Source organism: Pantoea folii (assembly GCF_056678875.1).
The window spans coordinates 57,672-172,021 of sequence record NZ_JBWXON010000013.1 but is presented as its reverse complement, the minus strand read 5'-3'; the positions used below and the strand labels follow the sequence as shown (position 1 = coordinate 172,021).

At 54.1% G+C, this 114,350-nt stretch carries 109 protein-coding genes (2 of these 109 cut by a window edge); 49 read left to right on the top strand and 60 right to left on the bottom strand.

What is annotated here, in order from left to right; translation table 11 throughout:
- Positions 1–202: the 5' portion of an NAD(P)H nitroreductase gene (locus AC1MDE_RS16275; protein WP_034828801.1), read on the bottom strand. 350 nt of this gene lie to the left of the window's left edge; 202 of the gene's 552 nt are visible here — the first part of the coding sequence; its start codon is at positions 200–202; its stop codon lies beyond the left edge, outside the window.
- A 169-nt stretch (positions 203–371) separates the two neighbouring features.
- Between AC1MDE_RS16275 and sppA the strand changes: the two genes are divergently transcribed.
- The 3 genes from sppA (at position 372) to pncA (ending at position 3,955) form a co-directional block, all read left to right on the top strand.
- Positions 372–2,231: a signal peptide peptidase SppA gene (gene sppA / locus AC1MDE_RS16270; protein WP_045816086.1), complete on the top strand. Its 1,860-nt coding sequence runs from the start codon at positions 372–374 to the stop codon at positions 2,229–2,231.
- 85 nt (positions 2,232–2,316) lie between these two features.
- Positions 2,317–3,330 carry an asparaginase gene (gene ansA, locus AC1MDE_RS16265; RefSeq protein ID WP_038646633.1) on the top strand — a complete coding sequence of 338 codons (1,014 nt, stop codon included), beginning with the start codon at positions 2,317–2,319 and terminating at the stop codon, positions 3,328–3,330.
- A 16-nt stretch (positions 3,331–3,346) separates the two neighbouring features.
- Entirely contained in the window at positions 3,347–3,955 is a 609-nt protein-coding gene (gene pncA, locus AC1MDE_RS16260; RefSeq protein ID WP_058959831.1) for a bifunctional nicotinamidase/pyrazinamidase, read from the top strand.
- Positions 3,956–3,990: 35 nt separating this feature from the next.
- On the opposite strand, the gene AC1MDE_RS16255 is transcribed toward pncA, so the two are convergent.
- Positions 3,991–4,272, bottom strand: a complete 282-nt coding sequence (locus tag AC1MDE_RS16255) for a YeaC family protein (RefSeq protein WP_045816085.1) — start codon at positions 4,270–4,272, stop codon at positions 3,991–3,993.
- A gap of 2 nt (positions 4,273–4,274) precedes the next feature.
- The gene (gene msrB, locus AC1MDE_RS16250) at positions 4,275–4,685 is read right to left on the bottom strand and encodes a peptide-methionine (R)-S-oxide reductase MsrB (protein WP_058959832.1); all 411 of its coding nucleotides are present in this window, start codon (positions 4,683–4,685) and stop codon (positions 4,275–4,277) included.
- Positions 4,686–5,023: 338 nt separating this feature from the next.
- Between msrB and gapA the strand changes: the two genes are divergently transcribed.
- Entirely contained in the window at positions 5,024–6,022 is a 999-nt protein-coding gene (gene gapA / locus AC1MDE_RS16245; protein WP_034828788.1) for a glyceraldehyde-3-phosphate dehydrogenase, read from the top strand.
- 74 nt (positions 6,023–6,096) lie between these two features.
- Positions 6,097–6,972 (top strand): D-hexose-6-phosphate mutarotase, encoded by an 876-nt coding sequence (locus AC1MDE_RS16240; protein WP_058959833.1) that lies wholly within the window; start codon positions 6,097–6,099, stop codon positions 6,970–6,972.
- Between the two features lie 21 nt (positions 6,973–6,993).
- On the opposite strand, the gene AC1MDE_RS16235 is transcribed toward AC1MDE_RS16240, so the two are convergent.
- Positions 6,994–7,842, bottom strand: coding sequence for an aldo/keto reductase (locus AC1MDE_RS16235; protein ID WP_480344834.1), 849 nt, complete (start codon positions 7,840–7,842; stop codon positions 6,994–6,996).
- Positions 7,843–7,926: 84 nt separating this feature from the next.
- Entirely contained in the window at positions 7,927–8,676 is a 750-nt protein-coding gene (locus AC1MDE_RS16230; RefSeq protein WP_058959835.1) for a MipA/OmpV family protein, read from the bottom strand.
- Between the two features lie 407 nt (positions 8,677–9,083).
- Between AC1MDE_RS16230 and yeaG the strand changes: the two genes are divergently transcribed.
- The 6 genes from yeaG to AC1MDE_RS16200 all read left to right on the top strand — a co-directional run bounded on the left by yeaG (position 9,084) and on the right by AC1MDE_RS16200 (position 17,812).
- The gene (yeaG, locus tag AC1MDE_RS16225) at positions 9,084–11,018 is read left to right on the top strand and encodes a protein kinase YeaG (RefSeq protein ID WP_034828773.1); all 1,935 of its coding nucleotides are present in this window, start codon (positions 9,084–9,086) and stop codon (positions 11,016–11,018) included.
- Between the two features lie 91 nt (positions 11,019–11,109).
- On the top strand, positions 11,110–12,387 hold the full coding sequence (locus AC1MDE_RS16220) for a YeaH/YhbH family protein (RefSeq protein WP_034828771.1): 1,278 nt from the start codon (positions 11,110–11,112) through the stop codon (positions 12,385–12,387).
- Between the two features lie 230 nt (positions 12,388–12,617).
- Complete coding sequence (locus AC1MDE_RS16215) at positions 12,618–14,345, top strand: potassium/proton antiporter (protein ID WP_480344833.1); 1,728 nt, start codon at positions 12,618–12,620, stop codon at positions 14,343–14,345.
- A gap of 77 nt (positions 14,346–14,422) precedes the next feature.
- On the top strand, positions 14,423–14,656 hold the full coding sequence (locus AC1MDE_RS16210; RefSeq protein WP_034828766.1) for a DUF1480 family protein: 234 nt from the start codon (positions 14,423–14,425) through the stop codon (positions 14,654–14,656).
- A gap of 377 nt (positions 14,657–15,033) precedes the next feature.
- Positions 15,034–16,500 carry an undecaprenyl-phosphate galactose phosphotransferase WbaP gene (wbaP, locus tag AC1MDE_RS16205; protein ID WP_058959838.1) on the top strand — a complete coding sequence of 489 codons (1,467 nt, stop codon included), beginning with the start codon at positions 15,034–15,036 and terminating at the stop codon, positions 16,498–16,500.
- A gap of 118 nt (positions 16,501–16,618) precedes the next feature.
- On the top strand, positions 16,619–17,812 hold the full coding sequence (locus tag AC1MDE_RS16200) for a multidrug effflux MFS transporter (RefSeq protein ID WP_058959839.1): 1,194 nt from the start codon (positions 16,619–16,621) through the stop codon (positions 17,810–17,812).
- Here the strand turns inward: AC1MDE_RS16200 and dadX are convergent.
- Both dadX and AC1MDE_RS16190 read right to left on the bottom strand, forming a co-directional pair.
- Positions 17,805–18,875 (bottom strand): catabolic alanine racemase DadX, encoded by a 1,071-nt coding sequence (gene dadX / locus AC1MDE_RS16195; protein WP_058959840.1) that lies wholly within the window; start codon positions 18,873–18,875, stop codon positions 17,805–17,807. The genes AC1MDE_RS16200 and dadX overlap by 8 nt on opposite strands.
- 21 nt (positions 18,876–18,896) lie before the next feature.
- Complete coding sequence (locus tag AC1MDE_RS16190) at positions 18,897–20,198, bottom strand: D-amino acid dehydrogenase (protein WP_480344832.1); 1,302 nt, start codon at positions 20,196–20,198, stop codon at positions 18,897–18,899.
- A gap of 501 nt (positions 20,199–20,699) precedes the next feature.
- On the opposite strand from AC1MDE_RS16190, the gene AC1MDE_RS16185 reads away from it, so the two are divergent.
- Positions 20,700–22,235 (top strand): SpoVR family protein, encoded by a 1,536-nt coding sequence (locus tag AC1MDE_RS16185; RefSeq protein WP_058959842.1) that lies wholly within the window; start codon positions 20,700–20,702, stop codon positions 22,233–22,235.
- Between the two features lie 37 nt (positions 22,236–22,272).
- Here AC1MDE_RS16185 and fadR read toward each other — a convergent pair whose 3' ends face one another.
- Positions 22,273–22,992: a fatty acid metabolism transcriptional regulator FadR gene (gene fadR, locus AC1MDE_RS16180; RefSeq protein ID WP_034828755.1), complete on the bottom strand. Its 720-nt coding sequence runs from the start codon at positions 22,990–22,992 to the stop codon at positions 22,273–22,275.
- Between the two features lie 316 nt (positions 22,993–23,308).
- Here fadR and dsbB point away from each other — a divergent pair, with 316 nt between their 5' ends.
- A complete protein-coding gene (gene dsbB / locus AC1MDE_RS16175) occupies positions 23,309–23,842 on the top strand; it encodes a disulfide bond formation protein DsbB (protein ID WP_034828752.1) in 534 nt (177 codons plus the stop codon).
- 39 nt (positions 23,843–23,881) lie between these two features.
- Here the strand turns inward: dsbB and AC1MDE_RS16170 are convergent, their stop codons facing one another.
- From AC1MDE_RS16170 to AC1MDE_RS16160, 3 genes are all read right to left on the bottom strand, one after another.
- A complete protein-coding gene (locus AC1MDE_RS16170) occupies positions 23,882–24,328 on the bottom strand; it encodes a YcgN family cysteine cluster protein (protein WP_034828749.1) in 447 nt (148 codons plus the stop codon).
- A 65-nt stretch (positions 24,329–24,393) separates the two neighbouring features.
- Positions 24,394–25,053, bottom strand: coding sequence for a fumarylacetoacetate hydrolase family protein (locus AC1MDE_RS16165; RefSeq protein ID WP_034828748.1), 660 nt, complete (start codon positions 25,051–25,053; stop codon positions 24,394–24,396).
- 267 nt (positions 25,054–25,320) lie between these two features.
- Positions 25,321–25,596 (bottom strand): YcgL domain-containing protein, encoded by a 276-nt coding sequence (locus AC1MDE_RS16160; RefSeq protein WP_058959843.1) that lies wholly within the window; start codon positions 25,594–25,596, stop codon positions 25,321–25,323.
- Positions 25,597–25,749: 153 nt separating this feature from the next.
- Here AC1MDE_RS16160 and minC point away from each other — a divergent pair, with 153 nt between their 5' ends.
- From minC to minE, 3 genes are read left to right on the top strand one after another with little or no spacing between them, the layout of a single operon-like run.
- Positions 25,750–26,460 (top strand): septum site-determining protein MinC, encoded by a 711-nt coding sequence (gene minC / locus AC1MDE_RS16155; protein WP_058959844.1) that lies wholly within the window; start codon positions 25,750–25,752, stop codon positions 26,458–26,460.
- Between the two features lie 33 nt (positions 26,461–26,493).
- Positions 26,494–27,306, top strand: a complete 813-nt coding sequence (gene minD, locus AC1MDE_RS16150; protein WP_034828743.1) for a septum site-determining protein MinD — start codon at positions 26,494–26,496, stop codon at positions 27,304–27,306.
- A gap of 3 nt (positions 27,307–27,309) precedes the next feature.
- A complete protein-coding gene (minE, locus tag AC1MDE_RS16145; RefSeq protein WP_034828741.1) occupies positions 27,310–27,585 on the top strand; it encodes a cell division topological specificity factor MinE in 276 nt (91 codons plus the stop codon).
- Between the two features lie 54 nt (positions 27,586–27,639).
- On the opposite strand, the gene rnd is transcribed toward minE, so the two are convergent.
- The 5 genes from rnd to yoaA form a co-directional block, all read right to left on the bottom strand.
- Positions 27,640–28,761: a ribonuclease D gene (rnd, locus tag AC1MDE_RS16140; protein WP_479402594.1), complete on the bottom strand. Its 1,122-nt coding sequence runs from the start codon at positions 28,759–28,761 to the stop codon at positions 27,640–27,642.
- A 98-nt stretch (positions 28,762–28,859) separates the two neighbouring features.
- Positions 28,860–30,536, bottom strand: coding sequence for a long-chain-fatty-acid--CoA ligase FadD (fadD, locus tag AC1MDE_RS16135; protein ID WP_480344831.1), 1,677 nt, complete (start codon positions 30,534–30,536; stop codon positions 28,860–28,862).
- A 207-nt stretch (positions 30,537–30,743) separates the two neighbouring features.
- On the bottom strand, positions 30,744–31,340 hold the full coding sequence (locus AC1MDE_RS16130) for a Slp family lipoprotein (protein WP_034828738.1): 597 nt from the start codon (positions 31,338–31,340) through the stop codon (positions 30,744–30,746).
- A 59-nt stretch (positions 31,341–31,399) separates the two neighbouring features.
- The gene (gene tsaB, locus AC1MDE_RS16125) at positions 31,400–32,098 is read right to left on the bottom strand and encodes a tRNA (adenosine(37)-N6)-threonylcarbamoyltransferase complex dimerization subunit type 1 TsaB (protein WP_479414500.1); all 699 of its coding nucleotides are present in this window, start codon (positions 32,096–32,098) and stop codon (positions 31,400–31,402) included.
- Positions 32,099–32,150: 52 nt separating this feature from the next.
- On the bottom strand, positions 32,151–34,061 hold the full coding sequence (gene yoaA, locus AC1MDE_RS16120) for a DNA repair helicase YoaA (RefSeq protein WP_480344829.1): 1,911 nt from the start codon (positions 34,059–34,061) through the stop codon (positions 32,151–32,153).
- A 123-nt stretch (positions 34,062–34,184) separates the two neighbouring features.
- Here yoaA and AC1MDE_RS16115 point away from each other — a divergent pair, with 123 nt between their 5' ends.
- The gene (locus AC1MDE_RS16115) at positions 34,185–34,529 is read left to right on the top strand and encodes a RidA family protein (protein WP_480344827.1); all 345 of its coding nucleotides are present in this window, start codon (positions 34,185–34,187) and stop codon (positions 34,527–34,529) included.
- Positions 34,530–34,541: 12 nt separating this feature from the next.
- Here the strand turns inward: AC1MDE_RS16115 and AC1MDE_RS16110 are convergent, their stop codons facing one another.
- Entirely contained in the window at positions 34,542–34,727 is a 186-nt protein-coding gene (locus AC1MDE_RS16110) for a YoaH family protein (protein ID WP_034828730.1), read from the bottom strand.
- 109 nt (positions 34,728–34,836) lie between these two features.
- Between AC1MDE_RS16110 and pabB the strand changes: the two genes are divergently transcribed.
- The 4 genes from pabB (at position 34,837) to AC1MDE_RS16090 (ending at position 40,103) form a co-directional block, all read left to right on the top strand.
- Positions 34,837–36,195 (top strand): aminodeoxychorismate synthase component 1, encoded by a 1,359-nt coding sequence (pabB, locus tag AC1MDE_RS16105; RefSeq protein WP_480344826.1) that lies wholly within the window; start codon positions 34,837–34,839, stop codon positions 36,193–36,195.
- Positions 36,196–36,765, top strand: coding sequence for a CoA pyrophosphatase (locus tag AC1MDE_RS16100; RefSeq protein ID WP_058962468.1), 570 nt, complete (start codon positions 36,196–36,198; stop codon positions 36,763–36,765).
- A gap of 191 nt (positions 36,766–36,956) precedes the next feature.
- A complete protein-coding gene (locus AC1MDE_RS16095; RefSeq protein ID WP_058962469.1) occupies positions 36,957–38,321 on the top strand; it encodes an L-serine ammonia-lyase in 1,365 nt (454 codons plus the stop codon).
- Between the two features lie 219 nt (positions 38,322–38,540).
- Positions 38,541–40,103: an EAL domain-containing protein gene (locus AC1MDE_RS16090; protein ID WP_097116880.1), complete on the top strand. Its 1,563-nt coding sequence runs from the start codon at positions 38,541–38,543 to the stop codon at positions 40,101–40,103.
- 481 nt (positions 40,104–40,584) lie between these two features.
- On the opposite strand, the gene AC1MDE_RS16085 is transcribed toward AC1MDE_RS16090, so the two are convergent.
- On the bottom strand, positions 40,585–42,150 hold the full coding sequence (locus tag AC1MDE_RS16085) for a TerC family protein (RefSeq protein ID WP_058960159.1): 1,566 nt from the start codon (positions 42,148–42,150) through the stop codon (positions 40,585–40,587).
- 511 nt (positions 42,151–42,661) lie between these two features.
- Between AC1MDE_RS16085 and manX the strand changes: the two genes are divergently transcribed.
- The 4 genes from manX to AC1MDE_RS16065 all read left to right on the top strand — a co-directional run bounded on the left by manX (position 42,662) and on the right by AC1MDE_RS16065 (position 45,896).
- Positions 42,662–43,627 (top strand): PTS mannose transporter subunit IIAB, encoded by a 966-nt coding sequence (gene manX, locus AC1MDE_RS16080; RefSeq protein ID WP_058960160.1) that lies wholly within the window; start codon positions 42,662–42,664, stop codon positions 43,625–43,627.
- Between the two features lie 57 nt (positions 43,628–43,684).
- Positions 43,685–44,485: a PTS mannose/fructose/sorbose transporter subunit IIC gene (locus AC1MDE_RS16075; protein WP_034828717.1), complete on the top strand. Its 801-nt coding sequence runs from the start codon at positions 43,685–43,687 to the stop codon at positions 44,483–44,485.
- 14 nt (positions 44,486–44,499) lie between these two features.
- Positions 44,500–45,345 (top strand): PTS mannose transporter subunit IID, encoded by an 846-nt coding sequence (locus AC1MDE_RS16070; protein WP_038646579.1) that lies wholly within the window; start codon positions 44,500–44,502, stop codon positions 45,343–45,345.
- Positions 45,346–45,437: 92 nt separating this feature from the next.
- Complete coding sequence (locus AC1MDE_RS16065; protein ID WP_058960161.1) at positions 45,438–45,896, top strand: DUF986 family protein; 459 nt, start codon at positions 45,438–45,440, stop codon at positions 45,894–45,896.
- Here the strand turns inward: AC1MDE_RS16065 and rlmA are convergent.
- From rlmA to AC1MDE_RS16040, 5 genes are all read right to left on the bottom strand, one after another.
- Positions 45,893–46,699: a 23S rRNA (guanine(745)-N(1))-methyltransferase gene (rlmA, locus tag AC1MDE_RS16060; protein WP_058960162.1), complete on the bottom strand. Its 807-nt coding sequence runs from the start codon at positions 46,697–46,699 to the stop codon at positions 45,893–45,895. The two genes, AC1MDE_RS16065 and rlmA, sit on opposite strands and share 4 nt — an antisense overlap.
- 139 nt (positions 46,700–46,838) lie before the next feature.
- Positions 46,839–47,048, bottom strand: coding sequence for a transcription antiterminator/RNA stability regulator CspE (gene cspE, locus AC1MDE_RS16055; protein WP_034828712.1), 210 nt, complete (start codon positions 47,046–47,048; stop codon positions 46,839–46,841).
- Between the two features lie 83 nt (positions 47,049–47,131).
- Positions 47,132–47,206 (bottom strand): DUF2627 domain-containing protein, encoded by a 75-nt coding sequence (locus AC1MDE_RS16050; protein ID WP_128599124.1) that lies wholly within the window; start codon positions 47,204–47,206, stop codon positions 47,132–47,134.
- Positions 47,207–47,733: 527 nt separating this feature from the next.
- Positions 47,734–48,744 carry an MBL fold metallo-hydrolase gene (locus AC1MDE_RS16045; RefSeq protein WP_480344825.1) on the bottom strand — a complete coding sequence of 337 codons (1,011 nt, stop codon included), beginning with the start codon at positions 48,742–48,744 and terminating at the stop codon, positions 47,734–47,736.
- An 18-nt stretch (positions 48,745–48,762) separates the two neighbouring features.
- Complete coding sequence (locus tag AC1MDE_RS16040; protein WP_058960164.1) at positions 48,763–49,038, bottom strand: YebO family protein; 276 nt, start codon at positions 49,036–49,038, stop codon at positions 48,763–48,765.
- 218 nt (positions 49,039–49,256) lie between these two features.
- Here AC1MDE_RS16040 and AC1MDE_RS16035 point away from each other — a divergent pair, with 218 nt between their 5' ends.
- Complete coding sequence (locus AC1MDE_RS16035) at positions 49,257–49,493, top strand: YobH family protein (RefSeq protein WP_034828706.1); 237 nt, start codon at positions 49,257–49,259, stop codon at positions 49,491–49,493.
- Positions 49,494–49,529: 36 nt separating this feature from the next.
- On the opposite strand, the gene kdgR is transcribed toward AC1MDE_RS16035, so the two are convergent.
- The gene (gene kdgR, locus AC1MDE_RS16030; protein WP_034828705.1) at positions 49,530–50,321 is read right to left on the bottom strand and encodes a DNA-binding transcriptional regulator KdgR; all 792 of its coding nucleotides are present in this window, start codon (positions 50,319–50,321) and stop codon (positions 49,530–49,532) included.
- 193 nt (positions 50,322–50,514) lie between these two features.
- Here kdgR and AC1MDE_RS16025 point away from each other — a divergent pair, with 193 nt between their 5' ends.
- Positions 50,515–51,897, top strand: coding sequence for an MFS transporter (locus tag AC1MDE_RS16025; protein ID WP_160833637.1), 1,383 nt, complete (start codon positions 50,515–50,517; stop codon positions 51,895–51,897).
- A 52-nt stretch (positions 51,898–51,949) separates the two neighbouring features.
- Here AC1MDE_RS16025 and htpX read toward each other — a convergent pair whose 3' ends face one another.
- The 4 genes from htpX to AC1MDE_RS16005 form a co-directional block, all read right to left on the bottom strand.
- The gene (gene htpX / locus AC1MDE_RS16020) at positions 51,950–52,831 is read right to left on the bottom strand and encodes a protease HtpX (protein WP_038646563.1); all 882 of its coding nucleotides are present in this window, start codon (positions 52,829–52,831) and stop codon (positions 51,950–51,952) included.
- Between the two features lie 217 nt (positions 52,832–53,048).
- Positions 53,049–55,085, bottom strand: a complete 2,037-nt coding sequence (gene prc, locus AC1MDE_RS16015) for a carboxy terminal-processing peptidase (protein ID WP_058960167.1) — start codon at positions 55,083–55,085, stop codon at positions 53,049–53,051.
- Between the two features lie 19 nt (positions 55,086–55,104).
- Positions 55,105–55,785 carry an RNA chaperone ProQ gene (proQ, locus tag AC1MDE_RS16010; RefSeq protein WP_034828699.1) on the bottom strand — a complete coding sequence of 227 codons (681 nt, stop codon included), beginning with the start codon at positions 55,783–55,785 and terminating at the stop codon, positions 55,105–55,107.
- 96 nt (positions 55,786–55,881) lie between these two features.
- Positions 55,882–56,382 (bottom strand): GAF domain-containing protein, encoded by a 501-nt coding sequence (locus AC1MDE_RS16005; RefSeq protein ID WP_038646557.1) that lies wholly within the window; start codon positions 56,380–56,382, stop codon positions 55,882–55,884.
- A gap of 217 nt (positions 56,383–56,599) precedes the next feature.
- Between AC1MDE_RS16005 and yebS the strand changes: the two genes are divergently transcribed.
- The 3 genes from yebS (at position 56,600) to rsmF (ending at position 61,946) form a co-directional block, all read left to right on the top strand.
- A complete protein-coding gene (yebS, locus tag AC1MDE_RS16000) occupies positions 56,600–57,844 on the top strand; it encodes a membrane integrity lipid transport subunit YebS (protein ID WP_097116874.1) in 1,245 nt (414 codons plus the stop codon).
- Entirely contained in the window at positions 57,813–60,446 is a 2,634-nt protein-coding gene (locus AC1MDE_RS15995; RefSeq protein WP_058960168.1) for a PqiB family protein, read from the top strand. Before yebS ends, AC1MDE_RS15995 begins: the two co-directional genes overlap by 32 nt.
- A 75-nt stretch (positions 60,447–60,521) precedes the next feature.
- Positions 60,522–61,946 (top strand): 16S rRNA (cytosine(1407)-C(5))-methyltransferase RsmF, encoded by a 1,425-nt coding sequence (rsmF, locus tag AC1MDE_RS15990; protein WP_479398725.1) that lies wholly within the window; start codon positions 60,522–60,524, stop codon positions 61,944–61,946.
- Positions 61,947–61,948: 2 nt separating this feature from the next.
- Here rsmF and AC1MDE_RS15985 read toward each other — a convergent pair whose 3' ends face one another.
- Entirely contained in the window at positions 61,949–62,596 is a 648-nt protein-coding gene (locus AC1MDE_RS15985) for a metallophosphoesterase (RefSeq protein ID WP_034828689.1), read from the bottom strand.
- Between the two features lie 251 nt (positions 62,597–62,847).
- Between AC1MDE_RS15985 and AC1MDE_RS15980 the strand changes: the two genes are divergently transcribed.
- The 3 genes from AC1MDE_RS15980 (at position 62,848) to AC1MDE_RS15970 (ending at position 64,436) form a co-directional block, all read left to right on the top strand.
- On the top strand, positions 62,848–63,579 hold the full coding sequence (locus AC1MDE_RS15980) for a class I SAM-dependent methyltransferase (RefSeq protein WP_479402587.1): 732 nt from the start codon (positions 62,848–62,850) through the stop codon (positions 63,577–63,579).
- Positions 63,580–63,834: 255 nt separating this feature from the next.
- Positions 63,835–64,095: a DUF3761 domain-containing protein gene (locus tag AC1MDE_RS15975; protein WP_072226520.1), complete on the top strand. Its 261-nt coding sequence runs from the start codon at positions 63,835–63,837 to the stop codon at positions 64,093–64,095.
- Between the two features lie 62 nt (positions 64,096–64,157).
- Positions 64,158–64,436 (top strand): hypothetical protein, encoded by a 279-nt coding sequence (locus AC1MDE_RS15970; protein ID WP_479398730.1) that lies wholly within the window; start codon positions 64,158–64,160, stop codon positions 64,434–64,436.
- Positions 64,437–64,478: 42 nt separating this feature from the next.
- On the opposite strand, the gene AC1MDE_RS15965 is transcribed toward AC1MDE_RS15970, so the two are convergent.
- From AC1MDE_RS15965 to copC, 5 genes are all read right to left on the bottom strand, one after another.
- Complete coding sequence (locus AC1MDE_RS15965; protein ID WP_166932300.1) at positions 64,479–64,646, bottom strand: hypothetical protein; 168 nt, start codon at positions 64,644–64,646, stop codon at positions 64,479–64,481.
- Between the two features lie 108 nt (positions 64,647–64,754).
- On the bottom strand, positions 64,755–65,081 hold the full coding sequence (locus tag AC1MDE_RS15960) for a hypothetical protein (protein ID WP_479402586.1): 327 nt from the start codon (positions 65,079–65,081) through the stop codon (positions 64,755–64,757).
- Positions 65,082–65,545: 464 nt separating this feature from the next.
- Positions 65,546–65,893, bottom strand: coding sequence for a YebY family protein (locus tag AC1MDE_RS15955; protein WP_034828876.1), 348 nt, complete (start codon positions 65,891–65,893; stop codon positions 65,546–65,548).
- A gap of 28 nt (positions 65,894–65,921) precedes the next feature.
- The gene (copD, locus tag AC1MDE_RS15950; protein WP_058960174.1) at positions 65,922–66,803 is read right to left on the bottom strand and encodes a copper homeostasis membrane protein CopD; all 882 of its coding nucleotides are present in this window, start codon (positions 66,801–66,803) and stop codon (positions 65,922–65,924) included.
- Between the two features lie 3 nt (positions 66,804–66,806).
- Positions 66,807–67,184 carry a copper homeostasis periplasmic binding protein CopC gene (copC, locus tag AC1MDE_RS15945; protein WP_058960175.1) on the bottom strand — a complete coding sequence of 126 codons (378 nt, stop codon included), beginning with the start codon at positions 67,182–67,184 and terminating at the stop codon, positions 66,807–66,809.
- Positions 67,185–67,337: 153 nt separating this feature from the next.
- Here copC and AC1MDE_RS15940 point away from each other — a divergent pair, with 153 nt between their 5' ends.
- Positions 67,338–67,568 (top strand): DNA polymerase III subunit theta, encoded by a 231-nt coding sequence (locus tag AC1MDE_RS15940; RefSeq protein ID WP_034828680.1) that lies wholly within the window; start codon positions 67,338–67,340, stop codon positions 67,566–67,568.
- Positions 67,569–67,575: 7 nt separating this feature from the next.
- Positions 67,576–68,244 carry an exodeoxyribonuclease X gene (exoX, locus tag AC1MDE_RS15935; RefSeq protein ID WP_480344824.1) on the top strand — a complete coding sequence of 223 codons (669 nt, stop codon included), beginning with the start codon at positions 67,576–67,578 and terminating at the stop codon, positions 68,242–68,244.
- Here exoX and AC1MDE_RS15930 read toward each other — a convergent pair.
- A complete protein-coding gene (locus AC1MDE_RS15930) occupies positions 68,238–70,301 on the bottom strand; it encodes a prolyl oligopeptidase family serine peptidase (RefSeq protein ID WP_480344823.1) in 2,064 nt (687 codons plus the stop codon). The genes exoX and AC1MDE_RS15930 overlap by 7 nt on opposite strands.
- Positions 70,302–70,428: 127 nt before the next feature.
- On the bottom strand, positions 70,429–70,941 hold the full coding sequence (locus AC1MDE_RS15925; protein ID WP_480344836.1) for a phenolic acid decarboxylase: 513 nt from the start codon (positions 70,939–70,941) through the stop codon (positions 70,429–70,431).
- A gap of 92 nt (positions 70,942–71,033) precedes the next feature.
- On the opposite strand from AC1MDE_RS15925, the gene AC1MDE_RS15920 reads away from it, so the two are divergent.
- Positions 71,034–71,906 carry a LysR family transcriptional regulator gene (locus AC1MDE_RS15920; protein WP_480344822.1) on the top strand — a complete coding sequence of 291 codons (873 nt, stop codon included), beginning with the start codon at positions 71,034–71,036 and terminating at the stop codon, positions 71,904–71,906.
- Between the two features lie 17 nt (positions 71,907–71,923).
- Here AC1MDE_RS15920 and AC1MDE_RS15915 read toward each other — a convergent pair whose 3' ends face one another.
- Complete coding sequence (locus AC1MDE_RS15915) at positions 71,924–72,565, bottom strand: tellurite resistance TerB family protein (protein ID WP_480344821.1); 642 nt, start codon at positions 72,563–72,565, stop codon at positions 71,924–71,926.
- A 161-nt stretch (positions 72,566–72,726) separates the two neighbouring features.
- On the opposite strand from AC1MDE_RS15915, the gene purT reads away from it, so the two are divergent.
- Positions 72,727–73,905: a formate-dependent phosphoribosylglycinamide formyltransferase gene (gene purT / locus AC1MDE_RS15910; protein WP_058960180.1), complete on the top strand. Its 1,179-nt coding sequence runs from the start codon at positions 72,727–72,729 to the stop codon at positions 73,903–73,905.
- Between the two features lie 81 nt (positions 73,906–73,986).
- Here the strand turns inward: purT and AC1MDE_RS15905 are convergent, their stop codons facing one another.
- From AC1MDE_RS15905 to zwf, 3 genes are all read right to left on the bottom strand, one after another.
- Complete coding sequence (locus AC1MDE_RS15905) at positions 73,987–74,625, bottom strand: bifunctional 4-hydroxy-2-oxoglutarate aldolase/2-dehydro-3-deoxy-phosphogluconate aldolase (protein WP_058960181.1); 639 nt, start codon at positions 74,623–74,625, stop codon at positions 73,987–73,989.
- Between the two features lie 196 nt (positions 74,626–74,821).
- The gene (locus AC1MDE_RS15900) at positions 74,822–75,265 is read right to left on the bottom strand and encodes a hypothetical protein (protein WP_479398747.1); all 444 of its coding nucleotides are present in this window, start codon (positions 75,263–75,265) and stop codon (positions 74,822–74,824) included.
- A 182-nt stretch (positions 75,266–75,447) separates the two neighbouring features.
- Positions 75,448–76,923 (bottom strand): glucose-6-phosphate dehydrogenase, encoded by a 1,476-nt coding sequence (zwf, locus tag AC1MDE_RS15895; protein WP_034828667.1) that lies wholly within the window; start codon positions 76,921–76,923, stop codon positions 75,448–75,450.
- 373 nt (positions 76,924–77,296) lie between these two features.
- On the opposite strand from zwf, the gene AC1MDE_RS15890 reads away from it, so the two are divergent.
- From AC1MDE_RS15890 to AC1MDE_RS15880, 3 genes are all read left to right on the top strand, one after another.
- Positions 77,297–78,142, top strand: a complete 846-nt coding sequence (locus tag AC1MDE_RS15890; protein ID WP_058960231.1) for a MurR/RpiR family transcriptional regulator — start codon at positions 77,297–77,299, stop codon at positions 78,140–78,142.
- 117 nt (positions 78,143–78,259) lie between these two features.
- Positions 78,260–79,702, top strand: a complete 1,443-nt coding sequence (gene pyk, locus AC1MDE_RS15885; RefSeq protein WP_479402582.1) for a pyruvate kinase — start codon at positions 78,260–78,262, stop codon at positions 79,700–79,702.
- A gap of 92 nt (positions 79,703–79,794) precedes the next feature.
- On the top strand, positions 79,795–81,030 hold the full coding sequence (locus AC1MDE_RS15880; protein WP_058960182.1) for an MFS transporter: 1,236 nt from the start codon (positions 79,795–79,797) through the stop codon (positions 81,028–81,030).
- A gap of 25 nt (positions 81,031–81,055) precedes the next feature.
- Here AC1MDE_RS15880 and lpxM read toward each other — a convergent pair whose 3' ends face one another.
- From lpxM to znuA, 3 genes are all read right to left on the bottom strand, one after another.
- The gene (lpxM, locus tag AC1MDE_RS15875) at positions 81,056–82,033 is read right to left on the bottom strand and encodes a lauroyl-Kdo(2)-lipid IV(A) myristoyltransferase (RefSeq protein ID WP_058960183.1); all 978 of its coding nucleotides are present in this window, start codon (positions 82,031–82,033) and stop codon (positions 81,056–81,058) included.
- Between the two features lie 127 nt (positions 82,034–82,160).
- On the bottom strand, positions 82,161–83,489 hold the full coding sequence (gene mepM / locus AC1MDE_RS15870; protein ID WP_480344820.1) for a murein DD-endopeptidase MepM: 1,329 nt from the start codon (positions 83,487–83,489) through the stop codon (positions 82,161–82,163).
- Positions 83,490–83,503: 14 nt separating this feature from the next.
- Positions 83,504–84,475 (bottom strand): zinc ABC transporter substrate-binding protein ZnuA, encoded by a 972-nt coding sequence (gene znuA / locus AC1MDE_RS15865; protein WP_058960184.1) that lies wholly within the window; start codon positions 84,473–84,475, stop codon positions 83,504–83,506.
- A gap of 77 nt (positions 84,476–84,552) precedes the next feature.
- On the opposite strand from znuA, the gene znuC reads away from it, so the two are divergent.
- Together znuC and znuB are read left to right on the top strand one after the other, a co-directional pair.
- A complete protein-coding gene (znuC, locus tag AC1MDE_RS15860; protein WP_058960232.1) occupies positions 84,553–85,308 on the top strand; it encodes a zinc ABC transporter ATP-binding protein ZnuC in 756 nt (251 codons plus the stop codon).
- Positions 85,305–86,090 (top strand): zinc ABC transporter permease subunit ZnuB, encoded by a 786-nt coding sequence (gene znuB, locus AC1MDE_RS15855; protein ID WP_479398754.1) that lies wholly within the window; start codon positions 85,305–85,307, stop codon positions 86,088–86,090. The genes znuC and znuB overlap by 4 nt, the downstream gene beginning before the upstream one ends.
- A 70-nt stretch (positions 86,091–86,160) precedes the next feature.
- Here znuB and ruvB read toward each other — a convergent pair whose 3' ends face one another.
- The 6 genes from ruvB to aspS all read right to left on the bottom strand — a co-directional run bounded on the left by ruvB (position 86,161) and on the right by aspS (position 91,879).
- A complete protein-coding gene (gene ruvB, locus AC1MDE_RS15850; RefSeq protein WP_058960186.1) occupies positions 86,161–87,165 on the bottom strand; it encodes a Holliday junction branch migration DNA helicase RuvB in 1,005 nt (334 codons plus the stop codon).
- 8 nt (positions 87,166–87,173) lie between these two features.
- Positions 87,174–87,788 (bottom strand): Holliday junction branch migration protein RuvA, encoded by a 615-nt coding sequence (gene ruvA, locus AC1MDE_RS15845; RefSeq protein WP_034828652.1) that lies wholly within the window; start codon positions 87,786–87,788, stop codon positions 87,174–87,176.
- A 207-nt stretch (positions 87,789–87,995) separates the two neighbouring features.
- Positions 87,996–88,523, bottom strand: a complete 528-nt coding sequence (gene ruvC / locus AC1MDE_RS15840) for a crossover junction endodeoxyribonuclease RuvC (protein ID WP_038646509.1) — start codon at positions 88,521–88,523, stop codon at positions 87,996–87,998.
- Positions 88,524–88,560: 37 nt separating this feature from the next.
- Positions 88,561–89,304: a YebC/PmpR family DNA-binding transcriptional regulator gene (locus AC1MDE_RS15835; RefSeq protein WP_034828649.1), complete on the bottom strand. Its 744-nt coding sequence runs from the start codon at positions 89,302–89,304 to the stop codon at positions 88,561–88,563.
- A gap of 362 nt (positions 89,305–89,666) precedes the next feature.
- Positions 89,667–90,098 (bottom strand): dihydroneopterin triphosphate diphosphatase, encoded by a 432-nt coding sequence (nudB, locus tag AC1MDE_RS15830; RefSeq protein ID WP_034828648.1) that lies wholly within the window; start codon positions 90,096–90,098, stop codon positions 89,667–89,669.
- Positions 90,098–91,879, bottom strand: coding sequence for an aspartate--tRNA ligase (gene aspS / locus AC1MDE_RS15825; protein ID WP_034828646.1), 1,782 nt, complete (start codon positions 91,877–91,879; stop codon positions 90,098–90,100). The genes nudB and aspS overlap by 1 nt, the downstream gene beginning before the upstream one ends.
- A 232-nt stretch (positions 91,880–92,111) precedes the next feature.
- Between aspS and AC1MDE_RS15820 the strand changes: the two genes are divergently transcribed.
- The 3 genes from AC1MDE_RS15820 (at position 92,112) to cmoB (ending at position 94,704) form a co-directional block, all read left to right on the top strand.
- Positions 92,112–92,933, top strand: coding sequence for a DUF72 domain-containing protein (locus AC1MDE_RS15820; protein WP_480344819.1), 822 nt, complete (start codon positions 92,112–92,114; stop codon positions 92,931–92,933).
- A gap of 77 nt (positions 92,934–93,010) precedes the next feature.
- Entirely contained in the window at positions 93,011–93,739 is a 729-nt protein-coding gene (gene cmoA, locus AC1MDE_RS15815) for a carboxy-S-adenosyl-L-methionine synthase CmoA (RefSeq protein WP_034828642.1), read from the top strand.
- A complete protein-coding gene (gene cmoB / locus AC1MDE_RS15810) occupies positions 93,736–94,704 on the top strand; it encodes a tRNA 5-methoxyuridine(34)/uridine 5-oxyacetic acid(34) synthase CmoB (protein WP_034828641.1) in 969 nt (322 codons plus the stop codon). The genes cmoA and cmoB overlap by 4 nt, the downstream gene beginning before the upstream one ends.
- 3 nt (positions 94,705–94,707) lie before the next feature.
- Here cmoB and AC1MDE_RS15805 read toward each other — a convergent pair whose 3' ends face one another.
- Positions 94,708–95,328, bottom strand: a complete 621-nt coding sequence (locus AC1MDE_RS15805; RefSeq protein WP_479398762.1) for a LysE family translocator — start codon at positions 95,326–95,328, stop codon at positions 94,708–94,710.
- A 175-nt stretch (positions 95,329–95,503) separates the two neighbouring features.
- Between AC1MDE_RS15805 and AC1MDE_RS15800 the strand changes: the two genes are divergently transcribed.
- Positions 95,504–96,601 carry a glycerol dehydrogenase gene (locus AC1MDE_RS15800; RefSeq protein WP_479398764.1) on the top strand — a complete coding sequence of 366 codons (1,098 nt, stop codon included), beginning with the start codon at positions 95,504–95,506 and terminating at the stop codon, positions 96,599–96,601.
- A gap of 41 nt (positions 96,602–96,642) precedes the next feature.
- Here AC1MDE_RS15800 and AC1MDE_RS15795 read toward each other — a convergent pair whose 3' ends face one another.
- Together AC1MDE_RS15795 and cutC are read right to left on the bottom strand one after the other, a co-directional pair.
- Complete coding sequence (locus tag AC1MDE_RS15795) at positions 96,643–97,503, bottom strand: hypothetical protein (RefSeq protein WP_480344818.1); 861 nt, start codon at positions 97,501–97,503, stop codon at positions 96,643–96,645.
- Between the two features lie 169 nt (positions 97,504–97,672).
- Complete coding sequence (gene cutC / locus AC1MDE_RS15790; protein ID WP_034828632.1) at positions 97,673–98,425, bottom strand: copper homeostasis protein CutC; 753 nt, start codon at positions 98,423–98,425, stop codon at positions 97,673–97,675.
- Positions 98,426–98,510: 85 nt separating this feature from the next.
- Between cutC and AC1MDE_RS15785 the strand changes: the two genes are divergently transcribed.
- Positions 98,511–99,650: a MalY/PatB family protein gene (locus AC1MDE_RS15785; protein ID WP_480344817.1), complete on the top strand. Its 1,140-nt coding sequence runs from the start codon at positions 98,511–98,513 to the stop codon at positions 99,648–99,650.
- Here the strand turns inward: AC1MDE_RS15785 and AC1MDE_RS15780 are convergent.
- A complete protein-coding gene (locus AC1MDE_RS15780) occupies positions 99,647–100,201 on the bottom strand; it encodes a VOC family protein (protein ID WP_182058982.1) in 555 nt (184 codons plus the stop codon). The two genes, AC1MDE_RS15785 and AC1MDE_RS15780, sit on opposite strands and share 4 nt — an antisense overlap.
- Before the next feature lie 319 nt (positions 100,202–100,520).
- Here AC1MDE_RS15780 and AC1MDE_RS15775 point away from each other — a divergent pair, with 319 nt between their 5' ends.
- Together AC1MDE_RS15775 and argS are read left to right on the top strand one after the other, a co-directional pair.
- Positions 100,521–100,643 (top strand): hypothetical protein, encoded by a 123-nt coding sequence (locus tag AC1MDE_RS15775; RefSeq protein ID WP_007889544.1) that lies wholly within the window; start codon positions 100,521–100,523, stop codon positions 100,641–100,643.
- Positions 100,644–100,811: 168 nt separating this feature from the next.
- Positions 100,812–102,542 (top strand): arginine--tRNA ligase, encoded by a 1,731-nt coding sequence (gene argS, locus AC1MDE_RS15770; protein WP_058960196.1) that lies wholly within the window; start codon positions 100,812–100,814, stop codon positions 102,540–102,542.
- 35 nt (positions 102,543–102,577) lie between these two features.
- On the opposite strand, the gene flhE is transcribed toward argS, so the two are convergent.
- The 7 genes from flhE to AC1MDE_RS15735 form a co-directional block, all read right to left on the bottom strand.
- A complete protein-coding gene (gene flhE, locus AC1MDE_RS15765) occupies positions 102,578–102,982 on the bottom strand; it encodes a flagellar protein FlhE (protein ID WP_479402577.1) in 405 nt (134 codons plus the stop codon).
- A 2-nt stretch (positions 102,983–102,984) separates the two neighbouring features.
- Positions 102,985–105,072, bottom strand: coding sequence for a flagellar biosynthesis protein FlhA (flhA, locus tag AC1MDE_RS15760; RefSeq protein ID WP_058960198.1), 2,088 nt, complete (start codon positions 105,070–105,072; stop codon positions 102,985–102,987).
- Entirely contained in the window at positions 105,065–106,216 is a 1,152-nt protein-coding gene (gene flhB, locus AC1MDE_RS15755; protein ID WP_479398777.1) for a flagellar biosynthesis protein FlhB, read from the bottom strand. Before flhB ends, flhA begins: the two co-directional genes overlap by 8 nt.
- Positions 106,217–106,303: 87 nt before the next feature.
- The gene (cobA, locus tag AC1MDE_RS15750) at positions 106,304–107,125 is read right to left on the bottom strand and encodes a uroporphyrinogen-III C-methyltransferase (protein ID WP_058960199.1); all 822 of its coding nucleotides are present in this window, start codon (positions 107,123–107,125) and stop codon (positions 106,304–106,306) included.
- Between the two features lie 11 nt (positions 107,126–107,136).
- Complete coding sequence (locus AC1MDE_RS15745; RefSeq protein WP_480344816.1) at positions 107,137–109,740, bottom strand: nitrate reductase; 2,604 nt, start codon at positions 109,738–109,740, stop codon at positions 107,137–107,139.
- A complete protein-coding gene (gene nirB / locus AC1MDE_RS15740; RefSeq protein ID WP_480344815.1) occupies positions 109,737–113,804 on the bottom strand; it encodes a nitrite reductase large subunit NirB in 4,068 nt (1,355 codons plus the stop codon). The genes AC1MDE_RS15745 and nirB overlap by 4 nt, the downstream gene beginning before the upstream one ends.
- A 10-nt stretch (positions 113,805–113,814) precedes the next feature.
- On the bottom strand, positions 113,815–114,350 hold the 3' portion of the coding sequence (locus tag AC1MDE_RS15735; RefSeq protein WP_058960201.1) for an ABC transporter ATP-binding protein. 253 nt of this gene lie beyond the right edge of the window; only the last 536 of its 789 coding nucleotides appear in the window; its start codon lies off the right edge, out of view — the gene reads right to left on this strand; the stop codon is at positions 113,815–113,817.

Sequence of the window (114,350 nt, the reverse complement as noted above, 5' to 3'; positions counted from 1 at the left end):
CACGCGCCGCTTGTTCAAGCAATTTACCAAAACGCTCACGCCCTTCATTCTCTACAATGATAAAGCGCCACGGCTGCAACGTACCATGATCCGGTGCACGTAAGCCTGCGTGCAAAATGTTCTGCAAGACTTCGCCCGCTGGTGCCGGTTCTGCCAGACGCGAAGCCGAACGGCGGTTAATTAATAAATCCAGTGCATCCATCATTATTCTCCCGTGAATAAAAAGCGTGGGCTAATCCTGGCACAGCAAGATCTTTTGTAACAGTCTGGCGCGATTTCCTGCTGACATTTCGCACGCTGCTCTTTAGGATGAACCCGACATCGGGGCAGACCGCGTGGCGACTGCCCTGTTACGTGAATATGGAGAGTTTATGCGCACATTGTGGCGAATTATTGCTGGCCTGTTCCGCTGGAGCTGGCGGGTGTTAAATTTTATTCGGGAATTCATTCTTAATTTATTCCTCATCGTCTTAATCCTCGCCGGTGTCGGTATCTGGTTACAGCTTTCCAGCGCCAACAGCAGCGAACCGGTGCAACAGGGTGCACTCAAAGTGGATTTAAGCGGTGTATTAGTGGATAAACCTTCCGTCAGTAATCGCCTGAGTCGCATCAGCCGTGAGTTGCTGGGCGCGAGCAGCGATCGCCTGCAAGAGAATTCATTGTTCGACGTGGTGGATGCGGTTCGTCAGGCAAAAACTGACAAAAACATCACCGGGATCGTGCTTGATTTGCGTGATTTTGCTGGCGGCGATCAACCCTCATTACAATATCTGGGCAAATCGCTGCGTGAGTTCCGTGATGCGGGCAAACCGATATACGCCATTGGTGATAGCTATAGCCAGGCGCAATACTACATCGCCAGCTATGCCACCAAAATTTATCTGTCACCGCAGGGCACCGTTGATCTGCATGGCTTTGCTACCAATGGGTTGTATTACAAATCCCTGCTAGAGAAGCTCAAAGTCAATTCTCATGTGTTCCGTGTGGGCACCTACAAATCTGCCGTCGAGCCTTTCCTGCGTGACGATATGTCTCCGGAAGCACGTGATGCGGATGGTCGCTGGATCGGCCAGCTGTGGCAGAACTACCTGAACACCGTTTCCGCAAATCGCCAGATTACCCCGGATCAACTGTTCCCGGGAGCAGCCGGCGTCATCAGCGGATTGCAGGCTGTTGACGGCGATACCGCAAAATATGCGCTGAACAGTAAATTGGTTGATGTGCTGGACAGCCGTGCGGCTGCCGATCAGGAACTGGTGAAAACCTTTGGCTGGGATAAAGCCAATAACGATTATCGCAACGTCAGCATTTACGATTACACCGTGAAGCAGCCTCAGCAGGATCAGGATGGCAATATTGCGGTGATCTTCGCCAGCGGTGCGATTATGGACGGTGAGGAAACCGCCGGAAACGTGGGTGGCGATACCACCGCTTCGCAGATTCGCGATGCACGTCTCGATCCGAAAATCAAAGCGATTGTACTGCGCGTCAACAGCCCAGGTGGCAGCGTGTCGGCATCGGAAGCGATTCGTGAAGAGTTAGCCGCAGCCCATGATGCCGGCAAGCCAGTGGTGGTCTCAATGGGCGGCATGGCGGCTTCAGGCGGCTACTGGATCTCGACGCCAGCAGACTACATTGTGGCCGCACCCAGCACCTTGACCGGTTCAATCGGTATTTTCGGCGTGATTAACACGGTTGAAAATAGCCTGAACAGTATTGGTGTGCACACGGATGGCGTGGCCACTTCGCCACTGGCGGATGTTGCCACCACTAAAGCCCTGCCGACGGAAGTGCAACAGTTGATGCAGCTGACCATCGAAAATGGCTATCGCAATTTTGTCGGACTGGTAGCGAAGTCGCGTCACAAAACGCCAGAGCAGATCAATGATATCGCCCAGGGCCACGTCTGGACCGGTAGCGATGCCAAAGCGAATGGTTTAGTCGATGCGTTGGGTGATTTTGACGATGCCGTGGCGAAAGCGGCCGAATTGGCAAAAGTCGCCAAGCCGCAGCTTAGCTGGTATCAGGACGACCCCGGCATGATTGACCTGCTGCTAAATCAGATGAATGCCTCTGCACAAGCGATGCTGCCAGCAGCACTGAAGGTGTGGCTGCCCGCGCCGATGCTGGACGTAATGAGTGCAGTGAAAGATCAGCCTGGCCTGATGAACAATCTTAATGATCCGCAAAATCGCTACGCCTTCTGCCTGAACTGCGGCAACGTACGCTAATCTTTACAGCCCGGCCGCTGGTCGGGCTGCTTTTCGCTGTTAATCCCCTTATACTGCGCGTTTTACGGCAAGTCTGAGTTCTTCCATGCAAAAGAAAAATATCTATGTAGCCTACACGGGCGGTACCATCGGTATGCAGCGCTCCGCGCACGGCTACATTCCGGTTTCCGGCCACTTGCAGCAGCAACTGGCCAACATGCCAGAGTTCCATCGGCCTGAGATGCCGAATTTCACCATCCACGAATATCAGCCTCTGATGGATTCGTCAGACATGACGCCATTGGATTGGCAATCGATTGCTGATGACATTAAACAGAATTACGACAGCTATGATGGTTTTGTGATTCTGCATGGCACCGACACCATGGCATTCACTGCCTCGGCGCTGTCATTCATGCTGGAAAACCTGGCGAAGCCGGTAATCGTAACCGGCTCGCAGATTCCACTGGCAGAATTGCGCTCAGATGGTCAGCAGAATTTACTCAATTCGTTGTACGTGGCCGCTAATTATCCGATCAATGAAGTGGCGTTGTTCTTTAACAACACGCTGTTCCGTGGCAATCGCACCACCAAAGCGCATGCCGACGGCTTTAACGCCTTTGCCTCACCGAATCTCCCTCCTCTGCTGGAAGCCGGTATTCACATTCGTAAACTCAATACGCCACCTGCGCCTCAGGGCAGCGGTGAGCTGATTGTGCACCCGATTACTCCGCAGCCGATTGGCGTGGTCACCATCTATCCGGGTATCTCTGCCGATGTGGTACGTAACTTCTTGCGCCAGCCGGTGAAGGCCCTGATTCTTCGCTCATATGGGGTGGGCAACGCGCCGCAGAATGCCGAATTCCTGGCTGAGCTGCAGCAGGCCAGCGAACGTGGGATTGTGGTGGTGAATCTGACGCAATGCATGTCCGGCAAAGTGAACATGGGGGGTTATGCCACTGGCAATGCGCTGGAGCATGCGGGCGTGATCAGCGGTTTTGACCTTACCGTTGAGGCAACATTAACAAAACTGCACTTTTTGTTGAGTCAAAACCTCACCAACCCGGAAATTCGTGCCAGAATGCAACAGAATTTACGCGGCGAACTGACCGACGACTGATACGGAGCGAGATGTAATGAAGCGGGCATTGATAATCATCGATATTCAAAACGATTTTTGCCCCGGCGGCCCAATGGCAGTGCGCGAAGGCGACCAAACGGTTGCCGTTGCCAATCGCTACGCACGCGAGTTCCGCGATCGGGGAGAATGTGTAGTGGCATTACAGGACTGGCATCCGGCAGATCACGGCAGCTTCGCCTCTGTCTCTGGTGAACCGGTGTATACATTGGGTGAACTGAACGGTCTGGCGCAAATCTGGTGGCCCGATCACGGTATTGAGAACTCAGTGGGTGCGGATTTTCACCCCGAACTGGATCGCACACTGATTGATGCGGTGTTCCACAAAGGCGGCGATGCTGACGTGGACAGCTACAGTGCCTTCTTCGACAATGGCCATCGCCGTAAAACGGAGCTGGACAGCTGGCTGCGGGAACGCGGCATCAGCGATCTGGTGATGCTGGGTCTCGCCACCGATTACTGTGTCAAATACAGCGTGCTGGATGCGCTGGAGCTGGGCTACAACGTTGAAGTGGTGAAAGAGGGTTGCCGCGGCGTCAACCTGAATCCTGATGATAGCGATATTGCCATCGAACAGATGCAAGCTCAGGGTGCGGTAATAATCTGAAAATGAGGGCTGGTGAAAACCAGCCCTTTTGCGCTCTAGTGCAGGTTAATGCGCGTGATGTCCGGCTCGATACCGAACTCTTCCTTAAGCTGCTTTTTCGACTTCATCACCATCTCCCCCCCTTTGCCAATGGTCATATGCTGCGGGTCGTCGTTGTGACGCGCCTGCCACAGCATCACCAGCTGCAGGCAATTATCGCGCTGCTCTTGCGTCAGCGCGACACCGTCCGGCCATTTACCGGTTTCCACTGCGGTGGCGAGCCGCTCGTAGACTTCCGGCGTCATCGCCGCCAGCATGGCTTCCAGTTCTTGCTTCATGCTCAGCCCTCTTGTTGCTTGCCCTGCTCATCGGTAAAGCTCAATGAGGCAGAGTTAACGCAGTAGCGCTCACCGGTAGGCTGCGGGCCATCCGGGAAGACGTGGCCGAGATGCGCATCGCAATTGCCACAGCGAATTTCCACGCGGTGCATACCGTGAGAATCATCTTCCAGATAACGAATCGCATCATCGCTGTACGGCTGGTAAAAGCTCGGCCAGCCGCAGCCTGAATCATATTTAGAGTCTGAGAGGAACAGCGGTGAATTGCACACTAAACAGTGGTAGATACCTTCCTGCTTGTTATGCAGGAGTGCGCCACTGAAAGGAGGTTCCGTGCCGCGATGCTGTGTGACATAACGCTGCATCTCAGAGAGCTGCGCGATTTTTGCCTCGGGTGCGGTGTCTTTAGCCATTTTGAGTTCCGGAGTGTCATTCTGTAAAAATCGACTAGTATTCTAACAAACGAACAACATCATCATGGTCTTTTTTCGTGCGAACCCGTTCTCCACGACTGCCACAGCGCAAAATTGTGACGTCGATCACCCTTTGCAAAAGTCATCCCTTTTCGGTCGGTATTCGGCGTAACATAGGCGCGCAATAAGGGTGCTGCGTAAGCGATTGCGCAACCAATTATTCCTGGCGTTGGAATTGACCTGTCGCAACAATTGACACGATTCCGCTTGACGCCTGGTAAGGTTTTTGTAATTTTACAGCCAACCTTTTATTCACTAACAAATAGCTGGTGGAATATATGACTATCAAAGTAGGTATCAACGGTTTTGGCCGTATCGGTCGCATCGTTTTCCGTGCTGCACAGCAGCGTTCTGACATCGAAATCGTCGCGATCAACGACCTGCTCGACGCCGATTACATGGCTTACATGCTGAAGTATGACTCTACGCACGGTCGTTTCGACGGCACCGTAGAAGTGAAAGACGGCGCGCTGATTGTTAACGGTAAGAAAATCCGTGTTACCGCTGAGAAAGACCCGGCTAACCTGAAATGGGACGAAGTGGGTGTTGACGTTGTTGCAGAAGCAACCGGTATCTTCCTGACCGACGAAACCGCTCGCAAACACATTCAGGCTGGTGCGAAGAAAGTGGTTCTGACCGGTCCTTCTAAAGATGCGACCCCAATGTTCGTTCGTGGCGCAAACTTTGAAAAATATGCTGGCCAGGATATCGTTTCTAACGCCTCTTGCACCACTAACTGCCTGGCACCACTGGCTAAAGTGATCAACGACCACTTCGGTATCGTTGAAGGTCTGATGACCACTGTTCACGCCACCACCGCTACGCAGAAAACCGTTGATGGCCCGTCTCACAAAGACTGGCGCGGCGGCCGCGGCGCAGCTCAGAACATCATCCCATCTTCTACCGGTGCTGCTAAAGCAGTGGGCGTGGTTCTGCCAGAGCTGAACGGTAAACTGACCGGTATGGCGTTCCGCGTTCCTACCCCGAACGTGTCTGTTGTTGACCTGACTGTACGTCTCGAAAAACCAGCCACTTACAAAGAAATCTGTGCCGTGATCAAAGCTGAATCTGAAGGCAAGATGAAAGGCGTTCTGGGCTACATCGAAGACGACGTTGTATCAACCGACTTCAATGGCGAAACCCTGACTTCAGTATTCGATGCTAAAGCCGGTATCGCACTGAACGACAACTTCGTGAAACTGGTTTCATGGTACGACAACGAAACTGGCTACTCACACAAAGTTCTGGATCTGATTGCACTGGTTGCTTCTAAGTAAGCGACTGGCGAAACAGACAAGGGGTGACTTCGGTCGCCCCTTTTTTTTCATTTGGAAGAAGAGAAGGTCTGACGATGCAAGATACGCTTTATAGTTTACCGGTGGTGAATCAGATCACCCCTTATCTGTCACAACGCCAGATGGGCGATTTACCCATCGTCGTCGTGAGCCATCCCAAGGTCCGAGCGGCGATTGCGCTGCAAGGCGCACATCTGCTCTCATGGCAGCCCAGCGGCCAGCAACCGGTGATCTGGTTGAGCGATAAGACGCCGTTTGCCGCAGGCAAAGCAATCCGTGGAGGCGTGCCGATTTGCTGGCCTTGGTTTGGTCCGGCAGGTGAACCGGCGCATGGTTTCGCCCGTAATCAACCCTGGACATTGACTGCACACGATGAGAACGAAGATGCCGTAATGCTGACGTTCACACTGGAAAGCAACGCGCAAACGAAGAAGCTGTGGCCGCATGATTTCACCCTGCTGGCCCGTTTCCGTATCGCCGAGCATTGTGAAATTGAGCTGGAAGCCTGGGGCGATTACGAAGCCACCGCAGCCTTGCACACCTACTTCCAGATCGCCGATATTGCTCAGGTGGAAGTGAGTGGCTTAGGAAATAACTTTATCGACAAGGTGAACGCTAACACGGTAGGCAGTTCGGCTGATGGCAAGCAAACCTACCCTGACCGCGTCGATCGGATTCACACCGCCGCCGAAGATTGCAGTGTGATTCACGACATAGCAGGAAAACGTCAGATTGAAGTGTATCATCACTATAAAAGTGACGTTGTCACATGGAATCCAGGGCCAGAATTGTCCTGCAGCATGGCGGATATGCCTAATGAGGGTTACAAAACCATGGTCTGCGTGGAAACGGCTCGCATCAACAAGCCGATGAAAAGTGCCGGTGAATCCCCTGCTCGCCTCGGTACCACCCTTCGCGTGCGCAATAAATAGGTTTGCGGCGCAGATGCGCCGCTATACCACGTCTAAGCCCGTTTTATGTTGCGGTGCTGGAAACGCCCGGTCGATGATCGCTAATTCTTCAACGCTCAAATGCAGATTTAACGCGGCGGCATTTTCCGCCACGTGTTGTTGGCTACTGGCTTTGGGAATGGCGATCACGCCAGGTTGACGAATCACCCATGCGAGCAGTAATTGCGCCACGCTGATGCTCTTCTGTTGTGCAATCTGCTGCAAATGGGGATCATCAAACAGTGACTGACGTAAACGTCCCGCCTGCGCCAGAGGGCAATAGGCCATTATCGGCATATCACGTTGCTGGCATGCCGCTAATAAATCGTATTCGATTCCTCGTGATGCCAGGTGATACAGCACCTGATTGGTTGCGCAGTTTTCACCGCCCGTCTCACTCCACAATTCTTGCATATCGTCCGTGTCGAAATTCGATACGCCCCAATGCCGAATTTTTCCCTGCTGCTGTAAGGTTTCCATGGCGCGAATGGTCTCTTCCAGTGGTACATTGCCGCGCCAGTGCAGCAGATTAAGATCAAGATAATCGGTCTCTAAGCGCTGTAAGCTGCGCTCGCAGGCCTCTATCGCATCCACTTCCCCGGCATTCCACGGATAGACTTTTGACACCAGCCAGGCCTGATGGCGGCGTCCGCGTAGCGCTTCGCCCACCACCTCTTCCGCCCCGCCTTCGGCGTACATTTCTGCGGTATCAATCAGTCTTAACCCCAGATCCAATCCAGCCTGTAACGCCGTGACTTCCTGACGACGCAGCGCTGCATTCTCCCCCATATACCAGGTTCCTTGCCCAATAGCGGGTAAAGCTGATTCTCCACGGAATTGAATCGTCTTCATTACGCCTCCTGATGCGCCAAGATGGGGCGCGTTATTGGTGCAATGTAATAAAAACGCCTCATTACGAGGCGCGATGTAAAACCATTAGAAGCTGTAGCTGATGCCGGTCCAGAGGGTGAACTGACCACTTTTGTCCACCATCGGACTGTCTTTGATTTCGCTATCAAAGCGGGTGTAGCGCCCGGACAAACTGGCGTTCCAGCTATCGCTAATCTGGTAGCTGGCGTTCATTTCTACATAAGGAGACCAGCTGTCGTCCGGCTGATATTCAGCAATACCTGTCCGCGCGCTTTCGTGCGATGACACGCCATAGTAGTAGCGGTTTTGGTTGGCGCTGTTCCACATTGCACCGATGCCTGGCGTCAGGCTGAACGCGCCAAAATCGAAGCGATACAGATAGGTAAGATCCCAGATGATGCCATTACTGTTGTTGAGCACATCGCCTAGCAGAGCGGTGCGCACGATACCCCAATCAGCAACATGACGATAGGTGGCACCTGCCATCAGGGTCATCCGGCGCTTATCCAGAGCCTTCATGTCACCCAGATCGTTATCCTTGGGATCATACTGTTGCGGTGAACCCAGCAAGGTTAATGACAGTTGATCCTGCTGGTCTTTCCACAGGTAGTAGCCGCCTTGCAAGCTACGGAACCAGAAGTTTTCGCCTTCATAATTGATGACCGGGATGGGGATGTATCGGTCCTGTCCGCCACGATAAGGTGACTGGGCATAAATAACCGAAGCCCCGAGAGATAAGGGTTCTGCATGAGTGCTGAACGCCGCAAAATAACAAGGAACAACACAAGCAAGCGCTTTAAGTTTGAATTGGTTCACAATTTAATCAGTCCATTAATATAACAATCACACGCAGAGTCTAACTAAAATTTCGCGCTGGGTTAACGTTAAATCAGGGATGTTTATCACCCATGCGGAATAGTCTGAAGCAGGCTGCAGTGGTAGACAAGCAAACGGAATGCCTTAGTGCTTATGAGACTTTGTTATTGATATATCGATAAATAAGGAGAAAAGTGGCTGCAGATTTTCTGAATGCCTTCTACAGTTAAAAGTAAGCCGAGACTTTTTGTACGAGCAGAGTAACCATAAGATTTGTGTATCCCGATAAAAAAACGTCAGGTTGGCATAAGGGTTGCTGTACTCATTAAAGAATATCTTCCGGGAGCTGCAAACGTATCTAATTTCGCTCCTTTACCTGTGCTAAAAACGAAAGGACGGGCATCGCTATGAATATATTCGATCACTATCGTCAGCGTTATGAAGCTGCCAAGGACGAAGAGTTCACACTGCAGGAATTTCTCGCAATCTGTAAGCAGGATCGCAGTGCATACGCCAACGCTGCAGAGCGACTATTGATGGCTATCGGTGAGCCGGTGATGGTTGACACGGCGCAGGAGCCACGCCTTTCCAGAATCTTCTCTAACCGCGTCATGGGACGCTATCCCGCCTTCGAAGAGTTTTATGGTATGGAGGAAGCGATTGAGCAGATCGTCTCCTACCTGAAACACGCTGCGCAAGGCCTGGAAGAGAAGAAACAGATTCTCTACTTGCTGGGGCCGGTCGGTGGCGGTAAATCGTCACTTGCTGAGCGTTTGAAAGCCCTGATGCAACGCGTACCGATCTACGTGCTGAGCGCTGATGGCGAACGCAGCCCGGTCAACGATCATCCTCTGTGCCTGTTCAACCCGCAGGAAGACGCCAACATTCTTGAGAAAGAGTATGGCGTGCCGCGGCGTTACCTGGGCACCATCATGTCGCCGTGGGCAGCAAAACGCCTGCATGACTTCGGCGGCGATATTACCCGCTTTAAAGTGGTCAAAGTCTGGCCTTCTATCCTGGAGCAAGTGGCCATCGCCAAAACGGAACCGGGTGATGAGAACAACCAGGATATCTCTGCATTGGTCGGTAAGGTGGATATCCGCAAACTGGAAAACCACGCGCAGAACGATCCCGACGCTTACGGTTACTCGGGCGCACTCTGCCGCGCGAACCAGGGCATCATGGAATTCGTCGAGATGTTTAAGGCACCGATTAAAGTGCTGCATCCATTGCTGACCGCCACTCAGGAAGGTAACTACAACGGTACTGAAGGGATCTCTGCCCTGCCGTTTAACGGCATCATTCTGGCGCACTCCAACGAGTCAGAATGGGTGACTTTCCGTAACAACAAGAACAACGAAGCGTTCCTGGACCGTGTTTACATTGTCAAAGTGCCTTACTGCCTGCGAGTGTCGGAAGAGATCAAAATCTACGACAAACTGCTTAATCACAGTGAGCTGACGACGGCGCCATGTGCACCAGGCACGCTGGAGACCTTAGCGCGCTTCTCAATCCTGTCGCGTTTGAAAGAGCCGGAAAACTCCAGCATCTATTCAAAAATGCGCGTCTATGATGGTGAAAGCCTGAAAGATACCGATCCAAAAGCGAAATCATGGCAGGAGTATCATGACTACGCTGGCGTGGATGAGGGCATGAACGGCCTTTCGACCCGCTTCGCGTTCAAGATTCTGTCGCGCGTGTTCAACTTTGACCATGCCGAAGTGGCGGCCAACCCGGTACATCTGTTCTACGTACTGGAGCAACAAATTGAACGCGAACAGTTCCCGCAGGATCTGGCAGAGAAATACCTTGAGCACCTGAAAGGCTATCTGATTCCGAAATACGCGGAGTTTATTGGCAAAGAGATTCAGACCGCCTATCTGGAATCTTATTCAGAATACGGTCAGAACATCTTCGACCGCTATGTTACTTACGCCGACTTCTGGATTCAGGATCAGGAATACCGCGACCCGGATACCGGACAGCTGTTTGATCGCGAATCACTGAATGCTGAACTGGAAAAAATCGAGAAACCTGCCGGGATCAGTAACCCGAAAGATTTCCGTAACGAGATCGTCAACTTTGTGCTGCGTGCCCGGGCGCAAAATAGCGGACGTAATCCTAACTGGACCAGCTACGAAAAACTGCGCACGGTCATTGAGAAGAAAATGTTCTCCAATACCGAGGAGTTGCTGCCGGTGATTTCGTTTAATACCAAGACCTCAACGGACGAACAGAAAAAACACGATGATTTTGTCGATCGCATGATGGAGAAAGGTTATACCCGCAAACAGGTGCGCCTGTTGTGCGAATGGTATCTGCGCGTGCGTAAATCGTCTTAATCGTTACCTGTAAGCTACGCGGCGCCGCGACGCCGCAACAGGAGGCCGGAGTGGTTCCGGCCTGGCTTGCACTGTAGTTTGGGGGATATGTATGGCCTATTTTATCGATCGGCGTCTGAACGGTAAAAACAAGAGCGCGGTCAATCGGCAGCGTTTCCTGCGCCGTTACAAGTCGCAAATCAAGCAGTCGATCTCCGAGGCCATCAACAAGCGGTCGGTCACCGACGTGGAGAGCGGCGAATCTGTCTCGATTCCTATCGATGACATCAATGAGCCTATTTTCCATCAGGGACGCGGCGGCAGTCGCCATCGCGTGCATCCGGGGAACGATCATTTCGTCCAGAACGACCGCATTGAGCGCCCACAAGGGGGCGGTGGTGGCGGTGGCAGCGGTCAGGGCAACGCCAGTCAGGACGGTGAAGGTCAGGATGAGTTTGTCTTCCAGATATCGAAAGATGAATATCTTGATTTGCTGTTTGAAGATCTTGCCCTGCCAAATCTGCGTAAAAATCAGCATCGACAATTGAACGAATATAAAACGCACCGCGCGGGCTTTACCTCAAATGGGGTACCGGCCAACATCAGTGTGGTGCGTTCGCTACAAAATTCACTGGCGCGTCGTACTGCCATGACCGCCGGTAAACGCCGTATGCTGCACGAACTGGAAGCCACGCTGACGGAAGTGGAGAACAGTGAACCGGCTCAGTTGCTGGAAGAGGAGCGGCTGCGCAAAGAGATTGCCGAACTGCGGGCACGCATTGAACGCGTACCCTTTATTGATACCTTCGACTTACGCTACAAAAACTTTGAGAAGCGCCCTGAGCCTTCCAGCCAGGCGGTGATGTTCTGCCTGATGGATGTGTCCGGTTCCATGGATCAAGCCACGAAAGACATGGCGAAGCGTTTTTATATTCTGCTCTATCTGTTCCTGAGCCGGACCTATAAAAATGTGGAGGTGGTGTATATCCGTCACCATACGCAGGCGAAAGAAGTCGATGAGCAGGAGTTCTTCTACTCGCAGGAAACCGGCGGCACCATTGTGTCTAGCGCATTGAAGTTAATGGATGAAGTGGTTAAAGAGCGCTATGACCCTGCGCAGTGGAATATTTATGCGGCACAAGCCTCTGATGGCGACAACTGGGCGGATGACTCCCCGTTGTGTCACGAAATTCTGGCCAAACATATTTTGCCGGTTGTACGTTATTACAGCTACATCGAAATCACGCGCCGTGCGCACCAGACGCTGTGGCGTGAGTATGAACATCTGCAGGCTATGTTTGATAACTTCGCGATTCAGCACATCCGTGAGCCAGAAGACATTTACCCAGTATTTAGAGAACTTTTCCACAAACAGGTGGCAGAAGCCTGAACATCAAGCCGGTCATTGACCGGCTTTTTCTTTTCCGCGCCACCGCTCATTCACCTGAAATTCCCGCTGATTTTTCACACAATTTTAACGATCTATGGGATAGCGCTCCGCAGATAGAAAAAATATGCAATTAAGCGCTGACAAGCTATTGATAAGGCATTATCTTTTCACCTTGTCTGTGTGAATCCCCCGCAGTTTGTCATTTTCGCTCGTACCGCAGGAGAACGCCGTTGAATGCCAGCATGATTTACAGTTTGTTTATTATTGGTTCCGTGCTGGTCGCAGCAAGTATTCTTCTGAGTTCATTCTCGTCACGGCTTGGCATCCCTATTCTGGTGATCTTCCTTGCGTTAGGCATGTTGACTGGCGTTGATGGGATTGGCGGCATCGCTTTTGACAACTACCCGGTGGCGTATCTGGTTTCTAACCTCGCGCTGGCGATTATTTTGCTGGATGGCGGCATGCGCACCAAATCCAGCTCATTCAAGGTGGCGCTGGGGCCTGCGCTGTCACTCGCCACGGTTGGCGTGATGATAACCGCCGGTTTAACCGGTTTGGCTGCTGCCTGGCTTTTCAAACTTGATTTGATGCAAGGTTTCCTGATTGGCGCGATTATCGGTTCCACCGATGCCGCCGCCGTTTTCTCGCTGCTGGGGGATAAAGGCCTTAACGAACGTGTCAGCTCCACGCTGGAAATTGAATCCGGCAGTAACGATCCCATGGCGGTATTCCTGACCATCACGCTGATTGACATGATCCAGCAAGGCCAGTCAGGCTTAAGCTGGATGTTTGTGGTACATCTGGTGCAACAGTTCGGTCTCGGTATTGTACTGGGGCTGGGCGGCGGCTGGGCACTACAGCAACTGATTAACCGTATCAATCTGGCGCAAGGTCTCTATCCCCTGCTGGCGTTAAGTGGCGGCATCATTGTGTTTGCACTGACCACGGTGATGGAAGGCAGCGGTATTCTGGCGGTTTACCTGTGTGGCTATCTGCTGGGTAACAGCCCGATTCGCAACCGTCACGGTATTCTGCAAACCTTCGATGGTATGGCGTGGTTGAGTCAGATCGGCATGTTTATCGTGCTCGGCTTACTGGTGACGCCATCTGATTTGTGGCATATCGCCGTTCCTGCCATGATTTTATCTCTCTGGCTGATTTTGGTGGCGCGTCCGCTTTCAATTCTGGTGGGCCTGTTGCCATTTAAAGGTTTTACCGGCCGCGAACGCATCTTTATCAGTTGGGTTGGCCTGCGTGGCGCAGTACCCATCATCCTCGCAGTATTCCCGATGATGGCCGGGCTGGAAAACGCCAAGCTCTACTTCAACATCGCCTTCTTCGTGGTTCTCGTGTCGTTGATGCTCCAGGGCACCTCACTGGGCTATGCGGCCAAACGCGCCAAAGTTGTGGTTCCCCCTACTGCATCACCTATCAGCCGCGTCGGACTGGACATCCACCCTGAAAACCCCTGGGAGCAGTTTGTTTACCAACTTAGTGCTGATAAATGGTGTATCGGAGCCGCGCTGCGTGATTTGCAGATGCCACGCGAAACGCGCATCGCTGCCCTGTTCCGCGATAACGCGCTGATGCATCCCAACGGTAGCACGCGCCTTAAAGAGGGCGATGTGCTATGTGTGATTGGACGTGAACGTGATTTGCCCGCTTTGGGTAAAATGTTCAGTCAGTCTCCACCCGTCGCGCTCGATCAACGCTTCTTTGGTGACTTCATTCTGGATGCCGAGGCACGTTTACGCGATGTGGCGCAAATTTATGGGCTGGAACTCGATGAAACCACCAACGATCAGCAATCCCTCGGTCAACTGGTGATGGGCCTGCTGGGCAGTACACCGGTGGTGGGCGATCAGGTGGAGTGGAACCAATTGACCTGGACCGTGGCAGAGAAAGAGGACAACCAAATCGTTAAAATTGGCGTACGTGTCATGGAAGACAAGGAGTAATCCTAACCGCGAATACGCCAAAACTGCGCGTGAGCGACTATGATCACTGTTCCACCCAGCACAAACGGGAGAAGCGCATGGGACACGTGGTAAAGATTGGTCGTTACGAGATCGTTGATGCAGAACTGAATGCTGAAAAGCTCGATACCATCAGCATTCCCTGCAATACCAACCCCGGCCTGAGTTACCAACTCGATGGCTGGGATCATGAAACCAGCGTGCCGGCGTGGATTGATGGCGAGCCCGTCGATCTGCAGATCGGACACTATGACAAGCAACAAGACCGCTGGGTATTAAAAAAACCCGCCTAATGTACCCCCGCCGCCATCCGCTTCGTATGGCGGTCATTCCTAAAAGCAGTCTTAAAATGAAGCGTTCTATCTGTGTTTTTTTTGGTTTTAACCTTGTATTTCAATTAGCTAACTCACTATTTCACGCAGCATTTATTTCCTTTTAAGACTATTTCCATATTAACTCTGTCAAATAACTCCTGCATACTCTTAAACGTTGCTGCAGCTTTTCGTGACGTACATCACGTCTCAAACGGCCCTTTCCATGCAGCGCTTATGGCAGCATTGACTTATATCGCACTGAAAAATCATTTCTTTTTATTTTCGGTGGACAACTCCTGAGCGCGTACTTGATTCTGGTCAGGCCATCTTTTACTTAAGAAAAGAGAGCAGGTTTTATGGCAAGTACATTGGTAATGAATGATGCAACCCGCTCGTGGAGCGGATTGCGTAAAAATCTCATCGCAAAAGTCGCTTTAAGCTTTTCGGATTTAATTGCTCTGAATCTGGCTTTGTTTTTATCTGCAGCAACCGTTCAGGGTATTTGGGGAGAACTGGACACCTTTATTCCGCCGCAGCAGATTGAGTACCGCTTCATCGCTCAATTAGGGCTTTCTGTACTTTGCACCGCGTGGTTTTGGGTGCGCATGCGTCATTACACTTACCGCAAACCGTTCTGGTTCGAGTTAAAAGAGATTGTTAAAACCCTGTTCGTCTTCTCGCTGCTGGATTTGGCGCTGATTGCCTTCTCCAAGTGGGATTTTTCGCGCATGGTTTGGGTGTTTAGCTGGACTTACGCACTGCTACTGCTGCCGCTGATGCGTGCGGTGGTCAAGCGTGCCATTAACCGCGCAGGTCAGTGGCAGAAAGAGACCATCATCATTGGTTCAGGCAAGAATGCCATGGAAGCTTATGCAGCCCTGCAGAGTGAGGAAATCCTCGGCTACAACGTCCAGGCTTTTATCTCACTGGAAGATGAGCACCACCCTGAGAACGTGAATGGTGTACCCGTGATCACCTGGAAAGACATCAACTGGCAAACGATGGATCGCGACAACACGCAATTTATCGTCGCCACTGAGTTTGAACAGCAGGTGGTACGCGATAAATGGCTGAAGTTCCTGTCCAAAATGAAGTGCCGCTCGATCTCCGTGATCCCAACCCTGCGCGGTGTGCCGCTGTATGGCACTGATATGTCATTCATCTTCAGCCACGAAGTGATGATCCTGCGCGTCAGCAACAATCTGGCGAAACGCTCATCCCGCTTCCTCAAGCGTACTTTCGATATCGTGGTGGCATCACTGTTGCTGCTGTTCCTTGCCCCGGTATTTGGTCTGCTGTGTGCGATGGTGAAACGTGATGGCGGCAATGCCATTTATGGACATGAACGCGTTGGGCAAGACGGTGTGAAGTTTAAATGCCTGAAGTTCCGTTCGATGGTCACTAACTCCCAGGAAGTATTGCAAAACCTGCTGGCGACCAGTGAAGAAGCGCGTGCCGAATGGGATCGTGATTTCAAACTGAAGAACGATCCACGCATCACCAAAATTGGCGGCTTCCTGCGTAAAACCAGTCTCGACGAATTGCCGCAGTTGTGGAATGTGATTCGTGGTGAGATGAGTCTGGTGGGACCACGTCCGGTTATCGAAGCTGAGCTGGAACGTTACGCAGGGGATGTCGATTATTACCTGATGGCGAAACCGGGCATGACGGGGCTGTGGCAGGTGAGTGGTCGTAACGACATCGACTACGACACCCGCGTCTATTTCGATTCCTGGTATGTGAAGAACTGGGCATTGTGGACCGATATTGCCATTCTGTTCAAAACCGCAGGCGTAGTGTTACGCCGCGACGGCGCTTACTGATCCTACCCTCGACGCGATGTCTGTGTTGGTCCAGCAGACATCGCTTTTTTATTCCTTTCTTTTTCCCGGCTAAGTCATTACCCTTCCCGCTTGTTTAACAGGACGTTTCTGGTTTCAGATGCAAAAATTTACCCTGCTGCTTTTAAGCCTGGTGCTGCTGGCACCGCTCGGCATCGATCTTTACCTTCCCACTCTGCCGCAAATCGCTGAAGGCCTGAACAGCCCGGTCAGTTTGATTCAGATCACCATTCCGTTGTTCTTACTGGTGATGGGCATCGGCCAGCTGGTGACCGGACCATTGGTGGATAATTTTGGCCGTAAGCCGATTGCGCTGATTGGCCTGGCACTCTACATCGTTGGTAGCGCTGTGGCTGCGACCGCCACCGTATGGCCGGTGTTCTTCCTCGCCCGTTTGATTCAGGGCTGCGCGGTCTGTTGCAGTGCTGTGGTGGCCTTCAGTGGCGTGCGCGATCGTTTAAGCGGTGATGAAGCCGCACGCGCCTATGGTTTCCTGAATGGTGCACTGAATATTGTGCCGGCACTGGCGCCATTGCTGGGCGGCATCCTTGCTGAAGCCTACGGCTGGCGTGCGCCCTTCTGGTTCCTGTGTGGCTATGCTGCCGTGATTGGTTTGATTGTGGTGTTCTGCCTGCCGGAAACCCGTCCTGCCGATACGCTGCGAGTTAAAGGATTGCCGCTGGCGCAATACGCGGCGATTGCACGTGAACCGCGTTTTCTTGCCTTCGCCTTTGCCAATGCGGGTGCGCTCGGCATGGTGCTGACTTATGTGTCACTGGCACCTCACGTGCTGATGACGGAAGGGGGTCTGACGCCCCTGCAATTCTCCTTTGCCTTTGGTGCCAACGGCTTTTGGATCATGCTGGTCAGTGCGTTTGTGAATAAGACTATCCGTAAAGCCGGACGCCCGTTCTGCCTGGCGATGGGCTTTGTCACTATGCTGTTAGGTGCCATTTTGCTGCTGGCGGGGATGACGCTGTTGCCTGCCGCATGGCAGACACACTGGGCGCTGTATATGATTCCGGTGGCGGTGTCGGTTGCGGGACTGGCCTTTACCGTTGGCCCGGCCACCAGCTACGCATTAGAGCCGTATCAGCAGCAAGCGGGGGTTGCCGCGGCATTGCAGGGCTTTATTCAGATGGCTTGCGGCGCAGGTGGCAGCCTGATGATTGTGGCATTGCCGGTTGCAGAAAAATCAGCACTGGCTTTGATGATGGTTTTAGGTGCAGCGCTGGCCCTGATTGCCTGGCGCTGCAGTAAGAAGATGCACGGCAGCGTGACCGCGCTTAAATAATCTCAACCGGTACGCGGGGCGCGAGTGCACACATCAGCTCGTAGCCCACCGTGCCGGCGGCTTTCGCCACCTCATCGATTTTCACCTGATTGCCCCACAGTTCCACTTTGGAACCAATCCCGGCCTGCGGACAAGGTTCGAGGTCAATCATCATCATATCCATGGAGATCGCGCCCAGCGTCTGGGTGCGAATACCCTCGACGCTCACTGGCGTGCCGGTTGGCGCATGGCGTGGATAGCCATCTGCATAGCCGCAGGCCACAATACCAATGCGCTGTGCGCCCGATGCATGATAGCGATAGCCATAGCCCACACCGTCACCGGCACTGAGCTGCTGCACACCAATGATTTCACTGTTCAGCGTCATCACAGGTTGCAAGCCGCTGCTGGCAATATCCTGCCAATTCCCACTTGGCGATGCGCCATAGAGAATGATCCCCGGACGCACCCAGTCAAAGTGCGCTTCAGGATGCCACAACGTGGCGGCAGAGTTGGAGAGCGAGCGCGGGCAATCCAAACCTTCGGCGGCCAGTTCAACGCGCTTCATCGGTTCGATAAGTCCTTCCGGGTTTTCCGCGTCCGCAAAATGCGCCATCAGCGTCATCTCACCGACGTTAGGGAGCGCACGCAGTTTCTGCCACGCCGCCTGAACCTGTTCAGGACGGAAACCCAGCCGATTCATGCCGCTGTTCATCTTCACATAGATATCAACCGGTGCAGAAAGTGAAGCTTTGGCCAGCGCCTGAATCTGCCAGTTGCTGTGCACGCTGGTGGTCAAGCGATAACGATCGATCAACGTTAAATCTTCAGCATGGAAGAAACCTTCCAGCAACAGAATCGGTTTTTTCCAACCCTGCTCACGCAACAGAATCGCTTCTTCCATATTCAACAGCGCGAAACCATCGGTCTCTGCCAGACTTTGCCAGACACGCGCGATACCGTGCCCGTATGCATTGGCTTTGACCACTGACCAAACCCGCGACTGCGGTGCAGCCTGCCGTACAATCGCCAGATTGTGGCGCAGCGCCTGTTGGTTAATGGTGGCGCCAGTAGGACGTGACATGCTTGTGCTCTCCCTGAGGTCTCAACGCGCCGCGTTAGCGTTACGCAACGGCGACGAATGGGGTTCGAAACCCGGCAGGTAGCGCAGTACTGACAAATCGTCTGCGGCAATCGCCGGTTTCTGACCGGAAATCAAATCAGCCAATAGCTGACCGGAACCACAGGCCATGGTCCATCCCAGCGTTCCGTGACCGGTGTTGAGATAGAGATTGGACAGCGGCGTACGCCCGACAATCGGCGTGCCGTCCGGCGTCATCGGACGCAATCCTGTCCAGAACGTGGCCTGTTCAACAAAACCGCCTTCAGGATAGAGATCGCTGACCACCATCTCCAGCGTTTCACGTCGTGCAGGCGTCAGTTTGGTGTTAAAACCAACAATTTCCGCCATGCCTCCCACGCGAATGCGATCGTCAAAGCGCGTGACCGCCACTTTGTAGGTCTCATCGAGGATGGTGGACACCGGTGCAGCGTCGGAATTCTTAATCGGAATGGTGAGGGAATAGCCTTTTAGCGGATAAACCGGAATTGAGACGATATCTTTCAGCAACGCGGTCGAGTAGGAACCAAAGGCCACCACATAGGCATCCGCTTTAACCACCTCATCACCACACTTCACACCGTAAATGCGATTGCCTTCACGCAGCAGTTGATCAACCTGGGTGTCATAGCGGAAGGTGACACCCGCAGCGGCTGCCATCTCGGCCAGGCGCTGCGTAAACAGCTGGCAGTCTCCGGTTTCATCGTTCGGTAAACGCAGCCCACCGGTCAGTTTGTGTGCGGTCGTGGCCAGCGCCGGTTCAACGCTGTGGAGCTGGTGTGCTTCCAATAGTTCGTATGGCACGCCGGCTTCTTTCAGCACGGCAATATCTTTGCTGGCGCTCTCAAACTGTTGCTTAGTGCGGAACAACTGCAAGGTGCCACCCTGTCGGCCTTCATAGGCGATACCGGTCGAGGCGCGCAATGCTTTCAGGCAATCACGACTGTATTCCGCGATACGTACCATGCGTCCTTTATTTTCCTGATAATGGCGCATGTCACAGTTACGCAGCATGTTCCACATCCATTCCAGCTGGAACTTGCTGCCGTCGAGGCGGACGGCCAATGGCGCGTGACGCTGGAACATCCATTTTACCGCTTTCAGTGGCACGCCCGGTGCCGCCCAGGGCGCCGCATAACCTGGAGAGATCTGGCCAGCGTTGCCGGCACTGGTTTCCAGCGCGGCCCCCGGCTGGCGATCGATGACCGTCACCTCATGTCCAGCCTGCGCCAAATACCAGGCACTCGCCACTCCCACGACACCACTTCCAAGAATCACTACGCGCATAAGCCCCTCGCCGCGGCAAAAGCATAATCAACTATGAATGCCGCCTGAATCAGCATAACCAGGCAGCACTTCTTATCTTACATTCGACAGACATATTTCACATGTTTTTCACCTTCCTGCACACAGAAATCATGAGGTAGTGCAAAAATCAGGATTTTTTATGCCATAAAACCATTAATCAGCAATTTATTATGCGCAAGGGAGTGCTTTTCTCTTTTTTCAGGAGAAAGCGCCGCAGTCATACAATGCACTTATAAACAGAACTTTATTCTGTAACTTAGATAAAAACCAACAGTTGTCATCAGTAATGACTTAAGCGACGATTTTTGAATGATTTTCTGCCAAAAGAATTCGATTGAGTTCCGGTTTCGGATAAGCGACAGTGGACTATCATTGAAGTGTTCGCTCAGTTTTATTGGGCCGTCTTTCTCAGGATGAAGCCTTAAACGATCGTGACAGGTGACAATCCGTTGCCTGCCGCTTGCAAAACAGAGGTGCGCTATGACGACAATCTTTGACGAGCCAACCCGGAGCAGTAAACGACTCAGTGATGGACCCGACTGGACCTTCGAACTGCTTGATGTTTATCTGGCAGAAATTGACCGTGTAGCGAAAAGCTACGGGCTTGATACCTATCCGCATCAAATCGAAGTCATCACCTCCGAACAAATGATGGATGCCTACTCCAGCGTGGGTATGCCGATTAACTATGCCCACTGGTCGTTCGGTAAAAAATTCATTGAAACCGAACAACGCTATAAACATGGCCAGCAGGGCTTAGCGTACGAGATCGTCATCAACTCCAATCCTTGTATTGCCTATCTAATGGAAGAGAACACCATGACCATGCAGGCGCTGGTGATGGCGCACGCGTGCTATGGGCACAACTCTTTCTTTAAAAATAACTATTTATTCCGCAGCTGGACCGATGCCAGCTCCATCGTCGATTACCTGTTATTCGCGCGTAATTACATCACCGATTGTGAAGAGCGATATGGCGTCGAAGAAGTGGAGCGGCTGCTCGACTCTTGCCATGCTCTGATGAACTACGGCGTGGATCGCTATAAACGTCCGCAAAAGATCTCGCTGCAGGAAGAGAAAGCGCGGCAAAAAAGCCGTGAAGAGTATCTGCAAAGCCAGGTAAACACCTTATGGCGCACCCTGCCGCGTAAAGAGAAGGAGTCCGTGCACGTGGAAGCGGCGCGCTATCCTTCGGAACCGCAGGAAAACTTACTCTACTTTATGGAAAAAAACGCCCCGCTGCTGGAGTCCTGGCAACGCGAGGTGCTGCGCATCGTGCGCAAGGTCAGCCAGTATTTCTACCCGCAGAAACAGACGCAGGTGATGAACGAAGGATGGGCGACGTTCTGGCATTACACCATCCTCAACCATCTCTACGACGAAGGGAAAGTGTCGGAACGCTTTATGATGGAGTTCCTGCACAGCCACACCAATGTGGTGTATCAGCCACCGTATAACAGCCAGTGGTATAACGGCATAAACCCTTATGCTTTGGGCTTCGCCATGTTCCAGGATATCAAGCGTATCTGCCAGTCACCAACGGAAGAGGATCGCTACTGGTTCCCGGATATTGCGGGTTCCGACTGGCTGAAAACGCTGCACTTTGCCATGCGCGAGTTTAAAGATGAGAGTTTCATCAGCCAGTTCCTGTCACCCAAAGTGATGCGCGACTTCCGCCTGTTTACGGTAATGGATGACGATCGCAATAACTTCCTGGAAATTGCCGCGATCCACGACGAAGCTGGCTATCGTGCCATCCGCCAGCAACTGTCAGCACAGTACAACCTGAGCAATCTGGAGCCTAACATTCAGGTCTATAATGTGGATCTGCGCGGTGACCGTTCGCTGACCTTACGTTACGTGCCACAGCAACGTGCGCCGCTGGATAAAAGCCGCCGCGAAGTGCTGAAGCATGTGCATCGGTTGTGGGGTTTCGATGTGATTCTGGAACAACAGAACGAAGATGGCAGCGTTGATCTGCTGGACCGGTCGCCAACACGTGGACCCGCGCTGTAAACATAAAAAAACCGGACTGTTAAAGTCCGGTTTTCTTTTAGCGCTTGCTGGCTAAATCATCGGGCATGCTTTTTTGCATGCTATGCCAGATCTCGCCACTGCGACGACCATACTCACGTACCGTATCGACAATCTGGTCCTGCGTGGGATTCGCACTACACAAATCCGCCAGTTGACGATAGAAGCTACGAGCCTGCTGACGCGCCTCGGGATTAGAGAAGTAGTGGCGCCCCACGCGGGTGTACAGCCCTTTCAAACCGTTCAGGATCAAACCATAAATCGGGTTACCGGAGGCAAAGGCCAAACCACGGAACACGCGATAATCCAGTTCGGTGTAGGCTTCTGCTTTATCCTCTTCGCTCAGTGCAGTTTCCAGCACCTCGCGCGCTTTGTCCGGATGATGGCGCAGTGCGCGGCTAATAAAAATCGACGCGATATTGGTACGCACCGACAGCAGATTATCAATCAACTGCGGTACGCTATCGTGATCGAGGCGGGCAAGCGTTTCGAGAATGTTAAGACCGGAGGTTTCCCAGAAATCATTCACGCGCGTGGGTTTACCATGTTGAATGGTTAACCATCCATCGCGTGCCAGACGCTGTAAAACTTCACGCAGCGTGGTGCGCGTGACACCAATCAGTTCAGAAAGCTCACGTTCAGCAGGCAGAATAGACCCCGGCGGAAAGCGACTGTTCCAGATGCTTTCAATAATATACTCTTCAGCAAATCCTGCGGGGCTTTGCGCCTTAATCACCATAGCATTTATTTCTCATTGCTTTCTTTGTCGTAATGGCACTCATCATACCAGAGCGGCTATAGCGGAAATAGACTGACAACCGATTAAAAGCGCGCGCTGGCGCAAAATTCAGCGGTGTTTTTAACCGGTCAGACGGCAACGCACTCGTTTGCGTGGTATGGACCTTCTACCACCTCCGCTTGATCAGTAAATGCGCTTTATATGGCCTGGATCAGGCTTAAGTCATTTTTGTACATGATTTTTTCCCCTTACCTGGCTGGCACGGTTACGCTTTTGGTTTACACTGCGAAGCATTAATGGTTACAGGATAAGCAATATGTTGCGATATTTGAATCAATGCTCACGAGGACGCGGGGCATGGTTATTGCTGGCTCTGACAGCACTGGCTTTTGAACTGACTGCACTCTTCTTTCAACACGTCATGGGACTGAAGCCCTGCGTGATGTGTATCTACGAACGTTGTGCGCTGTTTGGCGTCATGGGCGCAGGTATCGTTGGCGCGTTCGCCCCGAAATCCCTACCACTGCGCTGGGCCGCTATCCTGATTTGGCTTTACAGCGCTTATAAGGGATTAATGCTTTCGATTGAACATACGAATATTCAGCTGCACCCGAATCCGTTTGTTACTTGTGACTTTGCCGCACGCTTCCCGACCTGGCTGCCGTTGGATAAATGGCTGCCATCAGTATTTGTCGCCAGCGGTGATTGTGCCGAACGCAGCTGGACATTCCTGACCTGGAGCATGCCACAATGGATGATCGTCATCTTTGCCGCGTATCTGCTGGTTGGCGCACTGGTGCTGATTGCCCAGCCGTTTAAGCCAAAACGCCGCGATCTGTTTAGCCGCTAATCAAAATAAAACAGGCAGCTCTCGCTGCCTGTTTTCACGTCAACCGTTACGGTCGGGTCGATCGATAATGTGATCTTCCCAGTCGCGTACTTCACTTTCCCGCACCGCAATGTAACGCACCGAGATACGCTGCGCATGCATCGCCTTTTTCGAACCGGCCACCAGTGGATGCCAGGCAGGTAAAGTCCCGCCCTCGCCTAACAGACGATAGGCGCAGGTACGCGGCAGCCAGTTAAAGGTGGTGAGGTTTTCACGCGTGAGCTTGATGCAGTCCTCTTCGTACTCAAACCGGCGCTCGTAGTTACGGCACTGGCAGGTTTTGATGTTCAGCTGATTGCAAGCCACATTGGTGAAGTAGATTTCGTCGGTGTCCGCATCCTGCAACTTATTCAGGCAGCACTGGCCGCAGCCGTCGCACAGTGATTCCCACTCTGCATCGTCCATTTGGTCAAGGCGTTTTGTCTGCCAGAAAGGTTGTTCAGTCATGATCGCGGTCCGGGTTGTGCAATAAGACCGCACCTTATAAAGGGTTAGGTGCGGTGATGCAAGTTTTACAGTACGCGGGTGGTAATTCCGTGACCGGCCAGCGAGATTTCGAGTTTATCGCCAGATCGCATTGGCCCGACACCTTCCGGGGTGCCCGTCAGGATCACATCGCCGGCGCGCAGCGTAAAGTACTGGCTCATGTAAGCAATCAGCGGCAGGATTTTGTGAATCATATCCGCCGTGCTGCCATGCTGGCGCACTTCGCCATTCACCACTAACTTCAGTTCAGTATCCTGCGGGTCGCCGCTGAATTCAGAAACTGGAATGAAACCTGACAGCGGGCAAGAGTTATCGAACCCTTTGGATTTTTCCCACGGCTGACCGGCTTTTTTCAGCCCCGCCTGCACATCACGCAGCGTCAGGTCCAGGGCCACACCATATCCGGCAATCGCTTTCACCACATGCTCTTCCGTTGCCTGCTTCAGCGTGGAGCCTATCAGCACCGCCAGTTCCACTTCGTGATGCACTTCGCCGAAGTTGGCTGGAATCGAAAGCGGCTGGCGCAGATCGCAAACCGCCGTTTCCGGTTTGATAAACACCACCGGTTCTGTCGGCGTGGCACTGCCCATTTCCTTGATGTGCTTCGCATAGTTGCTGCCCACGCAAACCACTTTGCTGACGGGATAATCCAACAAAGCGCCCTGCCAGTTACGATGCTGATACATGCTGTTCCCCTGCATTAGTAGTGTTTGATGCCAGTCTGACTGGCGGATAGGTCAGGTTCAGTGCCGGAACGCGGCAAGCTGAGGAGGATTATATTAGCGGTTTTATGGCAGCAGACGTGGCGGAAATTGTCAAAAGTCGTTAATCATACGCAACAAACAGGATCACAACCTGGAATTATTGCCCGCAATAATGCTTTGAAGCGGGCGAATAATTAATGCAAATAACACTGAGGATTTTTACAGGGAATATTTACAGATGAATCCGAATTAAACTTTTTTACTCTGATCAAGATGAATGTTGAGCAGACTTTCAACCGGTGGTGGGATCTGTAAATAATAGCCTTGATCGCTTAAACCTTGCTTAACTTTATTGATATCTGCATTAGCCAGTTTGTCGCGTTTGTCCAGTGATAGCACCATTGCTAGCTGGGGTTTACCAAAGCCACGCAGCAGTTCTTCCGGAACGCGCGAAAAATCGTCTTTTTTTTCAACATAAAGATAAGTTTGTTCACGTTGCGGGCTTCTATAGATCACACAAAACATATTTTTTACTCGAATTAACCTGTGGCGTCACTTGCCTGAATATAGCAGTAACTATAACATGCTTGCAGAACTTCGAATATTGACCGTTTGATGTTAATGACGATTTTATCGACGTACATCTTAGGGTCGTAAAACAGGACTGAGTCAGGACAGATGTCGCAAACGCCAATCGAATTCAAGGGAAGCAGTTTTACCCTGTCAGTGGTTCATCTGCACCATTCACAACCCGAGGTGATTCGTCAGGCGCTGCAGGACAAAATCGACCAGGCACCTGCGTTTTTGCAGAATGCGCCGGTGGTGCTCAATGTGTCAGCGCTGAACGGTGACATCAACTGGAAGCAGATGCAGCAGGCGGTCATCGCCACCGGTTTGCGCATTGTCGGTGTCAGTGGTTGTAAAGATGAAGCCCTGAAAAAGATGATTGCCCGAGCAGGCTTGCCGGTGTTGTCAGAAGGCAAAGAGAATCGCAAGCGTGCGGAAGAGCCAGTGGTTGAAGAAGCCCCGCCAATCCTGGCGCCGGTCGCTGAAACCGCCAGCAAAACCCGCATCATCAATACGCCAGTGCGCTCAGGCCAACAAATTTACGCACGGAATGCCGACCTTATCGTCACCAACAGCGTCAGCGCCGGTGCCGAACTGGTGGCGGACGGCAATATTCATATTTACGGCATGATGCGCGGTCGTGCGCTGGCGGGTGCCAGTGGCGAACGTGACAGCCAGATTTTTTGTACCAACCTCGCAGCCGAGTTGGTCTCTATTGCCGGGGAATACTGGATCATGGATCAGATTCCGGCGGAATTCTTTGGTAAAGCCGCGCGCCTGTGCCTTAAAGAGGGCGCGCTCACCATTCAGACACTTTATTAGGCCCCTTTTCTTTCGTTAAGGAAATCAACATTTATGGCACGCATCATTGTAGTTACATCGGGTAAAGGGGGCGTTGGCAAGACCACGTCAAGCGCGGCCATCGCAACCGGTTTAGCGCAGAAAGGCAAAAAAACTGTCGTGATCGATTTTGATATCGGTCTGCGTAACCTCGACCTGATCATGGGCTGTGAACGCCGTGTGGTTTATGACTTCGTCAACGTCATCCAGGGCGATGCAACCTTGAACCAGGCACTGATTCGTGACAAGCGCACGGAGCAACTCTATATCCTGCCTGCTTCACAAACACGTGATAAAGATGCGCTGACCCGCGAAGGCGTGGAAAAAGTATTAAACGACCTGGCCGCGATGGAGTTCGACTTCATCGTATGCGATTCCCCTGCGGGGATCGAAACCGGTGCGTTGATGGCACTGTACTTTGCGGATGAAGCGATTATCACCACCAACCCCGAAGTCTCTTCCGTGCGTGACTCCGACCGCATCCTCGGCATTATCTCTTCTAAATCGCGTCGTGCTGAAAATAGCCAGGACCCGGTGAAAGAGCATCTGCTGCTGACACGTTACAATCCAGGCCGCGTGACGCGTGGCGACATGCTGAGCATGGAAGACGTGCTGGAGATTCTGCGTATACCACTGGTGGGTGTGATCCCGGAAGATCAGTCAGTACTTCGTGCTTCTAACCAAGGTGAGCCGGTCATTCTCGACGCTAACTCTGACGCCGGTAAAGCTTACGCTGATACCGTAGATCGCCTGCTTGGCGAAGAACGCCCCTTCCGCTTTATTGAAGAAGAGAAGAAGGGTTTCCTGAAACGCCTGTTCGGGGGATAACCAATGGCATTATTAGATTTCTTTTTATCCCGTAAGAAGAACACAGCCAACATAGCCAAGGAAAGGCTGCAGATTATCGTAGCCGAGCGCAGAAGGGGCGACAGTGAGCCCCATTATCTGCCGCAACTGAAGCGCGATATTTTGGAAGTGATCTGTAAGTACGTGAAAATTGACCCGGATATGGTGACCGTTCAGCTGGATCAGAAAGGGGATGATATCTCCATCCTGGAACTCAACGTCACACTGCCGGAGACGGAGACGGAAGACGTTCCTAAATGATTGTAGCGGGTTCCTGATTTTCCCCTGCGTTGTGCGCAGGGGAAAACATTCCGCTTATAGCGCCTGCAGGATCTCGTCGATTCGCTTTTGCAGCAATTCACCACGCCAGCCAGTCAGTAATTCTGGTGTACGGCATCCGCTTTTCAAGCCCCAGTATACGCTTAACACCTGATTGATTTGGCGACGTGAAGCCAATAGCTCCTGACTGAAACCCGTCTCTTCGCTTACCTGTAACACCAGCGCTTTGATTGCTTTAAATGCCTGTTTGTAATGCGGATGGTCAATCAGATTGGGCAACGGTTGTGGCAAGGTCGCTTCATCCTGTGCCTGCGCTTCCGCCACCAGCGCCACCATCGCTTTCCCGTGGAAGCGAATCTCGTGACCGTTCAGGCCCAAATGATCGAGCTCACCCAGGCTACCCGGCATAAAGCGCGCCACTTTCCACAGATTCTCTTCACGCACCACAAAATTCACGGCCATGTCTTTCTGGCGGGCGATGTTCAAGCGCCATGCCGCCAGGCGTTGCAGCGCTGCCAACTGGCGCGGTCGCAACTGCCATGCGTTGGTGATGTCGCGCCATGCATCCTCTGGCTGTAAAACGTCAAGACGACGCTGGCAAAGATTATCGCATTCGCTCAGCGCAGCAGCCATGTTGCCTGCGGCTTCGGTCTGCTCCATTAACTGATGCGCAATCGGCAGCAAGTAAGCCACGTCTGCTGCGGCATAAACACACTGGCGCTCAGTCAGCGGGCGTGCCAGCCAGTCAGTGCGGGATTCACTTTTATCCAGTTCAATCTGATTAAAGTGGTTCACCATTGCGGCAAAGCCCCATGAAAGCGGCTGCCCTGCAAATGCAGCTAAAACCTGCGTATCAATCATCGGATTGGGCAAGCATTTAAAGCGATGCAGGAACACTTCGAGATCTTCGCCACTAGCGTGCAGGAACTTGGTGACGTGGGTATCTTGCAACAGCGCGACAAATGGCGCCCAGTCGCTGATATTCAGCGGATCGATCAAAACCAGTTGTTCACCATCGAACAGCTGGATCAGGCCCAACTGCGGATAGTAAGTGCGGGTGCGCACGAATTCAGTGTCCAGCGCAACGGCGTCATGCTGGCGCGCTTGTTCGCACACGGCAGCCAGCTGGCTGTTTTGGTCGATCAAAGTGTAATTCACGTATTCATTCTCGCTGCGGCACACTTCGCGCAGCGCTCCATGTTAAAAGCAATAAAAACGCCGGACTAAGCCGGCGTTAACCTTGGGAGAATGGCAGCTTACTGCCCTTCTCGCTTCGCCTCGTCACGCAATTCGCGGCGCAAAATTTTGCCCACGTTGGTCTTCGGCAGCTCGTCTCTAAACTCGATAATCTTCGGCACTTTGTAGCCGGTGAGCTGACGGCGGCAATGATCCAGCACTTCCTCTTTCGTCAGTGACGGATCCTTTTTAACGATGCACACTTTCACCGCTTCGCCGGAAAGGTCGCTGGGAACACCGATTGCGGCGGCTTCGCGCACTTTCGGATGCTGCATCAGCACATCTTCGATTTCGTTAGGATACACGTTAAAGCCTGACACCAGAATCATGTCTTTCTTCCGATCGACGATGCGAATAAAACCTTCGCCATCAACGGTAACAACATCACCGGTGTGCAGCCAGCCATTTTTCAACACTTCTTCGGTGGCATCCGGTCGCTGCCAGTAACCGACCATCACCTGTGGACCTCGAATACAGAGTTCACCCGGCTCACCTGGCGCCACATCGTTATCCTCGTCATCCACAATACGCACATCTGTGGAGGGTACAGGAAGACCGATGCTGCCGGTGTGGCAGGTGATGTCATACGGATTGACCGACACCAGCGGTGAACACTCAGTCAGGCCATAACCTTCGAGCAGATAATGCCCGGTGAGTTTTTCCCAGCGTTCGGCCACGGCCTTTTGCACGGCCATGCCGCCGCCAGCAGAAAGACGCAGCGTGGAGAAATCGAGCTTATTAAAGTTTTCGTCGTTGAGCAGCGCGTTAAACAGCGTATTGACGCCGGTAATGGCGGTGAACGGGAATTTGCTTAGCTCTTTGACAAAACCGGGGATATCACGCGGATTGGTGATCAGCAGGTTGGTACCGCCGAGATCGAGAAACAGCAGGCCGTTTACCGTTAACGCAAAGATATGGTAAAGCGGGAGTGCCGTGACCACCTGCTCTTTGCCCGCACGCAGCAGTTTGCCATAGGTGGCTTTGGTCTGCTCCAGATTAGCCTGCATGTTGCCGTGAGTTAGCATCGCGCCCTTGGCGACGCCGGTGGTGCCGCCGGTGTATTGCAGGAATGCCAGATCACTGTTAGTCAGCGTCGGACGCTGGTAAGTCATCTGCGCGCCCTGCCGCAGTGCGCTGCGGAATGGCACCGCACCGGGCAAATGGTATTTCGGCACCAGCTTCTTCACATACTTCACCACGAAGTTGACCAGCGTGGCTTTAATCGGGGCAAGCTGGTCACCCATACGCGTCAGCATCACGTGCTTGATCGGCGTCTCGGCGACCACTTTTTCCAGCGTGTGGGCAAAGTTGGATACAATCACAATCGCGCTGGCGCCACTGTCATTCAGCTGATGTTTCAGCTCACGCGGCGTATACAACGGATTCACGTTGACGACGACCATACCCGCACGCAGCACGCCAAACAGCGCCACCGGATATTGCAGCAGGTTGGGCATCATCAGCGCCACGCGGTCGCCCTGCTTCAGGCCCAGACCTTGCTGCAGCCAGGCGGCAAAGTCGCGGCTTTGCTTATCCAACTGACGGTAAGTCATCGGCTGGCCCATATTAATGAACGCCGTATTATCGGCATACTGCAATGCTGCGTGCTCGAAAAGTTCGACCAAAGAGGTATAACGGTCCGCATTAATCTCCGCAGGAACATCTGCTGGATAGCGTTTAAGCCAAACCTTATTCAAAGAATCACCCCGATATTCTTGTTGCGTAGCCATCGCCGCCTCTGCAATCAGTGTTGTTAACAATATTTTAACTGATTGTACCAGTTTGCCTGTTTCGGCATTTTCAGGTTGCGAAGCGCATCACTAAATTTCGCGCATCGGTTGCGCGCCCAATAAAAAAGCCCGGTCGCGAGCGCCGCGACCGGGCCGTCAAATAATGAAGATGAATCATTCGGTCAGGATAGTTTCCACCTGCGCGGGACCGGTATTCATGTTCATCCCCCAATAAGGATTTGGCCCCCAGTAACCCGGATGACGGCGCGTTGGCCCATACCAAATCCAGGGATCGATAGGCTGCGGTGGCGTCATCACCTGCTGAGTCAGGTGCCAGCGCTGATAGCCGCGCACATCCACCACCACAAAGTTGTAGCTGGCTTTACCAATCTCACCTTTTTCGGTGCCTTTGATATTACCCAGTACCGTGACGTACTGATTGTTCAGATCCACCGGATCAACAAAACCGCGAATGTCGGCGAAAATACGCCCAACCGATGCGGAACCTAAACGCGGCCGCGCACTGTCATCCAGCGGTTGGGTGGCGATCTCCAGGCGCGTCACGCCCGTCAGATTGGTGACTTTCACCACTTTACCGCCAAAACGTGACTCCTGGCCGACATACAGCTGAGGCGCATTCATCACACGTAATAAATCTTGCTGTGGAAGTTGAGAACTCCCTTTAATGGAATCTGGCACCGAAACGCAGCCGCTGAGTAACAACGCGCAGGCTAACAGAGCGCCAGACATCCCTTTACGACTTATTGGCATAGCACTTCTCCTGTTATTTCTCAGTTAGACTGGCCGCTTACGGAATAGTTGCGTAGCGCTTAACGGCCCGGCAACTTTTTCCATGCCACTTCATTGCGCAGGTAAACCGGTTCGGCATTTTCCACTGCCACCGACTCATCGCGCTGCCAGGCACTCAGGGCCAGCGGCAACATGTCCTCTGCTGCAGGCAGCGTCACTTCGGTGGTCACTAAGGTTGCGCCGGTCGAAGTTAGCAGGTGCGGATAAGCCGCCCAGCCGGTGCCGACCGTTGCCCACTCGCCGCTTAGCTGGCCGATGCGCGCCTGCACATCTTCGGGTTTCAAAACGGCTTCCGAGTCCGCACCTTGCCATTCACCGTTAGCATCACGCTGATATTCGGCCCAGTAAACTTCGCCCATGCGCGCGTCGATGGCAGCCAGCACGCGGTTAGCGCCGGTTAAGCGCCATGCGCCCTGAGCCATAGTCGCGAGAGAAGAGACGCCGATCATCGGCAAGTTCGCACCCAGCGCCAGCCCTTGCGCAATACCAATGCCAATGCGCACGCCAGTGAAACTACCCGGTCCACGGCCGAACGCCAGCACGTCAAGCGCGGTCAGATCCAGCTGCTGCAACTGCAACAGCTCTTGTACCAGCGGTAAGATGCGTTGGGTGTGATCGCGCGGGGCGATTTCAAAGCGGGCATCGATCTGCTGCTGATTGAGCAGCGCGGCAGAACAGGCTTCTGTCGCCGTGTCCAGAGCTAAAATTCGGGCGGACATAACAACCTCTGAAAGTCAAAATGGCGCGCATCTTAACACAGCCGGGCACAAATTAGTGCTTCTCTGGCTGGCGGACGAAAGCGATGGCACGCTGTAAATCGCGGGTACGCGGCGTGGGTGGCAGGCTATTGAGGAACAACCCGCCGTACGGGCGCGACACCAGACGCTGATCGCAAATCACCAGCACGCCACGGTCTTCCGTGTCGCGGATTAAACGGCCAACGCCCTGCTTCAGGGTGATCACGGCATCCGGCAGTTGCACATCATTAAAGGGATCGCCGCCACGCAGGCGACAATCTTCCATGCGCGCTTTGAGCAGCGGATCTTCCGGCGAGGTAAACGGCAGCTTATCGATAATCACCAGTGACAGCGCATCGCCACGCACATCAACGCCTTCCCAGAAACTGCTGGTCGCCACCAGCAAGGCGTTGCCGGCATCGAGGAACTGCTTCAGCAGCTGACCTTTACTGGTTTCTCCCTGCAACAACACCGGCAAAGTCATCGAGGCGCGAAATTCAGCGGCCAGTTCGCGCATCATCTTGTGCGAAGTACAGAGGAAGAAGCAGCGTCCTTTATTGGCATCGATCAGCGGTTTCATCATCCGTGCCAGCTGACGAGCTCCGCCGGGTTGATTGGGTTCAGGCATATTGCGTGGTACACATAACAGCGCCTGCTGGGTGTAATCGAAAGGACTGTCGAGAATCATGGTGGTGGCTTTATCGACGCCCAATCGGCTGGAGAAGTGGCTCATCTGCTCATTCACCGCCAGCGTGGCGGAGGTGAATACCCACGCCGCTTTACGGTTATCCATCACTTCACGAAAACGTTCGGCGACCGATAGCGGGGTTAACGCCAGCGTAAAGTGGCGGCTGGTGCACTCATACCAGTAGCTAAAACCGGGTTCATCAATGGCGCGCAGGCGTTTCAAACGGGTGCGATACAGTGCCGCGCGTTCGAATGCCGCGTCCAGCAACGCCGAACGACCCAGCGACAATTTGATGACGTCGTAGCAAAGCTCCAGCGCATCATCCAGTAGGGTCAACATGCGCATGATGTTGTTATCGCTTAGCAGGTCACGCAGATTGCCGCGAAAACCCGGCTCGCCCAGTGTTAAGCGGAAATCCTGCGCGCACTGTGCCAGACGGTCGGCTGATTTCTGTAGCTGCTGCACGTCGCGCACTTCAGTGCGATAGGCAATAATGATGTCTTTGGCGAGATCCTGCAGTTGGCGGCTCGAAAGTTGCTGACCAAAGTATTGACTGGCGATATCGGGTAACTGATGCGCTTCATCGAAGATCATCACATCCGCTTCCGGGATCAGTTCACCAAATCCTCCCTCTTTCACGACAAGATCGGCAAGGAACAGATGATGGTTCACCACCACCACATCGGCATCCATGGCTTTCTTACGCGCTTTCACCACAAAGCAATCTTTGTAGAGCGGGCAATCGCTGCCGAGGCAGTTATCGTTAGTGCTGGTGACAAACGGCCAGATCGGACTGTCTTCGGCGACGCCGGAACAGCTGCTGACATCGCCATCCGAAGTTTGATTTGACCAGCTGCGCACGTTGATCAAATCCCCGAGCGCCTGCACGGTGAGATCGCCACCGGTCTGATTCTGCTGTTCCAGACGTTCGAGGCATAAATAGTTGGAACGTCCCTTCAGCAGGGCAGTTTTACCGCTGAACTTCAGGGCACGAGCAATGGTGGGCAAATCGCGGGTATACAGCTGATCCTGTAAGGCTTTGGATCCGGTCGAGATAATGACCTTTTTTTTCGCACGCAATGCGGGTGCCAGATAGGCATAGGTTTTACCGGTACCGGTGCCGGCTTCGACCACCAGCTCACCGCCCTTCTTCACCGCTTCCATGACCGCTTGCGCCATTTCACGCTGCGCGGCACGCGGTTTGAAACCTGGAATAGCCTGCGCCAGCGCGCCATCAGCTGCAAAATCGTCTGCCACACATCCTCACCGATTGGTCAAAAACACTGTAATTATGTCAGGATTCCCCTGAGGCGACCACAACAGATGACAGCGCCCTACAGGATATGGCAGGCTAGCGCAGCGAAATTACAGGAGAACACCATGACCATTACGCGTATTGATCCCGCACCCCGCATGTCAGAAGCTGTTGTGCATAACCAGACCGTCTATTACACCAGCGTGCCAGAAAATCTGGATGACGATGCCGAAGCGCAAACCGCCAACGCGCTGGCGGTGATTGACGCGATTCTGACCCGAGTCGGATCAGACAAAAGTAAGATCCTTGATGCCACAATTTTCCTGGTCGATAAAGCTGACTTTCAGGCCATGAACCGTGCATGGGATGCGTGGGTTTCACCTGACAACGCGCCCGTGCGTTGCACCGTGCAAGCTGATTTGATGAATCCGAAGTACAAAGTGGAAATCAAAATCATCGCCGCGCTGTAACCCTTTCGGGCGTTATTCGTCTTCTTCGTCGTCTTCGAACATCGCCCGAATCGATTCACCCTGATAGCTCTGGCGGATCTCGTGTGCTACCTGCGCAATCGCCTGACCACTCGCCATGCCACCCGCCATCAATTCCTGGATACGTTCCACAGCTTGCTGCTGCTGTTCATGAGATAAAGCCGGAAGACCTGTAAACATTATTTGCTCCTGGTGCAAAGGGGACGCATTATTCCATGAGGAACAAACAGGTGCCAGCGACAAAAAAATGTGCCAGGCTACGCGCCTGCTTGTTGGATTAATTAGCCCGATGATCGTAAAAACCCTTAACCTGAAGTATACGCCGGATGCGCTGTTGCGCCGTTTTTCTGCGCTTGCTCATCGTTCCTGGGCGATGTTGCTCACCTCTGGCCATGCCGACCATGCCGATAATCGTTTTGACATTTTAACCGCCGATCCCCGTGCCACGCTTACCACGCGCGGCGAGATGACGGAAATCGACTGTGATGGCAAGGTGATCCTCTCCGCCGATGATCCACTGCACCTGGTGCAGCAACAGTGCGAAATGCTGGGCGCGACTCCACTGTTTGATGCTGATCTGCCTTTCCAGGGCGGCGCGCTGGGTTTGTTTGGTTATGATCTGGGACGCCGCTTTGAAATCTTACCGCAGCGCGCTGAGCAGGATCTGACAACGCCGGATATGGCAGTCGGCATCTACGATTGGGCTTTGATCGCGGATCATCATCAGCAAAAACTCACCCTGATTTCACTCACCGATGCCGGGCAACGCTGGCAGTGGCTGCAGGCGCAGGCGATTCCGCAGCCTAAAGCTTTTGCGCTAACCAGCGACTGGCAGTCAAACCTTAGTTTTGATGAGTACGCCGCGCGTTTTGCACAGGTTCAGCACTACATTCAAGCCGGGGATTGTTATCAGGTGAACCTGGCACAACGCTTTCAGGCTCGCTATCACGGCGACGAGTGGCTGGCCTTTTTACGACTCAACCGCGACAACCGCGCGCCCTTCAGTGCGTTTATCCGCTTGCCTAAGAGCGTCATTCTTAGCCTGTCACCGGAACGCTTTCTCTCATTGCAGCAGCAGGAGATTGAGACCCGACCGATTAAAGGCACTTTGCCACGCTTAGCCGATCCAGAAGCCGATCGCTTGCAGGCTGAGAAACTGAGCCATGCGGAAAAAGATCGCGCCGAGAACCTGATGATTGTCGATTTGCTGCGTAATGACATTGGTCGCGTTGCTGAACCCGGCAGCGTCAGCGTTCCTGAGCTGTTTGTGGTGGAACCTTTCCCGGCGGTGCATCATCTGGTCAGCACAGTACGAGCGCGACTACCTCAACATCTCGGCGCAACCGATCTCCTGCGCGCCTGTTTCCCCGGCGGCTCCATTACCGGTGCACCAAAAATTCGCGCGATGGAGATTATTGAGGAACTGGAACCGCAGCGCCGCAACGCCTGGTGCGGCAGCATCGGTTACATCAGCCTGTGTGGTCGCATGGATACCAGCATCACTATCCGCACGTTAATCGCTGAAAATCAGCATCTTTATTGTGCGGCAGGTGGTGGCCTGGTGGCGGACAGCGATGTGGAGCTGGAATATCAGGAGACCTTCCACAAGGTCAATCGTATCTTGCCCAGCCTGAGCGGCGAGGTTTAAATGAGCCTGACGCTTGACCAGTTCCTGAACCGCTTCGTGCTGCAGCCTCCTCTGAGCGCACCCAAAAGCGTGATCAGCGGCCGGCGAGCGGCCGTGTTGGTACCGGTGATCGACGGTGCTGAACCGGGGTTACTGCTGACGCGTCGCTCATCCCACCTGCGTAAGCATGCGGGCCAGGTAGCGTTCCCTGGCGGCATGCAGGATGCAACGGATGATTCGCTGATCCACACCGCACTGCGTGAGGCCGAAGAAGAAGTCGGCATTCACCCCGCTCAGGTTAGCGTCGTGGGTGTGTTACCGCCCGTGACCAGCAGCACCGGTTTTGCCGTCACGCCGGTGGTCGGCATTATTCCAGCGGACCTGCCTCTCAATATTAATCCTGACGAAGTGGAAAGCACCTTCGCGATGCCGCTGGCAGAAGCCCTGCGTCTCAGTCGCTACAGTGGACTCACCTTGCGCCGTGGTCATCGTCAACATCAGGTGTGGTTATCGTGGTATGAGGATTATTTTATCTGGGGCATGACCGCCGGGATCATTCGCGCATTAAGTCAGCAAATCGCCCTTCCCTGAGTTCCGCGCTGCATGTTACTTCCGCCATAAACTCGATCCACTTCACAGCCGCAGAATGGGATAACTATTTCTGTGGCTTATAATTAGTTTATTTCATGCGAAAAGCTGCTCGCTGAGTCACGCGGACGATTACTATTAGCCGCATAAACGGCCTCAGCCGTACAGAATAAGATTTGTGAGGAGTGTCACCGGTGATTAGTGTTTTTGACATGTTCAAAGTGGGCATTGGCCCATCCAGTTCACATACCGTAGGTCCGATGAAAGCGGGCAAGCAGTTTGTTGATCTGCTGGCCGAACAGGGCAAATTGCAAGACGTGACGCGCATTGCCGTCGACGTCTATGGCTCGCTATCGCTCACAGGTAAAGGTCACCATACCGATATCGCCATCATTATGGGGCTGGCCGGCTTTGAGCCCGCCACCGTGGATATCGATAGCATTCCCGCTTTTATTAAAGACGTCGAGCAGCGCGAGCGTCTGCTGCTGGCGAACGGTGCACGTGAAGTCGACTTTCCACGCGAAGGCGGCATGGTGTTCCGCAGTGAAAATCTGTCGTTGCATGAAAACGGCATGACGGTTTTCGCCTTTGCCGGCGATCTGTTGATCCTGACCAAGACTTACTACTCGATTGGCGGCGGATTTATCGTTGATGAAGAGCATTTCGGCCAATCCGTACTGGATGAGGTCTCGGTGCCGTATGCGTTCAACTCTGCCAAAGAGTTGTTGAGCCACTGCCATGAAAGCGGATTGTCCCTTTCCGGTTTGGTGATGAAGAATGAGCTGGCGCTGCACAGCCGTGAAGACATTTATGCCTATTTCGGCAACGTGTGGCAAACCATGCAGGCCTGTATCGATCGCGGCTTAAATACGGAAGGCGTATTGCCGGGTCCACTGCGCGTGCCGCGCCGCGCTGCCTCGTTGCGTCGTTTACTGGTTTCTTCTTCCAAGCACTCCAATGATCCGATGAACGTGATTGATTGGGTCAACATGTTTGCCCTGGCGGTCAATGAAGAAAATGCCGCCGGTGGACGTGTGGTCACCGCGCCAACCAACGGCGCCTGCGGTATCGTCCCTGCGGTGCTGGCCTATTACGATCACTTTATTGAGACCGTGACGCCGGACATCTTCATCCGTTACTTCCTGGCCTCGGGTGCCATTGGCGTGTTGTATAAAATGAATGCCTCGATTTCAGGTGCTGAGGTGGGCTGTCAGGGCGAAGTCGGTGTGGCCTGTTCGATGGCTGCCGCAGGCCTGGCGGAATTGCTCGGCGCCAGCCCGGAGCAGGTGTGTGTCGCCGCTGAAATCGGTATGGAACATAACCTGGGATTGACCTGTGACCCGGTGGCAGGTCAGGTGCAGGTGCCTTGTATCGAACGTAATGCTATCGCCTCAGTGAAAGCCATCAATGCTGCGCGCATGGCGTTGCGCCGTACCAGTGAACCACGTGTTTCACTGGATAAGGTGATCGAAACTATGTACGAAACTGGTAAAGACATGAATGCCAAGTATCGTGAAACCTCACGCGGTGGTCTGGCGATCAAAGTTCAATGTGATTGACCAGATGTGTTGAAAAAATAATCAATTAGATTTTTTTCTGCATCTCACGCTACCTCCCTGTGAGTAAACCAGATACATTAATTTGCGCGCGGCCCTTAGTGGCCGCGCTGTTTTTTAGTGCCGCTTTTTTTCTCTGCGGTGCGCTAAACCTGGCCGCCTCAATGCCGATAACCTACACGTTAATTTGGCTTCAATTTTTGTTTTGCAAGGTGGTTACTGATGCTCATTCCCCAGCAATTTGTCGGTCAATTTCGCCGTAAGCGTTTGCTTATCGCGTTGGTGATCGCGGCGCTGGTTCTGATTCTCACGCTGACTTTTCGTTATATCGAAGAGAAATCGCGTATTGAGCAGCAGTCCCTGAATTTTGCCAGTCGCGCCATTGAGCGCTTTGACCGCATGTTCTCCCCGCTGGATGTCTCCGCCAACAACACGCTTGGGCTGGTTGGCGTGCCTTGCGCACAAGTTCGCTATCCGTTAATCGAAAAGATTTCTTCATTGCAGACCGTGCGCACCATCCTGCTGGTGCAGGATGACAGTATTTACTGCTCCAGTATTTACGGCCCGCGCAATATTTCGTTCAGCCAGACCTATCCGGAGTTGGCGATTAATAATCAGCGCATGATGCTGACCACCGATAATTACCTGCTAAAAGGCTCACCGGTCTTGCTGCTGTGGACACCCAAATCGCTGGATAATCGCGATGGGCTGCTGCAGGTTATCAATGTGGAATTGATGACAAATTATTTGCTGGAGCCGCAGTTACCCTGGGTCGAACGGGCCATTTTTAATGTCGGCGGACAGAGTCTGGAATATGGCAATCCGTTGATTGAAGAGACAGTGCCATCGGAAGATGAAGTGGCTTTTGATCAGGCTTCACTGCGTTACCCCTACAGCATTACCTTGTATGGCCCTTCTCCGGCACGTCTGGCGTTGCATACGCTTCCTTCACAGCTACCGTTGGCGGTGCTGCTGAGCTTGCTGATGGGTTATATCGTTTGGTTAGCCACCGCGAACCGCATGAGCCTCAGCTGGCAAATCAGCTATGGCATTACCGCGAATGAATTTATGGTTTACTGTCAGCCACTGATCAATGCCAAAAGTGGTGAGTGCGATGGCATGGAGTTGTTGCTGCGCTGGCACAATGCGCGTCAAGGCTGGGTTGCGCCGGATGTGTTTATCCCGCTAGCTGAGCGTCAGAACCTGATAGCACCACTGACGCGCTTTGTGTTAGCTAAAGTGGTAGATGAGTTACCTAACCTGCCGCAATGTTCTTCTTTCCATATTGCGATTAACGTTGCCGCCAGCCATTTCCGCGATCGTGCGATTGTCGAGGATCTGCAAAGTATCTGGTGGCCCGCTAACCCGCTGCCGAAGCTGGTGGTCGAGTTGACCGAGCGCGATGCGCTGCCGGTGATTGATCAATCTGTGGTGTCGCAGTTGCATGAGATCGGCGTGCGCCTGGCGATTGACGATTTCGGTACCGGACACAGTTCCCTCGCCTACCTGAAAGACCTGAAGCCAGACGTGCTAAAAATTGACAAGATTTTCACTGCGGCCATCGGTACCGACGCGATTAACGCCACGGTGACAGATATGGTGATTTCGCTGGCGCAGCGTTTGAACATTGCGTTAGTGGCTGAGGGCGTGGAAACCGCGGAGCAGGCACACTATCTGCGTGAGCGCGGCGTGGATCATTTACAGGGCTATTATTACGCCCGTCCAATGCCCATCGAAGATTTCCCTGTGTGGCTGGAGCAGCATCAGGCGCATCTTAGGGCCTGATGTTGGGTTGGATTGTAGTGTCTGATGCTGGGTTGGATTGCTCTGTTTGATGGTGCGTTCGATTGCTCTGTTTCATGATGCGTTCGATTGCTGTGTCTGAGGGTGCGTTCCAGCCAGTAAAGGGGGATGTTCCGTAAAGACGGCGTGAATACATCCCTGTAGCCTCGGACGCCGCATCCCTGCGGCGTACGCTTTACTCCTCATCCCCCTTTACCGGCTTCATGTGGCATTTTTGCGGTCTGTACAACGCTGTACCTGGATTAGGTCAATCGCGTGGAGCGTTTAACATACTCGTTCATGACCTATTCCTCAGAGAAAGTGTGGAAGGTGTCAACGCCATTCAGGGCGAAACACATACTGCTTAATCACATCTTCCTAAGTGAGTGAGTAAAATGTGCCAACGCTATTTAGGACGGGTCACAGAAATAAAAAAGGCCGATATCGTGGATATCGGCCTTTTCGATGACAATTAACTTAGCCCTTACGCCTCATGCTCTTCATCTTCATGCGGCTTATCTTTGGTTACGCGCACCAGGTCGATACGATAATCCGTAGCCTCAATGATTTGGAAATGCAGGGGCGGCAGGTCGATGATCTCACCAGGCTGCGGCAGTTGGCCTTTCTGGGCAATCAACAGACCCGCCAGCGAGGCATGATCTTCTTCCCGATCCACCAGCTCATGGTGGTCGAGCAACTGCTGCAGTGAGTGCAGATCGGTACCGCCCTTCACTAACCAGCCATCACCATCCACGATAATATCGGGCGTTTCATCTTCATCCGGGAACTCACCGGCAATCGCTTCCAGCACGTCCAGTGGGGTAATCAAACCTTGCACCACACCAAATTCGTTGGTGACGATGACAAAGCTGCCTTTAGCGCGGCGCAGTACGCCCAGCAGGTTGATCGGATCCAGCGTTTCAGGCACCACTATCGCCGGAGTGGTAGCAGCAAACGTCGCCACGTCCATACCATGCTCCAGCGCCACCAGCAGTTCTTTAGCACGCACCACGCCGATGATCTCATCCAGCTCACCGCGACATACCGGGAACAAACTGTGCGGCGTGTCGAGGAGCTGAATACGGATTTCATCCACCGGACGTTCAGCATCAACCCATGAGATATTGCCGCGTGGCGTCATGATGCTACGAATGGAGCGCTGTGACAGCGTCAACACGCCGTTGATCATATAACGCTCTTCGTCTTTAAATGCTTCCTGTGGCATCGCCTGCGTCAGCGAAGCTTCTTCAGTGGTCACCGGCTGATGACGCTGGCGACCGCCCATCAGGCGCAAGATCGCTTCAGCCGTACGTTCTCGCATCGGCCGATGTTCCTGATGGCGAATAAAGTTACGACGCGCAATTTGGTTGAACAGCTCAATCACAATCGAGAAGCCAATTGCGGCGTACAGATAGCCTTTCGGAATGTGGAAACCGAAGCCTTCCGCCACCAATGACAAACCGATCATCAGCAGGAAGCTTAAGCACAGCACCACGACTGTCGGATGGGCATTGACGAAGTTGGTCAACGGCTTCGAAGCCAACAGCATCACACCCATGGCAATCACCACGGCGGTCATCATCACCGGCAGATGGTTGACCATACCCACTGCGGTAATCACCGCATCAAGCGAGAATACCGCGTCCAGCACCACAATCTGGATCACCACGGCCCAAAAGCTGGCATAACCTTTGTTGCCCTGATGTTCCATGCCGCGGTTTTCCAACCGCTCATGCAGTTCCATGGTTCCCTTGAATAACAGGAACAAACCACCGAACAACAGAATTAAATCTCGCCCGGAAAAACTGAAATCGCCTACGCTGAATAGGGGTCGCGTCAATGTCACGATCCAGGATATCAGCGACAGCAGGCCCAATCGCATCACGAGAGCGAGTGACAGACCGATCAGACGCGCTTTATCACGCTGTTTCGGTGGCAACTTGTCCGCCAGGATGGCGATGAACACCAGGTTGTCGATGCCGAGAACGATCTCCAGCACGATCAGCGTTAGCAAACCCGCCCAAATTGAGGGGTCGAAGAGAAATTCCATCAATGACTCCTTACAACACAGAGGGGCGAACGAGATTGAGCCTGCGCGGTGAAGCGAGACGAGAGATCGTTAGCAAATGAGGTCACGCTGAAGAGCGTTGTAGTGTGCGCCAGAAAGCGCTGAGAACATGTTGAGCGACGTCGGTGACGGTCCATATAGGTGAGCTGAAGCCCGATACTCCTGAATATTAAACAGAACGCTAATGTATCAGTTACATCAACAACGTCAAAAAATTTTATTACATTTACAAACAACTGCACAAACGCAGGAATAACGAACATAAATGCAATTTTGCAGCGTTACGCTCGAAATAGCTGACAAACATCACATAAATTATTTTTTCGCACACTAAAATAAATCGCGACCTTACTGCTGTGCAGCGGACAGTTTCGGAACATTTATTGATGCGACTCTTCATCTTAGACCCAAACGATCCACCTGAATCAACAACGGTAATTCTCAATGATTCCCGGCAATGCCAGAGAATCTCTCATGCGAACGGAGGTAGCAAGTGACCATTGCTATTGTAATTGGTACACATGGCTGGGCGGCAGAACAGCTGCTTAAAACAGCAGAAATGTTGTTGGGTGAGCAGGAAAATGTCGGATGGATTGATTTCGTGCCCGGCGAAAATGCAGAAACGCTAATCGAAAAGTATCAGGCGAGACTGGCAGAACTCGACACGTCGAAAGGCGTGCTGTTCCTGGTGGATACCTGGGGCGGCAGTCCATTCAACGCGGCCAGCCGCATTGTGGTGGATAAGCCGGATTATGACGTCATCGCGGGGGTGAACATCCCGATGCTGGTGGAAACCCTGATGGGGCGCGATGATAATCCATCCTTTGAGGAATTGATTCATATTGCCGTGGAAGCCGGCCGCGAAGGTGTCAAAGCCCTCAAGACCGAAACCCCTACCCCGGAAGCTGTAGCACCCGTTGCCGCACAAGCCCCGGCGCAACCGCAAAAGCCTTTGGCACCGGGCGAGCACATGAAGATCGGCCTGGCGCGCATCGATGACCGTTTAATTCACGGCCAGGTGGCAACCCGCTGGACCAAAGAGACCAACGTGACTCGCATCATCGTCGTCAGTGATGAAGTGGCTAATGACCATGTGCGTAAAACGCTGCTGACGCAGGTGGCCCCTCCTGGCGTGACCGCACACGTGGTGGATATTGCCAAGATGATCCGCGTGTGGAACAACCCGAAATATGGCCGTGACCGCGTGATGCTGCTGTTCACCAATCCTACCGATGTGGAACGGATTGTGGAACAAGGCGTGGATATCAAGTCGGTCAACATCGGCGGCATGGCATTCAAACAGGGTAAAACCCAGGTCAACAACGCAGTTTCGGTCGATCAGAAGGACATTGAAGCCTTCCGTAAACTGAATGAACGCGGTATTGAGTTGGAAGTGCGTAAAGTTTCAAACGACCCAAGACTGAAAATGATGGACCTGATTGCCAAGGTCAATCAGTAGTTCGCTTTTGCCTGCGCTGGCGGGCGAATACTTGAGACCTTGCTGAGGAGAAAAGCAATGGAAATAACCACGCTACAAATCATCCTGATATTTATTGTGGCTTGTATTGCCGGGATGGGTTCGATTCTTGATGAGTTCCAGTTCCACCGTCCACTGGTGGCCTGTACCTTGATTGGTGCGGTTCTGGGTGACATGAAAACCGGTATCATCATCGGTGGTACGCTGGAAATGATCGCGCTGGGCTGGATGAACATCGGTGCGGCGGTTGCACCCGATGCGGCACTGGCCTCCATCATTTCAACCATCCTGGTTATCGCGGGTGGCCAAAGCGTTGGTGCGGGTATCGCACTGGCAATTCCACTGGCGGCAGCCGGTCAGGTTCTGACCATCATCGTCCGTACCATCACCGTTGCCTTCCAGCACGCTGCCGATAAGGCCGCCGAGAAAGGTAATCTGAGCGCCATCAGCTGGATTCACGTCTCTGCACTGGTATTGCAGGCGATGCGTATTGCAATTCCAGCCCTGATTGTGGCGATTTCAGTGGGTACCAGCGTGGTACAGGAACTGTTGAGCTCCATTCCAGAAGTGGTCACCAACGGTCTGAACATCGCCGGTGGCATGATCGTGGTGGTCGGTTACGCGATGGTCATCAACATGATGCGCGCAGGCTACCTGATGCCGTTCTTCTATCTGGGCTTTGTGACGGCGGCCTTCACCAACTTCAACCTGGTTGCTCTGGGCGTGATTGGTGTGGTCATGGCGGTGCTGTATATCCAGCTGGCGCCGAAATATAACCGTACAGCAGGCGCGGCCGCTGCCGGTCCTGCACACAATGACCTCGACAACGAACTCGACTAGGAACAGGTGAAATCATGGTTGATACAACTAACACGCAAAAGAAACTCACCCCGAGCGATGTCCGTGGTGTGTTCATCCGCTCTAACCTGTTTCAGGGTTCATGGAACTTTGAACGTATGCAGGCGCTGGGCTTCTGCTTCTCAATGGTGCCGGTGATTCGTCGCCTCTATCCTGAGAACAATGACGATCGTAAACAGGCGATTAAACGCCATCTGGAGTTCTTTAATACCCATCCATACGTGGCAGCACCGGTGCTCGGCGTTACCATGGCGATGGAAGAGCAGCGTGCTAACGGCGCGGCGATTGATGATGCCGCGATTAACGGCATCAAAGTCGGCCTGATGGGACCGCTGGCGGGGGTGGGTGACCCGATCTTCTGGGGTACCGTTCGCCCGGTGTTTGCTGCACTCGGTGCCGGTATCGCGATGAGCGGCAGCTTGCTCGGTCCCCTGCTGTTCTTCATTCTGTTTAACGCCGTGCGTATGCTGACGCGTTATTACGGTGTGGCGTATGGGTATCGCAAAGGCGTGGATATCGTCAGCGATATGGGTGGCGGCTTCCTGCAAAAACTCACGGAGGGGGCGTCGATTCTCGGCCTGTTTGTCATGGGGGCGCTGGTCAACAAGTGGACACACGTGAACGTGCCGCTTGTGGTGTCGCGCATTACCGATCACACCGGCAAAACCACCGTGACCACCGTTCAATCGATCCTCGATCAGCTGATGCCGGGCTTAATCCCGCTGCTGCTGACCTTCGGCTGTATGTGGCTGCTGCGCCGTAAAGTTAACGCACTGTGGATTATCGTGGGCTTCTTTGCCCTGGGTATCTTTGGTTACTGGATCGGCCTGCTCGGTCTGTAATCATCTCGCCGGGGGCTACGGCTCCCGGCAGTTTTCAGCGAAGTTACCTGAGCGCCAACGTTGAGGTAAATTCGGTTGAGGAAGAAAATGTAATGTCACTGACTGACGCTCTGATTGCCCTGCTGATCATCGCTTTCGCCCTGTTCGCGATTTACGATGACGCTATCCTGCCACGGCGCAAGGGGCCGACCAAATTGCGTGTCGCGCTGCGTCGTCGCCATAAGATCGACAGCGGCATTTTTATCGTGTTACTGCTGATTTTGCTGTGGAATAACGTCAGCAACCATGGTCCCCAACTCACCACCACGCTGCTGATGGTGTTATGCTTTATGGCGATCTGGCTATTCTGGCTACGCACGCCGAAATTGTTGATGAAGACAGAGGGACTGTTCTTCGGCAGCGTGTGGATCGACTATCGTCGCATTCAAAGTATGAACTTATCTGAGGATGGCATTTTAGTCATGCAGCTGGAACAGCGTCGCCTGCTGATTGCAGTGCAACAGCTCGACGACCTGGAACGTATCTACAATACGCTGGTGGAAGCGCGTTAAGTGCGCTGCCATAGCGTCAGCATGAAGTCGGCATCGCAGCTAAAGCTATCGGCTGCCACCAGCTGTTGCCAGACTTCTTCGCGCGCGCGCCAGGCAAAAGGCGTCATCTGCAGCAAGCTCACCGCTTCGGCCCCATTTAACGTCATCTCATAACGCAGATTGTGTTGCTCAACCTGGCTAAAACCTTCGTAAGCCTTTTCTTCTGCCGCGTGCAGCTGCACTTCACGATAAATCAACGCCTTGAACTGCTGCAGATGATGTGGGCCCGGCGTCACCGTCAGCAGATAGCCGCCCGTTTTCACCACCCGGTTCAGTTCGGTTTCATTACAGGGAGCATAGATGCGCACAATGCCCTCCAGCGATGCATCAGCAAAGGGTAAACGCTGGCTGGAGGCGACACAGAACTTCACCGTGCGATAACGTTTAGCCGCCATGCGAATCGCCGCTTTCGCCACATCCAGGCCAAACAACTGCGCCTGCGGAAGGGCTTCTGCCATTACTGCGGTGTAGTAACCCTCGCCACAGCCAATATCCAATACCTGTGCCGCCTGGCCATTCAGGCGCTGTGCCAGATGTTGCGCCACTGCATCGCGCAATGGCTGATAGTGGCCGGCATCAAGAAATGCGCGACGTGCCAGCAGCATTTCCGCACTGTCACCCGGTTCCTTTGAGCCTTTATGCTGCACCGGCAATAAATTAACGTACCCTTCTTTAGCCTGATCGAATTGGTGACCTGCATCGCAGCGGAAGCTGTTGGCTTGCTGGTGCAAATGTTGCTGGCAAAGGGGGCAAATCAAAGACATAGACAACTCCGGGTTCACGATTCGCGCGCAGTTTACCCTGATCGTCTGGCAACAGAAAGGATAAAAGAAAAGCCCCGGTCAGAGACCAGGGCTTTACAATTCGTGTCAGCGGCGCATGGCACCGAGTCTGAGAACGAAATCAGATAGCAGTAACGTTTACTGCAGCTGGACCTTTCTGGCCGTCCTGAATTTCGAACTCAACAGCCTGGCCTTCAGCCAGAGTTTTGAAGCCGTTACCCTGGATTGCAGAGAAGTGTACGAACACGTCTTTGCTGCCGTCAGCAGGAGTAATGAAACCAAAACCTTTAGACTCGTTGAACCACTTAACCTGACCTTTAATCTTTGCCATTTTTGCAAATTCCTTTGATTGTTTATATTGCCCGAAGGCAGTCTTACAGATAAACCAGAGACGTTACTGAATGAGGCACTAATTTAAGGTTCGGCAAGGAAGCGGAATTCAACGTCAACGTCTTTACTCGTAACTTCTTTACTGAAGATGCCATACATAAACAGAACTGTACCTCGTTTGACCCAAGAGTCGTTATCACATATCCGCAAATTAATGGCAAGCCATTTTTAAACGGTGATCGACATGACGCACATAATTGGCCGTTGCTCTGCACTCTTCTGCCATTAGCATATTGACAGATGACGGAATAACTGCACAAAAAAATGTTATATGTCAGAGTAGTTAGCGCCAGTACTTACATTAGTCAAGCGTAGCGACGCAATCTAAACCAGCACAATTAAAGCGGTCAAGGCTACGCAAGAAGTATTGCATTAATATGGCATTGATAAAATATTTCGCCAAAAAATTAACGTGGAATGCAACATTCGTGCGCTGAGCAAAACTTGTACAACCCGATTTATTAAGTACAAGTCATTAATTGTTTTGCACCAAAATCAGGAAAATATAAGCGCTCTTGCCCCAAATATATGCACGCTCGTTTTGGCGGTTATCTTATTTTTAACTAACGACTCTACAATTATATGTTAAAAAAACGCACTGCGACACTTGATTTAACAAATCGGGCTTAGGACACATCTGAATCGCTATTCTGCAAGCTTTGGCTGGTGCCTATTCTCCATGGCATAAAGCGTGAGTCCCATTCTCCCGCGGATTGCATTGCTTGCGCCAAAGCGGCAGGGGGTTCATCTAAAGGATCATCCGCCAGTTCAAACACCCCCCAGTGGATCGGCAGCGTTAACGGACGCCCTATCGCCTGCCATAAACGCACCGCCTGATCGGGGTCCATATGTTGACCGCGCATGAACCATTTTGGTGCATAAGCGCCAATGGGCAACGCGGCAAGATTAAAGGGCCCAAGACGTTCAGCAATTTCTAACAGGTTTTCGCTATAGCCACTGTCACCTGAAAACCAAAAATTCACACTCTGGTTTCGCACCACCCAGCCACACCACAGTGAGCGATTACGATCCCAGAAAGTTCGCATGCTCCAGTGCCGCGCGGGTACGGCAGTCAACGTCACTCCTGCGATATCAATGGATTGCCACCAGTCGCGTTCGGTGACATGGCGCACGCCACGTTTGCGGCACCAGGTTCCCATACCCAGCGGCACAACAAATTGCGCATCCGGGAAATGACGTGCGATGCGCTTTACCGTAGGTCGATCGAGATGGTCGTAGTGATTGTGCGAAATCAGTACCACGTCGAGATGTGGCAACTGTGCAATATGGAGCGGAGCGGGCGTTTTACGCTGTGGTCCAGCAAACGGCAGAGGTGAAGCACGCAGAGAGAGTGCCGGATCGATGAGAATATAGCGGCGATTGAGCCGCATCAACACGGCGGCATGACCTAACCACCAGACGCGATCGTCATCACCGCCCAGATCGCTTTCCTGATACCAGCGGGCAATGAATGCCGGATAACCGGCCTGAGGCGGCAGCGGCAAATGGTCCGCTTTGCGCTCCCGCCGCCAGCGCTGCAAATCCCCTGGCTGGCGCAATTCCGGTTCCGGATTGCGGAAACCTTCTGGCGTGTGATGCGCCAGCGTTGCGTCGTACCAGGGATTTTGCCAGGCCATTACTGCTCCATCATGTGTTTAACGTTCTGGAATCATACGGATGAAGTCGCGCTGTTTTACGGCGTCTTCTTCCTCCTGCTGTTTTGCTGTGGCAGGTTGAGCATCCGCCAGGCGGCGCAACAATGCATTCTGTTTTTTCTGCTCTTCCAGCAGTGCTTCCAGCAAACGAATCTGTTCACTGGCGCGCATGCTGGCCCGGTTAACGAAGAACCAGGCTATCAAGGCCACAACAATAATGATGGCCAGTACACCATAACTGAACAGCGGACTGGTATTTGCGGCTAACTCGTTCATAACTGCCTCTATTGTCAAACATAAAACACTTACACCGCCGCTGATTCTACTCGTTGTGTGCGGAAAAGATAATGGTTGCCGGTGGAAAGCAGATTATCCCGCATCTTGATGGCTTTCAGTTATCTCTGATCGATTTCATGAGCAGGACGCGTCATGCTGCTACTATAGAAATCGCAGCGACTTCAGGATAGCTGCGTTGTGTATCACAAGGAGATAAAATGAAACTATTCATTCGGGCGATAATCGTGGTGGCAGTGGTCTGGTTAGGGATGCTGTTTACCGGCTATGGCGTACTGACCGGAAGCAACAAAAACGCCGCTGGACTGGGCTTACAGTGTAGCTATCTCACTGCACGCGGCATGATCACCGCGCAATATCTGCATACCGACAGCGGTATTGTGGGTGTCACCGATTGTCCACTGTTGAAGAAAAGTGGCGAAGTGGTAGATAATTAGTGACTCAAACGGGCTGGCGACAGCCCGTTCTGCTATTCAGAATGGGTAGTCGTGGTAACCCAACTGGTCGGAAATATTGCGCGCGGCACGATGCAGCATCGCCACATACTCGTTTTTTGCTTCTTCAGAGAATCGGATTGTCGGGAACGAGATGCTCAATCCCGCGATCACCACGCCGAAGCGGTCGAAAACCGGCACAGCGATACAGCGTAAGCCCTCTTCCTGCTCTTCATTATCTTCACCGAAACCCTGCACTTTTACCTGATCTAATACTTCAAGCAGCGCTTCAGCACTGACGATGGTGTTGGCGGTACTGCGACGAAACTCGACTTCGCTCAGGATTGCCTGAACTTCAGTGCGATCGCGCCATGCCAGTAACACTTTACCGATGGCGGTGGTATGCAGCGGGTTACGACGCCCGATGCGCGAGTACATGCGCAGGTTATACAGCGAATCAATTTTATGGATATAGACAATGCTGTCTTCTTCCAGCGCACCCAGGTGGATAGTTTCTTTGGTCAAACGCGACAGTTCTCGCATTTCGACATCGGCACTACGAATCAGGTCGACGTTTTGTAGTGCCCTGGCACCCAATTCAAACAGCTTGAGCGTCAGCGAATATTTTTCACTTTCCCCTTCCTGCGCTACGTAACCCAATGATTTCATGGTTTGCAGAAAGCGGTAAACCGTGCTTTTTGACATCATCACGCGTTGCGACAGCTCGGTGATACCATGATCACGATCTTCGCCTAACGCCTGCAAAATGCCGAACACTTTCATTACCGAAGAGACGGAGTCTGGCTGTTTATCGTTATCACTGCTCGCCATTGCGCGTATCCTTTTTTGACGGTGTTTCAAAAAAAACGGAACAGAAGCGCCAGTATATGCGTTTCAGCCCAACGGCGGCAACGACTGGCATGCAGCGACACATTCCTTCGTAATTTTTTGTCAATGAATGCGGTGCTTTCCGTCACAAAATTGATTAGCATGATGATATTCACTTCCTTCATTTATTTCATTTATGTCCCCTACAGTCTCTCAGGATGGATTACCTGTTCCGCAGCGGTACGGCGCGATTATCACTATTGCGTTAGGCATCATGATGGCAGTGCTGGATGGTGCCATTGCTAACGTTGCGTTACCCACCATTGCACGCGAACTGAATGCCAGTCCGGCGGAATCAATCTGGATTGTTAACGCCTACCAAATCGCCATTGTTATCTCGTTACTGTCGCTCTCCTTTCTGGGCGATATGCTGGGTTATCGCCGTGTTTATCAGGTAGGGCTGGCGTTGTTTATTGCCACTTCACTGTTCTGCGCCCTCTCCTCTTCACTCAATATGCTTACCGTGGCGCGTATCCTGCAGGGTTTTGGCGGCGCGGCACTGATGAGTGTGAACACAGCGCTGATTCGTATTATCTATCCGCAGCGTTTTCTCGGCCGCGGTATGGCGATTAACTCGCTGATCGTCGCGGTGTCGAGCGCTGCGGGCCCAACGGTGGCAGCCGCGATTCTCTCCATCGCCAGCTGGAAATGGTTATTCCTGATCAACGTGCCGCTGGGCATTGTGGCACTGTGGCTGGCGCTGCGTTTTCTGCCAGATAACACGCAGAAAGCTAAACAGCAGAAATTCGATGTTCCCAGCGCCATCATGAACGCCCTGTTCTTTGGCCTGCTCATATCGGCCCTCAGCGGGTTCTCACAGGGGCAGGATCACTGGCTGATTCTGGCGGAAGTCGTCGCACTGGTGTTGGTGGGCGTGGTGTTTGTACGTCGCCAGTTGGCGATGCCAGTGCCGCTTCTGCCGGTGGATTTGCTGCGCATCCCCATTTTTTCGTTGTCGATGTGCACTTCGATTTGCTCGTTCTGTGCGCAGATGCTGGCTATGGTTTCGCTGCCATTCTTCCTGCAAAACGTGCTGGGAAGGGATGAAGTGGCAACCGGGTTGCTGCTCACACCCTGGCCGCTGGCCACCATGGTGCTGGCACCCATTGCTGGCCGGTTGATTGAGAAAGTCCATGCGGGATTATTGGGTGGCCTGGGGCTGGCAATGTTTGCGGCGGGTCTGTTCTTACTGGCACTGCTGCCTTCACAACCCACCGATATTGATATTATCTGGCGAATGATGCTTTGCGGTGCGGGCTTTGGCCTGTTCCAGTCTCCAAATAATCACACGATTATCTCCTCTGCCCCGCGTCATCGCAGCGGTGGCGCCAGCGGTATGTTAGGGACGGCGCGTTTGGTCGGTCAGAGCAGCGGTGCAGCATTGGTTGCATTGATGTTCAATCTGTTTAACGACAGCGGAACACATGCATCACTGGTTCTGGCAGGTAGTTTCGCCACGGTGGCAGCCGTCGTCAGTATGTCTCGGATGACGCAATCGAGTCAGACGGTGAAGTCATAAAACAACAAAGGTGCCCAATTGGGCACCTTTGTTTATTGCAACAGCCAAACCATTATTTCAGATAGTCACCGTTACGCAGCGCTTCGATACGCTTATCGAGCGGCGGATGCGACATAAACAATTCGCTCAACGATTTGCTTTTGCCGTTAATGCAGAATGCCATCATGCTGCTTGGCTCCTGCGGCTCGTAGCTGGTTTTCAAACGCTGCAGAGCGGCAATCATCTTCTCGCGGCCCACCAGTTTGGCTGAACCTGCATCCGCGTGGAATTCACGGTGACGTGAGAACCACATGGTGATGATGCTGGCGAGAATGCCGAACACCAGTTCCAGCACGGTCGCGACCGCAAAATAGACCAGCGGGTTACCGTTGCTGCTCTCTTCACCGTCACGGTTACCCGACAGGAAGCCCGATGCCACCTGCGCGATAATACGCGAAATGAAGATCACGAAGGTGTTCACCACCCCCTGAATCAGCGTCATGGTGATCATGTCACCGTTAGCGATGTGGGCGATTTCGTGCGCCAGCACCGCTTCCGCTTCATCACGGCTCATGTTCTGCAGCAAGCCGGTCGAGACCGCAACCAGTGAGGCGTCACGACGTGCACCGGTAGCAAAGGCATTAATATCTGGTGCGTGATAGATCGCCACTTGCGGCATCGCAATGCCGGACTGTTGAGCCTGGCGACTGACGGTATCCATCAGCCAGCGTTCTGTCTCGTTACGGGGTTGTTGAATCACTTCACCGCCGACGGAGCGCAACGCCATCCATTTAGACATCAGCAGTGAAACAAACGCACCGCCAAAGCCAAACAGACCTGCCATAATCATCAGACCCTGAACACTGCTTGACTGAATTCCTGTCAGACTCAGAATCAGTCCGAATACCAACATCACCGCCAGGTTGGTGACCAGGAAAAGCGCAATACGCATCATAAACGTTAATCTTCCTCAGTTGTGCTCGCGCTCATGCGCGGATATACATCCTATGTCCATTGCGCAGGTTTTCAAGCAACCTTAATCTTTAAGTGTCTAAAAAGACATAACTTTACATTTGGTAATGATGTGCGCAATTCTGCCCATTAGCCACAATGAACAATACCTTTGGTGCAAAAAAAACACCGCCGGAGCGGTGCTTTTATTCAGCGAAAATTTATTTCGCGCCTTCGGCAGGCTGGGCTTTCTCCAGCTGCGCCATGTCATTGGCAATTTTCACGGTTTCGTCCAGATACGGGTCTGGCTCTTTGTAGTCTTTCGGCAAATCTTCAATGCTCTTCAGCGGGGCTTTGCCTTCCGCCTGGTAGCGCGCGTTAATGCGTTCCAGACGCAGTGCATCATCTTCGTGGTTCTCTTTCTCACGTTGAGCAAGATTGAGCGACACAATATTGCGTTTGTCTTTCATCGCGTCAAAGCGCGCAATATCTTTCATGATGTACTGGAACTCGCGATCTTTAGCGATACGATCGGCGTGCTCTTTGGTCAGCTGCGGTACCAGCGCGGTGATATCACCGGTTTTGGTGTAAGTCGCGGCATTCACGCTATCCCATGGCAGCGCGTTGTCCTCGAACTTCTCACCGGTTTCCGCCGCTTCTACGCCAGTTGGCATCAGCAGGTCCGGCGTGACGCCTTTACGCTGAGTACTGCCACCGTTAATGCGATAGAATTTCTGGATGGTGTATTGCACTGAGCCCAGCGCCGGCCATTCAGGACGCAGCATCTGATCATAGATGCGGTTGAGCGAACGATACTGCTGCACGGTGCCTTTACCAAAGGTCGGTTCACCCACAATCAGCGCACGGCCGTAATCCTGCATCGCTGCGGCAAAGATTTCAGATGCGGAAGCACTGAAACGATCGACCAGCACCACCAGCGGTCCTTTGTAATAAACGATACCGTCGTTATCGCTGTCCTGGCGCACGCGACCGTTGTTGTCACGGACCTGCACCACTGGGCCACTTGGAATAAACAGACCCGACAGTGATACGGCTTCGGTGAGCGCACCGCCGCCATTGGTGCGCAAATCAATCACGATGCTGTCGACGTTCTGCTTCTGCAGTTTTTGCAGCTGCACTTTTACATCGTCAGTCAGGCCAACGTAGAAGCCTGGAATATCCAGTACGCCGACTTTCTCTTTACCGACGTTATGTACGGTGCCTTTCACCGCGCGATCTTCAAGACGGATCTTTTCACGCGTCAGTGTCACGGTGCGGGTTTTGGTGCCCTTGCCAGCAGGCAGGATTTCCAGGCGCACTTTGCTGCCTTTCGGTCCTTTGATTTTGGACACCACATCATCCAGACGCCAGCCAATCACATCTTCCATTGGCTTACCTGGCTGGGCAACACCGACAATGCGGTCGCCCACGCTGATGGATTTGCTCTTCGCGGCCGGTCCGCCAGCCACCATGGAGTTGATGACCGTATAATCATCGTCCATCTGCAGCACGGCACCGATACCTTCCAGCGACAGGCTCATCTCGGTGTTGAACTGTTCGGTGTTACGCGGTGAAAGATAGTTGGTGTGCGGGTCGATTTCGTGCGCAAAGGCGGTCATCGCCAGCTGGAACACATCTTCACTGTTGCTCTGCGCCAGGCGACGAATGGCAAAGTTGTAACGCTTAGTCAGCGTTTCACGAATCTCTTTGTCATCTTTACCGGCCAGTTTCAGGCTCAGCTCGTCATATTTGACTTTGGCATCCCACAGCGCGTTCAGCTCATCGCTGTTTTTCGGCCAGGGTGATTTTGCACGGTCAATGTCGATAGTGTCATTGCCGGTGAAACTCATCGGGCGATTCAGCACACTCAGCGCATATTGATAGCGCTCGAAGCGGCGTTTCTGCGCCAGATTGTAGAGATCGTAGAACACATCCAGCTTACCGCTGCGCAGTTCATCACCCAACGTGGTTTTCTTATCGGCGTATTGCGCGATATCTGAAGCCAACAACACGTTATGGTTGTAGTCGAGCAGATTCAGGTAGCGATCAAAAATTTTCGCAGAGAAATCCTGATTCAGATCGAACTGGCGATAGTGAGAACGGGTGAAACGCGAAGTGACGCGTTCACTGACGGTAGGATGCTGCGGGTCTTCATGTAACTGTGGAATCTGGTCGGCGCGGGTAATGTTATCTGCGCCAAAGGTGGGGCCTGCTAACAGCAGGCCCGCGATCATACCGATCTTTAGAATGTTGTTCATGCCGAGGTCAGCCTCCGTTTCAGAACTGCAAGTGTTCTGCGCGCACAATCATTGCCATGCCGGAAGCGAGCTGCACCCGAACGCCATCCTTGGTGATTTCAAGAATGGTGGCGTCCATTGCACTTTTGCCTGCTTTAACTTTGATGTTCTGGCCGGGTTGCAAAGTTGAGGTATCAGTGACAGGTTTAGCTCGCGGTGGGCGCGGTGCAGCAGGACGTTCTGCTGATGCGGCACGCGGTGCCTGTGGACGAGGCTTGCGAGGTGCTTCGCCTTCAGCCGCTTTGCGAGGAGCAGGTTTACGAGGACGACGCTCAGCGGTCTCTTCACCGGCTTCGCGTTTCTTCGCTTTTTGCTGATCGCGCTGCGCCTGAACGCGCGCTTTGGCTTCTTCCAGCTGCTTGCGCGCATGTTCAACGTGTTGTTCGTCCAGCACGCCACAGGCGTTGCCATCAAGATCAACACGGATTGCACCCGCTTTAATGCCGTACAGATAACGCCAGCTTGAGGTATAAAGGCGCAAGGCTGAACGCAGTTGCGTCTTGCTCAGGCTGTTTTCACCCTGAACGCGCTCAACCAGATCCTGGAAGATACCGATTTTAAGCGGACGCGCTTCACCTTCGGCGCTAAAACATTGCGGAAAACGTTCCGCCAAAAAGGCGATCACTTCTTTACTGCTATTCAACTTAGGTTGATTTTCCATGAAATTTCCTGATTACTACGGGTTTGCCGACCAGAGCAGGCATGAACAGGCGACATTATAATGACAACATCGCCAAATGCTATGTGATCCAGTCGATTAGCTGCGTGACAGTTGAATAAATTTTTCGATGTCACTGCCCGCCAGCACTTCACAAAGCCCGTCGGTAAGGGCCACCAGCCCCGCTTCATCCTCACTATCAAAGCGAGAATAAACCGTACTATCAATGTCTAGCACACCGACAACGGTGCCATTCACTTTCAGAGGAATCACGATTTCAGCGTTGCTGGCCGCATCACACGCGATATGACCAGGGAACGCATGCACATCCTCAACGAGCTGTACTTTATCCTCTGCAATCGCTGTGCCACAAACCCCTTTGCCCACCGGAATGCGTACGCAGGCAATTTTGCCCTGGAACGGGCCCAGCACCAGCGTATTTGGCTCGGTGAGCAAGTAGAATCCTGCCCAGTTCACGCCTTCCAGGCGTTCAAACAGCAGCGCACTGCAATTACCCAGTGCTGCCAGGAAAGAGGTTTCGCCCGCTAACAGTGCACGGACATCGCGATTTAAATCCTCGTAAAAGGCTTTTTTGTTCATTGTTTAACCATAACTCGTCACTGTCGTGAGCTTGTTGTCACTCAGTTGTTAAAATAAGCACTAATAATCCAGCCCCATCAGGTGAATCATTGTGTTAGTTACTATACCCTTAGCAGTCGGTGGTTAAGACTATTCTTGTACCACTCCCTATTGCAGTCAGAATGCTCTGAACAGCATGCCGGTAAACGTAACGAACGATGGGCCACTTGCGTCACCTATGAAAATTCACGCTATCAGCCAGACGTTGCCCCACGCACGTTATCAGCGTTGTCCGCAATGCGATACCCTTTTTTCCTTACCGGATGTGAAATCGCATCAGTCGGCGCATTGCCCGCGCTGTCATGCAAAAATTCAAAGTGGCCGCGATTGGTCAATGACGCGACTCACCGTAATGGCCGTGACCATGATCGTGTTGATGCCCTTCGCCTTCAGCCTCCCGTTGGTGGATATTCGCTTGCTCGGCATGCGCATCAACGCCAGCCTGGTTGAAGGCGTGATCCAGATGGCGCAGCAGGGCAACGTGCTGACGGCCTCGATGGTGGCGTTTTGTACCATTGGTGCACCGGTAACCTTAGTCGCGGGCATCTGCTATTTATGGATTGGCAACGCCCTCGGGATGAACCTGCGTCCGGTGTTGCTGATGCTGGAGAAGCTCAAAGAGTGGGTGATGCTGGATATCTATCTGGTCGGTGTGGCGGTCGCCTCTATAAAGGTGCAGGATTACGCCGCGCTGGAAGTCGGCTATGGCCTGGTGGCCTATATCGCGCTGACGGTGCTGAGCCTGCTGACGCTGATTCATCTCAACGTGGAAGAGCTGTGGGAGCACTATTATCCACAGGCTGTACCCACCACACCTCCGGAACAGTGGCAGGTGTGTCTGAACTGTCATCAAACCGGCATGCCGGACGATCGCGGACGTTGTACACGTTGTCACACCCCGCTCGATTTCCGTCGTCGCCACAGTTTGCAGAAATCCTGGGCCGCGCTGATCGCTTCGATTGTGCTACTGATCCCCGCTAATCTGCTGCCGATTTCAGTAGTTTACGTTAATGGCGCACGCCGTGAAGATACGATCTTCTCCGGTATTCTGGGTCTGGCTTCCGGCAACATCCCGGTGGCGGCGGTGGTATTTATCGCCAGTATCCTGGTGCCGTTTACCAAAGTGTTAGTGATGCTGACTTTGCTGGTCAGCATCCATTTTAAGTGTGAACAGGGCTTAAAAACCCGCATTCGACTGCTGCGTGCCATCACCTGGGTGGGACGCTGGTCGATGCTGGATCTGTTCGTGATTGCGGTCACCATGTCATTGGTGAATCGCGATCAACTGCTGGCTTTTACCATGGGACCTGCCGCCTTCTACTTTGGCGCGGCAGTCATCCTGACCATTATGGCTGTAGAGTGGCTTGATAGCCGCCTGATCTGGGATGCACATGCAACAGGAAACGCCGACTACACCGACTAGCGCGAACCTGCGTAACAAACGCAAGATTTCGCCGTTCTGGCTATTGCCCATTATTGCCCTGCTGATTGCTGGCTGGCTGTTATGGACCAATTACCAGGAGCGCGGTACCACAATTACCATCAACTTCCAGACTGCGGACGGCATTGTGCCAGGCCGCACGCCTATTCGTTATCAGGGCGTGGAAGTGGGAACGGTGCAAGGTATTGTGCTGAGCGATGATTATCACAGCATCCAGATCAAGGCCAGTATCAAGAGCGATATGCGTGACGCTCTGAAGGACAATACGCAGTTCTGGCTGGTGACGCCGAAAGCCTCGCTGGCAGGTGTTTCTGGACTGGATGCGCTGGTGGGCGGTAACTATATCGGCATGATGCCGGGCGGCGGCAATCCGCGTGAGCACTTCACCGCGCTGGATACCCAACCGAAATATCGCGTTAACACCGGGGAATTGCTGATCCATCTGCACTCTCCCGATTTGGGTTCGCTGAACACCGGGTCGCTGGTCTACTACCGCAAAATCCCGGTGGGACGCGTGTATGACTACAGCATCAACGGTAATACTGATGGCGTCACGGTCGACGTACTGATTGAGCGTCGTTTCGTCAATCTGGTGAAAAAGCAGAGCCGCTTCTGGAACGTGTCCGGCGTAGACGCTGACGTCAGTCTGAGCGGTGCCAAAGTGAAGCTGGAAAGCCTGGCCGCGCTGGTGAATGGGGCGATTGCCTTTGATTCTCCGGAAGAAGGTCAGCAGGCTAACAGCGACGAAAACTATCAGCTCTACCCCGATCTGGCGCGCAGCCAGCGTGGCGTGCAGATCAGTCTGGATTTACCGAGCGGCGATAACCTCAAAGCGAATAGCACGCCACTGATGTACCAGGGTCTGGAAGTCGGTACCTTGACCAAACTTAATCTGTTGCCGGGCGGCAAAGTCACCGGCGAACTCACCGTGGATCCTTCGGTGACGAGCCTGATGCGCAGCGGTACCCGCATTGAAATGCGGGCGCCCAAACTGAGCCTGACCGACACCAATCTCAGCAGCTTGCTGACCGGTAACACCTTCGAACTGGTACCGGGCGAAGGTCCCGCGCAGGATCACTTTACCGTGCTGCCTGCCAGCGAAACCCTGCTGCAAAAACCGGATGTTCTGACGGTAAAACTCAGCGCGCCGGAAACCTACGGTATTGATGGCGGTCAGCCGGTGATGCTGTACGGCATGAAGATTGGGCAGGTCATTTCGCGCCAACTGGATGAGAATGGCATTAGCTTTGCGGTGGCCATCAATCCGGAATATCGCCATCTGGTGCACGCGGACAGCAAATTCATTGTGAATAGTCGTCTCGACGTGAAGTTTGGTCTCGATGGAATGCAGGTGCTGGGTGCCAGTGCCCGTGAATGGGTAGACGGCGGCATACGTCTGGTGCCGGGTGCGAAAGGCAATCCTTCCGCCCGTTATCCTTTATATGCCGATGCTGAACGTGCGCAGGAAGGGATTATCGGTGACCAGCCGCCAACCACACTGAAACTGACCGCCAACAGCTTGCCAGATGTGCAGGCCGGTTCAGTGGTGCTGTATCGTAAATTCCAGGTGGGTGAAGTGGTGGACGTGGTGCCGCGCGCCGATGCCTTTGAGATTTCCATCCACATTGAGCCGCAATACCGCAAATTGCTGACCAGCGAGAGCGTATTCTGGGCCGAAGGTGGTGCGAAAGTGCAACTTAACGGCAGCGGATTAACGGTGCAGGCTTCGCCGCTCAACCGCGCGCTGAAAGGGGCGATCAGTTTCGATAACCTCACTGGCGCGCAAGCGGCGAAAGGCGTGAAACGCGTACTCTATGCCTCAGAAACGGCAGCGCGTGCAGTCGGCAGCCAGATCACCTTGCATACCTTTGATGCCAGCAAGCTGGCTGCGGGCATGCCGATTCGTTACCTCGGCATTAATGTTGGCCAGGTCGAATCACTGGCATTGAGTAAAGACAATAATCAGGTGGTGGCGAAAGCGGTGCTTTATCCCGAGTATGTGCAGGACTTTGCGCGTATCGGCAGTCGCTTCTCGGTGGTCTCACCGGAAATTTCGCCAGCGGGTGTTAATCATCTGGAGACCTTGCTGCAGCCTTACCTCAATGTTGATCCCGGCAAAGGGGCTCAGGCACGTACTTTTGAGTTGCAGGAGAGTACCATCACCGATTCGCGTTACCTCAACGGACTCAACATTTATGTTGATGCTACCGAAGCCGGTTCGCTGTCGTTGGGTACCCCGGTGCTGTTCCGTGGGGTAGAAGTGGGTACGGTAACCGGTACCTCGCTGGGCAACATGGCGGATCGCGTACAGATCGCGCTGCGCATCAGCAAGAAGTATCAGCATCTGGTGCGTAATAACTCCGTGTTCTGGCTGGCGTCTGGCTATAACCTCGACTTCGGTCTGATTGGTGGGGTAGTGAAAACCGGTACCTTCCAGCAGTTCATTCGTGGCGGCATTCAGTTTGCCACACCGCCGACGGTGCCGCTGGCGCCTCAGGCCGGTGCTGATAAACACTTCCTGTTGCAGGATGAAGCGCCGAAAGAGTGGCGCAGTTGGGGAACGGCGATTCCGGATCCCAATTAAGCAATCGGGCAGCCTGCGGGCTGCCCGTTTTATTTGCACGTGTTACACTTCGCGCTAAATTTGATACCCCGGTAAATGTCCGTGTCCGATCGCTTTCCTGAAGATTTCCTTGCGCTGATGCGCACCAGCCTGGCTGACGAAAATGAACTGCAGCGTTTCCTGGCGATTAGCCAGCAGCCGCTGCGCCGCAGCCTGCGCGTCAATACGTTGAAAATCAGTGTGGAGGCGTTTTTAGCACGCACCGCGCATTATGGCTGGCGCTTAACGCCGGTCCCCTGGTGCGCCGAAGGATTCTGGATCGAGCGGGAAGATGAGACATTGCCGCTGGGCAGTGTGGCCGAGCACCTGAGCGGTTTGTTCTACATTCAGGAAGCCAGCTCAATGCTGCCGGTCACCGCGTTGTTTGATGCCGCGCCAGAAGCACGTAAGGTGATGGATGTGGCCGCTGCACCCGGTTCCAAAACCACGCAAATGGCCGCGTTGATGCGCAACGAAGGCGCGATTCTCGCCAATGAATATTCAGCCAGCCGCGTTAAAGTGCTGCATGCCAATATCAGCCGCTGTGGCGTCAGCAATGTGGCGCTGACGCACTTTGATGGTCGTGTGTTTGGTGCCGCCCTACCTGAGCAGTTTGATGCCATCCTGCTGGATGCGCCCTGCTCCGGCGAAGGTGTGGTGCGTAAAGATGCCGACGCCCTGCGTAACTGGACACTGGCCAGCACTGAAGAGATTGCCGCAACCCAGCGTGACCTGATCGACAGTGCATTCCATGCATTACAACCTGGCGGTACGTTGATCTACTCCACCTGCACGCTGAACCAGATTGAAAATCAGCAGGTGATCGCCTGGTTGCTGCAGCGCTATCCCGATGCGGTTGAAATCGTGCCGTTGTGCGACCTGTTTGACGGTGCCGAGCGTGCATTGACGCCGGAAGGCTTCCTGCATGTCTTCCCACAGATTTTCGACAGTGAAGGCTTCTTTGTCGCACGCCTGCGCAAAACGGCCAGCATCACGGCGCTGCCCGCGCCCACCTATAAAGTGGGTAAACTGCCCTTCTCGCCTGCCAGCCGCAAGCTGGTTGCTGAAGTGCAACAGGCGGCAGCACGGGTGGGTATCGAGTGGGATGAGCAGCATTCGTTGTGGCAGCGTGATAAAGAACTGTGGCTGTTCCCGGCTGCGCTGGAAAACTGGCTCGGCAGAGTGCGGTTCTCGCGCATCGGTCTGAAGCTGGCAGAGACCTTCCCGAAAGGCTATCGCTGGCAGCATGAAGCGGTGGTTGCCCTGACTAAACCGGGCAGCGCACTGGATTTCGAATTGACGGAAACGGAAGCAGAAAGCTGGTATCGCGGCCAGGATATTCATCCTGAAACCGCACCAACTCGCGATGAAGTGATTGTCACCTATCAGCAGCAGCCATTGGGTTTAGCCAAGAAAGTCAGTAACCGCATCAAAAACAGCTATCCACGCGAACTGGTGCGCGACGGGCGTTTGTTCCGTTAACGCTATTGAAGCTGAACCAGCGTTAAGCGATTACCGAACACTGCGCCGGTGTCGATGTAATGCTGGTTCGCCACATTGAGCGGCTGTTCCAGTGGCGTGTGGCCGAAATAGAAATCGCTCGCACCGTCAATACTGGCGGAGGCGCCACGATGATGGCGGCCGAGGCGATCGCGGCTCCACACCACCTGATGCCAGTCCACGTCCTGACCCAACTCATAATGGCTGGCTGGATAGTCGGCATGGGCGATAACCACCACGCGATCGGCTAACTCCAGATGCAAAATCAGTGGGAGATCGGCACAGCGTTTCAGCGCATGGCGTGCGGCAATTAAATCCGCCCCTTTTAACTGCCAGAACCAGTCACCGCCGTTCATCATCCACAGCATAGGGTCTTGCCCTTCCAGCGCCGACAACGCCATCTGTTCATGATTACCGCGCACACAGCGAAACCATGGCTCCTGCAACAGCTGTAGGCAGCCGGGGCTGTCAGGACCGCGATCGATCAAATCCCCTACCGACAGCAGCAGGTCTCGCTCTTTGTCGAAGTCATGCAGAATGAGCTGCGAGTCCAGTTGAGCGCGGCAACCATGCAAATCGCCCACCACCCAAATGTTACGCCACGTTTTGGCACTCACCGTTTGGTAAAACATGTAATCTTCCCCGGTTGACTGGAAGTTTAGTGAACCCGGCATAAAGTATAGTCCGGTGAGATGAAGCCAGGGGAGGGAGCAGCGTGAGCAGCCGTAAACAATTTATCGGTGTACTGGTGTTTATATTTCTCGGCAGCCTGTTGTTGCTGGAATCGCTGGCGCGTTTGGTGCATCTGCTGTTTGTGGGCTAATCGCTGTTTCCTGTCGCGCTAAACACCTAAACTCCTTTCGATTCATATAAAGGAGCCAATATGAGCCAGAACATTTACGATAACCCCACCTTCTTTGCCGGTTATGCTACTTTACCCCGCTCGGTGGAAGGATTGGATGGCGCACCTGAGTGGCCCGCATTACGAGCGATGCTGCCCGATCTGAATGACTTACGCGTCGTTGATTTAGGCTGTGGATACGGCTGGTTTTGCCGTTACGCGCAGCAGCATGGTGCCCGTGAAATCCTGGGGATTGATGTCTCAGAAAAGATGCTGGCGCAAGCGACCGCCATGACTTCTTCACCGAACATTCGCTATCAACGTGCGGATTTAGACACTCTGCAGCTCGATAAAACCTATGATCTTGCCTACAGCTCACTGGCATTACATTACCTGAGTCACATCGAGCCGTTATTCACCACCCTGTTCGATGCATTAAAACCTGGCGGTATGCTGATCTTCTCCTGCGAACATCCCATTTATACCGCTCCGCTTCAGCAGCAGTGGATTGTGGATGATCAACAGCAACGCAGTTGGCCGATCAATCATTATCAACAGGAAGGCGATCGCATCAGTAATTGGTTTGCCGATGGCGTGAAGAAGCAGCATCGCAAATTAGCCAGTTGGATCAATGCGTTGATTGGTGCCGGATTCGAGATTGTGCATCTTGATGAATGGGGGCCTGACGACGAGCAGGTAAAACAGAATCCAGGCTTAGAGGAAGAGCGCGACCGCCCGATGATGTTTTTACTGTCTGCCAGAAAACCAATATGAGTTTCAACAGTGGCTGCGTCCTGCAGCCCTGATGAAAGTCCCGTCCGGCGCTTATCTCCGGCGCTCATTAAAGGCGTTAGCTCTGTGCGGGACGGCGATCACTTTATCAATCCAGACAATTCCGAACAAGTCAAATGATATTAACTATCATTCTCATCATTGCTTTTTTACGCTTCGCTTACATTAGTGATGTTTATTTAAGCTTTCTTCCTTCCTGCCGATAACGTCCTATCCTCTTTCCTTCTTTATGAGAATATGAAAACGCTTTCTGTTATCACACTTATCCTGTTGCTTGTCAGCATGCCCACTCACGCCAAAAAGCATGTTGAACTGATTGAGCAAGGCAGTTACATCAACAGCGAAGGACAATCGATTCATCGTCCTGCACATACGCAAAATAATGACGTTCCCGATGGCGCAACCGCTCGGTGTCGCGATGGGTCATACAGTTTCAGCACCCATCACCGCGGGACCTGTTCTCGCCATGGTGGCGTTGCGGAATGGCTGGCATCTTAAGCCACACGCAATAAGCAGCATGTGCCAGGCTTAAAGGACACTATTTTCTTAAGGAGTGAGCAATGAAAGACTATTATAAAATCGATCTGGAGCTTTTTATGCAAAATAACGTGGATTTGATTCGCGAAATAAAAAGCAAAGCGCCGGTTTATGCCGATGAGTTGGGATTAGAGCTGGTGCAGTATATTAACCGCGAAGTGAAACAAGCCCATCTGGATTATATCGAAAGCCTCGGCGTGCGCGATCCTTATGAATATTATGTCTCGCAACATGAAGAGGATCGCCACCAGGCTGACACGCTGATTGCTCAACATCGTGCCGCTTTACGCCACACCGCTTAACTGACTGATTCGCCACACAAGCCGTGTGGCAAACGCTGTTCTTTAATGCGAGAGAAAGAATATTGCCAGCAGGAAGAATACCCACAATCCGGCAAAGGTCGCAAAGCCGACACGAGGCGTTTTCGTCCGACCGACTACCACACCGATAAAGATGCTTAGTAGCGTTAAGGTGCCAATCATTACCCAGAGAAGATATTGCGCATTTGCCATGAAGGATCCTTATTAATCGGCAATAAAAACAGTGCGCACTCTTATACCATTTTTCACGCTAAGGGGCTGCTGTTAAATGTCCGCATCTTTCGTGCTGGCTTGAATTCATTACGCCGGTGGGTGGCTGCAACGCACGGCTTTTAACTGTTCCAGCTGAGTTAACCGTGTCGAGGCATGCTTGTTGGCGCTAGCCTTAGCGATACCGTTGCCGATGCCAAAGTCGCCGATAAAACCAATCACCGTTAGTGCATCAAACTCGCCGGTTTTGTCAATCTGCTGCTGCACACTGTGGGATTTGGCGATCTCTTGATCCAGTGCCGCACAGTTGTAGGTTTGCGCTTCTTCATCACTGACTTTGGGTGATTGCGGGTATTGTTTCAGCGCACAGCCACTGAGCAGCAGGATAGTGGTGAACAGTACAGCAGGTTTGAACATCTCAAGGCTCTCGTTTTGGCTGGCATGGTGGGTATATGGCTGAGAGGAAATGTAGCACGTGAAGCGTGGCGCGATTGGGTGAATAACTGGGCGATTTGCGAGCATTTTGCGCAAAGATTGGGTTAGGATTGCGGGATATGAATTTAATTCGGATATAAAGGTTTAGGACAAATTTCGGGAAATCTGGGTGAGGAGTAAATTATAATAATATCAATTAGATAAAAAAAGACCCAATACGATTCCTGTATCGGGTCCAGGGAAATGGCTCTTTGAGAGCCGTGCGCTAAAAGTTGGCATTTTTGAAGGCGAGTTCGCCTTGCCATTTAAAGGTAGTCCAAGGGTGGTTATTTTCCAGCCAACCGTCACGATGCGGTCAGGAAGCTGCCAACTCTGTGATCGTGCTGACACATCGGAAAAGCAAGCGTAGCGGCAAAACTGTGCGCTACGCCCGAATTTTGCAGGGATTACTTACCGCACAACTGCTGCGCGCGATCAACGATCGGTTGCAGGCTCATTTTCTGGCCAGGATGTGCTTTGTCTTCCGCCACGATGGTATCGATGGATTGCAGTGTGCCCTTGCCGGCATCAGCGCGTGCTTGGGCTTTATCATTCAGCGGATACTGCAACAAGGTGCTCGGATTGATGGCAAACAGCGCGCCGTCTTTCTCACAGGTCAGCATCACCTCTTCGCGGGTGAAGGGCCATTTGTCTTTGCCAATCTCAAAGCGGCTGACGGTAATAATCTGTGCGGCCATCGCCTGGCTGCACAGCGCCATCAGAATGCAGGCTGGAATCAATTTCTTCAGCAAAATGTTGACCTCATTTTTCATTTATGACAATTCAGGCCGGTGACAGCGTGGCAAACACGCTAACCAATCCGACAACAACAATGGCCAGCAGCAGCTCAAGCTGCGTCAGGCGAATAAACTGCTGCGGCGCGTGGCTGCCCGCGACGCGAAAACCTGGCACCAGAACATAGCGATTGATCAGCGCAATGCCCACCATCATCATTACCAGCATCACTTTGACCACCAGCATCGCACTCCACAGGGTGGTGCCCCAATTGAGCGGTGTGCCGCCAATCAGCAGGCTGTTGTTCAGCCCGGTAAGCAGCGCCAGTGCGACAGCCAGATGCCCATAACGCGAAAAGCGCATCATGCAGCGAATCGCATCGGTGCGATACCTAATCTGACGGGCTTCACGCATTAGCAATAAGAGAGGCAGTAAGCCGCCGGTCCAGAACGCAGCAGCAATCAAATGCAGCGCGTGATTGATCTGCTGCAGCAAACCGGGTAAACCATCGCGCATGGCGGCATGTCCGACGCCTGCCAGCGCCACCAGCTGTAACAGACCACTCACCAGCAAAAGCTGCTGGCGCAGTGTGCCACGCATCAGCAAGGCCAGCGTGCTCAGCAGTGCGAAGCCCAGCTCCCAACGCCACACTGCGCCGAAGCGCGTCGCTATAACCGCCTGCCAGGTTTCCAGGTCACCGACATTGTGCCAGTCACCGCTCATCAAACCGGTTTGCGTGGCGAGCATTAACACCGCACTGAGCAAACTCAATAGCGCCGTCGTGACTAAAATTTTGTGTAAACGTTGCGCCAGCACCGGGCGATAACGCCGCGGTGCCAGCAGAGCCGTGTAGAACGCACTGCCAGCCAGCAATAGCACCGCAATAAAATGCAGGGCGCGCAGGACAATCCACAACGTGCTCAGGCTCATCGATTACTTCACGCTGAACGCGTAGCTTCCCTTGGTTTTGTGTCCATCAACGGACAACACATGCCAGTTCACCTGGTAGTTGCCCGACGGCAGCGGCTTGCTGATCGGCACGATCAACTGATCATGCTGCTTGTCGTTGAGTTTGGCTTTTTCCACGGCCATCGGCTGATTCTGTGCATTGAGCACTTCAACACCGCTGAAGGCAGGCTCAACATCTTCTGTGAAGGTCAGCGTCAGATTTTGTGGCGAGCTGTCGATCACCGCTTTATCGGCGGGAACCGGCGTTTTCAGGTGAGCATGTGCCAGTGCAAACTGACTGAAGACCAACGTGGATGACGTCAGCAACATCGCCACAATCGGGTTTAACGCAGTTTTCTTCATCACTTCTTCCCTTTGCCATGCGGCGCTCTGCCGCAAACGTGGCAGCAGGATACGCCGCTGGCAAAGACGTGTCGAGACTTGCGGTGCGATCCAATTTCCTTGATCCGTAAAGGGGAAACCATTACTTTTGCCCCTGTTTATCAGGAGAAATGCATGAGCCAAAACCTTGCCCTGTTGTCGCAGGAAGAGAAAGACAAAGTCAATGTCGATCTGGCCGCCGCAGGCGTGGCCTTTAAAGAGCGCTACAACATGCCCGTGATCGCGGAAATGGTCGAGCGCGAGCAGCCGGAAGCGCTGCGCGAGTGGTTCCGTCAGCGTTTGATGAGCTATCGCCAGGCATCGCTCAGCCTCTCTCGCCTGCCCTACGAACCCAAACAGAAGTAATTAACCTATGTTACGCGTTATCGATACCGAAACCTGTGGCCTGCAAGGCGGCGTGGTCGAAGTCGCGTCAGTGGATGTGATCGACGGACAGATCGTCAATCCGATGAGCGATTTGATTTGCCCGGACCGCCCTATCAGCCGTCAGGCGATGGCGGTGCATCGCATTACGGAAGCAATGGTCGCCGATAAGCCGACCATTGAAGAAGCGATTGGTCGCTATCATGGCAGCCCACATTATGTGGCGCACAATGCCAGTTTTGATCGTCGTATGTTGCCGATCATGCCCGGTGAATGGATCTGCACCATGACGCTGGCGCGCCAGCTGTGGCCGGGCATTAAGTACGGAAACCAGGCACTGCGTCACAGCCTGAAGCTAGACGTCACGCCACCTGCTGAACTGCATGCGCACCGTGCGTTGTATGACTGCTATGTCACCGCTGCGCTGCTGATCCGCATCATGGAGACCTCCGGCTGGAGCGTCAGTGATATGGTCGGCCGCTGTCAGCCCGTAGAAGTCAGCGGCGATGTGTTCCCGTTTGGTAAATATCGCGGGCAAAGCATTGGCAGCATTGCGCGTAAAGATCCCGGCTACTTACGCTGGGTGCTGGAGAATGTGCGCGATTTGCGCCCACCATTACGGCAGGCGCTGCGCAAGTACGTGAAAGTCGATCAATAATCGACGCGGTCTGGCAAGCTGCCCTGCGCCAGACCGATCAGGAAGGTAAACTCTTGCGCTACCCCTTCATAGGCTTTAAAACGCCCTGATTTACCACCGTGACCGGAATCCATCTCGGTACACAGCAGCAGCAGTGTATCGTTGGTTTTCAGCTCACGCAGTTTTGCTACCCACTTCGCCGGTTCCCAATACTGCACCTGGGAATCGTGCAATCCTGTCGTCACTAACAGATGCGGGTAGGCTTTCGCTTCGATGTTGTCATACGGGCTGTACTGGCGAATGATGTGGTAAAACTCTTCTTGCTCCGGGTTGCCCCACTCGTCATATTCGCCGGTGGTTAGTGGGATCGACGGGTCCAGCATGGTCGTCACCACATCGACAAACGGCACTTGCGCCACAACACCGTGGAACAGTTCGGGGGCAAGGTTCATCACACCGCCCATCAACAAGCCGCCCGCACTGCCGCCCATCGCATACAGCTGCTGCGGATTGCCGTAGCCTTTCGCCACCAGCGCCTGCGTCACATCAATGAAGTCGGTGAAGCTATTCATCTTCTTCTTCAGGCGACCATCGTCGTACCACTGCTGCCCCAGTTCGCCACCGCCGCGCACATGGATAATCGCGTAAACAAAACCGCGTTCCAGCAAGCTAATACGACTGGTGCCGAAACTGGCATCCATGCTACTGCCATAGGCACCATAGCCGTAAGCCAGCAGTGGATTACTGCCCGATTTGAAATGCTTACGGTGATAGACCAGCGACACCGGCACTTCAGTGCCATCACGCACCGTGATCCAGTGATGTTCGCTTTTGTAGTCATCTGAGTTGAAGCCCGGCACCGGCGTCTGTTTCAACACCCGGCGGTCGCCCGTCTCCATATTGAGTTCAAACAGCGTGGTTGGCGTAGTCATGGATGAATAGCCATAACGCAGCGTGTCACTTTCCGGCGAAGGATTGTATGCCAGCCAGGTGACGTAAGCCGGATCGTCAAAGGCGATCCCGATGCTTTCTCCACTTTCCCAGTTGATCTGGCGCAGCGTGTTGACGCCGCGCTGGCGCTCTTCCACCACCAGCCAATGGCGGAACAGCTGGAAATCCTCCAGCACCACGTTATCGCGTGCCGGAATCAACGCCTGCCAGCGGTTCTCCGCCAGCCATGCGCTGCGATACAGGCCAAAGTTTTTGCCGTCGCGATTCGAGCGAATATAGAACTGGTGATTGTAGTGATCGATGCTGTACTCGTGATCGCGACGACGTGGACAGAACACCTGCGGCTGCGCATCCGGATACTCGGCATCAATTAGCTGGATCTCACTGGTGGTGGTGCTGTACATCGCAATCAGGATGAAGTGCTCGGAGGTGGTTTTGTGCACGCTGAGATGGAAGCTCTCATCCTGCTCTTCATACACCAGCTGATCGTCTGATTGCGGATGACCTAACTCATGGCGCCACACCTGATAGGCCAGTAACGTTTTCGGATGCTTACGCACGTAGTACAGCGTGCGCGAATCATTGGCCCACGCCACGCTGGAAGAAGCATTGCTTAGCACTTCCGGATACCAACTACCACTCTCTAAGTTACGGAAGCGGATGCCATACTGGCGGCGCGACAGAAAATCTTCCGCCAACGCCATCACCTGGTTGTCGGGTGAGATCGCCAGTGCGCCCATGGTATAGAAATCACTGTGAGAAGCTCGTTGATTGCCGTCGATCAGCAGTTGCCAGGGTTCATCCGCTGGTGCGTTCACCGACTGACGAAAATAGAGCGGGTATTCGTTGCCTACCTCATAGCGGCTTTGATAGCGATAGCCGTTTTTTACGTAGGGGACGGAGTGGTCCTGCGGTGGGATGCGGTCGACAATCTCTTTTAATAACCGTTCTTGCAAAGGATCTTGCGACGCCATCATCGCTTTACCGTACGCATTCTCGGCGTGCAGATGTGCCAGAATCTCTGGGTTTTCACGCTCGTCATCGCGCAGCCAGTAATAGTTATCGGTGCGCGATTCACCGTGCAGGTTCATGACGTGGGGGATTTTTTTCGCTTGTGGCTGATGCATTCTGGCTCCTTTCCCTGAAAGACAACATTCAGCAAGCGTGGCACTTATCACGCGGGAAGCCAAGCAGCAGCGCACAGGAAGTGTATCGAAAGGAGCGCTTTTTCATGCGCTCCCTCGTCAATGGTAGTTAACGCAACAAATTAGCTGGAAAATCAGCGGGCAATTCACTGGCCGCACAGGCGATGACCTCATCATTATCGGCACCGCAATCTCGCACCAGTGTGATGGTGGCAAATTCGTCGATCACTTCAGTGGGATAAGCTGGACCCGCTTCGCGATAACGATTCATTTCGTTGAGATGTTCATTCTGGAAGCAAACTGTCTGCTGCGGGTTGTTCATCACCCAGCGGGGGAAGAAGATCGTACCGTGAAACACTCTGTCTCCCAGATTCGCGATCAAACTGACGTCAGTGCCGGTGGGTTCAGTCCAGGAAACTTTGTAGACCTCTTGCGCGATTCGCACAATATAGGCGCGCTGGTCCTTAACCCAACGATTACCCACCATCCCGCTATGAATACGGTAATCAACGGTGCTGGCATTTTTGATATACAGCTCATAGTTCCAGCCATTGTCATAGGTATAGATCAGGTGTTTGCCAACAAATCCAGCCAAATCATTTTTATCGAAGGTACTCATAATGTGTTCTCCTTTGGTTTGAAGCCAGATTACGCCTTCACTTACCTGATGAATAACGCTATGTTTCGATAAAATTCATTCAAAATTTAGATGATATGCATAAATCAACGTTGGAACAGTGGAGCTTGTTAAATGAGGTGGTGCTGCGCGGCAGTTTCGCCAGCGCGGCTGAGTCGACACATCGCAGCCAGTCTTCGGTAAGCTACAACCTCGCCATGCTGCAAGAACGCCTTGAAGTCACCTTGCTGGAGACCAAAGGACGGCGCACCGTGCTGACGCCTGCAGGCGAGAAGCTTCTGGCGCAGGTCAGACCACTATTGAAAGCTTTCTACGCGCTGGAAAGCACCGCCAGCGCTATGCGCAACGGAGAGCGCAGTCGCATCGAACTGATGGTGGATAGCATCTTGCCGCGCGAGCATTTGTTCAGTGTGCTGAGTGAATTCCAGCGTCTCTATCCAGGTACGCAGGTTAACGTCACCGAGGTGTTGGAAATGCAGATACCGGATAATAGCCAGGCGGATGTAATGGTATTGAGCCAGCGCCAGCCCGGGACAGGCCGGGGCGAATGGATGATGAATGTGGATTTCGTGGCTGTTGCGCACCACCAGCATGCGTTACATCAATTGAATGGTGCGGTTAGTGCTGAGCAGTTAGCGGAATATCCGCTGATCCGCATTGCCGATCATCAGCATTTTAGCGTACTGCAGGAGCACCATCAGGGAGAGATCTGGGCTTGTTCCACCATCGAGGCCGCAATTGAGGCGGTAATGCATCAGGTTGGTTATGGTTGGTTACCGGAGACCCGGATTCAGGCCGCCCTGGCGGCAGGAACATTGAAGATGCTGCCACTGCAACAGGGCGTTCGTCGCGTTACAGCGCTGCATTTATTGATCAATAACGAGATCATTGTTATTGATGCACAGTTGCAAACGCTGCTCGATCTGATGCGCAATAAAGCCTGGATATGATCCAGGCTTTAGCGTCATTACGCCGCTTTCTCCGCCTGAATATCGCGCTGAATGCCGTCGCGCACATCCTGTGGGATCTTCAGGGCATCACCCAGTGCAGAGAGATAGCTGCGCTCCATAAAGTGATCCACATCGATGGCGGCACAGCTGAGGAAGTAAAGCTCTAACGCCTCTTCTTCGTTTTTCACATCGGCTGCCAGCCACTGGGGATCGAGCGGACGGTTCATTGCTTGCTTAATCAACGTTTCCGCCTGTGAACCGTAACCCGCATGATGGATATTCTGCTCAATGGCGGCGCGTTCGCGATCGTCAATATGACCATCGCTTTTGGCAGCGAACACTAACGCCGTCACCAAACGTTCAGCGCGCTGATCCACTGGCGTCTGCAACTGACCAAATCCCGGCTCATCCTGATGGGTTTCGCGCACGCGCTGTTTGTACTTATTCCACAGCACGGCGCCCGCTGCCGCACCGCCGCCGACCAGCAAGGCTTTACCGCCGTATTTGGTCAACAGGCTTCGCGTGGACTTGCTGGCCACCAGCAATCCCGCTAAACCACCCAGCGCGCCGGGGGCCAGCATATCGCTCAATCCACCGGCTTTGCCGTCGCCGCCCTTCTTCGCCAGCACCGATTGGATTTGCTGCAACCAATTGCTCATCGTTTAACTCCTGTTTAAGTTTCCGCGTTCCATGCTGCCGTAGCGAGTGTCAGGTAACGTCAGAGCGGGAAAAGTATGGCAAACCTGTTTAAGCCGAATGCGTGAGTACGCAAACGTTTTCGTATATACTGCGCGCGCATTTTGACTGCTAAGGTGAAATTATGACGACTCTCGGAACCGCGCTGCGCCCTGCCGCAACGCGTGTGATGCTGTTAGGTTCAGGCGAATTGGGCAAAGAAGTGGCGCTGGAGTGTCAGCGTCTGGGTGTGGAAGTGATTGCCGTGGATCGCTATGCCGATGCCCCTGCGATGCACGTTGCACACCGTAGCCATGTGATCAATATGCTGGACGGTGATGCGCTGGCTGCGTTAATTGCGCTGGAGAAGCCGCACTTTGTGGTGCCAGAAATTGAAGCTATTGCCACTGAAAAACTGCTGGAACTGGAAGCTCAAGGCCAGAAAGTGGTACCTACCGCGCGTGCTGCGCGCCTGACCATGAACCGCGAAGGTATTCGCCGTCTGGCGGCAGAAGAGTTGTCGTTACCGACTTCAACCTATCAGTTCGCTGACAGCAAAGAGAATTTCGTCGCAGCCGCCAATGAAATTGGTTTTCCGTGCATCGTTAAACCAGTAATGAGCTCATCAGGCAAAGGTCAGAGTTTCATCCGCGAAGCGAGCCAGCTGGATAAAGCCTGGGATTACGCGCAGCAAGGCGGACGTGCCGGTGCCGGTCGTGTGATCGTCGAAGGTGTGGTGAAATTTGATTTCGAAATCACCCTGCTGACCATCAGCGCAGTGGATGGCATCCATTTCTGCGCGCCGATTGGTCATCGTCAGGAAGATGGCGATTACCGTGAATCCTGGCAGCCACAGCGGATGACCGACCTGGCTCTGCAGCGTGCACAAGATATCGCATCTAAAGTGGTGAAAGCGCTGGGCGGATACGGTCTGTTTGGCGTTGAGCTGTTTGTCTGCGGTGATGAGGTGGTGTTTAGCGAAGTCTCGCCACGCCCACACGATACCGGCATGGTGACACTGATTTCTCAGGATCTGTCCGAGTTCGCGCTGCATGTGCGCGCGTTCCTCGGCTTGCCAATCGGTGGCATTCGCCAGTATGGCCCGGCGGCTTCGGCGGTGATTCTGCCACAGCTGGATAGCAACAATGTGCAGTTCGTGAACATCGAAGCGGCATTGGGTGCGGGACTGCAGTTGCGTCTGTTCGGCAAGCCAGAGATTGCTGGTCAACGTCGTCTGGGCGTAGCGCTGGCTACCGGTGACAATACCGATGAGGCGATTGCACGTGCCGTGGCGAGTGCCGCAGCCGTGAAAGTAGAGGGCTAATTCCCTCAGCTGCTGACAGCGAAAAAGGGCGGCCACCAGGCCGCCCTTTCAGTTCCAATGATTCGCACCCTGCCAGATGCGTTACTTCGCGCCTTCAACGGCTTCGCGAGCCAGACGCGTAATGCGATCCCAGTCGCCGCTTTCCAGCACATCGTTCGGCACCAACCACGAACCACCAATACAGAGCACGCTTTTCAGCGCCAGGTAGTCACGATAGTTGGCCGGTGAGATACCGCCGGTTGGGCAGAAGCGCACCTGTGGGAAAGGACCGCCAATCGCTGACAGCGCTTTAACACCACCATTCGCCTCAGCCGGGAAGAACTTAAACTCACGCAGGCCATAATCCATACCCAACATCAGTTCAGAAACGGTGCTGATGCCCGGAATCAATGGCACCGGACCTTCAACGGCGGCTTTTAGTAACGGCTCGGTCAGACCTGGGCTGATCACGAACTGCGCACCGGCATCAGTCACCTCTTTCAGCTGCTGAGTGTTGATCACTGTGCCCGCACCGACAATCGCTTCTGGCACTTCTTTGATCATCGCACGCAGCGCGTCCATCGCCACCGGCGTACGCAGCGTCACTTCCAGCACACGCACACCGCCGGCCACCAACGCTTTGGCCATCGGCACGGCGTGTTCCAGTTTATTCACCACGATCACCGGCACAACCGGGCCCGTAGTCATGATCTGTTCAGCAGTGGTTTTCCAGTTCTTCATCACGTTTCCTTAGTGGCATCAGCCCGACTCGCATCCGGCTGTCAATGTTTGGGCTCTACCATACAAGATTGGCTGGAGCGGCGTCTATCGGATATCAAAAATTATTGAAACTCTGGTTCAATTTTAAGAAAAATGAATTTTCCAATGGGAAGTTTTTTCCTTCTGCATCATTCATCCCATTGCCTGGCATAAATCTTTATCCGAAAAAACCAGATATCAATGACAACACGATAAGTAGCAGGATAATCGCGGACGCAAATGCCATACCCAGCAAAATGGCATGGAATGCGAGCGTTCCGCTGCTAAATATCAGCGCGCCCCTGACACTCCATTTGTTCTCTTTACGCATACCACCTACGAAGGCCATGAGTAAGGCCGCCGTGGCGAGGCTAAGAACAACGGTAGTCAGTATTTGATCGATATTGATTTTCCTGACGGGTTCACTTGAGGAAGGAGCTTTGCCTTTCAATCCGTCGATAACGCCTTTTTTAATCTCGCCAACGTGTCTGGCAACGACACTCTCAAGCGAAGGAGGTGCCGAGTAAGGCCCAGTTGAGAAATGGATAAGGCTGATAATCAGAGCTATCGCTCCCAATATCATACCGGCTGAACTCCATGCATTTTTTACCAACGTATTCACACAATAATCCTTTATTTGATCAACCTGCTCCGTGCAGCAAATACTGTTACACGCTTTCTGACCCGTCAACGCTTACATTTTACAGAAATAAAAAAACGCTTTCGGTGATCATCATCGAAAGCGTTTGTCTGTGGTCTCTAATACCTAACCAGCCGTTAGATCACTGGCTGTGCCATCACAAATTATTCAAACTCATTCCACGAACGGCCATCACGCGTAATCATCGCGACGGAAGCCACCGGGCCCCAGGTGCCAGCCTGGTATGGCTTAGGCGCTTCAGCATCGGCGTTCCATGCATCAATGATGGAATCAACCCAGCCCCACGCCGCTTCCACTTCGTCACGGCGTACAAACAGCGCCTGAATACCGCGCATGGTTTCCAGCAGCAGACGCTCGTAGGCATCCGCCAGATGCGACTGGTTGAAGGTCTCGGAGTAGCTCAGATCCAGCTTGGTAGTCTGCAGTTTGTGCTTGTGATCCAGACCCGGCACTTTGTTCAGGATCTCGATATCCACCCCTTCGTCCGGCTGCAAACGAATGGTCAACTTGTTCTGCGGCAGTTCAGCATAAGAGTCTTTGAACAGGTTCATCTCTGGGTTCTTAAAGTACACAACAACCTCAGAGCATTTGGTCGGCAAGCGCTTACCGGTGCGCAGGTAGAACGGCACGCCCGCCCAGCGCCAGTTGTCGATATCAACACGGATCGCCACGAAGCTCTCGGTGGCGCTCTGCTTGTTCGCGCCCTCTTCTTCCAGATAGCCTGGTACTTTTTTGCCCTGCACGAAGCCGGCGGTGTACTGGCCACGCACGGTTTTTTCACGCACGTTGGTCTGGTCAATACGACGCAGCGAACGCAGCACCTTCACTTTCTCATCACGGATGGCATCCGCACTGAGATCGGATGGCGGTGACATGGCGATCATGGTGAGGATCTGCAACAGGTGGTTCTGGATCATGTCGCGCATCTGGCCAGCTTTATCGAAGTAACCCCAACGACCTTCGATACCCACTTCTTCCGCCACGGTAATCTGCACGTGATCGATGGTACGGTTATCCCAGTTATTCACGAAGATAGAGTTGGCGAAACGCAGAGCCAGCAGGTTCAGTACCGTCTCTTTACCGAGATAGTGGTCAATACGGAACACCTGGCTCTCTTCGAAGTACTTGCCAACGCTGTCATTGATCTCTTGCGAGGTCTCGAGCGAGGTGCCGAGCGGCTTCTCCATCACCACGCGCGCCGGTTTAGCATTCAGCTTGGCGGCGCCCAGACCGTCGCAAATGGCGCCAAAAGTGCTCGGCGGCATAGCGAAGTAGTTGATGGTGACACGATCTTTCTGGTCAAGCATCTTGCCCAGTTTGGTGAAATGCGAGGTGTCGTTAACGTCGAGGTTGCAGAAATCGAGACGGCTGCTGAGCTTATCCCACAGCGCTTCGTCGATTTTCTCCTTCATGAAGGTTTCCAGCGCTTCACGCACCACTTTGGTGTACGCGTCTTTGTCCCACTCCGCGCGCCCCACGCCGATGATGCGTGTGGTGTCGTGAATCTGACCGGCTTTCTCCAGCTGATACAGTGAAGGCAACAGTTTCCGGCGAGCAAGATCGCCTTTGGCACCGAAAATAACCAGATCGCATGCCTGGGCTGTTTGTGTTACCGCCATTTTCCTCTCCTCGTTGCAGGATATACCCGGTTTGAGCGTCCTCATCATCCCAGGTCCTTATTGTAATTTTCTTACAGCACAATGTACTTTTTTCCCCGCATCGGAACAACCCAGACGCGGTGTGGCATTAGCCATTACTTTGAACATGATGGCGAACAAAGGTGTGTTGTGGTGTGCGCTTTTCGCGCTTTTTCTGTTTCGATGTTTGTCGGGATAAAACCCGGCAACGATCAAAGTATGACAAAAAAAACGCGCTTACATTTGTCCGCTGCTGCGTGCGAGGGTGTATTACACGGTATATTGTTGTGAATTGGCAGCGTTTTATCAGGTGATGAACGCGACGAAAGTGATTGAGACGCATCGGGTTAACGACATGCTGGAACATATTCAGGCGCAACTTAACGCGCTGAGCAAATCAGAACGGAAAGTGGCAGAACAGATTCTGGCCGCTCCGCAGAAGGCTATGCACTCCAGCATCGCCACCCTGGCCCGTGCCGCCGACGTCAGCGAACCGACCGTCAATCGCTTTTGTCATCGTATGGGTACGCGTGGCTTCCCCGACTTCAAGTTACGACTGGCACAGAGTCTGGCAAAAGGTCCGAACTGGGTCAGTCGCGATGTGGAAGAAAATGACAGTGTTGAAAGTTACAGCCACAAGATTTTTGATTCCGCCCTCGCCGGCTTAAGCCATGTGCGCCAACAGCTGGATCTTCAGGTCATTGATCAAGCGGTTTTAGCCCTGACTCAGGCCCAAAAAATCGCCTTTTTTGGTCTCGGCGCCTCAGCGGTTGTGGCGCACGATGCGACCAATAAATTCCTGCGCTTTAATCTGCCGGTCATCTGGTCAGAGGATATTGTGATCCAGCGCATGAGTTGCATAAATAGTGGACCAAATGACGTTTTTGTTCTCATATCACATACTGGTCGAACCAAAAATATGATAGAACTGGCTCGACTGGCGCGTGTAAACGCTTCCACAGTACTGGCTATCACCTCTCCGGGTTCACCCCTTGCGGCAGAAGCAACCCTCGCACTGACGCTCGATGTACCTGAAGATACGGATATCTACCTGCCGATGGTTTCCCGCCTTGCGCAATTAACCGTGGTTGATGTTTTGGCGACAGGTTTTACCCTTGAGCGTGGCGCGGCTTTCCGCGAAAATCTGAAACGGGTGAAAGAAGCGCTTAAGGATTCACGCCTGGAAAAGCGGGCGCTGTAAAATAATTAACATCACATTCACAATGTGAGTCGAATCACAGCCCATCGATCATATAGAATATGCGATTACACCGTGTCCCCTTGAGAGTGACACGAACCTTTGTCAACGGAGTCCTTCATGTCAAGACGTCTCAGAAGAACCAAGATCGTAACTACCCTCGGCCCAGCCACCGATCGCGACAATAACCTCGAAAAAATCATCGCGGCTGGCGCGAACGTGGTGCGACTCAATTTCTCCCACGGCACCCCGGAAGACCACCAGATGCGCGCCAACAAGGTGCGTGAGATTGCCGCTAAGCTTGGCCGTCACGTGGCGATTCTGGGCGACCTGCAAGGTCCAAAAATTCGTGTTTCCACCTTCAAAGAAGGCAAAGTCTTCCTGAATGTCGGCGATCGCTTCCTGCTGGATGCGGATATGGGCAAAGGCGAAGGTGATAAAGAGAAAGTCGGTATCGACTACAAAGGCCTGCCAGAAGACGTGGTGCCGGGCGACATCCTGCTGCTGGATGATGGTCGTGTACAGTTGAAGGTGCTGGAAGTTCAGGGTGTGAAAGTCTTCACCGAAGTCGCCGTCGGCGGCCCGCTCTCCAACAATAAAGGCATCAATAAACTCGGCGGCGGTTTGTCTGCAGAAGCGCTGACGGAGAAAGATAAAGTCGATATCATTACCGCCGCGAAAATCGGCGTGGATTACCTGGCCGTGTCCTTCCCGCGAAATGGTGAAGACATGAACTACGCTCGCCGACTGGCGCGCGATGCAGGTTGTGATGCCAAACTGGTGGCCAAAGTCGAACGTGCAGAAGCCGTTGCGTCTCAGGAAGCGATGGATGATATCATTCTCGCCTCTGACGTGGTGATGGTCGCGCGTGGCGACCTCGGCGTTGAAATTGGCGATCCAGAACTGGTAGGGATCCAGAAGGCGTTGATTCGTCGTGCGCGTCAGCTGAACCGTACCATCATCACCGCCACGCAGATGATGGAGTCGATGATCACCAACCCGATGCCAACCCGCGCTGAAGTGATGGACGTGGCGAACGCCGTGCTGGATGGTACCGATGCCGTGATGCTTTCAGCAGAAACCGCTGCCGGTCAGTATCCTGCGGAAACCGTGTCTGCGATGGCAAAAGTGTGCCTCGGCGCGGAAAAAATCCCAAGCGTGAACGTGTCTAAGCACCGTCTTGAAGTGCAGTTCGACAACGTGGAAGAAGCGATTGCGATGTCCGCGATGTATGCAGCCAACCACCTGCAGGGGGTTTCTGCCATCATCACCATGACCGAATCGGGCCGCACTGCGCTGATGACGTCACGTATCACTTCTGGCCTGCCGATCTTCGCTATGTCACGTCACGAACGTACATTGAACCTGACTGCGCTGTATCGCGGCGTGACGCCGGTTTACTTCGACAGCAACAATGATGGTGTAGCCGCCGCGCATGATGCAGTGAACCTGCTGCGCGACAAAGGTTTCCTCGTCTCGGGCGACCTGGTGATTGTCACCCAGGGCGACGTGATGGCAACCACCGGCACCACCAACACCAGCCGTGTTCTGCGCGTAGACTAAACGCTCACGCACCACTCACAGCGGCTGTAACAACATGGATAAACGCGACTGCCTGGCAGTCGCGTTTTTATTTTTTCTGACAAGGAGGCCAGATGGCCCGCTATCAACCGATTACCCAACTTACCGGACGGGTGCTGCTGTTCCCGCTCGCGCTGGTGTTGTTTGAGTTCGCGACTTACATCGCCCATGACATGATTCAGCCCGGCATGCTGCTGGTCACTTCTGAATTCAACGTCGGCCCGGAATGGGTGTCGACTTCTCTTACTGCTTATCTGATGGGCGGCGTGGTGCTGCAGTGGCTGCTGGGCCCGCTCTCGGACAAATATGGTCGCCGTCCAGTCCTGCTGTTCGGCATTCTGTTCTTTGCTGCGGCCTGCATTCTGACCACCTGGGTCACGAACATCGAACAGTTTGTAACCCTGCGTTTCATCCAGGGCATCAGCCTGTGCTTTATCGGTGCAGTCAGTTATGCCGCCGTGCAGGAAGCGTTTAATGAGGCTTTAGCGGTGCGAATGATGGCGCTAATGGCCAACGTGGCCCTCTTAGCCCCGCTGGCCGGTCCGCTGGCGGGTGCCGCCTGGTTGACCGTGGGTGAATGGCGTAGCATGTTCTGGCTGTTTGCGATTTGTAGCGTGGTGGCCTTTGTGGTGCTGTGGCGCATCATGCCGGAAACCGCTGGCGATCGCAGTCACTCGATTGCCCTGCCGAATCTGGCGCGCGCCTATGGCCGTCTGGCACGCGATCGTCAGGTGATGTATGGATCTTTCGCTATTGGCCTGGTGTTTATTCCGATTCTGACCTGGGTTGCCCTGTCGCCCGTGATTCTGATGCATGACGAGGGCTTATCGCGCATGGAGTATGCGTTGCTGCAACTGCCAGTGTTCCTTGCCATGATCGCTGGCAACCTGACGCTGGGTAAACTGGCGGGTCGCGTTCCCATCGAGCAGCCGGTCAAATTCGCGGCGTGGCCGATTCTGCTGGGTTTAAGCATCTCGTTGCTGGCTAACCTGCTCGACAGCCATACCTACCTGCTGCTGACCGCAGGATTAAGTCTGTATGCCTTTGGTGCGGGCATGGTCAACGCCGGTCTGTATCGTCTGACGCTGTATTCCAGCAGCGAAGGTAAAGGCAGCGTGGCAGCCATGCTGGGTATGATCAGTATTCTGACGCTGGCCATCGGGATTGAACTGGCGAAAGCAGGCTACTTCAGTGGTGGCACGCCATGGTTCAGCGGCATCAATTTTGCGGCGGGTGTGCTGTGGTTTGGCCTGGTCACACTGTTCCTGCGTGAACGTATCCGACGCAGCCACGTTGAAGCGGTAGAATAATCAAAGGGGCCAATCGGCCCCTTCGTTATTTCTTGCGAGGATAAAGCTCCTTACGCGCATAAGGTTCAATATCCCCTTCTTTACGCGTTTTCAGCAGCTTCAAAATCCAGGTGTATTGCTCTGGATGCGGCCGCACAAATATCTCAACTTCCTCATTCATTCGCCGCGCCAGGGTGTTATCGTCGGCATCCAGCAAATCGTCCATCGGCGGACGCACATAGATTTCCAGACGATGGGTCTCGCTGTTGTACACCGGAAACAGTGGCACCACGCGCGCGCGACACACTTTCATCAATCGGCCGACCGCTGGCAGTGTTGCTTTATAGGTGGCAAAGAAATCCACAAATTCACTGTGCTCCGGGCCGTGATCCTGGTCCGGCAGATAGTAACCATAATAGCCCTGACGCACCGAGGCGATAAACGGCTTGATGCCGTCATTACGTGCATGCATGCGGCCACCAAAGCGACGGCGTACGGTGTTCCACACATAATCCAGCAGCGGATCGCTCTGATTATGGAACATGGCCGCCATCATCTGGCCCTCTGACGCCAGCAGCATCGCCGGGATATCCACGGCCCAACCGTGCGGCACCAGAAAAATCACGTTCTCATTGTTGGCCTGCAGGGCTTCGATAATTTCACGGCCGTGCCAGTCAACGCGTTGGCGCACACGAGCCGGATCGCGCATCCCCAACTCAGCCATCATCACCATCGCCTGTGGCGCGGTGGCAAACATACGATCAGCAATCTCTTCGCGCTGTGCCTCGCTTAACTCCGGCAGGCAATAATAGAGATTGATCAACGCACGACGACGCGCACTTTTTGCCAGCTTACCGGCAAACCGCCCCAATCCACCCAAAATCGGGTCGCGCACTTTGGCAGGCAGCATTGCCATGCCCGCCAGCGCACCAATCGCCAGCCAATTGCCCCAGTATTTCGGTTTTAAAAAAGAACGTTGAAAAACGGGAATAAATTCACTGTTATTTTTCTTTCGGGTTTCCATGCACTCGCCTCTGACAATGACGGGACAATGATAGTGACGGTGGTTAATTTTGCAATCATCATGCGTCAGATAGCAAAAAACCGACGAATAATTCGTCGGTTTTTTCAATATTGGCTACAGAAATGGGCTATTTCAGTGCCAGCTGTGGCAGATAACTCTTCACGTCCGCCAGATAGTTGCTGCGATCTTTACCAGTCAGCCCTTCCATACGCGGCAGTTTCGCCGTGAGTGGATTGACGGCCTGATTGTTGATCCACACTTCGTAATGCAGATGTGGTCCCGTAGAACGCCCGGTGTTGCCTGACAGCGCAATACGGTCACCGCGCTTCACTTTCTGTCCTGGTTTCACCAGCGCCTTACTCAGGTGCATATAACGGGTCATATACTGACGACCGTGACGAATGGCCACGTAGTTACCCGCCGCCCCGCCATTTTTGACCATCACCACTTCACCATCACCCACGGCCAATACCGGTGTACCGATCGGCAGCGCGAAATCGACACCCTTATGTGGTGCGATGCGGCCCGTTACCGGGTTAAGACGGCGCGGATTAAAGTTGGAGGAAACGCGATACTGTTTCACCGTCGGGAAGCGCATAAAACCACGGGCAAGGCCTGAGCCGTTACGATCATAGAATTTGCCATCTTCAGCGCGGAACGCGTAGTAATCTTTGCCACCGGTACGCAGACGCACGCCGAGCAGCTGGCTCTGCGCACTTTTGCCATCCAGCATCTCGCGTGACATCAGCACGCTAAAATCGTCACCGGCGCGCAGTTTGCGGAAATCCATCTGCCACTGCATGGCTTTGATAACGTTGCTGGTTTCAGCACTGGTCAAGCCTGCACGCTGGGCGCTGGCACCAAAGCTGCCACGCACTTCACCTTTCAGCACACTATTTTGCCACTCGCCCTTTTGCATCTCCTGCTGCATCTTAAAGCTGCCATTCGGCTGGCGCTCGTAAGTGCGGGTTTCGCGGCGATCCACTTCCCAGGTAAAGTTTTGCAGTTGACCATCCGCATCCAACGTCCAGCTGAGTTGCTGACCGACGCGCAGGTTACGGAAGTCTTTATCGCTATTGACTAACGCATTGATATCACTGAGATCAATACCGTACTGATTCAGTGCGCTGCTCAGGGTATCGCCAGAGGAAACGGTGTAATCGTGTTGATTCGGGTTGTCCTGCACATCTTTATCGATGTCATCGGCCGGAATCTCTTCTTCCGGTTCAACCGTGGTCTGATCGATCGGCTCACTGGCTTCGGGTAACAGCGTGCGCAGTTCGTTTTTGTCCAGCGTGATGTCTTTCACGATGGGGGCAACATCATGGGGATGGTAAACGTAAGGCCGCCAGACAGCGACGGCCAACGTGATAACGGTTAATGAACCCAGCATAACGCGGTGGGGACGCGGCAAATTATTAAATGCGAGGGCGACAGAGCGGGCTTTCTGCTGCACTTTTACTTATTCCTCTATGCTCCATTCAGGCAGCTCGCATACTGGCTCGACAACTGTGAGAGGAATTTCACATAGCTGTCTTTGGTTAAGCTGATTCCCATGCCCAGCGGGTCAAGTGTGCCTTTGCGCACGTTGGTTCCGCGAGACACGGCATCGATGACGGCCGGCCTGAATTGTGGTTCAGCAAAAACGCATACGGCTTTTTGCTCAACCAACTGTGTTCGTATTTGATGTAAACGCTGGGCGCCCGGTTGGATCTCAGGGTTGACGGTGAAATGTCCAGCAGGGGACAAACCATAGTGTTTTTCAAAGTAGCTGTACGCATCGTGAAAAACGAAGTAACCCTTACTCTTAACGGGGGCAAGCTGCGCGCCAATATGCTTATCCGCATCTGCTAATTCTGCTTCAAACTGCTGCAGGTTCGCGTCAAGTTTGGCTCTGCTTTGCGGCATAAGTTCCAATAATTTTCCGTGGATTGCAACCGCAGATTGTCGCGCAATCTCAGGTGACATCCACAGGTGCATATTAAATTCACCATGGTGGTGGTGTGTATGAGACGGCTCCTGGTCATCAGACTTATCTGAGTCATGCTCATGATCGTGACCGTGCTCATGTTCGTCCTCGTCCTCACCACCACGAATCAGTAGCGGTTTCACCCCTGGCATCGCCGCTATTTCGAGATTTTTAGCTTCAGGTAACTCTGCCGCTGACTTGGTCAGAAACGCCTCCATTTCTGGTCCAACCCATACCACTAAGTCCGCGTTTTTAATACGTTTTACATCAGAGGGACGTAAAGCATAATCGTGCTCTGAAGCGCCATCGGGCAACAGCACTTCCACTGGCGTCACGCCATCTGCAATGGCCGCTGCGATAAATCCGATCGGTTTGATTGAAGCCACTACGGCTGAGTGCGCGGGCATTGCGCAGGCGGCGGCGAGAGCCGCAGCAGGAAGAGTGAAAGCGAAGCGCTGCTTAATGTGTAACATAATGCGTCATTCCATCGTGACCTGTTGATGGAATGTGATATTATAACATTCGAAATTCAATGCAACCCGTAAATAATATGTCGTCACTTGTTACACTTGAAAACATCTCCGTCAAGTTTTCCCAGCGCCCTGTGCTAGCAGGTATTAGCCTGTCACTGGAGCCAGGGAAAATACTTACGCTGCTTGGGCCGAACGGCGCGGGCAAATCGACGCTGGTACGTACGGTGCTGGGCCTTCTCGCGCCCACGGCTGGCACGGTCAAACGCGCGCCCGGTTTACGCATCGGCTACGTGCCACAGAAATTGCACATCGACCCGACACTGCCGATCACCGTTGAACGTTTTATGCGTCTGACGCGTGGCAGCAAGCGAGATGCTATTCTCCCGGCTTTGAAACGCGTGCAGGCCGGACATCTGCTGAATGCGCCTCTGCAAAAACTTTCAGGTGGTGAAACTCAGCGCGTACTGCTGGCGCGTGCCCTGCTCAATCAACCCCAGTTACTGGTGTTAGATGAACCTACGCAAGGCGTTGACGTAAATGGGCAAGTGGCGCTCTACGATTTGATCGATCAGCTTCGTCAGGAGCTCAACTGTGGCGTGCTAATGGTTTCGCACGATCTGCATCTGGTGATGGCAAAAACTGACGAGGTATTGTGCCTCAACCACCACATCTGCTGTTCCGGCACGCCAGAAGCGGTGTCGCAGCATCCAGAATTTATCGCCATGTTCGGCCCACGTGGCGCGCAGCAATTGGCTATTTATCGCCATCATCATAATCACCGTCACGATTTACAGGGACGCATTGTGCTGCGCAAAGGAAATGGTCCGTCATGATTGAATTGTTATTACCCGGCTGGCTCGGTGGCGTGCTGCTGGCGCTGGCGGCGGGTCCGCTTGGCTCGTTTGTGGTCTGGCGCCGCATGTCTTATTTCGGCGATACTCTGGCGCACGCTTCGCTGCTCGGCGTGGCCTTTGGTCTGCTGCTCAATGTGAATCCCTATTATGCCGTGATTCTGGTGACTGTATTTCTGGCTATGGGCTTAGTGTGGCTGGAGCGTCGTCCGCATCTGGCCATTGATACGTTACTCGGCATTATGGCGCACAGCGCGCTGTCGCTGGGTTTGGTGGTAGTCAGCCTGATGCAGGGTGTACGCGTCGATTTAATGGCGTATCTGTTTGGCGATCTGCTGGCGGTGACACCGGATGATTTGTGGATGATGGGCGCTGGCGTGGCCATTGTACTAGCGGTGATGGCATGGCAATGGCGCTCACTGCTGTCGATGACCATCAGCCCGGAGTTAGCTCAAGTGGATGGCGTCAACATTCAACGCACGCGCCTGATGCTGATGCTGGTCACCGCCTTGACCATTGGTGTGGCAATGAAGTTTGTCGGTGCACTGATTATCACCTCACTGTTGATTATTCCCGCTGCCACCGCACGTCGTTTCTCCCGTTCACCGGAACAGATGGCCGGTTTTGCGGTGATTATCGGTATTCTGGCGGTCACCGGCGGACTGACGTTCTCCGCCACTTACGACACGCCCGCTGGCCCTTCCGTCGTACTCTGCGCCGCTGTGCTGTTCATCTTTAGTATGGCGAAAAAGCCGGCGGCGTAATAAAGGGGCCATTAACGGCCCCTTAGCGAATGCCCGATCGTGAAATCGCGCAGCCGGACGAACGCCAGCATTACTCTTCGCGACTGATACCGAAGTGCTTATAGGCATGCTGCGTGGCCAGACGGCCGCGCGGCGTGCGCTGAATGAATCCTTGTTGAATCAGGAAGGGTTCAATCACATCTTCAATGGTTTCCCGTTCTTCACCAATCGCCGCCGCCAGGTTATCCAATCCCACCGGACCACCCGAGAACTTGTCGATGATCGCCAGCAACAGCTTGCGGTCCATGTAATCGAAACCCTGATTATCGACGTTGAGCATATCGAGTGCGCTGGCAGAGACTTCACCACTCATCACACCGTTGGCGCGAACTTCGGCGTAATCGCGTACGCGACGCAATAAACGGTTGGCGATACGAGGTGTACCACGGGCACGGCGCGCCACTTCTAACGCGCCCTCTTCACTTAATGCCAATCCTAAGCACGCTGCACTGCGGCTGACGATGTGTTGCAGATCCGGTACGTTGTAAAATTCAAGGCGTTGCACAATACCAAAGCGATCGCGCAGCGGCGAGGTCAGCGAGCCCGCGCGCGTGGTGGCGCCAATCAGGGTAAAGGGGGGCAAATCAAGTTTGATTGAGCGCGCCGCTGGGCCTTCGCCAATCATAATATCCAGCTGATAGTCTTCCATCGCCGGATAGAGCACCTCTTCCACCACCGGTGATAAGCGGTGGATCTCATCGATAAACAGCACGTCATGAGGTTCGAGGTTGGTCAGCATCGCAGCCAGATCGCCTGCCTTCTCCAGCACCGGACCAGAAGTGGTACGTAAATTCACGCCCATCTCATTCGCCACAATGTTAGCCAGCGTGGTTTTACCTAATCCCGGCGGGCCGAAAATCAGCAGATGGTCCAGCGCATCGCCACGCAGTTGCGCTGCTTTGATGAAAATCTCCATCTGCTCGCGCACCTGCGGTTGCCCCACGTATTCCGCCAGGAGCTTAGGACGAATGGCACGGTCGAGGCTCTCTTCTTCATTTATAGAGATGCCCGAGACCAGGCGATCGGCTTCAATCATGCATTACCTCAAATAGCTGCGCGCAGAGCTTCACGGATCAGGGTTTCGCAATCCGCATCAGGTTTGCCGACTTTACTGATCATGCGGCTGGCTTCTTGCGGTTTATAACCCAGCGCCACCAGTGCAGCAACCGCTTCGGCCTCAGCGTCATTCGCGGCTGGCGCTTCAGACGGCGTGGTCAATGTGAAGGTCGAGTCACTGCCAAACAGATCGCCGTGCATGCCTTTAAAGCGGTCTTTCATCTCCACCACCAGACGCTCGGCGGTTTTCTTGCCGACGCCAGGCAACTTGATCAATGACGCGATCTCTTCACGCTCAACGGCGGTCACAAACTGTTGTGCTGACATGCCAGAAAGGATTGCCAGTGCCAGCTTTGGCCCCACGCCATTCACTTTCACCAGCTCACGGAACAGCGCACGCTCTTGTTTGTTGTTGAAGCCGAACAGCAGCTGCGCATCTTCACGCACCACAAACTGGGTGAAGATAATCGCTTCCTGATTGATCTCCGGCAGCTCGTAGAAGCAGGTCATTGGCATGTGCACTTCATAACCCACACCGTGCGCCTCAATCAACACCAGCGGCGGCTGTTTTTCCAGAATATTGCCTCGTAAGCGACCAATCACCTGAGCAGTTCCTTATGTAATCCTAAAAATACCTGATTGATTTCCGCTGACGTTAAAGCGGCAAGCGAGCGCATGACGATGAACGCACTAAGGTCAGTGATTCAGGTGAACAAGGGTAGCTCGCGCATCAGCCAGTGGAAATATGACGGGTATTTATATCATAAAAAAGGCTGGATCAATATCCAGCCTTCAATGTTTGGGTTTTCGTCAGCCGGACCGCAATCGCCCACGCGTCATCACCAGCTTAGCGTCACTCAATCGCGTGGTATTTTGGCTCAGGTGACAATGGGTGATGGCAATCGCCAGCGCATCAGCGGCATCAGCTTGCGGGTTAGCGGGAAGTTTCAGCAAGGTGCGCACCATGTGCTGAACCTGACTTTTTTCTGCCCCACCGGTGCCGGTTACCGTTTGTTTGACCTGACGTGCTGCATATTCGAACACCGGCAAATCGAGATTCACCGCCGCCACAATCGCTGCGCCACGCGCCTGGCCCAGCTTAAGCGCTGAGTCCGCATTCTTCGCCATAAATACCTGCTCGATAGCAAAATAGTCTGGCGAGAATTGGGTGATGATTTCTGTCACCCCGGCGTAAATCAATTTGAGACGAGAGGGTAGATCGGTGACGTTGGTGCGGATACAGCCGCTGCCCAGATAGCTTAGCTGGCGGCCAACCTGACGAATCACACCGTAACCGGTGACGCGCGAGCCGGGGTCAATCCCGAGAATGATCGCCACTACGCGCCTCCGGCTGTGAGGTTAATGGAAAACGCCATTACAGCGTTTCCGCGACCTCATCAGAAATTTCACCATTATGATAAACTTCCTGCACATCGTCGCAATCTTCCAGCATGTCGATCAGACGCAGCAGTTTCGGTGCGGTTTCCGCATCCATTTCCGCTTTGGTGGAAGGGATCATTGAGACTTCAGCGGTATCCGCCTTCAGGCCACCGGCTTCCAGCGCATCACGCACCGCACCCAGTTCTTCCCACGCGGTAAACACATCAATCGCTCCGTCGTCGTAGCTCACCACGTCTTCCGCACCGGCTTCCAGCGCCGCTTCCATGACCGCATCTTCATCCTGGCCTGGCGCAAAGGAGATCACACCCTTTTTGCTGAACAGGTAAGAAACGGAACCGTCGGTGCCGAGGTTGCCACCGGTTTTGGTGAAGGCGTGACGCACTTCGCCCACGGTACGGTTACGGTTGTCACTCAGACACTCGATCATCACCGCTGAGCCGCCTGGACCGTAACCTTCATAGATGATGGTTTCCATGTTGGAATCATCTTCGCCGCCCACGCCGCGTGCAATCGCACGGTTCATGGTGTCACGGGTCATGTTGTTGGACAGGGCTTTGTCCATTGCTGCGCGCAGACGCGGGTTCGAGCCGGCATCGCCGCCGCCCAGTTTCGCTGCGGTCACCAGCTCACGGATGATCTTGGTGAAGATTTTACCGCGCTTAGCGTCCTGCGCCGCCTTGCGGTGCTTGGTGTTTGCCCACTTACTGTGTCCAGCCATCTTTACTATTTCTCCGATCTTTAACAGGGTGCAGGCTATCTCACTTGCAATCTTGTCCCCCGGCAGTGCTCGCAATCCTCACGTACAAAAGTACGCTCCGGCAGTGCTCGCAATCCTCACGTACAAAAGTACGCTCCGGTTGCTGCGCGCTGGCGGTGAACAACCTTGCTGCGCCGATAACGCCTGACTGTTCAATATTGGGCGGCGTAGAACTGACAATCTTTGCCGATTACGCCATCTGTTCAATTTTAGCGGTGCGAGATAAATGTCTGGCACCGGATTTAAACACGAAGGAAATGCGCTTCGTCGAATTCGTGGAATCTACCTTAATTGTCGCCGGAAAAACGCGCGGCGGCGGGCATTCAGGTAAATTCTTCGATTGCCTGGCGATTACTCCAGGACTTGGTCAGGGCTGCGGCTGCGGCAGGATCGAGCCAGCGCGCGGCGAGATGCTCCGTAAGTAGGAGATCGCGCTCTTGCGGAAGTGCCAGCCGGAACCAGTGTTCGCGGTTGTGCGTGATGCCAGGTGCGTAGCGATGGCGATAGTGCGGGAAGATTTCAAACTCAATGTGTTTGTGGCAATCGTCCAGCACCAACTGTTCGCCCGCAACGTCGATACCCAGCTCTTCTGACACTTCGCGCTGTGCCGCCTGACGCGGGCTCTCACCCGCTTCGAGGCTGCCCGTTACAGATTGCCAGAAGCTTTCATCATCCCGTCGCTGCAGCATTAACACCCGGCCAGTATCTCGCGCAAAAATCACCACCAGCACTGAAACCGGATGTTTATAGCCCATTACTTGTTCTCTGACTTTTCTTTCTTCGGAGCCACAAGAATGCCGAGATCCAACAACGCTGCCGGGTTGGCTTCGCTTGGCGCTTCGGTCATCAGGCACGCCGCTGCAGTGGTTTTCGGGAACGCGATAACATCACGGATGTTGTCGGTGCCGGTCAGCAGCATCGTCAGACGGTCAAGACCAAAGGCCAGGCCCGCGTGCGGTGGTGTGCCGTATTTCAGGGCATCCAGCAGGAAGCCAAACTTCTCGCGCTGCTCTTCTTCGGTGATACCGAGAATGCTGAACACGGTCTGCTGCATGTTGCCGTTGTGGATACGCACGGAACCGCCACCCACTTCGTAGCCATTGATCACCATATCGTAAGCGTTCGCCACGGCCTGCGTCGGGTCGACCGCCAGCTGTTCAGCCGTCAGTTCTTTCGGCGAGGTGAACGGGTGGTGCATCGCAGCCAGACCGCCCTCTTCATCCGCTTCAAACATTGGGAAGTCGATGACCCACAGCGGTGCCCACATGCTTTCGTCAGTAATCTTCAGATCACGGCCCACTTTCAGACGCAGTGCACCCAGCGCATCAGTGACGATTTTGGCACGGTCAGCACCGAAGAAGATCAGATCGCCATCTTGCGCAGTGGTGCGGTTCAGAATCGCTTCAACGATTTCAGGCGTCAGGAACTTCGCCACCGGGCTCTGTACACCCTCGAAGCCTTTTGCACGCTCGTTGATCTTCATCCACGCCAAACCTTTGGCGCCATAGATCTCAACAAATTTGGTGTACTCATCAATCTGCTTACGCGTCAGCGCTGCACCACCCGGCACACGCAGCGCGGCAACACGACCTTTCGGATCGTTAGCCGGACCAGCGAACACCTGGAATTCCACGCTTTTCAGCAGGTCAGCCACGTCCACAAGCTCCATTGGGTTGCGCAGATCGGGTTTGTCAGAACCGTAACGGTTCATAGCTTCAGCAAAAGTCATTTGCGGGAAGTCACCGAGATCCACGCCTTTCACGTCGATCCACAGTTCACGAATCAGACGCTCCATCTTTTCACGCACCTGCTCGGCGGTCATGAAAGAGGTTTCCACGTCGATTTGGGTGAATTCTGGCTGACGGTCTGCACGCAAGTCTTCATCACGGAAGCATTTAACGATCTGATAATAGCGATCGAAGCCGGACATCATCAGCAGCTGTTTGAACAGCTGTGGGGACTGCGGCAGCGCGTAGAATTTGCCTTTGTGCACGCGGCTTGGCACCAGATAGTCACGTGCACCTTCTGGCGTGGCTTTGGTCAGCATCGGGGTTTCGATATCGAGGAAGCCCTCGTTATCCATAAAGCGACGCACGAAGCTGGTGATTTTCGCACGGGTTTTCAGACGCTGTGCCATTTCCGGACGACGCAGGTCCAGATAGCGATAGGTCAGACGCGCTTCTTCGCTGTTGGTCTGGTTAGAGTCCAGCGGCAGAGGTTCAGCGCGGTTGATGATGTTCAGCGCATGGGCAAACACTTCGACATCGCCGGTGGCCATATCGCTGTTGCGGTTTTTCTCTTCACGCGCACGCACGGTGCCGGTGATCTGGATACAGAATTCGTTACGCAGCTCAGAGGCCAGCTGGAAAGCGTCCTGATGATCTGCGTCGAAGAATACCTGAGCGATACCTTCACGGTCGCGCATATCGATAAAAATCAGGCTGCCCAGATCGCGACGGCGGTTAACCCAACCGCAGAGAGTGACTTGCTGACCCACGTGAGACAGATTGAGCTGTCCGCAATATTCTGTACGCATAACGTATCCTTTTAACTTCGCCGCTGCTGCCAGACAGCATCAGGCCGCGTAACCTTCTGAGATGCTGTCGCAAAAAAGGCGGCTATTATAATGGAAAAACCCAGGCAGGATAAGTAGAGCCAGATCAAAGCGGGCAAAACATTGCGGTTTATCGCGCGGATTTTCCTGCCGACACCAAAACAGGGTACATTACCCGGCCTATTCCCGCCCGTAAAAGGATCAGGAGCCACGTTTGACACTTCGCATTGGATTACCGCAATGGCAGCATCCCCGCTGGAAGCAGTATGGCCTGGAAACCCTGGCGGATTACGCCCAGCTGTTTGACTGCGTGGAAGGCAACACCACGCTGTATGCGCTGCCCTCGCCGGAAGCAGTGATGCGCTGGCGCGATATGACTCACGATGACTTTCGCTTCTGCTTTAAATTTCCCAACAGCATCAGCCACAAAGCCGCGATTCGGAACTGCGATGAACTGCTGAACGAATTCTTCCGCTTGCTCGATCCGTTGAGCCAGCGCATCGGGCAGTATTGGCTGCAACTGCCGGCGACCTTCTCACCCGCGCAACTGAAAGACTTGTGGCTGTTCCTCGATAGCCTGCCGCGCGGGTTTAGTTACGGCGTTGAAGTGCGCCACGAGCAGTTTTTTGCCAAAGGCGAGGCTGAGCGCGCGTTCAACCGTGGCCTGCTGGAACGCGGCGTGAATCGCGTGATCCTCGATAGCCGTCCGGTGCACGCCTCGACTTCGCAAAGCGCCGCCGCCGTGGACGCCCGGGCGAAAAAACCGCGCGTGCCACCGCATGCTGTGCGCAGCAGTTCGCAACCAATGGTGCGCTTTATCGGTAGCGATAGCGTGGATGAGAGCGTGCCGCTGTTCCTGCCTTGGCAACATAAACTGGCGGAGTGGCAGACGGACAGCGATCCGATGCTGTTTATCCATACGCCGGATATGGGCGAGGTGTTTCCCTTACTGCAGGCGCTGTGGCCTCAACTGTTGCAGCTTGAGCCTTCGCTGCGCAATCTGCCCGACTGGCCGCAACAAAGCAGCTTGTTCTAAACTCAAAGCGGGTGCAGCCTGCGGGACTTTCTGACAGAATAGCGCCCTTTCCGATTCCTCTCTCCGGACTTTTCATTATGTCTGACCGCGATACGCTATTCTCTGCGCCCATCGATAAGCTGGGTGACTGGACCTTTGACGAGCGCGTGGCTGAAGTCTTTCCCGATATGATTCAGCGCTCGGTGCCGGGTTATTCCAACATCATTTCGATGATTGGCATGCTGGCAGAACGCTTTGTGAAGCCTGATAGCCAGGTTTACGATCTCGGCTGCTCGCTGGGTGCCGCCACGCTCTCTGTGCGCCGCAATATTCATGTGCCCGGCTGCCAGATTATTGCCGTGGATAACTCTCCGGCGATGGTGGAGCGTTGCCGCCGTCACATTGACGCTTTCCGCGCAGATACGCCGGTGCAGGTGATTGAAGCGGATATTCAGGACATCCACATTGAAAACGCTTCGATGGTGGTGCTGAACTTTACCCTGCAATTTCTTGAGCCGCCTGCGCGCCTGGAACTGCTGAAAAAGATCGCTAAAGGTTTGAATCCTGGCGGAGCGCTGGTGCTGTCTGAAAAATTCAGCTTTGAAGATGGCGAAGTCGGCGAACTGCTGTTCAACATGCATCACGACTTCAAGCGTGCTAACGGTTATAGCGAACTGGAAATCAGCCAGAAACGCAGCATGCTGGAAAACGTCATGCTCACCGACAGTGTAGAAGCGCACAAGGCGCGTTTAAAAACCGCCGGATTTGCCCATGCGGAATTGTGGTTCCAGTGCTTTAACTTTGGTTCTTTGGTAGCGTTGAAATGATTGATTTTGGCCGTTTTTATCAGCAAATCGCCACCGGCCCATTGGCGAGCTGGCTGGAAGTTTTACCCGCACAAGTCGCAGCCTGGCAGCGCGAGAATCTGCACGGTAAATTCCGCGACTGGGAAAAGTCAGTGGATTACCTGCCGCTGCTGAACCCGCAAACGCTGGATCTGGTCAACAGCGTCACGGCCACGGCTGACGATCTCACCGATCGCCAACGTCTTGGTATTGAAAACCTGTTGCGCAACCTGATGCCCTGGCGCAAAGGTCCTTATTCCCTTTACGGCACCGAGATTGATACCGAATGGCGCTCGGACTGGAAATGGGATCGCGTGCTGCCGCATATCTCGCCATTAACCCACCGCACGGTGCTGGATGTCGGCTGCGGCAGCGGCTATCACATGTGGCGTATGATCGGCGCAGGCGCGAAGCTGGTGGTCGGCATCGATCCGATGCAGCTGTTCCTGTGTCAGTTCGAAGCGGTGCGTAAGCTGCTGGGGGACGATCGTCGCGCCCATCTGCTGCCACTTGGCATCGAACAACTGCCCGCCTTGCAGGCTTTCGACACGGTGTTTTCCATGGGTGTGCTGTATCACCGCCGCTCGCCGCTCGATCATTTGCTGCAGTTGAAAAATCAGCTGGTCAGCGAGGGTGAGCTGGTGCTGGAAACGTTGGTGGTGGAAGGCGATGAGAACACCGTACTGGTGCCGGGTGAACGTTATGCGCAGATGCGTAACGTCTACTTTATTCCGTCCGCTGCCGCGTTGAAGGGCTGGCTGGAGAAGTGTGGATTTGTCGATGTGCGCATCGCGGATTACGCGGTGACGTCAGTGGAAGAGCAACGTCGCACCAGCTGGATGACCAGCGAATCGCTGGCCGAGTTCCTTGATCCTAACGACAGCAGCAAAACCGTTGAAGGTTATCCAGCACCGCTGCGCGCGGTGCTGGTAGCACGCAAACCGTAATGCTTAACGCCGCGACAGCGCCAGCTTCGCGGCGAAACCGATAAACACGCAGCCGGTCAGACGATCCATCACTTTCAGCACCGTTGGACGACGCAGATGCGCCGCAAAGTACTGACTGCCGCCAATCAGCACCGCATTCCACACTAATCCAATCAGCATGTGGGTTAACGCCATCAAGGTACACCACAGCGCCACTGACGCCCCGGCCGGGATAAACTGTGGCAGAAAGGTGACATAAAACACGCCGACTTTTGGATTGAGTAAATTGCCGAATAATCCCCGCGAGAAGCAGGCGAAATAGCTCTGCTCTTTACCTTGCACGCTTTGGCTCTCTTCCACCTGAGTGCGGGGATTCAGCAGCAGTTTGACGCCGAGGTATAACAAATAGGCTGCGCCGACCCACTTCAGCAGGTTATACGCCATTTCGGAAGCCAGCAGCAGCGCGCCGAGCCCCAGCCCCACCGCAACGCCCCACACCAGACAGCCCATGGTGACGCCCAATGCGGTGGCTGATGCCCGTTTCCAGCCTTGCGCGGCTGCGGATCTAAGCACCAGCGCGGTATCAAAGCCTGGCGTTAACGTCAAAATAGTAATGGCAAAAAGAAATGAAAATATCAGTGTCATGGCGAGCTCCCTGTCAGTTCGCCGCTATCTTAACCTTGCCGCAACATCTTGACGATAGTTACCTTCCGTCAGCAATTGATAATAATTCTCAACTTGCCAGTAATGGTTAAATCTCCGTCATTTATCTGTGTCACTTTATCGGCAACGGCTTTTCTCACATCAAGGAGTTGTCGCTATGAGTAAATTCATTTTTTCTTCTCCGCGTAAGTATGTTCAGGGTGCAGGTGTGCTGGATGAATTGGGGACCTATGTGGCCGAGCTGGGCCAGCATGCATTTTTGGTCGCCGATGACATCGTCTGGAAACTGATTGGTGAACGCACACAGAAAACGTTAAAAGCGGCGGGCATTGAGTTCAGCTGGCAGCAGTTTAACGGTGAAGCCTCCAGCAACGAGATCAATCGTTTAACGCAACTGGCGAGGTCACAAGGCAGCAATGTGGTGGTGGGCCTTGGCGGCGGTAAAACGCTGGATACCGTAAAAGCGATTGCAGATGAGCTTAAGCAGCCGGTCGCCATTGTGCCGACCGTGGCCTCGACGGATGCGCCCTGTAGCGCGCTATCCGTGATTTATTCCGACAGCGGCGTATTTGAGAGCTATCGCTTCTACCGCAAAAACCCGGATCTGGTGCTAGTGGATACCGCGGTTTGTGCCGGTGCGCCAGCCCGCTTGTTCGCCTCCGGCATTGCCGATGGTCTGGCCACCTGGGTTGAAGCTCAGGCCGTGCTGCGCTCGCACGCCAAATCGATGGTCAACGGCGATCCGACCATTGCAGGCACCGCCATTGCGCGCGCCTGTGAAGAGACGCTCCTGACATGGGGCTACAGTGCTTACACCGCTGTGAGTGAAAAACGCGTGACGCCAGCCGTCGAAGCCGTGGTGGAAGCCAATACCCTGCTTTCAGGACTCGGATTCGAGAATGCCGGATTGGCGGGTGCGCACGCCATTCATAATGGCTTTACCGCAATTGATGGCGATATCCATCATCTGACGCACGGCGAGAAAGTCGCTTACGGCACGTTGACGCAAATGGTGCTGGAGCAGCGTCCGGATGAGGAGATTGCGCGCTATATCCGCTTCTACCGCTCAATCAAGATGCCGACCACGTTGAAAGAGCTGCATCTGGAGAATGAATCCTTGGAGAATCTGCTGCGCGTCGGGGCGCTGGCAAACAGCGAGGGGGATACATTGAAGAACCTCAACCCGAACTTGTCGCCAGAGGATATTGCCAACGCGATTGTCGCAGTGGATGCCTTCAGTAAAACCGTGCAGTAAAAGAGGTTGGGCGCACCACGGTGCGCCCGGATAAGACGCCTTTATTCCCCGTCATCCGCTACAGCTGGCGGGCGATCCCAGTACTGATATTTGTACGCAGAACTCAGGTGGCGCTCGATGGTGCCTTTAGCAAACACCTCGGTTTCATGCAGATAACTTAGCGTACAGTTGCCCACCTCATCCCATAACTGACACTCATCAACTGAACTTAAGGTACTGACAGGCGTGGTAGCGAAGCCATTAAGCCGCAGCTCTCGCCACTGCTTATCATAACTGTAGGTGTCTTTACCGCGTGCACTGGACGATGAGGTGACCAGCCCTTGTGGATTCCAGCGCCAGGTGCTCTCTCCGTTGGTCATCACATCACTGCCGCGCGCGACGCTTTTCTCCAGACGTAAATGTTTGTCGTAGCGGTAAGTGGTATCGGTGAAGCCATCCTTGCCCATGCTGGTGAATTTGTCGGAAGAACTGATGATGTTGCCATGCTGACCCATTTGCCAGCTGATGGTGCCCTGACGGTTATCCACCACTTCCTCTTTGCCCGCTTTTACCACTTTGACCAGGTAGGCATACTCCGCCACCCAACCTCGCTGCACGCGGGCGATGTGCTGTTCCATGGTCAGCACCACGTTGCCTTCGTTCTTGTCATACGTAATGTGGGCAACCATCAAATCCCCGCACTGATCGAACTGCCCCAGCACGCGCTTTTGCGAATCGACATCTTTACCAAACTCACCGGCTACGACCTGACGTACCGCGCCTTTGGCATCACCACCCAGCATGATCCAGTTGTTGCTGCTGGTAATATTTTTGCTCAGAGGCGGACAGGCAGTGCTCACCGCCAGCGCTGAACCAGACAAGGGAAACAACAGCACTAAAACAGCACAAGAGTAGGATTTCATGAATGTTATCCGCGCTAAGCCATAAAGTAATCAAAGCATCTTTTTTAACAATGCGCTATCAACGGCTGTACAGCAGACAAAAAGAACCCCAGCAAAACTCACTGGGGTTTGGTACTTGCAAACATCACGTCAGAGTTTTGGCGTGCTGCGCGGCAAAAGGGGTGCGAACTCAGGCGACACGAACTGCGGTCATTTCCAGCATGCTTTTCATCGCTTCGACCACATCGCCGTCGACACAAGTTCGGCTGAATTCGTCGACTTCTGCTTCGGAGCACATGGAGACACCGGCTTTACGGTAGCGCATCGGCGAAGCAACCAGTCGGCTGGCGGAGCTGTGAACTTCCTGCAGACCACTATCGATAAATTTCTGCAAATTGCTCAAACGAACACCCGCACCAGCCATAATAATTGGACCCGTGCTCAGTTCATTTAGTTCCCGCAACAATGCAATTCCAGTTTCCGCGCTCTGCTGCTGGCCGGAAGTCAAAATACGCGCAACGCCTAAATCCGTCAGTACGTCCAGCGAACGTTTGGGGCTGTGGCACAAATCAAAAGCGCGGTGGAAGGTCACCGCCATGCCATCACTGAGCGCCATGATCTGCCGCATGCGCACAATATCAACATGGGCATCTTCATCCAGCATGCCGATCACCACGCCAGGGAAACCGAGTTCACGCATCAGTGCAACATCGGATTTCATCACCTCAAATTCCTGTGCGGTGTAACAAAAATCGCCGCCACGCGGGCGAACAATCGGGTGAACCGGTATGGACAGTTCACGTTGTGCGGCTTCCAGCACGCCAGCTGACGGCGTCAGCCCGCCTTCGCGTGGGGCACTGCACAGTTCCACGCGATCGGCACCGGACTGCTGTGCAGTCATTGCACAGTCGATGCCGTAGCAACAAATTTCCAGTTTCGTCATAGCTTGCTCCTTTTCATGACTTCTGGCTCGAGAGGATGGCTTAAGTTAGTCTGCTTAATTGAACAGTTTACGTGGAAACCTCACTATGGCATTCGATTTTGATCAATGGATAGACCGTCGTCACAGCGATAGTTTGAAGTGGCACAAATATGGCGATCGTGATGTGCTGCCTTTATGGGTTGCAGACACTGATTTTCGCTCGCCGCCCTGCATTATTGAGGCCATTAAAAAACGCGCCGATCACGGTGTTTTTGGCTATGGCGGCACACCCACAGGATTGATTGATATCACTGTTTCCCGCCTGGCGCAGCGCTACAACTGGCATATTCAGCCGGAATGGATCGTTATGCTGCCTGGCGTCGTCAGTGGGCTTAACCTTTCGGTCCGCGCGTTTACCGAGGCTGGGCAACGCACAGTCGCGCCAACGCCGATTTATCCACCGTTCCGCGCGGCCTCAAAACTCGCCGAGCGTGAACAGATCAACTTGCCGCTGCATTTACAGCATGGCCGCTGGGTCGTCGATCTCGATACGGCTGCGATACAGGGCAATGAACGCCTGCTGATGCTGTGCAATCCGCAAAACCCCGGCGGCACCGTGTATCGTCGCGAGGAATTGGAGGCGCAACTGGCGTTTGCTCAGCAACACGATTTGATCGTTTGTTCTGATGAAATTCACTGTGATTTGATTTTGTCGCCCGATGCCCGCCATATTCCTTTTGCAGCATTGAGTGATGATGCTGCACAGCGCAGCATTACGCTGATATCGCCCTCGAAAACCTTCAACATCGCTGGTCTCGGCGCATCAATGGCGATTATCCCCAACCCTGAATTACGCAAACGGTTTAAACAGGTACGCGAAGGTATTGTGCCAGGGGTCGATATTCTCGCACTGGTGGCAGCAGAAGCGGCCTGGCGTGAGGGCGATGCGTGGCTAGAGGCGCAAATCGACTATCTGCGAGCCAATCGCGACTGGCTGGTGGCGCAAGTCAATGCGCTTCCCGAACTGCAGATGAATTCGCCCGAAGCCACCTATCTCGGCTGGATCGATGCCAGCCAGCTGGATGTGGCCAGCCCCGCGCTCTATTTCGAAAAACACGGCCTCGGTTTTTCACCCGGCCGCGATTTCGGTGATGATAACTTCGTACGATTTAACTTCGGCTGCACGCGCGCCTTACTGGAACAGGCGGTGAGCCGATTGCACAGCGCGGTCATGGCACGGCGTTAACCTTGCTCACTGGCGACAATCTCTTCCAGTCGCCAGGGATGAAACTTGATGGTAGTTTGCCCGTCCGTCACCGCCAGTGTCGGGTTGGGCAAACGCTCATGCTCACCTTTTGGCGCGCTGGTTTTGAACGAAATGCCGGGTTGCGTCAGTGCATGATCGGAGAGCAATGCCATCGCGCGCACACCCAATGTTTCGGGCTCACCGCGCAACACGATTTCCACATGTTCCCAGCCTTCATGGCGATATAATTTCTCACCCGGCCAGGGTAACTCAATCACATCGACCTGCCATCCAGCGATCGTTAACGGCTGATGCAATTTGAACAAGCAGATCGGGCGCCCGTTGATCATTGCTTCGGAAAACTGACTGCCCATCTGCTGCAATCCCGCCTTCCAGCGCTCCGCCGTGGCGAACTGATGGCAGCGCACCGCCAGGTGATCGGCCTCATGTTCGGATAACCGCAGCCCTAATCTTTCAGCAAATTGCTGCAAGGAGTGCTCAAATCGAGCCAGGTCTTGTTCTAAATCACTCAGTTCCGCAGGAAAATTCATCTCAACACTCCAGACACATCAATATCAGTTCAATTATTTTAATCAATGTAAAAACAGCAGCGCTTCAGAATCCGCTTGACAAAATCGTCGGATTCCTCCGATTTCATCATGAAAAAGACCTGAAACCGCATAAATAGGCCCTCTCTTTAGGATTATTCACCTAAATAGGTCCAGCGGTTACTTTATGAAAACACCTTAAATCACTGTTAATATTAACGATAATTAATACAATGAGATAAGTCTTATTTCAGTTGCAAACAATTGCAGCTTGATACCCTTTCTTATAAATTTGTGTTTCACAACTACAAGGAATGGCTCTATGTCTATGCTCATTGTTGTCGCGGTCCTGATTGCATTGATGGGATTTGCAATTTCCCGCCACTGGAAGGTGCGTGAAGACAAAAGCGTTAAAAATCCTCGTCGTCACCCGCGTCGCCGTTAATCGGCGCGCGGGTTGCTGTTACCCGCCATTGCGCATGCTAAAAGCTGACGCACTTTAACATTTCACGTATACTTCCCCTCTTATTTTTCCGTCCCGCCGCGCTGTTGCGGGATGAAGGCATCGGCTCGCCGCCACTGGCGGGCCTTTTCAGCATATGAAGGTAACGCGGTGAATATTCAGGCTCTTCTATCCGATAAAGTCGGTCAGGCAATGGTAGCGGCGGGTGCGCCAGCAGATTGTGAACCTCAGGTTCGTCAGTCGGCTAAAGTGCAGTTCGGCGATTATCAGGCGAACGGTATCATGGCTGTGGCGAAAAAGCTCGGTCAGGCTCCGCGCCAGCTGGCTGAACAGGTGATTCAGCATCTGGATCTCGCCGGCATCGCCAGCAAAGTCGAAATCGCCGGCCCCGGCTTCATTAATATCTTCCTTGATCGCAACTGGTTGGCTACCCAGGCCGCGCAGGCTCTGCAATTGCCGCGCCTTGGCGTCAGCAGCCTCAAGCCACAAACCGTTGTCATTGACTACTCGGCACCCAACGTCGCCAAGCAGATGCACGTCGGTCACGTCCGTTCCACCATCATCGGTGACGCTGCGGTACGTACGCTGGAATTTCTCGGCCACAACGTGATCCGCGCCAACCACGTCGGCGATTGGGGTACTCAGTTCGGTATGCTGATTGCCTATCTGGAAAAGCAGCAGAATGAGCACCATGAAGATATCGCGCTGGCGGATCTGGAAGAGTTCTACCGGGAAGCCAAGGTCACCTATGATGCGGACGAAGCCTTCGCCGAACGCGCCCGTGGTTATGTGGTGAAACTGCAAGGCGGCGACGAATATTGCCGTGCAATGTGGAAAAAACTGGTTGATATCACCATGAGCCAGAATCAGGAAGTCTATGACCGCCTGAACGTGACGCTGACGCGTAAAGATGTGATGGGGGAAAGCCTGTACAACGATATGTTGCCTGGCATCGTCAGCGATTTGCGTGAAAAAGGGCTGGCCGTAACCAGCGAAGGCGCAACCGTGGTGTTCCTTGATGAGTTCAAAAACAAGGAAGGCGAAGCGATGGGCGTGATCATCCAGAAAAAGGATGGCGGCTACCTCTACACCACCACCGATATCGCCTGCGCCAAATACCGCTATGAGACGTTGCATGCCGACCGCGTGCTTTACTACATCGATTCGCGCCAGCATCAACATCTGCAACAGGCGTGGACCATTGTGCGTAAAGCCGGATACGTGCCCGAGTCTGTGCCGCTGGAGCACCATGCGTTTGGCATGATGCTGGGCAAAGATGGCCGTCCATTTAAAACCCGCAGCGGTGGCACCATTAAGCTGGCCGATCTGCTGGATGAAGCCGTTGAACGTGCGCATGCGCTGGTCAGCGAGAAAAACCCGGAAATGTCAACGCAAGAGCTGAAAGATCTGGCGGAAGTGGTGGGTATCGGCGCGGTGAAATATGCCGATCTGTCAAAAAGCCGCACCACCGATTATATCTTCGACTGGGATAACATGCTGGCGTTTGAGGGCAACACTGCACCGTACATGCAATATGCCTACACGCGCGTGCTTTCTGTGTTCCGTAAAGCCGGCATTGAAGCTGACAGCCTGAGCGGCGACATCGTGCTGACCGAAGAGCGTGAAGCGCAACTGGCAACTCGCCTGTTGCAATTTGAAGAAGTGATCACCCAGGTTGCGCGTGATGGCACGCCGCATGTGATGTGTGCTTACCTGTACGATCTGGCAGGCCTGTTCTCTGGCTTCTACGAGCACTGTCCAATCCTCTCCGCCGAGGATGAGCAGGTGCGTAACAGCCGTCTGCAACTGGCTGCATTGACCGCTAAAACGCTAAAACAAGGTCTGGATACGCTGGGCATCAAAACCGTCGAGCGTATGTAATAACAAAAAACCCGCTTCGGCGGGTTTTTTATTGGCTATTGGTAATTCACCGTCACTTCACTGCTCACCACTCGTAATCCCGGCGGTAACGCGCCCTTCCCCTGAAAACCGAACGCCAGATGCAGCGTATCGTCAGCCGGAATATTCGCCAGGCTCCGCGTTGAACCACTGCCGCCCTCAATCTCTACGCAACGCTGGGTCGCACACAAACGTACGAGCAGCCCCGAGGGGGCTGGACGGCTCAACTGGTAACGCCAGTTCACCACCGTAATAGTGCCCACTGCGGGCGAAGGTGCTTTTAAAGCTGGCGTCGTGTGCCAGTTCCCGCGCACGCCGAGGCTCGGACCACTGGCACTGTCATGCCAGGATCCTGCTGCATCCACATAGAGCGGTAGCGCCATCATCGGCAACATCATTAACGCCCAACACCAACGACGCATGGTTATTTACCTCCGATGGTGGCGGTCATACGGATCTGGCGATTATCGGTCAGTTCCATATTTGACAGCACTACCAACTGTGGCAGATTGCGGCGCAGGAAGCGCGCCAGCAAGGCACGCAGCGGATGGTTCACCAGCAGCACCGGCGGTGCACCCGTCATCTCTTGCTGTTGCAATGCACCCTGCGTCTGCACTAACAGACGATCGGCCAGACCCGGCTCCAGACCGCCGCCGCCCTGTAACGCTTGCAGCAGCAGACGCTCTAAGGTGGCATCCAGTCCAATCACCTGCACTTCACCGTTACCCGGGAACCACTGCTGAGTAATCGCACGGCCCAGCGCCACACGTACCACGCTGGTCAGCTCTTGTGGATCGGTCTGGACCGGCGCATGTTCCGCCAGGGTTTCGATGATGGTGCGCATATCGCGGATCGAAACACGCTCAATTAACAGGTTCTGCAGCACTTTGTGCAGGGTGGTCAGGGTGATAACGCCCGGCACCAGATCTTCCGTCAGCTTCGGCATCTCCTGGGTCACGCGATCCAGCAGCTGTTGCGCTTCCTGACGACCAAACAGTTCACTGGCGTATTGACCAATCAGGTGGTTAAGATGCGTTGCCACCACGGTACTGGCTTCTACCACGGTAAAGCCCTGAATCTGCGCCTGCTCTTTCAGCGCACTATCGATCCAGATTGCCGCTAAACCGAAGGCAGGATCGACGGTCGGTTCACCCGGCAAAGAACCGGCTGCAGTCCCAGGGTTGATCGCCATCCAGCGCCCAGGATAGGCATCACCGCTGCCAATTTCCACGCCTTTCATCAGGATGCGGTAACGCGCAGGCGGCAACTCCATGTTGTCACGGATGTGCACCACCGGTGGCAGGAAGCCCACCTCCTGTGCGACTTTTTTACGGATACTGCGGATGCGGCCCAGCAGCTCACCGTTTTGCAAATGATCAACCATGGGAATCAGGCGATAACCCACTTCGAGACCCAGCGAATCTTCCAGCTGCACGTCTTTCCAGGAAGCTTCCACCGTGGCGGGTGTCTCCTGCGTTTTGACCAGACTAGAAGGTTCCGAGGTAGTCTTCGGTTTCATCTCTCGACCGCGCAGCCACCAGGCCAGACCGAGCAACGCGGCGGTAAACAGCAGGAAGACAAAGTTGGGCATACCCGGCACCAGGCCGAGCAGACCGATAACACCACCACTCAGCATCAACACGCGCGGATTGCTAAACAGCTGGGAGACCATCTGATCGCCCACATCCTGATCGGTGCTGACGCGCGTCACGATAACACCCGCAGCGGTAGAGATGACCAGCGCCGGGATCTGTGCCACCAATCCATCACCGATGGTCAGCAGTGTATAGGTTTCACCTGCGTGCCCCAGATCCATGCCGTGCTGCACCACGCCCACCAGCAGACCGCCGATGACGTTAATCACCATAATCAAAATACCGGCGATGGCGTCACCACGTACGAACTTACTCGCACCGTCCATTGAGCCGTAGAAATCGGCTTCCTGGGTCACTTCGCTACGACGACGTTTGGCTTCCTCTTCCCCGATTAAACCGGCGTTAAGGTCAGCATCGATCGCCATCTGCTTACCGGGCATCCCATCCAGCACAAAACGCGCGCCCACTTCGGCGATACGTCCGGCACCTTTGGTGATAACCATAAAGTTGATGATAACGAGGATGATGAACACCACGATACCGATGGCAAAGTTACCGCCCACGAGGAAGTGGCCGAAAGCTTCAACCACGCGTCCGGCGGCATCGGCACCCGTATGGCCCTCAAGCAGGATAATACGGGTTGAGGCGACGTTCAGCGCCAGGCGCAGCAACGTTGAAAACAGCAGAATGGTCGGGAATGCCGCGAATTCCAGCGTACGCTGAGTAAACATTGCCACCAACAACACCATGATCGATAAGGCAATATTGAAGGTGAACAGCAGGTCGAGAATGAAGGCAGGTAACGGCAGCACCATCATCGACAGGATCAACATGATCAGTATCGGTCCAGCCAGCACCTTCCACTGCGTGTCTTTAAAGTTGCCCGGTAAACGCAGCTTTTCGGCCAGATTAGCCATCGTTTCTGTTCTCTCCTGCAAAGTCCATGTCTGCCGGAACCGGCAGCTGTTTTGGTTTGGTTGGAATCAAGCCACCTTCGCGTTTCCAGCGACGCAGTTGCCATACCCAGGCCAGCACTTCCGCCACGGCACCGTAAAGCGCGCCGGGGATGAACTGACCAATTTCCGTGTGTCGATACAGCGCACGCGCCAGCGGCGGTGCTTCTAAAATCGGAATGCGATGTTCTGTTGCCAGCTCACGAATTTTTAGCGCAATATCCCCGGCCCCTTTCGCAATCACCTTTGGCGCGCTCATCTTGCCTTCCTGATACTGCAACGCTACCGAGTAATGCGTCGGGTTGGTGACGATAACGTCGGCTTTCGGTACATCTGCCATCATGCGACGACGGGCCGCCGCACGCATCGCCTGACGAATACGCCCTTTGACGTGCGGGTCACCTTCGTTTTGTTTGTGTTCGTCGCGGATTTCCTGGCGGGACATTTTCAGCTTTTTGAAATGGCTATAGAGCTGCCAGAACACGTCGAAACCGACCATGGGCACCAGGCCCAGCATGATCAACGCACAGCTAATGGCGATCATGGTTAAACCGTGATGGAGCGCGTTGATGGGTGATTCACTGATTAATCGCAGCATCTCCTGCCAGTGCGACCAGATGTACCAGCCGCCCACCAGCCCCACCAGCACCGCCTTCAAAATGGCTTTTAGCAGTTCTGCCCAGGTTTGAGATGACACCATGCGCTTCAGGCCGCTCAGCGGATTGAGCTTGGTGAAATCCAGTTTGATGGATTTGCCGCTGATATTGATTCCGCCGAGCAGCATTGGCGCGGCAATCGCCATAATCACCAGGCCTGCCATCAGCGGCAGCAGCGCCATCACCGCCTGACCAATCAGATTGCTGATGTGAGCGATGATCATCTTGTCATCGGTCACCATGGCATGGTCAAAGCGAAAACCGGTGGCGAGCATACTGGCCAACTGTTCAGCCATCAGTTCGCCGCCCAGCCACAGGATCAGCAAGCCCGCCAGCAGCATCAGTACCGATGTCAGCTCGCGCGATCGCGGAATCTGCCCCTCTTCTCGCGCCTTCTCTAGTCGGTGCGCCGTGGGCGATTCTGTTTTGTCCTCGTCGCTCTCTTCAGCCACGACATACCTCAGCTGGCAGGAATTCTGAGCATAGGATGCCAAAACCCGCCAAGGCTAAAGCGTGGATTAAGGGGGGAAAATGCGAGTTTATTTAGCCATAAGTGAAATTGCGCTGAGATCGGCGCTTTGGGGCTGGCGATAAAAGCGTACCACTTCACCCACCAGCAACAGTGCCGGGGATTGCGCCTGCTCACGAGCAATGGTGACGGTCAGATCCGCCAGAGTGGTCACCATCACGCGCTGGTCAGGGCGCGTTCCATTTTCAATGATCGCCACCGGCGTATCGGCAGCGCGACCGTGGGCCTGCAACTGGGCGCTGATGCTGGCGCTCCATTTCAATCCCATGTAAAACACCAGCGTCTGATTGCTGGCGGCTAAGCTGGCATCTTCCAACTGTGGCTCACCGCTTTTGCCGTGCCCGGTAATCAACCGCAAAGACTGCGCACAGTCGCGATGCGTCAACGGAATGCCGCTGGCTGCCGCACAACCAGCGGCTGCGGTGATGCCGGGCACTATCTGGCAGGCAATACCCGCCTGCTGCAGAAATAGCATCTCCTCACCGCCACGTCCGAAAATAAAGGGATCGCCGCCCTTCAACCGCACCACTAAACGACCACTTGCCGCCAGATCGGCCAGCAACTGATTAATCTGCGACTGCTTCAGACCATAGCTGCCGGGCTTTTTACCGACATCAATGGCCAGCGTGCCGGGCAGTACTTCGGCCATGATCTCGTCGCTTACCAGGCGGTCATACACCACCACATCGGCGCTTTTGATCAGACGTAGTGCTTTCAGCGTCAGTAATTCGACATCACCCGGCCCTGCGCCCACCAGCCACACACAGCCCGGCGCCGCATCCCCACTCTGAAGATTGAACAGTTTTTCGAGACGCTCAACGGCCTGAGTCATGAAGTTCTCCGCTACTGCGCCACGCGCAGGGTTGCCAGTAAGTTTTTTAGCTCCGGAATACAGGAGCCACAGTTGGTGCCGCACTTTAGCGCCGCGCCGAGTGCCGCTGGAGAATCGCAGCCCTGCTCAATCGCCCGACGAATCGCCACTTCACCCACGCCGAAACAGCTGCAAACCGTCCGCCCCTGACTTTCACCCTGAGCCGGTCGCCCACCCAATAGCGCATGGCGCAGCTGCGGAGAAGTTGGCTCTTCCGTAAAGGCTCGCGCCACAAAGCCATGATCAATTTCTGGCAGCCAGGGCGCGGCATAAAACGCACACACCAAACTTCCGCTGCGCCAGCCCAGCATGTGTAACTGCTGTCCCGCCTGCGCCTGTTGCCACTGCAGTTCCTGCATAGAGGGTAACTGCATCAACCAATCTGCTGCCTGCGCCTCACCCGCCAGCACATACCGCTGTGCTCCCTGTTGCGGCGCACGCGACCAATACTGCAGTTGCGGTGGCGTTATCACCTCCGACATAAATAACCATCCCTGCCACGTCGGACGCAGCGGTTGCAAACGCACCGCGGTCTGCTTCAACGCAGGTTGCCCCGAGTCGGGGCAGCAGTGAGCAGCCACTAAGCCGTCGACATTCGCCTGCGCACTAAACTGACGCGTCCAGTGCATCGGGATAAACAGCTGGCCGCGCGTTAAGCCACTGTCGATCACCACACGACCACTCCACCAGCCCAATGCCGACTGCACGCGAGTGAGATTGCCCTGACTTAGGCCATGTGCCGCCGCATCGTGCGGGTGCAGCGCGACAAAAGGCTCATCATAATGCTGCATCAGGCGCGGCACGTTGCCCGTGCGCGTCATGGTGTGCCACTGGTCGCGGATGCGCCCGGTGTTCATCAATAAGGGATAGCGCGCGCTGGTGAGCGTCTTAACCGGGATGGCAGGCGGCAGCAAACGCGCTTTGCCATCCGCGTGGAAGAAACGACGATTGGCAAACAGCCGTGCGGTGCCACTCGGTGCGCGGTCATTCAACGGCCACTGCACGGGTGCCAGCTGGTCATATTGCTCACGGGTGATATGCGCCAGTGCACTGATGTCGAAAGCGCGGCGGCCATGATTTTCGAAGCCAGACAGCGCCGCATGTTCAGCAAAAATTTCGCTGGGATGCTGCCAGGCAAAGGCTTCGGTATATCCCAGACGTTGGGCCACCTGCGCCAGCAACCACCAGTCAGGTTTCGCTTCACCAGCTGGGGCAATAAAACTGCGCTGGCGTGAGATGCGCCGCTCGGAGTTGGTCACCGTACCGTTCTTCTCGCCCCACCCTTGCGCGGGCAGCAAGACGTGCGCTAAATCAGCGGTATCACTGCGCGCGCTCACTTCCGACACCACCACCAGTTCGCACTTTGCCAATGCCTGAACGATACGATTGCCTTCAGGCATCGATACCGCCGGATTGGTGCCCATAATCCACACGGCTTTGACCTCGCCACGATCAATCGCATTGAACAGATTTACCGCCGTTAAACCGGGCTGACGCGCCACCTGAGGGCTGCTCCAGAAGCGACTCACGCGGTCCACTTCCTCTTCGCTGAACCCCATATGCGCCGCCAGCTGATTGGCGAGGCCACCGACCTCACGCCCGCCCATGGCGTTCGGCTGTCCGGTCAATGAAAAGGGACCCGCGCCTGCATAGCCGATTTTTCCGCTAAGCAGATGGGCATTGATAATGGCGTTGTTGTTGTCACTGCCGGTTTGCGACTGGTTAATGCCCATGCACCACAGCGTGAGCACGCGCGGATGTGCGGCAAACCGCTGCCAGAAGGCCAGGATGTCCTGCTCGCTGAGCTGGCAGGCGACAGCGACCGTGGCCAGCTCCCAGGCTTTGCAGGCCGCCAGCGTGGCTTCGACATTGGACAGATGGGGCAGCATGCTTGCATCCACCGCATCATTGTCGCTCAGCCAGTTAAGCAGCCCGGCGAACAGCGCACTGTCCGATCCCGGCTGCAGGGCCAGATGCAGATCGGCGATATCACAGCTGGCAGTTCGACGTGGGTCGATCACCACCAGCTGCATCTCGGGTCGATCGGTTTTCGCCTGCACCAGCCGCTGCCACGCCACCGGATGCGCCCACGCCGCGTTTGAACCGACCAGCACCACCATATCCGCCTGTTCGATATCTTCATAACAGCAGGGCACGGCATCGGCACCGAATGCGCGTTTGTAGCCCACCACTGCCGACGCCATACATAGCCGCGAGTTGGTATCGATATTGGCGGCGCCGATAAAGCCCTTCATCAGCTTGTTGGCGGTATAGTAGTCCTCGGTCAGAAGTTGGCCAGAGCCATAAAACGCCACTGCCTGAGGACCATGCTGATCGATGATACGGCGCAATCCCTGTGCGACATGATCCAGCGCCTGATCCATGCTGACGCGTTCACCGTTGATCTTCGGCCACAACAGACGCCCTTCATGAGACAGGGTTTCACCCAGCGCAGAGCCTTTCACGCACAGGCGGCCAAAGTTCGCCGGATGCTGGTGGTCCCCGCTCATCGACTGTTCGGGCGCGTGGATTTCTACGCCACAGCCCACGCCGCAGTAAGGACAGGTGGTTTTCATGATGCTGCCGCGAGCGCGAGAATAGGTTCATGACCGAGCCACACTTTGCCGCCATCCACGCGTACCGGCCAGCAGCGCAGCTGGTGCTCGGCATTATCCAGACTCTGTCCATCGCGCAGCCGAACCCGCTGCTTATACAGCGGAGAGATCACCACCGGTTCGCCCGCCACATCGCCGAGAATGCCGCGCGACAATACGCTGGCCTGCGTGCCCGGCTCAATATCCTCCAGCGCGTAGATCGCTTCACCTAAGCGGAACAGCGCCACACGCTGGCCACCCAGTCGCGCGCCCATCCCTGCTGCCTCCGGAATTGACGCCACATCACAAATGGCGCTCCAGGGTTCAGCAGGCAGCGTTGTCACTGGAATGATGTCCATGGCCGCGGGTTGTCGCTGGTCGCGCACGCGCACATAGTTGAGGGTTTCATCCGCTTGCTCACTGTTGACGGTTGCACTGAACAGTGCACGGCGTGAAGGGTCCTGCAGCGTGCTCTGCCATTCACACTGGTAGCGATCCACCACCAGCTGCATCTCCTGCTCCAGCATGTCGCCGATACCGAGGGCATCCTCGATAATTACGCTGCGCAGGTAATCCAGTCCGCCCTCCATGTTATCCATCCACACGCTGGTGCGCTGCAGACGGTCGGCAGTGCGCACATAAAACATCAGAATACGATCGACATAGCGCAGCAGGGTTTCATCATCCAGATCGCTGGCGAACAGGTCAGCGTGACGCGGTTTCATGCCGCCATTGCCGCACACATAGAGGTTCCAGCCTTTGTCGGTGGCGATCACCCCAATGTCCTTGCTCTGCGCTTCAGCACACTCGCGGGTACAGCCCGACACCGCCATTTTGATTTTGTGTGGGGCGCGAAGCCCCTTGTAGCGATTCTCCAGCGCAATCGCGAACGCAGTAGAATCCTGTACACCATATCGACACCAGGTCGAACCCACACAGGACTTCACGGTGCGCAGCGATTTGCCGTAGGCGTGGCCGGTTTCAAAGCCAGCGGCAATCAGTGTTTCCCAGATTTCTGGCAACTGATCCAGCCGTGCACCAAACAGATCAATACGCTGGCCGCCAGTGATTTTGGTGTAGAGATCGTAACGTGCCGCCACTTCGCCGATGGCAATCAGCCCTTTTGGCGTGATTTCTCCGGCAGGCACGCGCGGCACCACGGAGTAAGTGCCATCTTTCTGGATGTTGGCAAAGTAGCGGTCATTGGTGTCCTGCAACGGCAGATGCTGGGGTTTGAGCAGATACTCGTTCCAGCACGAGGCCAGCAGCGAGCCCGCCAGCGGCTTGCACACTTCACAGCCGTGGCCTCGCCCATGCTGCTCGATCAGTTGGTCAAAGGTGGTGATATTGCCGACGCGAATCAGGTGATACAGCTCCTGACGCGAATAGGCAAAGTGCTCGCAGATATCCTTTTTGACCACCACGCCCTGGGTCGCTAGCTCCAGTTCCATCACCTGTTTCACCAGCGCGCTACAGCCGCCACAGCCTGTGGCCGCTTTGGTGCAGCTTTTGATTGCGGCCATATCGCCGCAACCGCCCTGCACGGCTGCACAAATATCCCCCTTGCTGACGTTGTGGCAGGAGCAGATCTGCGCGGCTTCCGGCAACGCCGCTACCCCCAACGCTTTGGATGGCGCCCCTGCCAGCTGCGGCAGAATAAGGCTTTCTGGTTCACTCGGCAGCGGCATCTTGTTGAGCATCATCTGAAGCAGACTGCTGTAATCACCGCTGTCACCCACCAGCACACCGCCGAGCAAGGTTTTGCTGTCTTTGCACACCACCAGTTTTTTGTAGATGCCTTTGGGATTGTCAGTCCAGTGATAGCTTTGACTGTCAGCGGTGCGGCCATGCGCATCCCCAAACGAGGCCACTTCCACACCGAGCAGTTTAAGCTTGGTGCTCATATCCGCGCCGCCGAATGCCAGCTCCTCCTGCGCCAATTGCGCTGCCAGCACGCGCGCCATCTGATAGCCCGGTGCCACCAAACCAAATACCTGCCCTTGCCACAGCGCACACTCGCCAATTGCATATACGCCGGCCACGTTGGTTTCACAGCCGTCGTTAATGGCAACGCCACCCCGCTCGCCGAGTTGAATCCCCGCCGCACGCGCCAGTGCATCGCGCGGTCGGATACCGGCCGAGAACACAATCAGATCGGTTTCCAGTACGCTGCCATCGGCAAAGCGCAGGTGCATGCTGCCGTCCGGCTGGCTTTCAATCGCTTCGGTCTGTTTGCTGGTGTGGATCTGCACGCCCAGCGCGCTGATTTTGCCGCGCAGCATTTGCGCCCCGCCGTCATCCAGCTGCACCGCCATCAGACGCGGGGCAAACTCCACCACGTGGGTTTCCAGCCCGAGTTGCTTCAGGGCGTTGGCCGCCTCCAAACCCAGCAAACCGCCGCCGATCACCACGCCGCGCTTGGCCTGTTTGGCACAGGCGGCAATCGCATCAAGATCGGCCAGGGTGCGATAGACAAAACAGCGCGGATTCTCACGTCCTGGCACCGGCGGCACAAATGGCATCGATCCGGTGGCCAGCACCAGTTTGTCCCATGCCAACTCCGCACCGCTGGCATCGCGCAGGCTGCGCTTGTCGGTATCAATCGCCAGCACTTCGCAACCCGTGCGCAATTCTATCCCGTGTTGCTCGAAGAAGTTCTCGCTCACCAGCGAGAGATCGTCAGCACTTTTGCCAGTGAAGTACTCGGTGAGGTGCACACGGTCATACGCCATCTGCGGCTCGTCGCCATACACCACGATGTGATAGTGCTGATGCAGTTCACGACTCACCAGCTGCTCAAGAAAATGGTGGCTGACCATACCGTGGCCCACCACGACGAGAAGAGGTTTGCTCATCACATTGCTTCCTGCAGCACACGGCTGCGTTAAGGGATTGTCCAGACCAAACAGCGCGTGAATGTCCACGTGTTCTGCCTGTTGTAATTGGGTTAGCAGCGAACTGGCGCCCTGACTGTCGCCAAACAGCAGCACGCCGCGCAGGGCGCCATCGCGCAAGAACAGACGGCGATAGTGACCGTCGAAAGGATCAAAACTGGTAATAGAGTCGCCTTCACGGATGTCGCCCGCGCTGAACATCTCAATGCCGGTGACTTTGAGCCGCGTGCCGCTCTCCTGGTGGTAAAAATCCGCCAGCGGTTCGCCCGCCAGCTGTGCCGCCAGCACGTCGGCCTGAGCCAGACACGGTGCCACCAGACCAAAGGTTTCACCGTCGATTTCACAGCATTCCCCGAGGGCATAGACGTTAGCGACCTGAGTTTGCAGCTGGCGGTTAACGATGATGCCGCGCTGACACGGCACGCCCGCCTGCTGCGCCAGGGCGCTTTCAGGCATCACGCCAATCGCCATTACTACCTGCTGCGCGGGCAGCAACGTGCCATCGGTGAGCGTCACGTGAGCGTGCTGGATCGATTGCAGCGACACGCCGAGACGGCAGTGGATCCCGCGCTGAGTGAGATGCTGTGTCAGCAGCGCGCCCGCCTGTTGATCCAGTTGGCGATCCAACAGCCACGGACGATGATGCAGCAGCGTGACATCGCGCCCGCGCAGACGCAGCGCCGCAGCGGCTTCCACGCCAATCAACCCGCCGCCCAGCACCACCACCGGGCCATCCTGCGCCAGCATGGTGTCGACATCGCGCAGCGTGCGGAAACCTAAAACCTGTGGGTGTTCGACCCCCGGCAGATCCGGCATACGGGGTTGGGATCCACAGGCGAACACCAGCTGATCCCAGTGCAGCGTGCGTTGATCGGTGAACACCGTCCGCGCAATGAGATCCACCTGCAGCGCTTCTTCCCCCATCAGCAGTTGTACGTCATGTGCGACATACCATTCCGGCGTGTGGATCAGCGTGTCAGCGAAGGCTTTTTCCCCAGACAGCACGGGGGACAGCATGACGCGGTTGTAATTGCCCTCTGCTTCACGGCCAATCACCGTGATGGCATAGCGGCCCGGCGCACGTTGCAGCAAGGTTTCCACCATGCGCATCGCCGCTATCCCGTTACCGATCACCACCAGCTGCTGAGTCATCGCCCGCTCCTTACGCCACTGCCGTCTGTTTTTCGTAGAGGAAATGCAGGATCTGCTGGCGTAGCTGGTGATAGCGCGGCTCATCGGCCAGCGCCACGCGTGAACGCGGGCGCGGCAGATCGATAGCGAGGATCTCACCCACCTGCGCCGCCGGTCCGTTGGTCATCATCAGCACGCGATCCGATAACAACACCGCTTCATCTACGTCATGAGTGATCAGCACAATGGTGGTTTTTAGCTCCTGCTGGATACGCATCACGCTGTCTTGCAAGTGGGCACGCGTTAAGGCGTCGAGCGCGCCGAACGGCTCATCCAACAGCAGCACGCGCGGTTTCATCGCCAGCGCACGCGCAATACCGACGCGCTGCTTCATGCCACCGGAGATTTCCGAGGGGCGCTTGTGCATGGCATGGCCCATCTGCACACGATTGAGGTTGTGTTCAATCCACTCACTCATCTCGCTCTTGTTCATCTGCCCTTTAAACACCTGCTGCACCGCCAGTTCGACGTTTTGATAAGCGGTGAGCCACGGCAGTAGCGAATGAT

Excerpts from the sequence above, each read along its gene's own strand:
- AC1MDE_RS15795 (WP_480344818.1), bottom strand. The coding sequence starts at position 97,503 with ATGAAATCCTACTCTTGTGCTGTTTTAGTGCTGTTGTTTCCCTTGTCT.
- tsaB (WP_479414500.1), bottom strand. The coding sequence starts at position 32,098 with ATGTCCGCCCGAATTTTAGCTCTGGACACGGCGACAGAAGCCTGTTCT.
- AC1MDE_RS16210 (WP_034828766.1), top strand. The coding sequence starts at position 14,423 with ATGGGACACGTGGTAAAGATTGGTCGTTACGAGATCGTTGATGCAGAA.
- AC1MDE_RS16220 (WP_034828771.1), top strand. The coding sequence starts at position 11,110 with ATGGCCTATTTTATCGATCGGCGTCTGAACGGTAAAAACAAGAGCGCG.
- flhA (WP_058960198.1), bottom strand. The coding sequence starts at position 105,072 with ATGGCTAATCTGGCCGAAAAGCTGCGTTTACCGGGCAACTTTAAAGAC.
- AC1MDE_RS15880 (WP_058960182.1), top strand. The coding sequence starts at position 79,795 with ATGGCCCGCTATCAACCGATTACCCAACTTACCGGACGGGTGCTGCTG.
- nirB (WP_480344815.1), bottom strand. The coding sequence starts at position 113,804 with ATGACTCAGCAGCTGGTGGTGATCGGTAACGGGATAGCGGCGATGCGC.
- pncA (WP_058959831.1), top strand. The coding sequence starts at position 3,347 with ATGAAGCGGGCATTGATAATCATCGATATTCAAAACGATTTTTGCCCC.
- AC1MDE_RS15805 (WP_479398762.1), bottom strand. The coding sequence starts at position 95,328 with ATGACACTGATATTTTCATTTCTTTTTGCCATTACTATTTTGACGTTA.
- dadX (WP_058959840.1), bottom strand. The coding sequence starts at position 18,875 with ATGTCACGTCCTACTGGCGCCACCATTAACCAACAGGCGCTGCGCCAC.
- copC (WP_058960175.1), bottom strand. The coding sequence starts at position 67,184 with ATGAAGAAAACTGCGTTAAACCCGATTGTGGCGATGTTGCTGACGTCA.
- ruvB (WP_058960186.1), bottom strand. The coding sequence starts at position 87,165 with ATGATTGAAGCCGATCGCCTGGTCTCGGGCATCTCTATAAATGAAGAA.
- msrB (WP_058959832.1), bottom strand. The coding sequence starts at position 4,685 with ATGGCTAAAGACACCGCACCCGAGGCAAAAATCGCGCAGCTCTCTGAG.
- AC1MDE_RS15835 (WP_034828649.1), bottom strand. The coding sequence starts at position 89,304 with ATGGCTGGACACAGTAAGTGGGCAAACACCAAGCACCGCAAGGCGGCG.
- AC1MDE_RS15985 (WP_034828689.1), bottom strand. The coding sequence starts at position 62,596 with ATGTTTTACCAAACGGTGAGTGCCAAAACGTGGCGTAACATTTGGGTG.
- AC1MDE_RS15800 (WP_479398764.1), top strand. The coding sequence starts at position 95,504 with ATGAGTAAATTCATTTTTTCTTCTCCGCGTAAGTATGTTCAGGGTGCA.
- lpxM (WP_058960183.1), bottom strand. The coding sequence starts at position 82,033 with ATGGAAACCCGAAAGAAAAATAACAGTGAATTTATTCCCGTTTTTCAA.
- AC1MDE_RS16100 (WP_058962468.1), top strand. The coding sequence starts at position 36,196 with ATGAGCCTGACGCTTGACCAGTTCCTGAACCGCTTCGTGCTGCAGCCT.
- htpX (WP_038646563.1), bottom strand. The coding sequence starts at position 52,831 with ATGATGCGTATTGCGCTTTTCCTGGTCACCAACCTGGCGGTGATGTTG.
- zwf (WP_034828667.1), bottom strand. The coding sequence starts at position 76,923 with ATGGCGGTAACACAAACAGCCCAGGCATGCGATCTGGTTATTTTCGGT.
- minC (WP_058959844.1), top strand. The coding sequence starts at position 25,750 with ATGTCGCAAACGCCAATCGAATTCAAGGGAAGCAGTTTTACCCTGTCA.
- znuC (WP_058960232.1), top strand. The coding sequence starts at position 84,553 with ATGTCGTCACTTGTTACACTTGAAAACATCTCCGTCAAGTTTTCCCAG.
- nudB (WP_034828648.1), bottom strand. The coding sequence starts at position 90,098 with ATGGGCTATAAACATCCGGTTTCAGTGCTGGTGGTGATTTTTGCGCGA.
- AC1MDE_RS16070 (WP_038646579.1), top strand. The coding sequence starts at position 44,500 with ATGGTTGATACAACTAACACGCAAAAGAAACTCACCCCGAGCGATGTC.
- fadR (WP_034828755.1), bottom strand. The coding sequence starts at position 22,992 with ATGGTGATTAAGGCGCAAAGCCCCGCAGGATTTGCTGAAGAGTATATT.
- gapA (WP_034828788.1), top strand. The coding sequence starts at position 5,024 with ATGACTATCAAAGTAGGTATCAACGGTTTTGGCCGTATCGGTCGCATC.
- cmoB (WP_034828641.1), top strand. The coding sequence starts at position 93,736 with ATGATTGATTTTGGCCGTTTTTATCAGCAAATCGCCACCGGCCCATTG.
- AC1MDE_RS15785 (WP_480344817.1), top strand. The coding sequence starts at position 98,511 with ATGGCATTCGATTTTGATCAATGGATAGACCGTCGTCACAGCGATAGT.
- pyk (WP_479402582.1), top strand. The coding sequence starts at position 78,260 with ATGTCAAGACGTCTCAGAAGAACCAAGATCGTAACTACCCTCGGCCCA.
- znuB (WP_479398754.1), top strand. The coding sequence starts at position 85,305 with ATGATTGAATTGTTATTACCCGGCTGGCTCGGTGGCGTGCTGCTGGCG.
- AC1MDE_RS15995 (WP_058960168.1), top strand. The coding sequence starts at position 57,813 with ATGCAACAGGAAACGCCGACTACACCGACTAGCGCGAACCTGCGTAAC.
- AC1MDE_RS15915 (WP_480344821.1), bottom strand. The coding sequence starts at position 72,565 with ATGAGCAATTGGTTGCAGCAAATCCAATCGGTGCTGGCGAAGAAGGGC.
- minD (WP_034828743.1), top strand. The coding sequence starts at position 26,494 with ATGGCACGCATCATTGTAGTTACATCGGGTAAAGGGGGCGTTGGCAAG.
- rsmF (WP_479398725.1), top strand. The coding sequence starts at position 60,522 with ATGTCCGTGTCCGATCGCTTTCCTGAAGATTTCCTTGCGCTGATGCGC.
- yebS (WP_097116874.1), top strand. The coding sequence starts at position 56,600 with ATGAAAATTCACGCTATCAGCCAGACGTTGCCCCACGCACGTTATCAG.
- AC1MDE_RS16185 (WP_058959842.1), top strand. The coding sequence starts at position 20,700 with ATGACGACAATCTTTGACGAGCCAACCCGGAGCAGTAAACGACTCAGT.
- minE (WP_034828741.1), top strand. The coding sequence starts at position 27,310 with ATGGCATTATTAGATTTCTTTTTATCCCGTAAGAAGAACACAGCCAAC.
- AC1MDE_RS15745 (WP_480344816.1), bottom strand. The coding sequence starts at position 109,740 with ATGAAAACCACCTGTCCTTACTGCGGCGTGGGCTGTGGCGTAGAAATC.
- AC1MDE_RS15920 (WP_480344822.1), top strand. The coding sequence starts at position 71,034 with ATGCATAAATCAACGTTGGAACAGTGGAGCTTGTTAAATGAGGTGGTG.
- AC1MDE_RS16115 (WP_480344827.1), top strand. The coding sequence starts at position 34,185 with ATGACCATTACGCGTATTGATCCCGCACCCCGCATGTCAGAAGCTGTT.
- exoX (WP_480344824.1), top strand. The coding sequence starts at position 67,576 with ATGTTACGCGTTATCGATACCGAAACCTGTGGCCTGCAAGGCGGCGTG.
- AC1MDE_RS16235 (WP_480344834.1), bottom strand. The coding sequence starts at position 7,842 with ATGAAGACGATTCAATTCCGTGGAGAATCAGCTTTACCCGCTATTGGG.
- AC1MDE_RS15780 (WP_182058982.1), bottom strand. The coding sequence starts at position 100,201 with ATGAATTTTCCTGCGGAACTGAGTGATTTAGAACAAGACCTGGCTCGA.
- wbaP (WP_058959838.1), top strand. The coding sequence starts at position 15,034 with ATGGCAAGTACATTGGTAATGAATGATGCAACCCGCTCGTGGAGCGGA.
- aspS (WP_034828646.1), bottom strand. The coding sequence starts at position 91,879 with ATGCGTACAGAATATTGCGGACAGCTCAATCTGTCTCACGTGGGTCAG.
- copD (WP_058960174.1), bottom strand. The coding sequence starts at position 66,803 with ATGAGCCTGAGCACGTTGTGGATTGTCCTGCGCGCCCTGCATTTTATT.
- cspE (WP_034828712.1), bottom strand. The coding sequence starts at position 47,048 with ATGGCAAAGATTAAAGGTCAGGTTAAGTGGTTCAACGAGTCTAAAGGT.
- AC1MDE_RS16160 (WP_058959843.1), bottom strand. The coding sequence starts at position 25,596 with ATGTTTTGTGTGATCTATAGAAGCCCGCAACGTGAACAAACTTATCTT.
- AC1MDE_RS16075 (WP_034828717.1), top strand. The coding sequence starts at position 43,685 with ATGGAAATAACCACGCTACAAATCATCCTGATATTTATTGTGGCTTGT.
- AC1MDE_RS15975 (WP_072226520.1), top strand. The coding sequence starts at position 63,835 with ATGAAAACGCTTTCTGTTATCACACTTATCCTGTTGCTTGTCAGCATG.
- AC1MDE_RS15940 (WP_034828680.1), top strand. The coding sequence starts at position 67,338 with ATGAGCCAAAACCTTGCCCTGTTGTCGCAGGAAGAGAAAGACAAAGTC.
- AC1MDE_RS16110 (WP_034828730.1), bottom strand. The coding sequence starts at position 34,727 with ATGTTTACAGGTCTTCCGGCTTTATCTCATGAACAGCAGCAGCAAGCT.
- AC1MDE_RS16090 (WP_097116880.1), top strand. The coding sequence starts at position 38,541 with ATGCTCATTCCCCAGCAATTTGTCGGTCAATTTCGCCGTAAGCGTTTG.
- prc (WP_058960167.1), bottom strand. The coding sequence starts at position 55,085 with ATGAACAACATTCTAAAGATCGGTATGATCGCGGGCCTGCTGTTAGCA.
- AC1MDE_RS16190 (WP_480344832.1), bottom strand. The coding sequence starts at position 20,198 with ATGCGCGTAGTGATTCTTGGAAGTGGTGTCGTGGGAGTGGCGAGTGCC.
- proQ (WP_034828699.1), bottom strand. The coding sequence starts at position 55,785 with ATGGAAAATCAACCTAAGTTGAATAGCAGTAAAGAAGTGATCGCCTTT.
- AC1MDE_RS15970 (WP_479398730.1), top strand. The coding sequence starts at position 64,158 with ATGAAAGACTATTATAAAATCGATCTGGAGCTTTTTATGCAAAATAAC.
- AC1MDE_RS15960 (WP_479402586.1), bottom strand. The coding sequence starts at position 65,081 with ATGTTCAAACCTGCTGTACTGTTCACCACTATCCTGCTGCTCAGTGGC.
- AC1MDE_RS16005 (WP_038646557.1), bottom strand. The coding sequence starts at position 56,382 with ATGAACAAAAAAGCCTTTTACGAGGATTTAAATCGCGATGTCCGTGCA.
- AC1MDE_RS15890 (WP_058960231.1), top strand. The coding sequence starts at position 77,297 with ATGCTGGAACATATTCAGGCGCAACTTAACGCGCTGAGCAAATCAGAA.
- pabB (WP_480344826.1), top strand. The coding sequence starts at position 34,837 with ATGATCGTAAAAACCCTTAACCTGAAGTATACGCCGGATGCGCTGTTG.
- AC1MDE_RS16130 (WP_034828738.1), bottom strand. The coding sequence starts at position 31,340 with ATGCCAATAAGTCGTAAAGGGATGTCTGGCGCTCTGTTAGCCTGCGCG.
- AC1MDE_RS16170 (WP_034828749.1), bottom strand. The coding sequence starts at position 24,328 with ATGACTGAACAACCTTTCTGGCAGACAAAACGCCTTGACCAAATGGAC.
- sppA (WP_045816086.1), top strand. The coding sequence starts at position 372 with ATGCGCACATTGTGGCGAATTATTGCTGGCCTGTTCCGCTGGAGCTGG.
- AC1MDE_RS15775 (WP_007889544.1), top strand. The coding sequence starts at position 100,521 with ATGTCTATGCTCATTGTTGTCGCGGTCCTGATTGCATTGATGGGATTT.
- AC1MDE_RS16085 (WP_058960159.1), bottom strand. The coding sequence starts at position 42,150 with ATGGAATTTCTCTTCGACCCCTCAATTTGGGCGGGTTTGCTAACGCTG.
- cmoA (WP_034828642.1), top strand. The coding sequence starts at position 93,011 with ATGTCTGACCGCGATACGCTATTCTCTGCGCCCATCGATAAGCTGGGT.
- yeaG (WP_034828773.1), top strand. The coding sequence starts at position 9,084 with ATGAATATATTCGATCACTATCGTCAGCGTTATGAAGCTGCCAAGGAC.
- AC1MDE_RS15930 (WP_480344823.1), bottom strand. The coding sequence starts at position 70,301 with ATGCATCAGCCACAAGCGAAAAAAATCCCCCACGTCATGAACCTGCAC.
- AC1MDE_RS15905 (WP_058960181.1), bottom strand. The coding sequence starts at position 74,625 with ATGAAGAACTGGAAAACCACTGCTGAACAGATCATGACTACGGGCCCG.
- AC1MDE_RS16025 (WP_160833637.1), top strand. The coding sequence starts at position 50,515 with ATGTCCCCTACAGTCTCTCAGGATGGATTACCTGTTCCGCAGCGGTAC.
- AC1MDE_RS16255 (WP_045816085.1), bottom strand. The coding sequence starts at position 4,272 with ATGAAGCAAGAACTGGAAGCCATGCTGGCGGCGATGACGCCGGAAGTC.
- purT (WP_058960180.1), top strand. The coding sequence starts at position 72,727 with ATGACGACTCTCGGAACCGCGCTGCGCCCTGCCGCAACGCGTGTGATG.
- AC1MDE_RS15965 (WP_166932300.1), bottom strand. The coding sequence starts at position 64,646 with ATGGCAAATGCGCAATATCTTCTCTGGGTAATGATTGGCACCTTAACG.
- kdgR (WP_034828705.1), bottom strand. The coding sequence starts at position 50,321 with ATGGCGAGCAGTGATAACGATAAACAGCCAGACTCCGTCTCTTCGGTA.
- AC1MDE_RS16165 (WP_034828748.1), bottom strand. The coding sequence starts at position 25,053 with ATGTATCAGCATCGTAACTGGCAGGGCGCTTTGTTGGATTATCCCGTC.
- AC1MDE_RS16035 (WP_034828706.1), top strand. The coding sequence starts at position 49,257 with ATGAAACTATTCATTCGGGCGATAATCGTGGTGGCAGTGGTCTGGTTA.
- rlmA (WP_058960162.1), bottom strand. The coding sequence starts at position 46,699 with ATGTCTTTGATTTGCCCCCTTTGCCAGCAACATTTGCACCAGCAAGCC.
- znuA (WP_058960184.1), bottom strand. The coding sequence starts at position 84,475 with ATGTTACACATTAAGCAGCGCTTCGCTTTCACTCTTCCTGCTGCGGCT.
- AC1MDE_RS15980 (WP_479402587.1), top strand. The coding sequence starts at position 62,848 with ATGAGCCAGAACATTTACGATAACCCCACCTTCTTTGCCGGTTATGCT.
- cobA (WP_058960199.1), bottom strand. The coding sequence starts at position 107,125 with ATGACTCAGGCCGTTGAGCGTCTCGAAAAACTGTTCAATCTTCAGAGT.
- dsbB (WP_034828752.1), top strand. The coding sequence starts at position 23,309 with ATGTTGCGATATTTGAATCAATGCTCACGAGGACGCGGGGCATGGTTA.
- AC1MDE_RS16040 (WP_058960164.1), bottom strand. The coding sequence starts at position 49,038 with ATGAACGAGTTAGCCGCAAATACCAGTCCGCTGTTCAGTTATGGTGTA.
- AC1MDE_RS16240 (WP_058959833.1), top strand. The coding sequence starts at position 6,097 with ATGCAAGATACGCTTTATAGTTTACCGGTGGTGAATCAGATCACCCCT.
- flhE (WP_479402577.1), bottom strand. The coding sequence starts at position 102,982 with ATGCGTCGTTGGTGTTGGGCGTTAATGATGTTGCCGATGATGGCGCTA.
- ansA (WP_038646633.1), top strand. The coding sequence starts at position 2,317 with ATGCAAAAGAAAAATATCTATGTAGCCTACACGGGCGGTACCATCGGT.
- cutC (WP_034828632.1), bottom strand. The coding sequence starts at position 98,425 with ATGACGAAACTGGAAATTTGTTGCTACGGCATCGACTGTGCAATGACT.
- AC1MDE_RS16200 (WP_058959839.1), top strand. The coding sequence starts at position 16,619 with ATGCAAAAATTTACCCTGCTGCTTTTAAGCCTGGTGCTGCTGGCACCG.
- AC1MDE_RS16045 (WP_480344825.1), bottom strand. The coding sequence starts at position 48,744 with ATGGCCTGGCAAAATCCCTGGTACGACGCAACGCTGGCGCATCACACG.
- AC1MDE_RS16065 (WP_058960161.1), top strand. The coding sequence starts at position 45,438 with ATGTCACTGACTGACGCTCTGATTGCCCTGCTGATCATCGCTTTCGCC.